This is a genomic window from Prosthecobacter sp. (genome assembly GCF_034366625.1).
In the GTDB taxonomy this organism is placed as follows: domain Bacteria; phylum Verrucomicrobiota; class Verrucomicrobiia; order Verrucomicrobiales; family Verrucomicrobiaceae; genus Prosthecobacter.
Genome location: NZ_JAXMIH010000024.1, coordinates 56,630 through 171,972, shown reverse-complemented (window position 1 = coordinate 171,972; position 115,343 = coordinate 56,630). Strand labels below are relative to the sequence as shown.

General features: G+C 61.1%; 75 protein-coding genes and 1 other RNA gene (1 of these 76 cut by a window edge). 40 read left to right on the top strand and 36 right to left on the bottom strand.

Annotation, left to right across the window (positions count from 1 at the left end; genetic code table 11):
• Together U1A53_RS24195 and U1A53_RS24190 are read left to right on the top strand one after the other, a co-directional pair.
• Positions 1–766, top strand: partial view of a glycosyltransferase family 2 protein gene (locus U1A53_RS24195; RefSeq protein WP_322284452.1) — the 3' portion only. The gene continues 134 nt to the left of window position 1, outside the view; only the last 766 of its 900 coding nucleotides appear in the window; its start codon lies off the left edge, out of view; it ends in the stop codon at positions 764–766.
• Positions 767–776: 10 nt separating this feature from the next.
• A complete protein-coding gene (locus U1A53_RS24190; RefSeq protein WP_322284451.1) occupies positions 777–1,307 on the top strand; it encodes a hypothetical protein in 531 nt (176 codons plus the stop codon).
• Positions 1,308–1,346: 39 nt separating this feature from the next.
• On the opposite strand, the gene U1A53_RS24185 is transcribed toward U1A53_RS24190, so the two are convergent.
• Both U1A53_RS24185 and U1A53_RS24180 read right to left on the bottom strand, forming a co-directional pair.
• A complete protein-coding gene (locus tag U1A53_RS24185) occupies positions 1,347–2,294 on the bottom strand; it encodes a ThuA domain-containing protein (RefSeq protein ID WP_322284450.1) in 948 nt (315 codons plus the stop codon).
• Positions 2,295–2,403: 109 nt separating this feature from the next.
• Positions 2,404–3,441: a lipid A deacylase LpxR family protein gene (locus tag U1A53_RS24180; protein WP_322284449.1), complete on the bottom strand. Its 1,038-nt coding sequence runs from the start codon at positions 3,439–3,441 to the stop codon at positions 2,404–2,406.
• Positions 3,442–3,592: 151 nt separating this feature from the next.
• Between U1A53_RS24180 and U1A53_RS24175 the strand changes: the two genes are divergently transcribed.
• Both U1A53_RS24175 and U1A53_RS24170 read left to right on the top strand, forming a co-directional pair.
• Positions 3,593–4,816: a right-handed parallel beta-helix repeat-containing protein gene (locus tag U1A53_RS24175; RefSeq protein WP_322284448.1), complete on the top strand. Its 1,224-nt coding sequence runs from the start codon at positions 3,593–3,595 to the stop codon at positions 4,814–4,816.
• A 6-nt stretch (positions 4,817–4,822) separates the two neighbouring features.
• On the top strand, positions 4,823–5,257 hold the full coding sequence (locus U1A53_RS24170; protein WP_322284447.1) for a hypothetical protein: 435 nt from the start codon (positions 4,823–4,825) through the stop codon (positions 5,255–5,257).
• Positions 5,258–5,317: 60 nt separating this feature from the next.
• Here the strand turns inward: U1A53_RS24170 and U1A53_RS24165 are convergent, their stop codons facing one another.
• Positions 5,318–6,550 (bottom strand): argininosuccinate synthase, encoded by a 1,233-nt coding sequence (locus U1A53_RS24165; RefSeq protein ID WP_322284446.1) that lies wholly within the window; start codon positions 6,548–6,550, stop codon positions 5,318–5,320.
• Positions 6,551–6,963: 413 nt separating this feature from the next.
• Between U1A53_RS24165 and U1A53_RS24160 the strand changes: the two genes are divergently transcribed.
• The 4 genes from U1A53_RS24160 to U1A53_RS24145 all read left to right on the top strand — a co-directional run bounded on the left by U1A53_RS24160 (position 6,964) and on the right by U1A53_RS24145 (position 43,414).
• On the top strand, positions 6,964–40,530 hold the full coding sequence (locus U1A53_RS24160) for an SdrD B-like domain-containing protein (protein WP_322284445.1): 33,567 nt from the start codon (positions 6,964–6,966) through the stop codon (positions 40,528–40,530).
• 77 nt (positions 40,531–40,607) lie between these two features.
• Positions 40,608–41,240, top strand: a complete 633-nt coding sequence (locus U1A53_RS24155; protein WP_322284444.1) for a L,D-transpeptidase family protein — start codon at positions 40,608–40,610, stop codon at positions 41,238–41,240.
• Positions 41,241–41,453: 213 nt separating this feature from the next.
• Complete coding sequence (locus U1A53_RS24150; protein ID WP_322284443.1) at positions 41,454–42,005, top strand: sigma-70 family RNA polymerase sigma factor; 552 nt, start codon at positions 41,454–41,456, stop codon at positions 42,003–42,005.
• The gene (locus tag U1A53_RS24145; protein ID WP_322284442.1) at positions 42,002–43,414 is read left to right on the top strand and encodes a YfbK domain-containing protein; all 1,413 of its coding nucleotides are present in this window, start codon (positions 42,002–42,004) and stop codon (positions 43,412–43,414) included. Before U1A53_RS24150 ends, U1A53_RS24145 begins: the two co-directional genes overlap by 4 nt.
• Position 43,415: 1 nt before the next feature.
• Here U1A53_RS24145 and U1A53_RS24140 read toward each other — a convergent pair whose 3' ends face one another.
• Positions 43,416–44,234: a CHAD domain-containing protein gene (locus U1A53_RS24140; protein WP_322284441.1), complete on the bottom strand. Its 819-nt coding sequence runs from the start codon at positions 44,232–44,234 to the stop codon at positions 43,416–43,418.
• Positions 44,235–44,499: 265 nt separating this feature from the next.
• Between U1A53_RS24140 and trxA the strand changes: the two genes are divergently transcribed.
• The gene (trxA, locus tag U1A53_RS24135) at positions 44,500–44,829 is read left to right on the top strand and encodes a thioredoxin (protein ID WP_322284440.1); all 330 of its coding nucleotides are present in this window, start codon (positions 44,500–44,502) and stop codon (positions 44,827–44,829) included.
• A gap of 33 nt (positions 44,830–44,862) precedes the next feature.
• Here the strand turns inward: trxA and U1A53_RS24130 are convergent, their stop codons facing one another.
• Entirely contained in the window at positions 44,863–45,942 is a 1,080-nt protein-coding gene (locus U1A53_RS24130; RefSeq protein WP_322284439.1) for an ATP-dependent 6-phosphofructokinase, read from the bottom strand.
• 60 nt (positions 45,943–46,002) lie between these two features.
• Positions 46,003–46,971: a serine hydrolase gene (locus U1A53_RS24125; protein WP_322284438.1), complete on the bottom strand. Its 969-nt coding sequence runs from the start codon at positions 46,969–46,971 to the stop codon at positions 46,003–46,005.
• Positions 46,972–47,070: 99 nt separating this feature from the next.
• Here U1A53_RS24125 and U1A53_RS24120 point away from each other — a divergent pair, with 99 nt between their 5' ends.
• Positions 47,071–47,493, top strand: a complete 423-nt coding sequence (locus tag U1A53_RS24120; RefSeq protein WP_322284437.1) for a ketosteroid isomerase-related protein — start codon at positions 47,071–47,073, stop codon at positions 47,491–47,493.
• A gap of 443 nt (positions 47,494–47,936) precedes the next feature.
• On the opposite strand, the gene U1A53_RS24115 is transcribed toward U1A53_RS24120, so the two are convergent.
• The 5 genes from U1A53_RS24115 to U1A53_RS24095 form a co-directional block, all read right to left on the bottom strand.
• Positions 47,937–50,018: a prenyltransferase/squalene oxidase repeat-containing protein gene (locus tag U1A53_RS24115; RefSeq protein WP_322284436.1), complete on the bottom strand. Its 2,082-nt coding sequence runs from the start codon at positions 50,016–50,018 to the stop codon at positions 47,937–47,939.
• A 156-nt stretch (positions 50,019–50,174) separates the two neighbouring features.
• Positions 50,175–51,803, bottom strand: a complete 1,629-nt coding sequence (locus U1A53_RS24110) for a PrsW family glutamic-type intramembrane protease (RefSeq protein WP_322284435.1) — start codon at positions 51,801–51,803, stop codon at positions 50,175–50,177.
• Positions 51,804–51,810: 7 nt separating this feature from the next.
• Complete coding sequence (locus U1A53_RS24105; protein WP_322284434.1) at positions 51,811–52,125, bottom strand: hypothetical protein; 315 nt, start codon at positions 52,123–52,125, stop codon at positions 51,811–51,813.
• Between the two features lie 14 nt (positions 52,126–52,139).
• A complete protein-coding gene (locus U1A53_RS24100; RefSeq protein ID WP_322284433.1) occupies positions 52,140–52,613 on the bottom strand; it encodes a GNAT family N-acetyltransferase in 474 nt (157 codons plus the stop codon).
• 192 nt (positions 52,614–52,805) lie between these two features.
• Complete coding sequence (locus U1A53_RS24095; protein ID WP_322284432.1) at positions 52,806–53,813, bottom strand: hypothetical protein; 1,008 nt, start codon at positions 53,811–53,813, stop codon at positions 52,806–52,808.
• A gap of 246 nt (positions 53,814–54,059) precedes the next feature.
• Between U1A53_RS24095 and U1A53_RS24090 the strand changes: the two genes are divergently transcribed.
• Entirely contained in the window at positions 54,060–57,719 is a 3,660-nt protein-coding gene (locus tag U1A53_RS24090; protein WP_322284431.1) for an ATP-binding cassette domain-containing protein, read from the top strand.
• Between the two features lie 117 nt (positions 57,720–57,836).
• Here U1A53_RS24090 and U1A53_RS24085 read toward each other — a convergent pair whose 3' ends face one another.
• The 6 genes from U1A53_RS24085 to U1A53_RS24060 form a co-directional block, all read right to left on the bottom strand.
• Positions 57,837–58,172 carry a hypothetical protein gene (locus U1A53_RS24085; RefSeq protein WP_322284430.1) on the bottom strand — a complete coding sequence of 112 codons (336 nt, stop codon included), beginning with the start codon at positions 58,170–58,172 and terminating at the stop codon, positions 57,837–57,839.
• Positions 58,173–58,616: 444 nt separating this feature from the next.
• Positions 58,617–58,868, bottom strand: coding sequence for a hypothetical protein (locus tag U1A53_RS24080; RefSeq protein WP_322284429.1), 252 nt, complete (start codon positions 58,866–58,868; stop codon positions 58,617–58,619).
• A gap of 91 nt (positions 58,869–58,959) precedes the next feature.
• A complete protein-coding gene (locus U1A53_RS24075; RefSeq protein WP_322284428.1) occupies positions 58,960–60,804 on the bottom strand; it encodes a thioredoxin family protein in 1,845 nt (614 codons plus the stop codon).
• Positions 60,805–60,893: 89 nt separating this feature from the next.
• Positions 60,894–61,136: a CDGSH iron-sulfur domain-containing protein gene (locus U1A53_RS24070; RefSeq protein WP_322284427.1), complete on the bottom strand. Its 243-nt coding sequence runs from the start codon at positions 61,134–61,136 to the stop codon at positions 60,894–60,896.
• A 112-nt stretch (positions 61,137–61,248) separates the two neighbouring features.
• Entirely contained in the window at positions 61,249–62,274 is a 1,026-nt protein-coding gene (locus U1A53_RS24065; protein ID WP_322284426.1) for a quinone-dependent dihydroorotate dehydrogenase, read from the bottom strand.
• Between the two features lie 3 nt (positions 62,275–62,277).
• A complete protein-coding gene (locus U1A53_RS24060; RefSeq protein WP_322284425.1) occupies positions 62,278–62,928 on the bottom strand; it encodes an SGNH/GDSL hydrolase family protein in 651 nt (216 codons plus the stop codon).
• 190 nt (positions 62,929–63,118) lie between these two features.
• Here U1A53_RS24060 and rpmJ point away from each other — a divergent pair, with 190 nt between their 5' ends.
• From rpmJ to U1A53_RS24035, 5 genes are all read left to right on the top strand, one after another.
• Complete coding sequence (gene rpmJ / locus U1A53_RS24055) at positions 63,119–63,232, top strand: 50S ribosomal protein L36 (RefSeq protein WP_133796336.1); 114 nt, start codon at positions 63,119–63,121, stop codon at positions 63,230–63,232.
• Between the two features lie 32 nt (positions 63,233–63,264).
• Entirely contained in the window at positions 63,265–63,639 is a 375-nt protein-coding gene (rpsM, locus tag U1A53_RS24050) for a 30S ribosomal protein S13 (RefSeq protein WP_322284424.1), read from the top strand.
• 27 nt (positions 63,640–63,666) lie between these two features.
• Complete coding sequence (rpsK, locus tag U1A53_RS24045; protein WP_345786506.1) at positions 63,667–64,224, top strand: 30S ribosomal protein S11; 558 nt, start codon at positions 63,667–63,669, stop codon at positions 64,222–64,224.
• A 29-nt stretch (positions 64,225–64,253) separates the two neighbouring features.
• Entirely contained in the window at positions 64,254–64,868 is a 615-nt protein-coding gene (gene rpsD / locus U1A53_RS24040; RefSeq protein WP_322284423.1) for a 30S ribosomal protein S4, read from the top strand.
• A 92-nt stretch (positions 64,869–64,960) separates the two neighbouring features.
• On the top strand, positions 64,961–65,248 hold the full coding sequence (locus U1A53_RS24035) for a DUF971 domain-containing protein (protein WP_322284422.1): 288 nt from the start codon (positions 64,961–64,963) through the stop codon (positions 65,246–65,248).
• Positions 65,249–65,261: 13 nt separating this feature from the next.
• Here U1A53_RS24035 and U1A53_RS24030 read toward each other — a convergent pair whose 3' ends face one another.
• The 8 genes from U1A53_RS24030 to U1A53_RS23995 form a co-directional block, all read right to left on the bottom strand.
• A complete protein-coding gene (locus U1A53_RS24030; protein WP_322284421.1) occupies positions 65,262–65,810 on the bottom strand; it encodes a DUF1353 domain-containing protein in 549 nt (182 codons plus the stop codon).
• Between the two features lie 155 nt (positions 65,811–65,965).
• A complete protein-coding gene (locus U1A53_RS24025; RefSeq protein WP_322284420.1) occupies positions 65,966–66,388 on the bottom strand; it encodes a secondary thiamine-phosphate synthase enzyme YjbQ in 423 nt (140 codons plus the stop codon).
• 10 nt (positions 66,389–66,398) lie between these two features.
• Entirely contained in the window at positions 66,399–67,904 is a 1,506-nt protein-coding gene (locus U1A53_RS24020; RefSeq protein WP_322284419.1) for an NAD(P)H-hydrate dehydratase, read from the bottom strand.
• On the bottom strand, positions 67,901–68,659 hold the full coding sequence (locus tag U1A53_RS24015; RefSeq protein ID WP_322284418.1) for a hypothetical protein: 759 nt from the start codon (positions 68,657–68,659) through the stop codon (positions 67,901–67,903). Before U1A53_RS24015 ends, U1A53_RS24020 begins: the two co-directional genes overlap by 4 nt.
• 57 nt (positions 68,660–68,716) lie before the next feature.
• The gene (gene folK, locus U1A53_RS24010; protein ID WP_322284417.1) at positions 68,717–69,184 is read right to left on the bottom strand and encodes a 2-amino-4-hydroxy-6-hydroxymethyldihydropteridine diphosphokinase; all 468 of its coding nucleotides are present in this window, start codon (positions 69,182–69,184) and stop codon (positions 68,717–68,719) included.
• 10 nt (positions 69,185–69,194) lie between these two features.
• Positions 69,195–69,932 (bottom strand): 4-hydroxy-tetrahydrodipicolinate reductase, encoded by a 738-nt coding sequence (dapB, locus tag U1A53_RS24005; protein WP_322284416.1) that lies wholly within the window; start codon positions 69,930–69,932, stop codon positions 69,195–69,197.
• Between the two features lie 31 nt (positions 69,933–69,963).
• Complete coding sequence (locus U1A53_RS24000; RefSeq protein ID WP_322284415.1) at positions 69,964–72,789, bottom strand: PD-(D/E)XK nuclease family protein; 2,826 nt, start codon at positions 72,787–72,789, stop codon at positions 69,964–69,966.
• Entirely contained in the window at positions 72,786–73,295 is a 510-nt protein-coding gene (locus U1A53_RS23995) for a gluconokinase (RefSeq protein WP_322284414.1), read from the bottom strand. The genes U1A53_RS24000 and U1A53_RS23995 overlap by 4 nt, the downstream gene beginning before the upstream one ends.
• A gap of 164 nt (positions 73,296–73,459) precedes the next feature.
• On the opposite strand from U1A53_RS23995, the gene U1A53_RS23990 reads away from it, so the two are divergent.
• Positions 73,460–74,134, top strand: a complete 675-nt coding sequence (locus U1A53_RS23990; RefSeq protein WP_322284413.1) for a DUF1080 domain-containing protein — start codon at positions 73,460–73,462, stop codon at positions 74,132–74,134.
• Positions 74,131–75,795, top strand: coding sequence for a hypothetical protein (locus U1A53_RS23985; protein WP_322284412.1), 1,665 nt, complete (start codon positions 74,131–74,133; stop codon positions 75,793–75,795). Before U1A53_RS23990 ends, U1A53_RS23985 begins: the two co-directional genes overlap by 4 nt.
• Positions 75,796–75,942: 147 nt before the next feature.
• On the opposite strand, the gene U1A53_RS23980 is transcribed toward U1A53_RS23985, so the two are convergent.
• On the bottom strand, positions 75,943–76,581 hold the full coding sequence (locus tag U1A53_RS23980; RefSeq protein WP_322284411.1) for a hypothetical protein: 639 nt from the start codon (positions 76,579–76,581) through the stop codon (positions 75,943–75,945).
• On the opposite strand from U1A53_RS23980, the gene U1A53_RS23975 reads away from it, so the two are divergent.
• The 4 genes from U1A53_RS23975 to U1A53_RS23960 all read left to right on the top strand — a co-directional run bounded on the left by U1A53_RS23975 (position 76,580) and on the right by U1A53_RS23960 (position 84,803).
• Entirely contained in the window at positions 76,580–77,056 is a 477-nt protein-coding gene (locus U1A53_RS23975) for a hypothetical protein (RefSeq protein ID WP_322284410.1), read from the top strand. The two genes, U1A53_RS23980 and U1A53_RS23975, sit on opposite strands and share 2 nt — an antisense overlap.
• A gap of 206 nt (positions 77,057–77,262) precedes the next feature.
• A complete protein-coding gene (locus U1A53_RS23970; RefSeq protein ID WP_322284409.1) occupies positions 77,263–78,345 on the top strand; it encodes a sialidase in 1,083 nt (360 codons plus the stop codon).
• A gap of 197 nt (positions 78,346–78,542) precedes the next feature.
• Complete coding sequence (locus tag U1A53_RS23965; RefSeq protein ID WP_322284408.1) at positions 78,543–83,882, top strand: tail fiber domain-containing protein; 5,340 nt, start codon at positions 78,543–78,545, stop codon at positions 83,880–83,882.
• 12 nt (positions 83,883–83,894) lie between these two features.
• Positions 83,895–84,803: a hypothetical protein gene (locus U1A53_RS23960; protein WP_322284407.1), complete on the top strand. Its 909-nt coding sequence runs from the start codon at positions 83,895–83,897 to the stop codon at positions 84,801–84,803.
• Positions 84,804–85,068: 265 nt separating this feature from the next.
• Here the strand turns inward: U1A53_RS23960 and U1A53_RS23955 are convergent, their stop codons facing one another.
• Both U1A53_RS23955 and U1A53_RS23950 read right to left on the bottom strand, forming a co-directional pair.
• A complete protein-coding gene (locus tag U1A53_RS23955) occupies positions 85,069–86,397 on the bottom strand; it encodes an ammonium transporter (RefSeq protein WP_322284406.1) in 1,329 nt (442 codons plus the stop codon).
• 350 nt (positions 86,398–86,747) lie between these two features.
• Positions 86,748–87,092: a hypothetical protein gene (locus U1A53_RS23950; protein WP_322284405.1), complete on the bottom strand. Its 345-nt coding sequence runs from the start codon at positions 87,090–87,092 to the stop codon at positions 86,748–86,750.
• A 225-nt stretch (positions 87,093–87,317) separates the two neighbouring features.
• On the opposite strand from U1A53_RS23950, the gene U1A53_RS23945 reads away from it, so the two are divergent.
• The 6 genes from U1A53_RS23945 to U1A53_RS23920 all read left to right on the top strand — a co-directional run bounded on the left by U1A53_RS23945 (position 87,318) and on the right by U1A53_RS23920 (position 91,941).
• On the top strand, positions 87,318–88,712 hold the full coding sequence (locus U1A53_RS23945; protein ID WP_322284404.1) for a PQQ-binding-like beta-propeller repeat protein: 1,395 nt from the start codon (positions 87,318–87,320) through the stop codon (positions 88,710–88,712).
• Positions 88,713–88,841: 129 nt separating this feature from the next.
• On the top strand, positions 88,842–89,612 hold the full coding sequence (locus tag U1A53_RS23940) for a hypothetical protein (RefSeq protein ID WP_322284402.1): 771 nt from the start codon (positions 88,842–88,844) through the stop codon (positions 89,610–89,612).
• A gap of 197 nt (positions 89,613–89,809) precedes the next feature.
• Positions 89,810–90,520 (top strand): hypothetical protein, encoded by a 711-nt coding sequence (locus tag U1A53_RS23935; RefSeq protein WP_322284400.1) that lies wholly within the window; start codon positions 89,810–89,812, stop codon positions 90,518–90,520.
• 209 nt (positions 90,521–90,729) lie between these two features.
• Complete coding sequence (rplM, locus tag U1A53_RS23930) at positions 90,730–91,161, top strand: 50S ribosomal protein L13 (RefSeq protein ID WP_322284399.1); 432 nt, start codon at positions 90,730–90,732, stop codon at positions 91,159–91,161.
• Positions 91,162–91,184: 23 nt separating this feature from the next.
• Positions 91,185–91,577: a 30S ribosomal protein S9 gene (gene rpsI, locus U1A53_RS23925; RefSeq protein WP_322284398.1), complete on the top strand. Its 393-nt coding sequence runs from the start codon at positions 91,185–91,187 to the stop codon at positions 91,575–91,577.
• A 100-nt stretch (positions 91,578–91,677) separates the two neighbouring features.
• The gene (locus U1A53_RS23920) at positions 91,678–91,941 is read left to right on the top strand and encodes a hypothetical protein (protein WP_322284397.1); all 264 of its coding nucleotides are present in this window, start codon (positions 91,678–91,680) and stop codon (positions 91,939–91,941) included.
• A gap of 9 nt (positions 91,942–91,950) precedes the next feature.
• On the opposite strand, the gene U1A53_RS23915 is transcribed toward U1A53_RS23920, so the two are convergent.
• Both U1A53_RS23915 and hprK read right to left on the bottom strand, forming a co-directional pair.
• Positions 91,951–92,223 (bottom strand): HPr family phosphocarrier protein, encoded by a 273-nt coding sequence (locus U1A53_RS23915; protein ID WP_322284396.1) that lies wholly within the window; start codon positions 92,221–92,223, stop codon positions 91,951–91,953.
• A gap of 21 nt (positions 92,224–92,244) precedes the next feature.
• On the bottom strand, positions 92,245–93,213 hold the full coding sequence (gene hprK / locus U1A53_RS23910; RefSeq protein WP_322284395.1) for an HPr(Ser) kinase/phosphatase: 969 nt from the start codon (positions 93,211–93,213) through the stop codon (positions 92,245–92,247).
• A gap of 134 nt (positions 93,214–93,347) precedes the next feature.
• Here hprK and U1A53_RS23905 point away from each other — a divergent pair, with 134 nt between their 5' ends.
• From U1A53_RS23905 to U1A53_RS23875, 7 genes are all read left to right on the top strand, one after another.
• Entirely contained in the window at positions 93,348–94,562 is a 1,215-nt protein-coding gene (locus U1A53_RS23905; protein ID WP_322284394.1) for a bifunctional 3,4-dihydroxy-2-butanone-4-phosphate synthase/GTP cyclohydrolase II, read from the top strand.
• A 4-nt stretch (positions 94,563–94,566) separates the two neighbouring features.
• Positions 94,567–95,070, top strand: coding sequence for a 6,7-dimethyl-8-ribityllumazine synthase (gene ribH, locus U1A53_RS23900; protein ID WP_322284393.1), 504 nt, complete (start codon positions 94,567–94,569; stop codon positions 95,068–95,070).
• A gap of 4 nt (positions 95,071–95,074) precedes the next feature.
• Entirely contained in the window at positions 95,075–95,527 is a 453-nt protein-coding gene (nusB, locus tag U1A53_RS23895; RefSeq protein WP_322284392.1) for a transcription antitermination factor NusB, read from the top strand.
• Positions 95,528–96,373 carry a signal recognition particle-docking protein FtsY gene (gene ftsY / locus U1A53_RS23890; RefSeq protein WP_322284391.1) on the top strand — a complete coding sequence of 282 codons (846 nt, stop codon included), beginning with the start codon at positions 95,528–95,530 and terminating at the stop codon, positions 96,371–96,373.
• Between the two features lie 94 nt (positions 96,374–96,467).
• A complete protein-coding gene (locus U1A53_RS23885; protein WP_322284390.1) occupies positions 96,468–97,916 on the top strand; it encodes a MotA/TolQ/ExbB proton channel family protein in 1,449 nt (482 codons plus the stop codon).
• Positions 97,917–97,955: 39 nt separating this feature from the next.
• Positions 97,956–98,858: a hypothetical protein gene (locus U1A53_RS23880; protein WP_322284389.1), complete on the top strand. Its 903-nt coding sequence runs from the start codon at positions 97,956–97,958 to the stop codon at positions 98,856–98,858.
• Between the two features lie 5 nt (positions 98,859–98,863).
• Complete coding sequence (locus tag U1A53_RS23875) at positions 98,864–100,402, top strand: hypothetical protein (RefSeq protein ID WP_322284388.1); 1,539 nt, start codon at positions 98,864–98,866, stop codon at positions 100,400–100,402.
• A 9-nt stretch (positions 100,403–100,411) separates the two neighbouring features.
• Here the strand turns inward: U1A53_RS23875 and U1A53_RS23870 are convergent, their stop codons facing one another.
• The 3 genes from U1A53_RS23870 to cysS all read right to left on the bottom strand — a co-directional run bounded on the left by U1A53_RS23870 (position 100,412) and on the right by cysS (position 103,836).
• Positions 100,412–101,728, bottom strand: coding sequence for a DUF1552 domain-containing protein (locus U1A53_RS23870; RefSeq protein ID WP_322284387.1), 1,317 nt, complete (start codon positions 101,726–101,728; stop codon positions 100,412–100,414).
• Positions 101,729–101,794: 66 nt separating this feature from the next.
• Positions 101,795–102,412 (bottom strand): DUF1080 domain-containing protein, encoded by a 618-nt coding sequence (locus tag U1A53_RS23865; protein WP_322284386.1) that lies wholly within the window; start codon positions 102,410–102,412, stop codon positions 101,795–101,797.
• A gap of 14 nt (positions 102,413–102,426) precedes the next feature.
• Complete coding sequence (gene cysS / locus U1A53_RS23860; RefSeq protein WP_322284385.1) at positions 102,427–103,836, bottom strand: cysteine--tRNA ligase; 1,410 nt, start codon at positions 103,834–103,836, stop codon at positions 102,427–102,429.
• A 160-nt stretch (positions 103,837–103,996) separates the two neighbouring features.
• Between cysS and ssrA the strand changes: the two genes are divergently transcribed.
• The 3 genes from ssrA to U1A53_RS23845 all read left to right on the top strand — a co-directional run bounded on the left by ssrA (position 103,997) and on the right by U1A53_RS23845 (position 107,270).
• Positions 103,997–104,348: a transfer-messenger RNA gene (ssrA, locus tag U1A53_RS23855) on the top strand.
• 135 nt (positions 104,349–104,483) lie between these two features.
• Positions 104,484–105,938, top strand: a complete 1,455-nt coding sequence (locus U1A53_RS23850; RefSeq protein ID WP_322284384.1) for a DUF1501 domain-containing protein — start codon at positions 104,484–104,486, stop codon at positions 105,936–105,938.
• 78 nt (positions 105,939–106,016) lie between these two features.
• Positions 106,017–107,270: an NAD(P)/FAD-dependent oxidoreductase gene (locus tag U1A53_RS23845; RefSeq protein ID WP_322284383.1), complete on the top strand. Its 1,254-nt coding sequence runs from the start codon at positions 106,017–106,019 to the stop codon at positions 107,268–107,270.
• Between the two features lie 133 nt (positions 107,271–107,403).
• On the opposite strand, the gene U1A53_RS23840 is transcribed toward U1A53_RS23845, so the two are convergent.
• Together U1A53_RS23840 and U1A53_RS23835 are read right to left on the bottom strand one after the other, a co-directional pair.
• Positions 107,404–108,819 carry a DNRLRE domain-containing protein gene (locus tag U1A53_RS23840; RefSeq protein ID WP_322284382.1) on the bottom strand — a complete coding sequence of 472 codons (1,416 nt, stop codon included), beginning with the start codon at positions 108,817–108,819 and terminating at the stop codon, positions 107,404–107,406.
• 2 nt (positions 108,820–108,821) lie between these two features.
• Positions 108,822–109,346 carry a sigma-70 family RNA polymerase sigma factor gene (locus tag U1A53_RS23835; protein WP_322284381.1) on the bottom strand — a complete coding sequence of 175 codons (525 nt, stop codon included), beginning with the start codon at positions 109,344–109,346 and terminating at the stop codon, positions 108,822–108,824.
• Positions 109,347–109,461: 115 nt separating this feature from the next.
• Here U1A53_RS23835 and U1A53_RS23830 point away from each other — a divergent pair, with 115 nt between their 5' ends.
• The gene (locus tag U1A53_RS23830) at positions 109,462–112,734 is read left to right on the top strand and encodes a PSD1 and planctomycete cytochrome C domain-containing protein (RefSeq protein ID WP_322284380.1); all 3,273 of its coding nucleotides are present in this window, start codon (positions 109,462–109,464) and stop codon (positions 112,732–112,734) included.
• Positions 112,735–112,750: 16 nt separating this feature from the next.
• Here U1A53_RS23830 and U1A53_RS23825 read toward each other — a convergent pair whose 3' ends face one another.
• Entirely contained in the window at positions 112,751–113,683 is a 933-nt protein-coding gene (locus tag U1A53_RS23825; protein WP_322284379.1) for a TlpA disulfide reductase family protein, read from the bottom strand.
• Positions 113,684–113,793: 110 nt separating this feature from the next.
• Here U1A53_RS23825 and U1A53_RS23820 point away from each other — a divergent pair, with 110 nt between their 5' ends.
• Complete coding sequence (locus U1A53_RS23820) at positions 113,794–115,230, top strand: DUF1080 domain-containing protein (RefSeq protein WP_322284378.1); 1,437 nt, start codon at positions 113,794–113,796, stop codon at positions 115,228–115,230.
• Positions 115,231–115,343 lie beyond the last annotated feature (113 nt).

Sequence of the window (115,343 nt, the reverse complement as noted above, 5' to 3'; positions counted from 1 at the left end):
GACGCGCACCGACTTCGAGCTGTGGGTGGTCGGAGACGCCTGCACCGACGATTCGGCGCAGGTCGTCAGCGCCATCAAGGATCCCCGCGTTCACTGGCACAATCTGCCCGTCAATTTCGGCCAGCAGGGCGGTCCCAACAACGCCGGCATCGAGCGCGCACGTGGCGACTACATTGCCTATCTCGGTCACGATGATCTCTGGCTGCCGCATCATCTGGAGGCGCTCATCCCCGCCTTGGATGCCGGCGCAGACTTCGCCTGGAGCCTGGTGTCATATATCCTGCCGGATCAAACCCGGTGGTTGATGCCGCAGCATCCCCGGCACTACCAGCCGGGCAGATGGATTCCACCCACCGGGCTGCTCCACCGCAAAGACCTCGCGCAATCCATCGGCGGCTGGCGCTCCTATCGCGACATCTCCATCGACCCCGAGGCCGATCTGATCAATCGCATGCATGCCGCCGGCGGCACCAGCCGCTTTGTGCCGCGGCTCACTGCCTTGAAACTTCCCGCCGCGTTGCGGAAAAATGTGTATCACGAGCGGCCCTGCCATGAACAGGCTGCCTGGATGCAGAAGATAGAGGACGGCATCGATCTCGAACGCGAGGAACTCCTCGCCGCCGCGCTGCGACCACGGCCGGGCCTCACGTTTCTGCTCCGCGAAGGGCTCCGCTCCCTCCGGTGGCATGCCCGGAAAATCCTTGGCTACAAAAAAGCTGTCTTTGATCAACGTCGTAAATACAAAGGCCTCCCGCCCAAAGACTGATTCATTCCAGATGCACCCCGAACTCCCCGCCGTCCCCGATTCGCAAACCGTCACCCCACAAGGTCAGAGCGTTCAGCCCCTCATTGATGGCGTCAAAGTGCGCCATGCCGTCACCCATCCCGATGACCGGGGCGATCTCTGCGAGTTGTACAGCGCCGCCTGGGGCTTTGATGACGAGCCCATGGTGTACTCCTATTTCGCCAGCGTCCGTCCCGGCAAAACCAAAGGCTGGGTCAAACACCTGCTCCAGACCGACCGCCTCTTCTTCGCCCTCGGTTCCTTCCGCGTCGTCCTTTTCGATGACCGTCCTGACTCCCTCACCTACCAACAGCTCAACATCCTCAACTTCAGCGACCGCAAACGCGGCCTCGTACGCATCCCCGCCGGTGTCTTTCACGCCGTACAAAACGTCGGTCACGACGACGCCCATTTTGTCAACACCCCCACCCGCGCCTACAACCATGCCCAGCCCGACAAATACCGCCTCCCCCTCGACACCCACCTGATTCCCTTCAACTTCTCCCCAAATTTGGGTGGTTAGTGCGGCAGGTGGTCGATGGATTGAGTGGAGTGTTCTGGTTTACGGGATGTTGCCAGGCGTGGAGACACCTTCTTCGAGCTTCAAGGCCCATTTGATGCCGGCGAGGATCATCTCCTGGTACGTGTGGGCGATCTCGGGGCTGTTTTTGCGGTCCTTGGTGCCTTCCTTCCAAGTGGGATCCCAGACGTCTTCGCGATGGCCGAGGGAGTTATAATAGACACGGCCGGCGCCGTACTCTTTGCACCAGGAGACGGGGAAGTAGCCGGGGGTGCCTTCATTCGGGTGGGCGTTGAGGCCGAGGAGGCCGTGGACCTTGGCCTTGTCGAAGCTTTTGATGATGTAGATCTCGTCGAAGACCTTCCAGCCCATGGGAACGGCCTTGGTGATGGGGTGGCCGGGGGAGTGCAGGATGGGCTGGATCTCGACCTGGGCTTTGTGAGTTTCAAACTCGCCGCCGAGCATGTCGATGTAGCCACGGAAGGGATGGTAGGTGTCGGAGCCGGAGTGCATGGCGATGAAGGCCTTGCCGCCTTCGATGAGCTTGGTGAAGCCGTCGCGGTCGGGGAAGAGGAGATCGCCGGTGGTGTTGGCGAAGACGAAGCCGTCGTAGTCTTTGATTTTGTCGATGGCCATCTTGTCGGCCATGTAGGCTTTGATTTTGTCGCCCCAGGTTTTGTTGTCCTCATTGAACTTGGCGAGGGCGGTGCTGTAGGCGTCCTGCTTGGCCTTGAAGGACTCGTCGGTTTCCTTTTCGCCCTTCACCGGCGGCTTGCCGGGGTTCTTGGGCTGGCCTTCGGGCTGGTGAACGAAATCGACGGTGAAGGCGCCGGACTTCGTGCCGAGCTCGGCGAGGACTTTTTCAGCGGTTTCGATGGAGGAATGGCGGAAACCGGTGGTGACGGTGACGACGAGCAACTTTTTCGTTTCCGCGAAGGCGGAGGAGAGCGAGAGGGCTGCGGCGAGCAGGAGCGTGAGGCGTGTGATCATGGTGGTTGCAGAACGTGGCGCGGGGAAGCGCTTTTGCAGGCGGAAAATACGCGGAAAGAGAGCGGCGGCTCTTTTCCTGCGATGCGTGCGCTGTCTCCTCCGGCGCGTCTTAGAAGAAGATGCTCAGGGCAATCGAGCCGAAGATCTGTTCGTCCGGCTGGCCTTTGAACTCGCAGGTGCGGTAGATGTAGGCATAGCTGAGCTTGGAGTTGCGCCAGTTGATGGCAAAGCCGACCGAAAGATCGGCGACGAAGGGTTTTTTGTCCACGGAGTGGCTCTCCCGGAAGGTGTTGCCATCAAGGAAGATGTTGCGCGCGACAGCCCGGCCTTCGGCGCGGGCGAAAAGATGGCAGCCAAACCGATGTGCCCAAGAGTTGGAACTCGAAGCGCCCTCCATGGGTGTCGGCGTGGTGGCGGAGTCGCTGATGGCCCCGGTGCCGAAGTCATCCGGCAGGTTGTAACCGATGCGAAGTTCGCCGCCGAGCGTGCCGTGCGTGTACACATTGCCGAGCGTGGCCCCGACATAGGGCAGGAAATCCCAGCCCACGCCATGACTGGCGGCGTTGTGGTGAAGGCGCCATTTGCGTTCGTAGGACGCATTGATGCCGACCTCATTGCGCAACTGGTTGTCCCAGCCTTGGGGAGAACGTTGTCCCAGAGAGTCATGGGCGAAACGCTGAGTCTCTTCTGCCATGGACCAAGGGCCGATGACGCCGATGTTGAAGAGGAGGGTGTTTTTCACCGTGGCCTTTTTCCACACGAGCCCGAGTCCTACATAAAACCAGCCTGCATAGGGGCGTTCATTTGCCACGAGGGCTGGATTGCGCACATCGACGGGGGTGAACATGCTCTGGCCGATGGAAATGGCCACATTGCGTTCATAGCTGGAATCTCCCGTCCCAGGGGCGCCATCGAAAAGGCCCGCGACTCCGCCCACGTTCGCATCATCACCGAAGCGACTGAGGCTGGGCGAGGTCCAACTGATGCGCATGCCGTTGGTGTAGTCCCGATCCGTGCTGCTGAATGCGTCGTTTTCAAAGTAGAAGGTCAGCGCACCGAAGCGGGCGGGCTGGAGGTCTGGAGCAAGCTGGGCAGGCGCCAGGCAGGGAAAGGCCAGGACGACCATGAGGTAAAGGCGCGTTTTCATGATAAACGAAACTCTCTGTGTTGAGTCACCGCAAGTCCATCACATTGTTTGCGCCTTCCACAATAGATCTGAAGACAGCTTCGGGCGAACCAAGGCTATGTGACGATGGAAAGTGCGACGAAAGAGCAGCGCCTGGCACGTTTGTCTTCGGATGAAAACGCTGCTCTTCTCGCTCCTGTCGTGCTTGGTTGTTTCCCTGAACGCCCAAACCGTCGCGCCAGCGGCCATTGATGCGTCGAAGCACCCGAATCTGCAGGCGGCGCTGGATGCAGTGCCGGAAAGCGGTGGTGTCGTGACGATCCCACCGGGGAATTACGAGATCATGGAACCGCTGCGGGTGAAGACAGCGGAGACGCGCATCGTTGGTGGCGGAGCGGCGACGCACATCATCAACAAGAGCGAGTCGGGGACTCCCGCCTTCATTCTGCGGCCCGTCAATCTCGACACGGATAAGAAATCGCGGCTTTGGCGTGTGCAGATGGCGGACCTGCGCATCAGCGGCAATGAGAAGAGCGGCGACGGCGTCTTCGCAGAGGGGATTCAGGAGATTTATCTCGAAGGCGTGTCGATCGACCACAACGGCGGGCACGGCATCCAGTTGAAGGACTGCTATGAAGATCCGCGCATCGCGGACTGCATCCTGACCTACAACAAGAAATGCGGGATCGAGATCATCGGCTGTCATGACATCGTGGTGAACGCGAACCACTTCGAGGAGAACCAGGACGCGCTGCGCTGCGTGGATTCCTTCAACCTGTGCATGAACGGCAACAACATCGACGACCACCTCGGCAACGGAGTGATCATCGAGAACACCTACGGCTCGGTGCTGAGTGGTAACATGATCGAGGAGTGCAACGGCACGGCGATCATCCTGGATCGCGATTGCTACGGCATCACGCTGAGCGCGAATGTGATCGCGCATCACCTGAAAGGCGGGATCGATCTGCGCGATGCCTGCGGTTGCACGATCAGCGCGAACACATTCACCATCGCGCATGAGTTTTCGGTGAGGGTTGGCGGGGGCTCAGAGCGCAACACGATCAGCGCGAACACCTTCTGCAACACCTACATTGGGGCGGGGCAGGACAAACGGCCCGCCGAGGACAAGACACCGATGGGTATTGATGAGGGGACCGGCGTGCTGGTGGAGAAAGGAGTCAACGGGCTGATACTCAATGGTAATACGTTCTCAGGGCTCTCCACCGCGGCGGTTTGGAGCACGGGCGAGGTTAAAAATGTCCTCGTGACAAGCAATCTATGCATGGACTGTGGCCGTAAACTTGCTAAGAACAGCGCGTGGTTGTCCTTTGAGCAAAAGACGGGTGTCCTGCTCAAAGACAACCTGAATGAAACCTCATCCACTGATCCCTGACGACTCATGCTTGATGTGCAGCGCTATCGTGGGGCCACCCATCTTGAGGAGATCAAATTTGCCCGCAAGTTCATGTGGGCGCACATGATTCTAGGACCGGTGGTGATCGCGCTGTTCCTGTTTCACGAGGTTTTCTCGTGGTTTGCGGGCTCCACACTCTGGTACACGCTCAGCCTCGCCGTGATGTATGGGTTTATGAATGAGAGAAAACACTGCCGCTGGCTGCTGGCGCTGGTCTTTCTTGGAGGAGCAGGGGCGGGTGTGCTGTTCGTTAACCGGGTGTTTCCCGGCATTGATCCGCCACGCGGACCGTTGATTCCGCATGCGTTCGTCCCGATCTGGGTGGGACTGGCCAATCTGGCCTACACGGTCGGGGCATTGTTCCTGCTGTTCAACACGCGCATCCGCCGTGCCGGGCAGGTGGGATTTACCTTGTGGTGAAAAAAGAAGTGCCAGAGAGCAGCCTCTCTGGCACCTGCAATTGAACTGAGCGGCCGAAGTCTATTTTTTCCGATCACGCAGCGCACCGGTTTTGAGGCGCAGGCCGTTGAGGCGGATGAAGCCGGTGGCATCGTCCTGGTTGTAGGCCTTGGTTGGATCGGCCTCCATGGTCGCGATCTGCGGGTTGTAGAGGCTGTAGAGGCTCTTGCGCCCGGCGGCGATGATGTTGCCCTTGTAGAGTTTGAGGCGTACGGTGCCGCTGACCTTTTGCTGGCTCTCGGTGACGAGGGCTTGCAGCGCGAGACGCTCCGGCGCGTACCAGAAGCCATTGTAAACAAGCGTGGCGTATTTGGGGATGAGGCCGTCACGCAGATGCATGACCTCGCGGTCCATCGTGAGGCTTTCAATCTGACGATGGGCAAAGTGCAGGATGCTGCCGCCGGGTGTTTCATACACGCCACGGCTCTTCATGCCGACGAAACGGTTTTCCACCATGTCCACGCGGCCGACACCGTGCTTGCCGCCGAGTTTGTTGAGCAGTTTCATCACACCGAGCGGTGAGAGCAATTTGCCGTTCACGGCGATGCAGTTGCCTTTCTCGAATTCGAGGATGACAGTTTCGGCCTTGTCAGGAGCGTCTTCTGGGAACACGGAGAGCGTGTTGAAGTAGCCTTTGTATTTGGGATCGCTGGCATCGAACCACGGATCTTCGAGAATGCCGGCCTCGTAGCTGATGTGCAGGAGGTTACGGTCCATCGAGAACGGCTTTTTAGCACTGGCCTGGACGGGGATTTTCTTCTCGTCGCAGTAGGCGATCATTTCGGCACGGCCAGGAAACTGCGTGCGGAAGCGTTCGTCACGCCACGGGGCGATGATTTCAATTTCGGGGGCCAGAGCGGCGGCGGTGAGTTCGAAACGGACCTGGTCGTTGCCTTTGCCGGTGGCTCCGTGGGCGATAAAGCCGGCTTTTTCAGCCTTGGCAATCTCCACCATGCGTTTGGCGATGAGCGGACGGGCGATGCTGGTGCCGAGGAAGTATTCGCCTTCATAAATGGCTCCGGCTTGAACCATCGGGAAGATGAAATCGGTGGCGAATTCCTCCTGGAGATCGTCGATGTAGATTTTCGAGGCACCAGTCTTCTTTGCCTTGGCGTTGAGGCCCTTCAATTCGTCGTCCTGGCCGATATTTGCGCAGAAGGCGATGACTTCAGCCTGATAGGTTTCTTTGATCCAGGAAAGAAGGACGGAGGTGTCGAGACCACCAGAATAGGCGAGGACGATTTTCTTGCTCATATGTGAGTTCGATGAAAGGGGGCGAAAAAGAGGGCGCGAGAATACGGGTGATTGCCGGGGTGTCGAGGGCGAGTTTCGAGCGCCGCTGTCTGTTTTGCCAGGCGACGAGAGGGAGTAAAAAGACTCCTCGAAAGTCAGCAGCGGTGGTTTCAGATCCTCTGAATCAATGTTTAGGTCATCTTTATTATTAGACCAATTATTATTGAAATTATATTTGTTATGGTTAAGATGGATGAGATTCACGAAAATTCATGGGATTATATCATGCGATCCGAGACTTAACCCTCCTCAAACGAGGGGCGGGGAAAGGCACTCTCGCAGAGAGATTCCGCGCATGCCTGCGTGGAATGTCTGGGGTTACTGTGTCCTGTTTAATGGTGCTGTATGCGGGTCAGAATGTGCTGGCTCACAACTTGAATCAGCGCACAAATTACCTGGTGTTTGATCAGGTGACGATGGACATGATCAAGCAGCGGGCCAAGGCAGGCCAGCCGTTGCTCAAGGCGGGAGACACCATTGGGCTGGTCATCAAGGCAACGCCAGATGTAGGCACGCCCACGGGCGCTGGCGGTTATTCGACGTTTTTCATTCCAGTGGGAACACAGGTGGTGGGCGCCCAATACGGCTACATCGACAGCAAGGGTGCCTTTGTGACGATCCCGATGAAGGGCCAGTCGATTCTTGCTTTGGGTGATGGTTCCGAAGGCTCGAGAACGAGTTCTTCGCTCATCGGGCTGCAATTGGGACCGAACATCACAGGACAAACTTCTCTTGTGGTCGATGCCTCAGGCGTGCATCGCGGCACGATGGCAGGTGTGTACGCGGACACCGGCATTTTTTATTCCACCGATCCGAAGACGGTGTGGCAGAGCTGGGTGACCAGCGGCGGTCTCGATGGCAACGTCAGCACGACGGCGGACAATTATATCACCAACAATTCCGGTGACGTGGTCATTCCGACCACACGGTGGGATGCGGAACAGTTGCTGGCGTGGGGTTCCAAATCACCCGCTGCGTTGATTGATTCGCAGGACCAGCGTGGCAACACACCGTGGGGCATGGGCAGCGGCGCGGCAGGGCCGGAGAGCGGTTACGCGTGGCATTTCGACAAGACGGTGTGGGACGCGCAGGCGGCGAACTCCAGCCGCATGAAACTCTCGGTGAGCAGCATGGGGCCGTGGAAGCGCATCCGCTACGCTGGCAGCATGGCGGGCAATGACGTACCGGGAAAAAAAGGTACAATGCTTGGCTACGTCGGAGTGGATGCCTCCGGCATCGGCTTTGAACTCAGCCCCGCGAATCCTCTGCCGCCCACCACGAGCTGGGCCGACACCAGCAGCCCAAAGTCCATCCGCATGGCCTGGGGCAATCTGGAACTGTTCCGCCCTGAGTACAGCCGCGTGCAGTTGAAGATTTTGAAGGGGCCTGGTGAGGCTGGATCGCCTTTTGACGTGGATGGATTTCTTCAGTCCTACGCCGACACCTTTGGCGGTGATGCTGGCGGCGAGTACAACAACAAGGATCACCTCTGGCGTTACTATGAGCCCACACGCACGGACCTGGCAGGCAAGCCTTTCATCTCCAAACAAGCTTCCAAGCCGATCGTGGCTCCGGGGGAAAATTTCTCGTATGACCTCACGGTGGTGAACTTTGGCTTCATCACCCTGACCAATGTGGTGCTGGAGGACATTCTGCCCTCTGGTGTGCAGTTTGTGAGCGCCCAGCCGCAGCCGAACAGCGGCACCACCACGCTGACATGGAATCTCGGCAGCATGCCGCCGCAGGCCGTGAAGACTTTCCGCCTGAACGTGAAGGCCACCGGCACGGGCATCCAGGTGAACACCGCCTCCACTCGCAGCGACCAGACACCCAAGGCCAGCACGTTGGAAATCATCGACATCACCAGCCAGGCGCTGCTGTATCCGGACAAAACCGTCACGCCCAGCACGGCGCAGCCCGGCCAGACGGTGGATTACACGCTGGTCATCGAAAACGTGGGCACCACCGGCAGTGTCACGCCGATGATCATTACGGAGAATCTTCCCGCAGGCTTCACCTTCCTGAGTTTGGTCTCTGCCAAGATCAACGGTGCTCCTACCAGCACTGGTGGTGTGGTGGTCAACAGTACGAATCCGGCAAAGCCGCTGTTCATGGTGAACCAAACCATCAACGCTGGAAAGAAGCTCGATATTACCTTCCGAGCCAAAATCAGCGATTCGCAGGCCACGGGGGCTTACAGCAACAGCTACACCTACGAGTATGGTGGCAAGGTGATGTCCACCGGCGCGCTGGCCACCGTCAATGTCGGTGGTGCGCGCATCGGTGATACGGTCTTTCGCGATTGGAATGGCAACGGTGCGCAGGACGCGGGCGAGGAAGGGCTGCCCGGCGTGTCGGTGCAGCTTTGGGATGGTGCGGGAACCACGCTCATCGGCACTCGCATGACTGATGCTGCGGGCAAATATGTGTTTGGCGCTATCTCATCCCCTGGAACCTACCAGGTGCGTGCATCCGGTCTGCCGTCAGGCTATGTGCCCACGTACGACCTCGACGGCACCCTTGGCATCGGCAGTGCAAACCAGGCCGTGGTTTCCGTCACCGCCGGGCAGCAGCGCATGGATGTGGACTTTGGCTATCGTCCTGGAGGTTCGGGCAGCATCGGCGATTTGGTGTTCAATGACCTTGGCCGTGATGGTTCCTACCAAGACGGCACCGATTCTGGCATTCCCAATGTTACCGTGCGCCTGTATGCCGACAGCAACGGCAACAGCAAGCTCGACACCGGCGCTGATCTGCTGCTGGCAACCACGACCACGAATGCCGCAGGCGGCTACAGCTTCACCAATCTGCCCACGGGGCTGGCCTACATCGTGGATGTGGACCAGGATGATGCCGACATCACCGCCGTTCTCGGGGGCACGCCTGTCCGGATCACCACACCAGATCCCGTGGCGCTGCAAAACTTGGGTGGAGCCTACAATGGAGCGGACTTTGGCTTCTGGCGTGAACTGCCCGCCGCCCTCGGCGATGAAGTGTTCATCGATAACAACGGCAATGGTGTGAATGACAGTGGCGATCTCCCAGTGGTTGGCATTCAAGTCTTGATATATGCGGATGTGGATGGTGATGGTTTTGCCGATCTCGCCGAGCTTCTGCGCACCGCAATCACCGATGTACAAGGGCGCTACTTGGTGAATGACCTGGGCGCGGGGAGCTACATTGTGAAGCTGGACGCCACCTCTGTCGCGATGCCGCCTGGGTATCACGCGATTGTGGGAGAAGTGGCGGTGGCGTTGGAGGCGGGTGAGTCCTATTTGACCGCCGACTTTGCCTTTGTACAGCTCCTGACCAAGGCGGCCAATCGTGCCTCGGCAGTGCAGGGGGACCAGATCGTTTACACGCTCACGCCCAACTATCCTGGGGAAGATGCGCTCAAAAGTCTTTCCATCAGCGATGCCCTGCCGTCCGGCACAAGCTTTGTCAGCGCGGGGCAGGGGGGCGTGCTGAACACCTTTGCCTCCCAGCCAGCCGTGAGCGGCAGCGCGGGCAATCCCACCGTGCAGATGGTCACCGGCACCTACACCGGTAACGGTTCCGACAATCGCACTATCACCGGCGCCGGTTTCCAACCGGACGTGGTCATCGTCAAAGGGGCCAGCAGCGTGACGCCGGTCATCCGCACCTCATCCATGAGCGGAGATGCGGCCAAGCTTGTCACTGCCAACACGCTTTCCACCAATTTGATTCAGTCGTTGCTCTCCGATGGCTTCCAGCTCGGCAACAACTCGGCGGTGAACAGCAACGGCATGCGCTATGACTGGATCGCCTTCCGCGCGGCCAGTGGTGTGCTCAGTGTGGGCAGCTACACTGGCAATGGCGCGTCCTCCCGCACGATCACCAATCCGGGCTTCAAGCCGGGAACGGTGTTTGTCCTGCCTGCCACGTCCTCCTCGGCCGTCATGAAAATGGATGTGATGGGAGACAGTGAGTCGTTCCTTTTCACCGGCAATGCGGCCGCGACGAACTTGATCACAGGGCTGACCTCCTCTGGCTTCCAAGTGGGCACCGGCAGCAACGCCAGTTCCACGGTTTACCATTACATCGCCTGGAAGCCCTTGGAGGGCATCACGGCCACGGGGCTGTATGAAGGCAACAGCACCGATGACCGTAGCATCAGCGATGTGACCTTCCAGCCCTCCTTTGTGCTGCTGCGCAGTGCGTCGGCAGTGGCGGCGGTGATGCGCCCTGCCTCGCTCACGGGGGATTTGTCCATGTTTGGCAGCGCCAGCTCCAATGCCTCCAACAACATCCAGCTATTGCAGAGCGACGGCTTCCAGGTCGGTTCGGACACACGCGCCAATGCCTTCGGCGTTGCCAATTATTGGGCGGCCTTCCGCCCCGCAGCGGCCTCGACCCAGACGACCACGGCACTCGCAGTCTCCAAGACCCTGTGCCGCAATGGTGATCTCGTCACCCTGACGATGACGCTCACCAGCACTGGCGCGATGACGAACATCGTGCCCGATCTGCCTCTCGTGAACGCCACCGGCAGCGCCACCGCCACGCTGGTCAGCGGCCCCACATCAGCCACCGCCAGCATCTCAGCCGGAGGCAGCACGGCGTTCACTTGGACCTATCAAGTGGACGCGGGCGCAGGCAGCGGTGACATCAGCTTTGACTGCGGAGCGGCGGCGGGAAGCTACGCATTCGGTCATGGCATCTCCCCAAGTCTCAACGTGTCACGCACCGGTACCGGTCAGAGTGTGAGTTGGAATCTCGGCAGCACGACGGAGAGTGTGCCGGGATCGCTGGTGCAGAACCTCAATCTCTTTGCGTTCCAAGGTGACGACAAGACGGGCTTTTACCGTTACGATGCGGGCACGGGAGCCTGGGTGGCGCGAGCCAATGCACCCGGCACGGTCAATTGGGGCGGGGCTCTGGCTTCAGACGGCACCCACATTTATGCGTTGCGTGGTGACGACAGTACTTCCTTCTGGCGCTACGATCCTGTCGCCAACACCTGGACGACCCGTGCCAGCACGCCCGCAGCCATCCGAGAAGGGGGAGCCCTGGTTTATCGTGCGCCCTATTTCTATGCGCTGCGCGGAAACGATACCCTGTCGTTTTATCGTTACGATCCGGCGGCAAACACCTGGACCACACGCGCATCCCCTCCGGGCGACACGGATCAAGGCGCTGCTTTGACGACCGACGGCACCTATCTCTATGCCTTGCGTGGCGATGACAAATCCAACTTCTACCGTTACGATCCCTCCGCCAACACCTGGACCTCACGCGCTTCGACACCGAGCAGCATAAGCTCCGGCGGTGCGCTGACTTTTGACGGCACCTACATTTATGCCTTCCGCGGCGGGGATCGCTCCACCTTCTACCGCTACGATCGTTCATCGAACTCCTGGAGCACCCGTGCTTCCGCCCCAAACACGGCCTATTCAGGGGCCGCGCTGGTTCATGCAGGCTCCACCATCTACGCGTTGCGCGGGGACAGTTCCACCAACGTCTGGCGCTACAATCCTTCCGCCAATACCTGGGCCTCTCTGGCCAGCATGCCGGTCTATGTGAAGGGCGGCGGTGCGATGGTGGAATACGGTGCTCCGGTGCCCACCGAACTGTCGGTGGAACTCAACGTCCGGCCTTCTCTGGTCCTGCATGGCAGCACGGCAACGGTGACGATGACCATCAGTTCAACCGAGGCGCAGATCAATGGAGTGTCACCTCCGGCCCTGTCCGTTTCCGGCACGAACAGTACCACGGCCACGCTGGTCTCAGGCCCGCTGCCAACGATCGCGACTGTACCTTTAGACGGTTCCACCACCTTCACCTGGACTTACACGGTCTCGGCGGGCACCAATCCTGGCACGCTGATGTTTACGAACCCCGCGTTCAGCTCCGGCGGCCGCAGTTTCCCCGCATCCACCTCCAATGGCGTCATCACCACCCGTCCGCTGACGGTGACGATCAACGTGGCGGATGCCAGCGCCCTCGACTCGGTGGACAACGTCGCCACGATCCAAACCAACGAGTTCCGCGGCAGCTACGTCGTGGCCAACCTCACCAGCGGAGCGGATGAAGACCGCCTGCTGAAGGTGGACAAAGGTCAGGTGACCGATGTGGGGGCCACCGGCACCACGCAGGTGCGTGCCATCATGCTGAACTCCGAAGGCCAGATCTACGCGGCCGACCGCGATGCCACGGCGGGCTCGGGGGCTGACTTGATTGGGAAAATTGATCCTGCCACCGCGATGTTCACGCCGATTGGCCGGGCGGCCAACAGTACCAATCCACTCGAAGGAGCGCTGGGCAGCTTAACCGTGCTCAAAATCACCGCCATGGACACCGATCCGGCCTCCGGCCTGATTTATGCCGTTCATCGCCGTGAGGACGCCAGCAACAGCAACACACTGCTCGATGTGCTGTTCCAGATCGATCCCGAAACCGGCATGCATGTCGAGGACGCGTTCGGCGCGGGTGTGGATTATGTGCCGGTGGCCACCAACACGCTGCCAACCGCACTCTACGACATCGACGACATGAGCTTCCAGGTCGCAACGGGTGAGCTGTTTGCCATCGCCAACGATTCGACCACGGGAATGGGAGATCAGGACCGCCTGATCAAGATCGACATCCTGACCGGCGCGGTCACTGACATCGGTCGTGTCACACTGACCGGCACCACGACTGGCATCAATGATGTCGGTGGCTTGAATTTCGACTCGAATGGTTTCCTCCGCGCCACCACCGGCAACAGCGGAGCGGCCGCGACGAACAACACGCTCTGGCAGATCGATCCGCTCACCGGTGCGGCCACGCGTGAGGTTGCGTTGACGGCCAGCTTTGCTGCTTACACCGACCACCAGGCGCTCGCCTGCGCCTCTTCTCCCACTGCCATCCCCCAGACAGCGAGCCAGACCGTGCAGACCGCGCTCACTGGCAGCATTGGCGACGCCGTCTTTGCCGATGCCAACGCCAACGGCACGCAGGATGTCAGCGAGCCGGGTCTCTCCGGTGTGAAGATCAATGTGAGCAATGGCACGATCACCAAAACCGCCACCAGCGACGGTTTGGGCCGCTACCGCGTGTTCGGCCTGACGGCGAACGGTGGGGCACCCTGGACCGTGAGCGTTGATCTCGCCTCGTTGCCCGCCGACTGGGTGGCGACGACCTCCCCCACGCTGCAACGCACGCTCGCGGCCAACGGCACGCAAATCAACGACGCGGACTTCGGCTTTATCCCGCCAGACCCCAACGGCGGCTCGATTCGCGGCACCGTTTGGAGCGACGCGAATGAAAATGCGGTGATCGATGCAGGCGAACAGAACCTGTCCAACATCACGCTGCGTTTATACCGAGACCTCAACAACAACGGCAGCATCGAATCCAGCGACCTGCTCATGCGCCAGGCGGTGAGCGATGTGGGCGGTGCCTATCGTTTCAGCGGCTTGGGCGCGGCGAATTATCTGGTGGATGTGATCGAAAGCACCCTGTCGGCGGGAATGCAGCTTGTGACAGGTACTTCCACGCTGTCACTGACCACCGGTCTGCACCGCATCACGCTGGCCGCCGCGCAGAATGTGACGAATGCTCACTTCGGCCACAATCACACCGGCAGCATCGGCGATGTCGTCTTCTATGACACCAATTTCGACGGTGTGCAGGATCTCAACGGGGCGGACAACATCCTGGGCAACGCGGATGACGAGCCCGGCATCGCGTCCACGCGTGTCACACTCTATGCCGATGACAACGCCAACGGCGAGGTGGATGCCACCGAAGCTGTCATGGCGTTCACCAGTACGAATGCCAGCGGCCAATATCTTCTCTCACGCCTGCCGGGTGGCAAATATGTGGTGCGTGTCGAGGAGCAGCACGTCCCTGCACCGCCCACCAGCCCGAATGCGGGCCGTTTTGACACCATGCTGCCGACCACAGGCGAGGAGAGCCCGGTCACGCTGGCCCCAGGTGCTGCGGTGCTCACCGCAGACTTTGGTTTTGGCGAGCTGGCGCTGATCGAAGGGCATGTGTTCCATGATGTGAATTCCGACGGTCTCCTTGGTGCGGGCGAACCCGGCCTGCCAAACGTGACCGTGACTCTGTCTGGCACCAACGTGTCGGGCAGCCCTGTTTCCAAGTCTGTCGTCAGCGCGGCGGATGGCAGTTATTTCATCCTGACTGTTCCCGGCGCCTACACGGTGGCCTATGCCTCGAATGACGCGGATATTCCCGTCGCTCTCAGCCGTGTCACCACGCTTGCCTCTTATGGGATGAGTGTGGTGGGAGGCAACGAGATCGTGGACATCAATTTCGGTCGCGATCATGCCGGCGTCGCCACAGGAACGATTTTTGCGGACGCGGATGGCAACGGTTCGCGTCAAGCCGGTGAAAGCGGACTGGCCAACGTGCTGGTCGAGCTGTACAACTCTGCTGGAACCACGCTGCTTGACTCGCGTGTCACGGGCACGGACGGGATTTATCGTTTTGAAGGCCTCGAAAACGCCACGCACCTCATCAAGGTGCGCTCTGAGAGCCTGCCGCCTGGATATGCCGCCACGCCCACCGCTGATCCCGTGGCACCGCTGGATGGCAACGCCACCGTCACCATCACGAACGGTGGAACGGTGAGCGGACTCCATTTCGGCTACAGCATTCTCTCCGCCACATTTGGCGTCAGCGGCCGTGTGTGGAATGATGGCGGTCAAAGTGGTGGTGTGGCGGGTGATGGCATCATCAATGGCGCGGAGCCCGGCATCTCAGGCATCGCGGTGCAGGCATTGGTGGATTCCAACAACGACGGCGGCACGGACGACACGTTGACACTGACCACTGATGCCGGCGGCATCTTCAGCTTTAGCGGCATCTCTTCTGGCGCGCATGTGACCCTTGTGGTGCAGGGAGAGTTTTTAGCGGCGCAGGGTTACACGCAGACGGGTGATCCGGATGCCACTAAGGATCAGCAGACGGTCATCACCACGCTCACAGCCGGTGTGACCGGCAAGAATTTCGGTTACCTTCAGCAGCTCGGCAGCGTGGCGGGCCGTGTTGTCATCGGCAATGGCGACGGCATCGCCCAAGTGGGTGAAACCGGCCTCTCCGGGGTGGCTGTCACACTGACGCACGCAGGCAGCGACGGCATTCCAGGAACCGCGGATGACGTGCCTTACAACACCACGACGAATGCGTCGGGCGCGTTCAGCTTCACCAACCTCCTGCCCGGCTATTACAACACCACGCACACACCGGCGGCGACTTATTATCCTTGGATCGACTCTGATGGTGGAGCGCCAAACAACATCAGCATCACGCTCGAAACGAACCAAGATATCACGGCGCAGGACTTTGAAGTGACACGCCTGCAGATTGGAGATCTTGTCTGGAACGACGTGAACAACAACGGTCTGTTCGATTCGGGCGAAAACGGCGTTTCGGGTCTGCAGGTGCAGTTGTTCACACCTGGAGCCGACAACGCGGTGGGCGGTTCCGGTGCGAACGCGGACGTGCTGGTCGCTTCGAGCACGACGAATGGCGCTGGTTTGTACAACTTCGGCAGCCTGGCTCCTGGTGCTTACTTCGTGCGTGTCACGCCGCCCGTCGCGCTGCCCTATACCTCTGGTACGCCCGGTGTGGTGGACAATCAAACCGACAATGACAACAACGGCAGCCAGCCGGGTGGCGCGGGCGCGCCGTTGTTCAGTCCGGTGTTCACACTGACCGTGGGCACGGAGTCGATGACTGACGGGGACGGCAGTCCGAACTCGGAGATGACCATTGACTTCGGTCTCTCCAACTGCACCACCTTCGCGCTGTCGCCAGCGCAGTTGCCGAGCGGCACCGCAGGTGTGGCCTACAATGTCACCCTGGCCGCTTCTGGAGGAAGCGGTCCCTACGTTTACACCGCTCGCAGCACCCTGCCTGGAGGGCTTGCCTTGAGCTCCGATGGCGTGATCAGCGGCATGCCCACCACGGCGGGCGGCACTGAGGTGACGGTGTCTGCGCTTGATTCCAATGGCTGTGAAACAACCGTCACGCGCATGCTTCTTGTGGCTCCTGCCGTGGGGAACTGTCCGGACCCGCTGGGCCGCACGAACGGCGTTTCCTATCTCGTGACCCGCATCGGCCGCGATGTGTTTGGGGGTGAAACTCAAAGCCAGGGCAACTGTATCTTCAACATGTCTCCAGATGGCCGCTGGATCACCGGCATCCGTTTTGGTCTCAAGACACGTGGTTTTGTGATGAGCACGCTCTCACACGCCAACGTGGACATTCCTCTGGTGGATGCCTCGCATCCCTATGCGATGGGTGGTGACGTGAATGACAGTGGCAACGTCGTCGGTCATGAAAAATGGACCAGCGGCAAAAAGTTCAACGTCATCCCCTGGTTCTACAACCATGCCACCGGCACGGTCACGCGCCTGCTCACGCCTTACGATGGCAATGCCAGCGTTTATGCCCTGCCGTGCGCGCTGACTGCCGACAGCACCTATGCATTTGGCACGGTGGACCCGGACGGCCCTTCGGGACCGCTGATGTCCCAGGGCGGCTGGTGGAATCTCAATTCCCGTGTGTGGACGGCGATCTCCGGCGTGCGTGAGATGTATGATGCCTCCGCAGATGGCACGAAGCTGCTCGTCATCGACAGCAGCGGCGTGGGCAAGGTGATCAGCGGTCATCCCACCATCGGTTGGAGCACCACGGTGGTCACCTTCACCGGTGGTTCACTTCGCGGCGGCCGCCTCAGCCCGAACGGACGTTATGTCGGTTCCAGCCAGCGCATTTCCGGTGTGCCGGTGCCGTTCGTTTACGACACGCTGACCACCTTGCGCACCAATCTGCCCCGCGTTCTGCCGCAGGACAGCCTGGGGGGCATTGTGGGTGCCATCAGCGACACCGGACGCGCTCTTGGCTCGATCTACAGCACGGGTTCATCCGGCAGTTTCGCTGTCATGTGGGATTCGCCGACGACTCTCTACACACGCATCTCCGACCTGCTGATTTCTGACGGCCATGCCGCACAGGACAGTGCTTACGCCTCTTGGAACATCTACAACGGCGGCGACGGCATCTCTGCCGACGGCAACACGCTGGGCGTGTATGGCAACAATCCTTCCGCCATTGAGGATTCGATTTTGTTCCAGCGCATTCCAGCGGCGGAAGGCCGTCTCTGTCTCGGCAATGCCGTGTGGCAGGACACCGACCGTGACGGCATCAAGGATCTGGGCGAGCCTGGTGTGGCAGGTGCCGTGGTGCGTTTGTTCCATCCTGGTGCGGATGGTGTGCGCGGTGGTACGGGTGCCAATGCCGACTACGAGGTGGCGCCGCCCATCACCACTGCGAGCAGCGGTGCCTATGTGTTCAGCTCTGTTCCTGCGGGAACCTATTATGTGCAGGTCACACCCACCGCATCCCTGCCTGCAACCTCCGGGGGTGTCATTCCATTCGACAGCGGGATTAACAACGACAACAACGGCCTTCAGCCTGGCGGGCCGGGAACACCGATCTTCAGCCCCATGATCGCGCTGGCTCCTGGCACGGAGCCGATGAACGATGGCGACACCAATCCCAACACTGAACTCTCCATCGACTTCGGTCTCAACAACGGTGTGAACGTGGGTGACCTCGTGTTTGCCGATTTGAACGCGAACGGGCTGTTTGAGCCGGCTTCTGGTGAGACGGGCATTCCGAATGTTGGTGTGCAGTTGTTGGACAGCGGCGGCAGCGTTTTGATGAGCACCGTCACGGGTGCGGATGGGCGTTATTTGTTCGGCTCCTGTGCTCCTGGCAGCTATCGCGTGCGTGTGCCGGTGCCGTCATCCATCTACACGCTGGCGTCACCTGCGGACACGGCGGACAACGGTGAAGACAATGACAACAACGGCACTCAGTCGGGCGGCACGGGCTCCAGCGCGACCAGCCCGCTGATCACGCTCGCCACCGGCACGGAACCGGGATCGTCCGGCGGTACGAGTTTTGAAAACACCATCGACTTTGGTTTCCGTCCCTGCCCGAACATCGCCATTTCTCCGGCCACATTGGCTGCTGGCGTCGTCGGCACGGCCTATTCGCAGACCATGACGGCCGACGGCAGCAGCGCCACGCCTTACACCTGGAGCACGGTGTCCGGTTCACTTCCGGCGGGATTGAGTCTCGGAAGCAATGGTGTCATCAGCGGCACACCCACGGGCTCGACCAGCGGCGTGGACGGAGCCAGCGTCACCATTCGCGCGATGGATGCCGACACCTGCTACAAAGACCAGGTGCTCAGCATCAAGGTCTGCCCCGTCATCACCGTGAATCCCACCACGCTGCCCGTTCCGCTGATCGGTGTTCCTTACTCACAGACAGTCACGGTCAGCGGCACCACGGCCACTCCGGTGATCTTCAGTGTCACGGGATTGCCTGCATGGCTCAGCCTCGACCCGAGCACGGGTGCGCTGTCCGGCATGCCGAGCAATGCCGCCTCAGTGACCTTCACCATCACCGCAACGGATGCGAATCTCTGCTCCGGTTCACGCGAATACACACTGCCACCGGTTTGCCCGACGATCACAATCGATCCTGCCGTGCCTGCGGTTGCCAAAGTGGGGCAGGCTTATTCGCAGACGCTGACCGCATCGCCGCAATCCGGTCTGACCGGTCAATACTACACCGGCAAGAGCTTCGACACGCTCGTGCTGACCCGCCAGGACAGCTCGGTTGATTTCGACTGGACCAGTGGTTCGCCGCATGCCTCGGTTCCCGCTGACAATTTCTCCGTGCGCTGGAACGGTTTCATCCGGCCGTCTGCAACGGGCACGCACACCTTCCAATGCACGTCCGATGACGGCATCCGCCTCTGGGTCAACAACACGCTGATCATCGACCACTGGCAGGATCAGTCAGCCACGACATACAGCGCGACCCTTTCTTTGACGGCAGGAACGGTGGTGCCTGTCCGCATGGAATTTTATGAAAACGCAGGCTCGGCCGTCGCACGTTTGCAGTGGTCGGGGCCAACGCACACGATGCAGACGGTCACCGGCTGGCTCACGCATTCGTGGAGCATTGCCAGCGGCACTCTGCCCGCAGGACTTTCCCTTGATCCGGCCACGGGCATCATCAGCGGAACTCCAACGGTGGCGAATGGCATCGGTGTCAATGTGACCGTGCGTGCCACCGATCCCAGTGGCTGCGCCGGCACTCGTGTTCTGCCCTTCCAGGTTTGCCCGGTCATCACGCTCAATCCTTCCGCGCTGCCACCGGCGACGGTGGGCTTGGAATACCAGCAGACCGTGAGTGCCTCTGGGGGTGTCGCTCCTTATCAGTTCACCATCGCCAGCGGCTCGCTTCCAGTATGGTGTGCCTTGAATGCCAGCACGGGTGTGATTTCCGGCACTCCACCCGATGCCACTCGGATCACTTTCACCGTGCGTGCCACCGACGCGAACGGCTGCACAGGCACGCAGGCTTACACGCTTGATCCGCGCTGCTCGATCATCACGCTGACGCCGGCAACCCTCTCCAAGGCTACGGTGGGTACGGCTTACTCCCAGACTTTGACTGCTTCTGGCGGCACCGCGCCGCATTCCTTTGCCTTGAGCAGTGGCACGCTGCCAGATGGTCTTTCGCTTTCGAGTGAAGGCGTGATTTCGGGCACGCCGACGGCTGAAAATGCCGGAGGAACCAGCATCACCGTTCGCATCACGGATGCCGAAGGGTGTGTCGGCCTGGTGAGTCGTCAGGTGCAGGTCTGCCCGGTCATCACGCTCACTCCGGCCACACTTCCCGCGCCGGTGATTGGTTTCCCCTATGCACAAACATTGACCGCCAGTGGCAGCAGCGCCACGCCGCTGACATGGACTGCGAGCGGCCTGCCTGCCTGGTTGAGCATCGACAGCGGCACCGGTGTTCTCAGCGGCACCGCGACGACGTCCACACCCGTCACCTTCACTCTCACCGCGACGGATGCGAATGGTTGCCCAGGTTCGCGCTCCTACACGGTCATACCGGTCTGTCCGGTCATCACACTCGGCGGCATTCCGCCGTCCAATGGCTATCTCAACACCAGCTACTCGCAAACTCTCACTGCGAGCGGTGGAACCGCTCCCTATTCATTCGCGTTGATCAGCGGAACCTTGCCGCCGGGACTCACCATGGCCTCCGATGGCACGTTCAGTGGCACACCGACGACCCTCGGCAGCTACACCGTCACCGTACGTGCCACGGACGGCTACAACTGCCAGAGTACGACCAGCACCGTTACGTTCCTCGTCAAAGGCATGAGTTTGGGCAACCAGGTATGGATCGACATGAACGACGACGGTCTGCGCGGATCCATGGAAAGCGGTGTGCCGAACCTGCTCATGCAGTTGTGGTCGCCAGGCATCAACGGAGCGATGGACAACGGCGCTGGTGATGACGTGATGATCGGCTCCGCCAAAACCACAGACGCCAACGGCGTCTATCTTTTCAACAACCTCGCGCCGGGCATCTATTACGTGCGCATTCCTACACCGCCGACGTTTTATCCGAAGATCAGCACGAGCCAGGTGGCTCTCGACAATCGCGTCAACAATGACAACAACGGCCTCCAGTCTGTTTCCGGCGATCCGGTGGTTACACCATTGATCACGCTGTCTCCCACCACGGAGCCCGGCAGCGGCACCGATGGTGATGACACCGATGCCGACAGCACCATCGACATCGGCTTTGCCAACGCCAACCCGTGCCAGATCACCAATCTCATCGACAACCCCAGCTTTGAATTCCAGGGGCTTCCGAACACGACCGGCACATCGACGATGGTGCTCGGTTATGACGGCACGGGCACGTCGTTTGGTGCGAACATCAACGCATTCCAGTGGCTCGGCGGCACGAACGGCACCAGCGGCATCGGTGAGCCGGTGCAGCGCGTGCAGATCCTCTCTGGCAACAACGGCTCGCGCGTTTCCTGGATGGAGAGCGTGAAGAGCCGCCATGGCAAACGCATGCTGCTGCTGCAGGGGACCAACTCCTGTGCGAGCCTGCGTCCGGCAGGTGGTGGCGCCTGGAGCACGGTGTTGCTGCCGGGCAAGGAATACGAGCTGAGCGTCTGGGCCTCCAGCGCTTCAGCCGGCGCCGCCTCGATTCTGTGGGATCTCGGCGCGAACGCGCAGATTTTCCAGATCATCACCGGCGCGACACCGGGCATCTATCAGTACTACACCGTGCCACAGGGTGAAATGAGCGCCACGGCTCCAGGCGTGCAGCAGTGCTGCGGTTACAGCGGCGGCACGGTTTCTTATCCATCCTTCGGTGCGTCTGATTACAATGGCTGGACGGAAGCCTCGGCGAACGCGTTGCAGCCGGTGTGGCGGCAGTTCACTTACCGCTTCCGTGTTGCCAATGCGGCCACGCAGTCGCAGATCGACACGGCCACCATCGTTCTTTCCGGCGGCAGCAGCACGAATTCGGTGGCCGCCGACCTCGTGTATCTCTGCCAGGTCAGCCCTTCCGCCACACTCACCATTGGCAACCTCGTGTGGAATGATGCCAACAAGAATGGCGTGCGCGATACCGGTGCGTTCAGCGAAATCGGCATCGGCAGCGTCACGGTCGATCTTTTCCGCACCACCAATGACATCGCCGGTGACGCCGACGACCTCCTGATCGGCAGCACCACCACCAGTCCCACCGGTGCCTACAACTTCACCGGCCTCGCCGATGGCAAATACGTCGTGCGTGTCACACCTCCCGCAAGCATTCCCGCCACTGGTGGCAACGTGGTCATCGCCGACAACGGCATCAACAACGATAACAACGGTTCGCAACCCGGCGGGCCCGGCACTTACCTTTTCAGCCCGGTGATCAACCTTGGCATCGGTGCGGAACCGAACAATGACGGTGATGCCAACCCCGACACCGAACTCAGCATCGACTTTGGCCTGTTCACTGGCATCCAGCTCGGCAACCAGCTCTTTATCGACACCAATAACGACGGCGTCTTCAGCAGTGGCACGGAAACCGGTGCCGGCGCCGGTGTGACGGTGGAACTGCTCGATGGCTCGGTGAACACCGTCGTCGCCAGCACCACGACGAACAGTTCCGGCGTTTATGGATTCACCGTCTATCAACCTGCCGCGTATCGCGTGCGCATCCCCGCTCCGCCTGCGCTGTATCCGCTGGCCTCCGGTGTGGCCGACGGCTCGGACAATGGCGAGGACAACGACAGCAATGCGTTGCAGCCCGGTGGCATCAGCACGGCGGTGATCAGTCCGGTGATATCGCTGACCGCCGGTGGTGAACCTGGCGGCGCAGGCATCTCGAATATCGAAAACACCATCGACTTCGGTTTCCGTGGCTGTCCGACCATCACCATCAGCCCCGGCACTGTCGGCGTGGCAACGCAATACGTGGCCTATAATCCGCTCACACTCACCTCCAGTGGCGGCGCTGGTGGTTACTCGTATTCCATCAGCAGCGGCGGTCTGCCAAACGGCATGACCTTGAGCAGTGGCGGCGTCATCAGCGGCACACCGGGCGCATCCGCAGCGCCTGGAAGCTATGCCTTCACCGTGCGCAGCACCGACAGCCAGGGCTGTGCCGGCACGCAGAACTACACACTGACACTCATCAACGCGATCGTGACCGTCAGCCCGAGCACGCTGCCTTCCGCGACGCAGTATGCAGCATACACTCAAAACCTGCTGGCCTCTGGAGGCACCTCGCCCTACGCCTGGAGCGTCAGTCCTTCGGCTTTGAGCGGAACCGCTGTGTGGTGGCCGGGTGAAAACGGCGCGGCAGAAGTGGTGGCAGGAAACAACGGCGCATTGGTGAACGGCGTCGCCTTCACCGCAGGTCGGATCGGTCGCGCATTCCTTTTCGACGGCACCGATGATCACATGCAGGTGGCGGACCAGTCAGTCATGCGTCCGGCGCAGATCAGTCTTGAAGCCTGGGTGCGTCCGGCCAGTTCCACGCCGTTCGGTAATCGCATCCTCATCGCCAAAACCTCCAGCATCGCCTCGCCAGCGAATGGCTACGGCCTGCTTCAGAACAGCGGCACGAGTTCTGTGCGTTTCTGGATCAATGGCATCAGTTCGGTGGCGTCCACGTCGGAGTTTGTCGATGCGCCGGTGGTGGTGGACGACTGGAGTCATGTGGTGGCCACATACGACCTCACCAATCTGCGCATTTATGTCAACGGTGTGCAGATCGCCTCAAAAGCTTTCACTGCGGCCATCAGCCACTCTTCGCAGCCTCTGGTCATGGGCGGCAGCGCGACGGCGGGCACACACTGGAGCGGTGCGTTCGATGAACCGGTGATTTACAATCGTGCGATCAGCGCCGCCGAGGTGTTGTCACGCTACAACCTCACGAACAGCGGCAACTACGGCCTGCCGACCGGCCTGGCGCTCGACTCCGCGACCGGCATCCTGAGTGGAACGCCCACCGCCGTGCCGTCGAGCTATCCCTTCACCGTTCGCGCGAGCGATCTATACAGCGGCATCGGCATGCGTAGTTACACGCTCGCTGTCGCATGTCCGGTCATCGACATCACACCCAAGACGCTCGCGGACGCCACGCAGTATGCGGCTTACACCGCTGTCACGCTGAACGCGGCGGGTGGGACAGCGCCGTATCAATGGGACATCACCAGCGGGGCCTTGCCGACCGGCATGAGCCTGAGCAGCGCGGGGGTGATCAGCGGCACGCCGGGTTCCGCGCCCGCCACCTACTCGGTCACCGTGCGTGCGCGTGATGCGAACAACTGCGTGAGCACACAGGCGCTCAGCGTGCGCGTGGTCTGCCCGCCGATCATGCTCACTCCGTCCGCACTGCCAGACGCGCAGCAGTTTGCAGCCTACACAGCGGTGCTGCTGGATGGCACGGGCGGCAGCGCACCCTACACCTTCAGTATCGACAGCGGCGCCCTGCCCGCCGGCATGAGCATGACGAATGCCGGCCTGATCAGCGGCACACCGACCGCCACACCGGGTGATTATACCGTGGTGATTCGTGGCGCGGACAGTGTCGGCTGCTCGGGCACGCGCAGCTATACCGTGAGTGTGACCTGCCCGGTCATCGCCATTTCACCGTCATCACTGCCGAATGCACGCCAGTATCAGGCCTACAGCCAGACCTTGAGCGCCAGTGGCGGCAATCCGGCCTACACCTGGTCGCTGGAAAGCGGCAGCATGCCCGCAGGACTGGCCCTGAGCAGCGGCGGTGTCATCAGCGGTACGCCGACGGCACCGCCGGGCAGCTACAACTTCCGCGTGAAGGCCACCGACAGCTTTGGCTGCGCCGGCACGCGTGACTACACGCTCATCTTTGACTGCCCGCTCATCAGCATCACGCCCACAACGCTGCCGCAGGCCACGACGACGGAGCTGTACAGCCAGCAGCTCACCGCCAGCGGCGGCACCACGCCATATACTTGGTCGCTGGCGGCCGGGGCGCTGCCTGCGGGCATCACGCTGTCCTCGGCGGGATTGATCAGCGGCACCACGACCGCCGTCGGTTCCTTCAACTTCACCGTTCAAGCCAGCGATTTGAACGCCTGCGTGAAGCAGCAGGCGCTCTCCCTCGGTGTGAACTGCGCCGCGATCACGATCACGCCGGCCTCGCTGCCAACCGCAACCGTGGGCAACGCCTACTCGCAGCAGCTCAGCGCCAGCGGTGGCGTGGGCACGAAGACTTGGTCGCGCACCGGCGGGTCCTTCCCCACGGGCATGAGCATCTCGCCTTCCGGCCTGATCAGCGGCACACCGACGAGCACGCCGGGCAACTACAGCGTCACCCTCCAGGCGATGGATCAGAACAACTGCCCTGGTACCATCAATTATGTCATCACCCTGCAATGCCCGACGATCACCGTCTCACCGGCAACGGTGCCAGACGCGACGGTGGGAGTCAGCTACACGACCAATCTCACCGCAGGCGGCGGCACCGGACCGTACACTTGGAGCATTCCGGCGGGTTCCCTGCCTGCGGGTGTCGCTTTGAGCCCCTCGGGCAGTGTCAGTGGCACGCCGACGGCGGCAGGCAGCTTCTCCTTCACCGCCGAGGCACGTGATGTGTATGGCTGCATCGGCAGCGCCACGATCAGTTGCACGGTTGTCTGTCCGACGCTCACACTCAGCCCCGGCAGCCTGGCCTCGGGCTATCGTGGTGTGGCCTACAGCCAGACGGTCACGAGCAGTGGCGGTGTCGGGCCTTATAGCTATTCGCTCATCGCAGGCAGCCTGCCGCCGGGAGTGACGTTGAGCACGAGCACGGGAGCCATTAGTGGTACGCCGACCGCCGCAGGCAGCTACAGCTTCACGATTCGCAGCGTTGATTCCGCCACCTGTTCCGGCACGCGTGATTATGCCGTGGTGATCAATGGTCTGACACTGGGGAACCTCGTCTGGGATGATCTGGACCAGAGCGGCATGCGTGATGCCGGTGAACCTGGTCTCGCAGGTGTTTCTCTTCAGCTTTTCGCCACCACTGACACGGTGATCGGCAATGGCGATGACGTTTCGCAGGGCACGACGACCACGGACGGCTCCGGCGGTTACGCATTCACCGGTCTGGCACCGGGACGCTACTTTGTGCGTATCGCCACGCCACTCTCCACACACCCGATGTCATCCGGGGCGCAGGTGAGCACGGACAATGGCATCGATAACGATAACAACGGCGTGCAGGCAGGCGGGAAGGGGACGGTGGTCACTTCACCAGTCATCACGCTGGCCGTCGGACGTGAACCGGGAGACAACGCCGGTGGCACGGATGCGGACAACAGCCTCGACTTCGCCTTCCGCGCGGTTCCGGCCTCGATCACGAACCTCCTCGAATACGATTTGAATGCCACCAGCGGCGGTCTGCCGGCTCCGCCGAGCTTCAAGAGTCCCTGCGTCGTCAACGCGGCCAAGATCCAGATCGAGGACGACATGAACGGCCTCACCGACATCAGTGAACCGGCCAGCAACGGCCCGATCCGCAGCGGAGCGCTCTCCCGCCGCATGCGCGACTGGGATGCGGCCTACGACACGACCTACGATGCCACGCGCACAAGCATGACGCAGAATCGCGACAGCTTGTGGATTCGTTTAGACATGGATCCGACCGCCACAGGCAACATCGGCAACATCCTCTTTGATGTGTTCCGTGTCGGCTCCACCGCCCCGGTGCAGGGCAAGGTTCTGCTCACGTGGAAGGACGGATCCAATTACCGCACGGCGGTGACGAACAGCTTCACGCTGCCTTCGACAGGATCGTGGTATTCGATGAACCTCCCCTGGAGCAGCTTCATCGGCGGTGCGACTGCCGTGCCGACGGGCGCGGAACTCGCTGGCAAACCCTTCCTGCTCGAAATCTATCTCTGGGGTGGTGACGGCTCCGGTTACATCGACGTCGACAACATCCTGCTGCAAGGCAGCGCCACCTGCGATCCACCGGCGCTGTCACTCGGCGACTTTGTGTGGGCGGACACGAATGCGAACGGCATCAAGAATGCGCGTGAGCCGGGCCTGCCGAACCTGACCGTCGAACTGCTGCGCCCGGGTGCCGATGATCTCAGCAACACCGTCGATGATCAGCCGGTGGCCACCACCACGACAGATGCCAACGGTTACTACCTCTTCACCGGACTGCCTGCCGGTAAATATTTCGTGCGCATCCCGACGCCGTCCTCGCTCTGGCCGGTCGCTTCTCCTGCGGATGCGAATGACAATGGCGAGGACAACGACAGCAATGGTTTGCAGCCTGGCGGCACCGGCACCGCTGTCAGCAGCCCGGTCATCGACCTCGCCCTCAACAAGGAGCCGGGCAATCTCGTCAGCGGCAGCAACCAGGAGATGAGCATCGACTTCGGTTTCAGCGCCTCGCTCACCATTGGCAACCTGATTTGGTCCGACAATGACAACGACGGCGTGGTCGATGTCGGTGAAACTGGCGTGGAAGGCGCGCAGGCAGAACTTTTCAGCTCCACGGACACCACCGTGAACAACGGCGACGATGTGAAGGTGGGCAGCACGTTTGTCACGGCTGCGGACGGGCTTTACAGCTTCAGCGGTCTCGCTGCGGGCCGTTACTATGTGCGTGTCACTCCTCCCGCCACGCATCCACGTCGTAGCAGCACCAGCAGCAGCACTGACAACGGCATCGACAACGACAACAACGGCATCACGCAGTCGTCTTCCGGTGCCAGGATCTATTCTCCCATGGTCACGCTCTCCGCGCTGACCGAACCGGGCAATCTTCTCGCTCCTTTCGGCGGCAATGCCGACACCACCATCGACTTCGGCCTGCGTCCGACCTTCTGCAGCATTGGCAACCTGGTTTACAAGGACGGCAACAACAACGGCGTTTATAATTCCGCCGAAGGCGTCGGGGGCGTGCGTGTGGAGTTGCTCAACAGCTCCGGCGTCTTTGTTGCCAGCACCACGACGATCAGCAGCGGCAGTAATACTGGCCGTTACATCTTCAATAACGTGGTGCCTGGCTCTTACTACGTGCGCATTCCCGCCTCCGAATTCGCCAGCGGCAAGCCGCTGGTCAATTCCATCTCGATCTCACCTGCCTCCTCCACGGACAGCAACCTGGATGACAACATCGTGGGCAACGACGACGGCATCGACAACGCCCTTCCTGCCACCAACGGCATCACCAGCTCACTGATCGTGCTTCTGGACGATGAGGAGCCGATCAACAGCAATGGTGAAAGCGGCGCGTTCAACACCCTGGACGATGGCGATGATGATAACGGCAACATGACCGTGGATTTGGGCTTCAAGTCCTCCGGTCCTGCCGCCACCGGCTGCTATCACTTCCTGCTGGCGGATGTGAATCGTGATGGCGTCATCCACCAGACCACGGAACTGACGCCGGATCAGGCCTACGATTTCAATTATACGCCGACCATCGCACATCTCGACAGTCTGGACATGGTCTATGACGCGGCGCTGAGCCGTCTGGCCCTGGACGTGACGCTGAACCAGATCGGAGGCAGCAAGGTGGATGCCCTGCGTTTCCTCGTCAGCACCGGCTCTGATCCGGCCACCGCCGATCACGCCGTCGTGTATGTGGACGGTTTGAACCGCGCCAATCCGCAGGTGACGATCTACCGCCACGATCCGGCGCTCGGCTACGAAAGCTGGCAGATCGCCGCCAATCTCATGGTCAGCAGCGCATCCGGCAGCACCACCGCTTCCGACATCCTGCTGAAGCAGGTCACTGAAACCGGCGCATCCGTGCGCTTCCAATTCGTGCTGGATGTCAGCCGCGTGAACAACGCCAGCAACTGGGCGGCGCTCGGCATTAACGCCGGCACCTGGGAGGGCATCCAGGCCGGAGGCAATGCTGGAACCGTGCTGCGCATGATCGATCTGAACGCTGCACCGACCTACGATGCCAACGGCTGCCTGACCTCCTTTGCTTACACACCTGGAGCGACAACCGAGGGGGCGTTTGACACCGATCCCGCAGGCGTCTTCACCATCGCCACCGAACCATGCTCCGTTTCACCCTGGGTGAGCGTCGGCAACCTTGTCTGGAATGACACCAACAACAACGGCGTGCGTGACGGCACCGAACTCGGCATCAGCGGAGCCACGGTGCAACTCTTCAGCCCTGGAGCGGATGGCGTCATCGGTGGTTCAGGCCTGAATGCTGATGCACAGGTCGGCGCGAGCGTGGTCACCACCAGCACAGGCGGTTATATCTTCAGTAATCTCGTTCCAGGCAGGTATTACGTGCGTGTGACGCCTCCGCTGAGCATTCCTGGCAGCGGCGGTGTGGCTGTCGTGCTCGACAACGACATTGATGGCGACAACAACGGCGCGCAGCCGGGCGGCCCCGGCACGGCGGTGTTCAGTCCGGTGGTGGAGCTTGCCGTCGCACTCGAACCTGGATCTGCTGTGGATGGTGATGGCACCAACGGCAACAACACCATCGATTTTGGTCTCTTCACCGGCCTCACCGTGGGCGACCTCGTGTGGCGGGACACCAACAACAACGGCCTCAAGGACACCACCGAGTCCGGCGTCAGCGGTGTGCAGGTTGAACTCCTGAGCACAGGGGCCGACGGCCTCATCGGCGGCAGTGGAGCGGATGCAGATTCCGTCCTGCAAACCACTTCGACGCTGAGCACCGGCGCTTACAGTTTCAAAGTGTACACGGCAGGCAGTTATTTCGTGCGTCTGACGCCTCCGGCAGCGTACTCACTGGCCAGCAGTGCGGTCGTCACCACGGACAACGGTGTGAACAACGACAACAATGGCTCGCAGCCGGGCGGTGCGGGTTCGGACATCAAGAGCATGGTGTTTCAGCTCACAGCGGGTGGCGAACCCGGCAGCACGGGGGCGACGAACACGGAAAACACCATCGACTTTGGTCTGAACTCCTGCCCGGTGATCAGCATCACGCCTGCCACGCTGGCGGATGTGATGAAAGGTTCCACCTACAGCGCCACCTTCAGCGCTGCGGGCGGCAATTCTCCTTACACTTGGAGTATCACCAGCGGTGCGCTGCCTGCCGGACTTTCGCTTTCGAGCAGCGGTGTGCTCAGCGGCACCGTCACAGCCGCTCCGGCCACCTATAACTTCACTGTGCGTGTGCGTGATGCCTCCAACTGCGCCGCCACGCAGGCGATGACGTTGCGTGTGGTCTGCCCCACGCTTTCGCTGTCACCCGCCAGCCTTGCAGCCGTGGCACAAAATTCAGTCGTGAGCCAGCAGTTCACCGCCAGCGGTGGCACAGGGCCCTACACTTACTCGCGTGCGTCGGGCACGTTGCCGGTGGGTGTCGCCATTTCCTCCAGCGGCCTTCTCTCCGGAACCGTGACTGGAACGCCTGGCATCTATGGCTTTGTCATCCGCGCCGCAGATGCAAACGGCTGCATGGTGGACAACTCCATCAACTGGACCATCACCTGCCCGACGCTTTCCCTCACGCCCGCCACGCTGCCCGCCGCCGTGCAATACGTGGTCTATGCCCCGCAGACACTCAGCGCCAGCAATGGTTCGGCCCCGTATCAATGGAGCCTGAGCGGCACGCTGCCCGCTGGAATGAGCTTCAGCAGCAGCGGTGTGCTCAGCGGCACGCCGACCAGCGCTCCCGGCACTTACAACGTGACCATCACCGCCTTGGACGCCAACGGCTGCGCCGGTTCGGGCGTTTATCCCGTGGTGGTCAACTGCCCGGCCATCAGCATCACCGCTCCGGCGCTTCCATCCGGCACCAAGGGCGTGGAATATGCTCCGCAGCAGTTGGCGGCGGCGAACGGCACGGCACCATACACCTGGAGCCTTGTTTCGGGCACGCTGCCCGCCGGGTTGTCTCTGAGCAATGCGGGATTGATCTCCGGCACGCCATCGGCAGCACCTGCCACCTACAACTTTACCGTGCGCGCCACGGATGGCGTGAACTGCTCCGCCACGCTGCCGCTCCAGATCGTCATCGCGTGCCCGGTGCTCTCCATCGGCCCGGTTCCGCTGCCCACGGCGGTTCAATATGCCTCCTACAGCCAGAATCTGGCTGTCGGTGGCGGCACGGCTCCATACACCTGGAGTCTTGCCTCCGGTGTGCTGCCGACGGGCATGACGCTGTCCAGTGGTGGTGTGCTCAGCGGTGCGCCCACCAGCCTGGGCAGCAGCACCTTTGTGGTGCGTGCGACGGATGCGGAAAACTGCACCGCGACCCAGCAGTACACCTTCACGGTGGACTATCCGCCCATCACGATCCTGCCGCCCACGCTGCCGGATGCCACGCGCCTCGTCCCCTACTTCCAGCAGATCACCGCCACAGGCGGCACCTCGCCTTATACCTTCAGCAAACTCACCGGCAATCTGCCCTCCGGCATCAGCATCTCCTCCACAGGAGTCATCTCCGGCACCACCACGGCCGCTCCCGGCGCCTATTCCTTCACCGTGCAGGCGCTGGATGCGAACGGCGCACCTGGCACACAGCCCTACACGATCACCATCCGCTGCCCGGATTTTGTCATCTCGCCTTCCACACTTTCCAATGGAACCGTGGGCACCGCCTACTCCGCACCGTTGAATGCTACGGGTGGCAGCGCGCCTTATGTGTGGAGCGTGGTCAGCGGCACACTGCCGCCGGGGCTCTCGCTCAGCTCCAACGGCATCATCTCAGGCACTCCCAGCCAGGCGACGACCGCCTCGTTCACGGTGGAAGCGCGGGATGCGTTCGATTGCGTCAAGACACTGCTCTACACGCTCACGGTGAACTGCCCGTCCATCAGCATCACTCCGGCCACGCTGTCAGATGCTTACTATGGCACGCCTTACAGCCAGCAGTTGAGTGTCAGCGGCGGCACCGGACCTTACACCTGGAGTGTGATCGCCGGTTCGCCGCCAGCAGGCATCACTTTGTCGTCCGCTGGATTGATTTCCGGCACGTCGCAGGTGTACGGCACGGCCAGCTTCACCGTGCGTACCACGGACACCTACGGTTGCTCCTCCACGCAGTCCTATTCACTGCTCGTGAAGGGGCTGAGCCTCGGCGATGTCGTGTTTGAAGACACCAACTTCAACGGCACTCGGGACATTGGTGAGCCTGGCATCAAGGACATCACGGTGGAACTTTGGGATCCGGGTGCGGATGGTGCCATTGGCGGCAGCGGCCCGAACAGCGATCTCATGCTCCGCAGCACCACCACTGGTGCGCTGGGGCAGTATTATTTCGACGATCTGCAGCCCGGCGCTTTCTTCCTGCGCGTGCTCATGCCCACCGCGCTGAACATCCCCGGCGGCAATCCGGTGAATCTCGACAACGGCATCGACAACGACAACAACTCCGCCCTGCAGCCCGGCGGTCCTGGCAGTCCAATCTTCTCGCCCATCATCACACTCTCCACCGGCGCAGAGCCGACTGTGGATGATGCTGACCCTGACACCGATTACACTCTCGATTTCGGCATCTTCCGAGGCATGAGCGTCGGCAACCTCGTCTGGCAGGACACCAACGACAACGGCCTCCGTGACAACGGCGAACCCGGCATCGATGGTGTCAATGTGGAACTGTGGGCGGCAGGGGAGGATGCCCGCATCGGCGGCACGGATGATGTTCTGCTGAGAACCACCACCACGAGTGGCGGTGGCGCGTATCTTTTCACCGCGCTGCCCCCGCTGAAGGTCTATGTGCGCATTCCTACACCACCTGCCGCACAGCCGCTTTCGAGCAGCACCACCACCTTCATGGATAATGGGGTCGATGATGATGACAACGGCCATCAGGTCAATGGCGGGGCCGTGTACAGTCACATCATCACGCTGACCGCTGCCGATGAACCAGGCACCGGTGGAGGCACCTATGACGAGACCACGGTCGATTTTGGCTTCCTGAATGTGAACCCCAGCATCTATGTCTCCGCCACTCAGGCTGACAGCGTTCAAACTTTCGATGCCACCACCGGCCTTTATACCGGATCGCTTGTGTCCGCTTTCGGCAGCAGCCTCAGCCAGGGCAATGCGGACTATGGTGATGTGCCTTATGCCATGGAGCTCGGCCAGGACGGCAACTGGTACGTCGCCCACTACGGCGCGAGCAACATCCGCAAAATCAGCCCCTCCGGCACGGACCTTGGTCCCGTGCTCGACAACTCCACCGCCAGTGTGAGCTTGATCGCCCAGTTTACCATCGGCCCCGATGGCAATTTCTACGTCGTCGATGTGAATGGTGGTCGCATCGTGCGCTTCCAGGGCCCTTCGGGATCGACACCCGGTGCTCCGATGGGCGTCGCGCCCTACACATTCATCTCTCAGGGCGGTGTCGAGGACATCAACTTTGGTCCGGACGGCAATCTCTATCTCATTGTGCAGACCAGTGCTGTGCGTGAGGTGCGCCGTTACAACGCCACCACCGGCGACCTGCTTGGCACCATTGTCACTGACACGCAGCTTTTGGACATGGTCCCAGGCGGCCAGTCCATTGCGCTCATCTCCGGCATCGACATCGAAGGCAGCACGCTTTACGGCGTGAACCGCAGCGATGGCGAAATCTTCAGCGTGGATCTGACCACGCCTGCAGCACCCGGGCTGCCGCAGCTCGTTGCCACCATCTCCAGCGCAGGCATGGGCGAGGTGGACACACGCGATGTCGAGTTCAACCCTGCCAACAACCAGCTTTACATCTCCGGCTATCACTGGGGCAAGCCGGTCAATGCCGGCACCTACATCAGTGGTGCGTTGCTCCGTGTCGATGTCTCCGGCGCTCCGAATGGCACCGTCAGCGTTCACGAAGTTCCCATTCCGCGGCCACCGGGTCCAAATAATGAAATCTGGGCCGGTCCGCGTGACCTTGCGATTGGCCGTCCGTTCGCTCCGTTGCCGGATTCTGTTTCCATTGGTTCCGTGATCTGGAACGACCTTGATGCGGATGGCATTCAGGACGCGGGAGAGCCTGGAATCCCAGGCGTGCGTGTCGAACTCTGGCATGATGCGAACGGCAGCTCTGTGGATGGAGCGGAACTGCTCATCGGCTGGACCTACTCCGACACGAACGGTCATTATTACTTCTCCGGCCAGGCTCCGGGCGTGTATCAGGTGCAGATTCCAGAATCCAACTTTGTGGATGGCCTGCCGCTTGCAGGCAGCGGTTACAGCAGTCCCATCAGCTCCATTCTGGATGATCAAATCGACGGTGATGACAGTGGCCGCCAGCCTGACGGGCCGAAAACGGAAGTGAAAAGCCCGCTCATTACGCTCACGCCAGGCACGGAGCCGCTCGGCAACGGCACCACGGGAGCCGAGCACGCACGCGGCGGTGAAATCGACAACTACACCGTCGATGCCAACGGCGACATGACCGTGGACTTTGGTTTCGTCGAACCCGGCATCATGGGCATTGGCAACTTGGTTTATGTCGATGCCAACGGCAACAACCGCTTCGACGTGGGCGAAGGCAGGGACGACGCGGTGATCGAACTCTATCGCTGGGGGGACACACCTGGCGTCACCCAGCCCGTCGCCATCACCACCACGGCCAATGGCGGCGTCTTCCTCTTCAGCAATCTCTGGCAGGGGCAGTACTTCATCCATCTGCCGGCGCCTCAGTTTGAGTTCACCGGCAGTCTGCGCGGTCTGTTCAGCCTTCCCGGCTTCTCGACCGGTGACGATGACACGGGTGAAGACTCGCTCGATTCAGAGGAGCCTTGGGTCACCGGCATCAGCAGTGGCGTGATCAACCTCGTGCGCGAGGAGGCCCCCACCGATGACGGCATCGAGACCGGTTACGACTCCTCCACCGATCTCGACGACTTCAACATCAACCTCACCGTCGATATCGGCCTCTTCCGCCCTGTGGCCCTCGGCAATCTCGTGTTCGCCGACAACAACTCCAGCGGTGGTTTTGACACGGGAGAGGGCCTCCCAGGTGTGCGCATGGAACTCTACACCGACACCCAGTTCCCCGGCGTGGACAACCCGATGGCCTTCACCACCAGTGATTCTGAAGGCCGCTATGGTTTCAACTTCCTGCGTCCAGGCAACTACATGGTTCACATTCCGGCCTCGCAGTTCCAGTCTGGCGGACCGCTGTATCAGCGGATCAGCATTCTCGAAGGACTCGTCGGTGACGACGATGTTGGCGAAGACGGCATCAACAATGGCGATACAGTCGTCAACGGAGTCTCCTCCCTCGTCATCAGCCTGTTCCCGGGCAACGCACCCACCGATGACAGTGGTGAGACCGGCTTTGAAAGCACGGGCGACAATCAAATCGATGCAGCGGTCGATCTTACCATCGACTTCGGCTTCCAGACGCCTGTGGGTGTCGGCAATCTCGTTTACATCGACAACAACGAGAACGGCATCGCCGACACTGGCGAGGGGATCGATGGCGTGACGGTGGAGCTTTATCGTGGCAACCAGACACCTGGGTTCGGCATCCCGCTCTTCACCCGCATTACCAGCGGTGGTGGCAGGTACTTCTTCGATTCCCTGCCTGCGGGCAGTTACATCCTGCACATTCCCTATTCTGAGTTCGAGCCGGGGCATGTGCTCAATGGATTGGATTCCTCCGCAGGTGCCGGCAATGTCACCGCTGTCGTGGATGACGACGCACCCGAGAACGAAAACGGCATTGATGACCCCACGCCGTTCCTCAATGGCATCTCCAGCGCGGTCTTCAGCCTCGCGGTGAACTCCGAGCCAACGGATGCCAATGGTGAAAGCGGCTCCTTCAATGACATCGACGCCTTCGATGACGACAATTTCAACCTCACCCTGGATTTTGGTTTTGCCCCCTCGAATCCCAACGGCGTCGGCGTTGGCAACCTGGTCTTCCTCGATCTCAATGGCAATGGCCTCTATGATGCGGGCGAAGGCATGGATGGTGTCAAAGTGCAGCTCTTTGCCGCCTCGGCCGATCCGCTCACTGGCAATCCCCTCGCCACCGTGATCACCAGCAATGGCGGCGGCTATCTCTTCAGCAACCTCTCCGAAGGTGATTACCAGGTCTTCATTCCGCCTTCAGAATTTACCCCCGGCAAACCGCTCTCCGGCTGGCGTTCGCTGCCTGGTGATGGTGGTGACAACGGCATTGATGACAATCTGGATGAAAACGGCGTCGATGTGATTGATCCGTCCACCACCGGCATCGTTTCGGCAGCCTTCCATCTGGCGCCTGATGGGGAGCCCACCAACTCGCTCGGTGAATTTGGTCACAACGCCTACAGTGACGATGTGAATGATGACAACGCCGACCTGACCATCGATTTCGGCTTCTTCCGCTCCGTCGCCGTCGGCAACCTCGTGTTCATCGACGCCAACTACAACGGTCGCGCTGATGCGGCTGAGGGCGTCGGCGGGGTCACTCTCGAAATCTACCGCGAAGACATGGTTGTTCCGTTTGATGCGCCTGTTACCACCACCACCAGCGCGGCCGACGGCACCTATCTGTTCACCGATCTCCCGCCAGACAGGTACTTTGTGCGTGTGCCAGCAGTGGAGTTTGACTTCGGCATGCCGCTCTACGGCCAGGCCAGCGTGCTTGGCGCGCAGACGGGTGATGACAATCTCGGTGAGGATGGTGTTGATGACGGCAGTCCGTCTTGGAACGGAATTCAGACCGCCGTGTTTGAACTCGGCCCCGCCAGTTCTCCGACTGGAAGCCAGGAGAGCGGCCATCTTGGTTCCAGCGATGACATCGACGATGCGGCCACCAACCTGACCATCGACCTTGGCTTTGTGCCGCGTGTCTCCATCGGCAATCTGGTCTTTAATGACGCCAACAATGACGGCATCTTCGATCCGAACGTCGAATACGGCATCGATGGTGTCACGGTTGAGCTTTGGTCGAATCAAACCAGCGCCACGATGGCTGTTGCCACCGCGACCACGTTTGGTGGTGGCCTTTACAACTTCAATGTGGCTCCCGGCGGCTACCACATCCGCATTCCTGCCTCCAGCTTTGCCGAAGGCGGCGCTCTGGCCAATCGGGTGCCATCGAAGCCCGTTGCGGCGGGTTCCGGCATCATCACCACCACTGAGGGTGATGACGACACTCTGCAGGATGGCTACACCACCGGCTCCGTGCTCGTCGAAGGCGCGCGCACGGCCCTCTTCACTCTTCTGCCAGGCAATGCGCCGACCCTGGCCACCACGGAGACCGGTTATCTCTCCGAATCCGATGACTTTGACGATGCGAATGTCGATTTGACCGTCGATCTCGGCTTCTCGCCGAAGCCGCTGAGTGTCGGCAACCTCGTCTTCCGTGATTTAAATTCCAATGGCACTTATGATGGCGATGACTTCGGTGTGCCGGGCGTGAAGGTGCGTCTTTACAGGTTTGGTGATGATCCTTCCAACGAAGGCACTGTTCCAGTGATGGAGACCACCACAAGCCTCGACGGCACCTATCTCCTGAACGCCTATGAGGCCGGTCAATACTTCATGCACATTCCCGCTTCCGAGTTCGCTGGCAGTTCGCTCCTGGCCGGCACCACCTCCATCCCAGGCTTCGGGGATGATGATGGCATGGACGACGATGCGAACGAAGACGGTCTGGATGCAACGAATCCTGACGTCACTGGCGTCAGCTCCATTGTCTTCGAACTCGCCTACGACACCGAGCCACAGGATGACTCCGGGGAAACGGGCTTCCTTGCCACTCAAGATGCTTTCAATGAGGGCGACGCGGACCTCACCATCGACTTTGGCTTCACCGGTGGTGTCCTGCCGGATCTGATGAGCATCGGCAACCTTGTCTTCAACGATGCCAACAACAACGGCGTCGCCGATGCTGGCGAAGGCGTGCCCGGTGTATGGATGCTGCTGTATGCAGGCACTGGAACCGCAGGATCCACCAGTTCCATCCGCAGCACCTACACGGACGTGAACGGCCGTTACTTCTTCACCAATCTGAGCCCGGGCACTTACACCGTCCACGTCGCCGCAGACAATTTCAAGGAGTCGATCAGCATCAATGGTGGTCCCGTAGGGTCAGGGCCGCTGTACCTCACCACCTCACTGCGCGGCCATCAGGCAAGCATGGGCGACGATGATATCGGTGAGGATGGCATCGACGTGCAGAATCCCGAGCAGGTCGGTGTCACCTCGCTTCCCACCACTCTCACGGCCAATGCGGCGCCGACTGGCGGCCTCGAAAGCGGCTTCCAAGGAACGAGCGATGATGCCAGCGACGAACGCGTGGACCTCACCGTTGACTTCGGCTTCGCCACCCGTCTCGGTGTCGGCAATCTTGTGTTCCGTGATGAAAATGCTGACGGCAAATTCCAGACCGGCATCGACAGCGGCATTGCGGGCATCACCGTGGAACTCGTCCACATTGACGGCACCACCAGTCAGGAGTCCGTCATTGGCACCACGACGACGGACATCACCGGCGCTTATGTTCTCTATGGCCCGCCGGCCCTTGCTCCGCAAACCTACAAAGTGCGCATCCCCGCCTCGCAGTTCATCACCGCCGGACCGCTGAATTTCCTCGTGCCAAGCATCACCACCACCACCGGTTATGACGACAACTTGAATCAAAACGCCCAGCCTGCCACCAGCCCTGAGATCACCGGTGTCTTTACCACCAGCTACTCCACCATCCCTAGCACCCTGCCCACTGATGCGGATGGTCGCGAGGCCGGTTTCGACAAGACCAGCGACAATGCTGACGATGCCAACAACGATCTCACCTTCGATTTTGGCCTCAAGCCGAAAGCCCTCATGGTCGGCAATTTGGTCTTCCGTGATGTCAACGCCAACGGCACCTATGAATCCGGCATTGATCTGCCGGTGCCGGATGTGACGGTGCGTCTGTTCCAGCAGGCGCAGGCAGTCACCGACACACCGGTTTCGGAGGCGGTCACGGCATCCAACGGCACCTATCTGCTCTACGCCCCCTCAGCGGCGGCCTATTATGTGCATATTCCTGCCACCATGTTCGCCACCGGTGCGCCGCTCAATGGCATGACCACCGTGACCGGCACCGGCAACGTTCTTCTCACCACCACCGCCGACAGCGGCAAGGATGACCGCTTTGATGAAAATGGCGTGGATGACATCTCACCTGCGGCCAACGGCATCTCCTCCGGTCTCATCAACCTTGCCTATGGCAGCATGCCGGTGAACAGCAGCCCGACCTCCAGTGCGGGTGAAAACGGCTACGAAGCCTTTTTGGACGATGCGGCGGACGCCTCCGGCATCATGACGATCGACTTCGGCTTCGAAGTGCTCGCCGGACAGCCAAACGCTGCGCACGTGCAGCGCAATCTTGCCGGCAATGATGCGGAGTCCGCATCTCCGTCCACCTTCACCGCCTGGCAGTCGCAGCACAATCTGGGCGGCCTCAACAACCCGAATGATGATCCTGATACGGACGGTCTGACGAACCTGATGGAATACGCGCTCGGCTCCGCAGCTGACAATGGCCTCGGTGTTTCACGCTTCCTTCTGGAACACAACACGGTCACCGGTGCCATCGACGGGCTGCTCACGCGTCCTGCGGGCGAGCATCGCGATCTGCGCTACATCCTCGAAGGCAGCAATGATCTCGTCGTGTGGACGGCGCTCACCATCACGCCTGCTGCCAAAGCTAACGCAGATCAGACCGAAACACTGCGCTTCGCCAATGTCACCACCACCTTCCTGCGCCTCAAAGTCACGCTTGATGCCGACCTCGACGGCACATCTGAGGCCAGTGCCGTGACGGGGGCACAAGGCTGGTCACAGAGGCTGTTCCAGGCCGGTCGCCAGACGCTTTCCATGCCGTTGCTGCAGCCCGCCATTTACACCGGCAAAGTCAGCTCCATCAGTGGTCGCATCGCCGTGCTCAACACAAACGGCATCGACATCCGCACTCACTTGCAGAATGGCGTGAGCTACTACGCTGAGGTGCTCGACGGCGCTCTGGCCGGACGCAGCTTTGACATCGACACCACCGCCTCCACTGGCAGCACGATCACGCTCACCACCGTCGCCGAGACCACCATGACCGGCGCACGCCTCCGCATCCGTCCGCATTGGACGCTCGGAGCGCTGCTGCCTGCGGATGTCCTCCAGCCTGCGTCTGCGGCGGAAGAAGCGGACCGCGTCATGTTCTTCGATGCCACTGCAGGTCGCTTCCAGGTTGTCTGGCTGCAATCCGCCACCGCTGCGCCGCAGTGGGTGGTCGATGGCGGCTCCACGCTTGCCGATGTCTCCACCCGCGTCATCCCTCCGCAGGAAGGCATGTTCGTGCAGATTCGCAGCACTCCGGCCACGCTCACCTTCCTTGGCGAGGTCCGCACCGCCCCGCTTGCGCTGCCGCAGACTGCGGGCACACAACTTCTCGGCACCGGCCTCGCCACCCCGCAGGCTCCTGGCGTGCAGACACACACCAGCGGCTCACGCCTCCGTCTGTGGAGTGGCGATGCCGACCCTGCTTCTGCCGCCTATCAAAACTACCTGCTCAATCCACAGTCGCAGTGGATCGACGAGTCCACCGGCCTTGAGGTCACCACCCAGCCGCTGCTGGATGCCTTCCGGGCTTTCTTCCTCGTCAAACCGTGATGCGGCAGGCCACGGCTTTCATCTGGCCTTGATTTTGCATTTGTCATTTGGCTGTTTTAGCGCACGGCTTCCTACGCATGACGCCACGCTGCCTGCTTCCACTCCTCGTGCTGAGCCTTGTCAGTTGCACCACCGTCCAGAACACGGGCAACAACGCTTTCCGCTATGGCCGTAAGTTCGTCACCAGTGACATCCCGCGTGCCTCACGCTTCATGTGGGGGCATGTCTCTGGTTTTTTCCGTGGTGGGGCTAATGATGGCTCCTTCTGGTATGCTGATGACATGAGCGGCAGGCCCAGCGTTGTCATCAATCTCGGCGAGCAGATGGTCTATCTGTTCAAAGGCGGCGAACTCGCCGGTGGTTCGCCCATTTCCTCCGGCACCGAAGGCTACGACACCAAACCCGGCAGCTACCGCATTCTCGACAAGGACATCGACCACAAATCCTCCATCTACGGCGACTATGAGGACTTCGAGGGCAACGTCATCATGCAGAACATCGACAACCGCAAGGATCCTCGCCCGCCCGGCACGCGCTTCGAGGGCGCGAAGATGTTTTACTTCATGCGTGTCTATGGCGGTGTCGGCATGCATCAGGGCCACCTCCCAGGCTACGCCGCTTCCCACGGCTGCATTCGCCTTCCCGGCCACATGGCCGAGAAGTTTTATCAGCAGGTCCACGTCGGCACTCCGGTGGAGATTGTGCCATAAAAGGGCTCAAGAACTCGACGCCGGATCCCAAAGTAGTTTCGAGGTCAGGCGTTGCGGCCTGTTCATTCTTGATCCATGACCGTTGACTGTCTCAGACCCAGTCTGACAGCTCGGGTGGGCGCAAATTGCGGTTTCCAAGACGGAAATTGGCGGCAACTTTGCCCGCCGCCTAATTTTTCCCCGTGCCTGCCCGTTCCAACCCTGAATCAACGCATGCCCGCCCAACACGTCCAGGATGAAGCCTCCGTGCTGGTCAGGCGAGCACTGGACCAGCATGAAAGCACACTTATCGCCTACACAGCCGGCATCCTCGGTGGAGACATCGAGCGTGCGCGCGATGTCGTGCAGGATGCCATGCTGCGGCTCTACCTCACCGAGCCGGAGCGTGTCCGTGAGAACCTCAAGTCCTGGCTGTTCACCGTCTGCCGAAATCGTGCCTTTGACATCCTGCGCAAGGAGCAGCGGCTGGACCTCGGCAACGAGGATGTCATCGCCGCGGCAACGGATCACGAGCCCGACCCCGCCCAAAGCGCCGGCATGCACGAGCTTTATGCGCACATCTGGCATTGCGTGGACCGGCTGCGGCCCAACCAACGCGAAGTCGTGCGGCTCAAGTTCCTTCACGATTGCTCCTACCAGGAGATCGCTGGCATCACCGGACTCAGCGTCGGCAATGTCGGCTTCATCATGCATCACGCGATCAAGAAACTGCGCGAACTGATGAGCACTGACCTAAGCGAAGAATATTCCCCCACCCATTCATGAACCCGCAGGACAATCCCCACTTTACCGCTTACGCGCTCGGAGAACTGAACGCCGAGGAGGCGCACGCGCTGCACGAAATGCTGGCCACTACGCCCGCCGCCGCGCACCAGTTGGAGCAGATCGAGGCCGTGACCGATGCGTTACGTCATGGGGCGCCCATTCCGCAGTCACGTCTCACTCATGAACAGCGCCACGCCGTGCTGCATCCGGCCAATCTGCCGCGTCGGATTCAGCCGATGCTGCCGCGCAAGCCTGCAGGACGTCCGCATCAGGCCTTCTGGCCGGTGATGGGCACACTGCTGAAGGCGGCCGCCGTCATTACCCTGACGGGCGCGGCCTTCTTCGCGGGATGGTCGTTCAGTCCGGTGGTGAAGGATGCGGCGCAGATCGTTGCCACACCTCCCAAGGCAAAGCCACCGGTCGAAAATGCCGCCAATCCGCAGACAGCTCCTGAAAAGGCGGTTCCTGCGCCAATCGTGGCCGTCAAACCGGTCATGCAACCCGCGACCGAGCCGATGCCACAGAAAGTCGCGGACAACATCACTCCAGCACCCATCCCAGCCGCGAAGGAGGTGGTGGTTGTCAAAACGATTCCTGCGGTCACGCCTCCAACCACTGCGGCGGTTGTGACACCAAATCTGGGCTTCACCATGCCTGCCGGGCGCGGTGCATTTGCCAGCACGACGAAACAGACCTCCGATCAGTTCAACCTGCAGCCTGCACAGATCAAGCCTGCGCCATCCAAGCCACAAGGACAGGTGTTTGCCTCGCCACAGCCTGCGAATGCGAAGACCGAAGCCAAGCCGATGCGTGTGACGGATTTGTTTATCCATTCATGGAAGGCCGAAGTGGCCGCCTGTCCGTGGAATCCTGCGAATCGTCTGCTGCGCGTTGTGATCCAGGTGCCGGCCGATCAGCCCGCAGTCCTCGCCTCCGACGCCAGTTTCCCGCTCCAAGTCACCTTTGATCAGGCGAATGTGAAGCAGTTCCGCCTATTGTGTGAGCGGCATCTGGTTGCGGCCGAATTGCGCAGCGCCGGCACACACGTGCTGTGGTATGAGTTCCAGCCGAATGGCAGCGGCGAAATCGCCCGTGACGGCGGCCGGCAGATCGCCACCGTCACGCTGCCCAACGCACGCTTTACCTCGCAGACCGTCGGACCGTTCGACAGCAGCAAACTGCAGGTCATTGACCGTGGTTACTCACTCCAGAACGCACGTGAAGACTTCGTGTTTGAGACCTCCGTGGTCGGTTTCGGCCTGTTGCTGCGCGGCGCGGATCAATTGGGCGGCCTGAATCATGATCTTGTGCTGGAACTCGCGAAACAGGCCAAAGGTGCTGACACCAGCGGTGGACGTGCACGTTTCATCCGGCTCGTGCAGGATGCGCAGCGTATGGCAGGACTGTGAATCAGGCGCGGCTCATGATTCTCCCGCTGAAGCGCGAGCTGTGAGGCGCGTAGAGTTTGTGGCCGAGGACGAGGAAGCGCTCGCGCAGACAGCCGCGGTGTTCGTTGATCACCTGCATCCAAGGGCTGCGGCGCATGGAAAAGGCGGGCTCGCGCGCGAGATTGGCGAGATCCTGATCGCGCCCGAGCAGATGACCGAGACGCTTTGCCCGTTTGATGCGTCGTGCCGATCCGGGAAGCTGCGGCAGCGCCAGGGTTTGAAAATACAGGTCCTTCACGCGATGCCGCCAGCGGTGCAGAATGCGATTGTCCGTGGTTTCACAAGCCTGTTTCATCAGGCGGCGGCCTTTGCGATAGCACCGGGCATGCTCCCCAAGAAGCTGCTCTGCTGAGAGCGATTCGATGCAGGTGTTGTCAATGAGCTGCCCCAGCGCATGCAGTTGATGGCGCAGAGATGAGGCCGGCGGTTTTGCCTGCGGCATGCCCACGAGATGCGGACGGTTTTTGGGCGCCAGATGGAAGCGATGAGCGAGTTTGTCGATGAGCTTGTGCTGCACCACGCGGTCACGATTGCAGGCACAGGCGTTTTTAACCGTGCGAATGTGCAGGCGCATCGCCTGCAGGGTGTGTTCCTCGATGCCTTCGCGTGCGAGCCGGAGCAGCGCCTGCATCTTTTTCATGCGCACCCGCAGTTGGTGCGTGGCTGTTTCTTCCTGCGATGAAATCCTCAGCACATCATCCTGCGCGCGTTCGCAGAGCTGATGCAACAAACGCTTCAACTGCCGGCCCGTCAGGCCCGAGGAGTCATGGCTTTGTTTCATGCGTTCTCATTCAGCACGGGGGCACTTGCGACGGCAAGAAAGAGTTTTTCACATTCGTCCTCGAATTCTGGCAACAAGCGCGCCGGGCTTGTGAATTGTCTGAATCACTGAAGTCAGTCGATCTGCTGGGAATGTCGTCACATTCGTTTTGGATGCCATTTTTTGGCGAAAGCAGAGGGAGTTTGGTGAAAAACTTTGATTGATTCGCCTGCCGCCAATGCCAGCGTGCATTCGTAACCCATCTTCAAACCCACTCCACCTCACCATGGCCAGCGAAGCAGTTCTCACCCTCACCGAAGCGAATTTTGAATCCGAAATCTCCAGTTCCACCGTGCCGGTCATCGTGGACTTCTGGGCTGAGTGGTGCGGGCCGTGCCGCATGCTGGGGCCGATCCTCGACGATTTGGCGAAGGATCAGGCCGGGAAGGTGAAGATCGGCAAGGTGAACGTGGATGAAGCGCCAAACCTGGCCGCACAATTCAACGTGCGCTCCATTCCGATGCTCGTGTTTTTCAAGGATGGCAAGGCCAAGGACACGGTCGTGGGCGTGCAGTCGAAAGACGCGCTGGCGAAACGCCTTGCGGCGCTGGGTTGATCCCGCCTTGCTTCATCTGCGCTGCTCCTGCCATCACATGTCTCCGAAGGAGATGCCGATGGCTCGGGCAGCATTGACGATTTCGCTGTCCTTGTTGACGAGACGGAGCTGATGCACGGCCTCCTCGATGGGCACGTCGCCCACTTGATACTGCTGGTAGCTGACCATGCGTCCGAAACAGCCTTGTTCGATGAGTTCGACCGCCTTGGCGCCAAAACGCACGCCGAGGATGCGGTCGAGCGCGGTGGGGGCGCCACCGCGTTGCAGATGCCCCAGCGTGCAGGCGCGGGTTTCCTTGCCAGTGGCTATTTCGATGTGCTTGGCCACATAGTCCCCCATGCCGCCGAGGCGGTCCTCGCCCTTGACGCCCACGCGCTCCTTGGTGAGCAGCTCGCCGGTTTCCATGCGCGCACCCTCGGCCACGACGACGAGCGTGCTGTGGTGGCCTGCGGCATCACGCTTGCGGATGGCTTTGGCAACGTGATCGAAATTGAAGGGAATCTCCGGCAGAAGAATGACGTCCGCCCCGCCAGCCATGCCGCCGTAAAGCGCGATCCATCCGGCATGACGGCCCATGACTTCGAGCACAATCACACGCTTGTGGCTTTCCGCCGTGGTGTGCAGGCGGTCCAGGGCATCGACAACGGCGGCCACGGCAGAGTCAAAACCGAAGGAGGTGGCGGTGGCCTGGATGTCATTGTCGATGGTCTTCGGCACGCCGATGACGGGAATGCCCATCTGGAAAAGTTGCAGGCCGGTGGTGAGGCTGCCGTCTCCACCGACGACGATGAGAGCTCCCACTTCGAGATGGCGCAACGTGCTTTTGGCCTTCTCAACGATTTCGACCGGCACCTGGGAGACGTTGCCCTCGCCGACTTTCGCCACGAAGTGGCCTTTGTTCGTGGTGCCCAGAATGGTGCCGCCGAGCTTCATGATGCCGACGGTTTTTTCAGGCGTGAGCATCATGTAATCTCCGGGCGGCAGCAGGCCTTCAAAGCCATCACGAAAGCCGACGACCTCCCAGCCGTGGGTGTGGGCCGCGCCGACGACGCCGTGAATGACCGCATTGAGTCCGGGGCAATCCCCGCCGCTGTTCAAGATTCCGATTCGCATGAGTGTGTGGTTGGAAAGAGGTGTGTGGCTGAAGGGTGCAGAAACGATGCCAGCAGATCTCTAAAATTGGTCGAGCATCTGCCGTTTGTCTGTGATGGGGCGGCCTGCGGCGAGCCATCGGTCGTAAGCCGCCCAGCCTTGGTGCAGCAGCGTGCGCGCCTCGGCAAAGGGGCTGGCCGAACCGAGCACCACGACGACCATGCGGTGGCGGTAGATGAGGCTGGTGTTGTCCGCCTGCACCTGCACGCTGGAAGGCTTCTCCGCAGAAATGACCACGCAGCCGCCGGAACGCTCGGTGTTGCCGGTTTTGACGCCATCAATGCGGTCCACGCCGAGGAGTTGATTGGTGTTTTTCAAAGACACGCTGATCTGCTGCCCGGCGCGGTAGATGGTGATACTGCGGCTGTCTTGATTCGTGTAAAAGCGCATCGCGGGACGAGAAACAGCGTAGATCGCGAGGCGTCCGATGTCTGCTGCGGTCGAATAGGGCAGGGGGCGTGAGTTTTCGAGGCCATGCGGATTGGTGAAGCGTGTGCCGCGCGCGCCTTCGCGGCTGGCGAGCTGGTTCATCTGCCGGACGAATTCTTCCATCGGATGGCCGCTGCGGCCGAGTCGCGCCAGATGATCACGCCCGACGAAGTCACTCAGGGTGATGGCGGCGATGTTGTCGCTGCTCATCATGGTGGCGTAGATGAGATCGCGCAGCGTGGCCTGATCTCCCGGTTGCAGGCCGATGGTGCCTGCGTCGGAGATTTGGAAGGCATAGGCGGGCACGGTGGCCAGCACGCCCACGCCCACCTTGGAGGCCTCCGCCCAGTCGAGCGTCACCATGGCGGTGGCGATCTTGGCCAGGCCGCCGACAGGGCGTTTTGACTGCGCATTGCCGGCGACATGCACTTTTTTGTTGAAGGCATCGACCACGAGCACGGCGGACTGCGCCTGCAGGGCGCTGGTGCTGGTGGCGAGGGTCAAACAGATGCCAAGGATCGACGCGCGGGAGCGAAGCCGCGCCATGCTGGGGGAAAACATAGACGGCGATGTTTAGCTGCCTGCGCCCGCATCGCAACCGTGGATTTCCCCCTGCTTTTCTGAATTGACGCAGGCACGGCTGAATTCATGCTGCGCGCCATGTCCACACCGCAGCAGCAGGCCGCCACACTCATTCGAAACTACTACACCGTCTTCAATTCCGGCGACCGCACTGCGTTTCTCGCGCTGCTGGCGGAAGATGTCGTGCATGACATCAATCAAGGTGGGACGGAAACGGGAAAGACGGCCTTCCGGGCCTTCCTGGCGCGCATGGACCGCAGTTACCGCGAGCAGGTGTGTGATCTCGTGGTTTTCGCGGACGAAGACGGCACGCGCGGCGCGGCGGAGTTCTTCATCGAGGGCGAATATCTTGCCACCGATGAGGGATTGCCCCCTGCGAACGGTCAGCGCTATCGTTTGCGTGTGGGAGCGTTTTTCGAGCTGCGTGACGGTCTCGTCAAACGTGTCACCAACTACTACAACCTCGAAGAGTGGTTGCGGCAGGTGGGCGTGACGAAATGAGCAGCCTAGGCATCCTCACCTTCGCAGCATCACGATCAGCTCATCCATCTTGTTCGCGATCTCCTGCACCTCCTTCATAGAACAACCCACAGCGGGCACTATGCCAGTGCCAACCGAACAAAAAAGTAAAAGCGCCCAAACAAGCTTCTCGTGGCAGCGGTCGCAGTGAGCGACTTGCCTCTTACCCTCCGAACGCGCCAATGCACGGTCCCACCACCATCCAGCATTCGTCCTCAGCAACCGTTCGGGAGATTTTGGTTCAGGATATTTCACCCAGTCTCCGGCACACGAACTGAGTTAGGCACGCGACTTTTGTTCGGCTATGTCAGCGGCTTTAATGCCCTCAAATCGCGCAGAACGCAAGCAGCCGGGTTTCCCATGGGAGCCATGGCCGAATGAGATCAGCCGCAACGGCATGCAGGCTCGTTTTAACCTGGACCCTTCTACTTGTCGAAGAACGAGCTTTCCTCGCGGTCACCGACCTTGAGGTAGCGGTAGTACACTTCGAGCTGAAGCGTGCAGAGGCACTGGCGGTAGATGTCATCGGCGGCGTCACCGGCGGGCCAGTTCGGACGGCCGCGCTTGAAGGAACCGTCGGACTGCTGGGCGCTGAGGATCTGGGGGAGGAACTGCTGGTTGTAGAACTTCCAGTCCTCGCCGCCCTGTTGGAAATAGGCCTGGGTGTAGTAGTACCAGCAGTAGAGATTGCAGTTCTTGTTCCAGTCCAGCGGCTCGGCGGTGAGGAACTCGGTGAGAAACTTCATGCCCTTCTTGATCGGCGTGGTCTTGCCCTTGGCCATGGTCTGCAAGCCGAGGATGCCGACGCCGGAGAGGGACCACTGGTTGTAGTGGGCGTCGCGGTTGGCACCACCGAAGCCGCCGTCCTTGGTCTGCATGGATTCGAGGTAATCGGTCATCTTGCCGATGCAGGCATGCAGTCCGTCGATCTTGAGGCTGGTGTTTTTGGCGGCCTTGAGCGCCTGGAACTGCCAGCCGACGACGGAGAGGTCGTTGGCGTTCTTGTTATAGACGATCTGGTCCTTGCCGCCATAGCCCCAGCCGCCTCTGGCGGATTGGTTCTCGATGATGATCTTGACGCCTTTTTCAAAGGCCTCACGCATGCCGGGCAGGGATTTGGAGCCGAGACGGGCCAAGGTGTACATTTCGCCGAGGGCGTAGGTCGCGATGCCGTGCTCATAAGTGCCTGCACCGCCTTTGCCACCTGCTGCCTCGCCCTTCCAACCATCGGAGAAGATGCCGTGGGGGTTCTTTTTGCTCAGCTCGATGAGGTACACGATGCCCTTCATCACGTTGTCGCCGTAGAACGGTGATTCCGGTGTCTCGCAGCGGCCCAAGTAGCACAGCAAGGCCAGACCGGTCATGGCGGCCTTGTTGCCCCGGCCCCAGGAGCCGTCGGGGTTCTGCTTGCCCTTGAGCCATTCCAGCGACGCGCTCACCGCAGCCTCGCACTCCGGCGTGCCGCCGTTCTGCCGCAGCTTCTCCAACCGCTCCTGCGTCGAACAACGCGCCCGCATCGACGGCGGCAGCGTCACAAAGCCCGCTGCTCCGCCCATCCCCATCCCTTTGCCAAAACCACCACCCGCTCCGCCCGTGCCAAATCCACCGCTCGCTCCCAGCGCTCCTCCGCCCATCATCGCGCTCACGTCCGGCATGTCCAACGCGTCCGGCGGCGCCTCCGGCAGGGTGATCGCCGAGTTCATGCTCGTGCTCACTAGCTTCTTCATCGGCATCGTCTTGTTGATCGAACTGCGCTTCTTCTGCTGCACCTTGTGCTGCAAGTCCGCGCTGGCCTTCGCCCCCTGCTGCGTGCCGCCACCAGGCAGGAAGTCCACCTGCTTGTCCATCACCCCGGTGCTGAACACGATGAACAAGGCCAGCACGCCGAGCCCGGCATGCACCAGGATGCTCATCATCAGCGCGCTGCCGCCCGCCTTACGCCACATCTGCACGAACTTGTTGGGCGGCGGCCCCACTTCAATGTGCGTGAGCGCCGGTGGATGAAACACCTCGCCCTCATGATGCTCGACCAACAGGACCGGCTCGCCAGCGTCATCTGCCGGTGCCACCATGGCTATCGGAGTGCTCGGCGCGGGCATCATCGGAGTGGCCCCGGACGGGGACACTGCGGCTGGCACGGGCATCGCCACCGGCACCGCGGCGCTGGCCGGTCTGGGCACGGCTGGAGCCACCGTGCCGGTGGAAGGGGAGGGCGCGGGCGGCGGCATCATCGCCGGCATCGGCATCGTGGGCATGTACCCGGGCGGATAACCTGGCATCTGCGGCGGATAGCCCTGCGGCATCGGATAACCCTGCGGATAGCCAGGCATCTGCGGCGGGTAGCCCTGCGGATAGCCCGGCATCTGCGGCGGATAACCCTGCGGATAACCCGGCATCTGCGGCGGATAGCCCGGCGGTGGCGCGTACCCCGGCGGCAGCGGCTGGGTGGCCCCGGGTTGCGGTGGCTGCGGCGGATTCGTGGGAGTGCCTGGCTGCTGCGGATTCATGGCGATAATGGGTTGATTTGAAGTCAGATTACACGTTGGCGCATGATCTCGACAAGATGAATTTTAGGCTGTTCCTAAAACGGTCTTCCCGCAGGTATCTTGGCAGCAATGCACGAAGTCCCTGCTGTTCCCTGGTCTGGGAGGCATCTGGTACCGTCAAACATTCTCAAACTTCCGCCAGTACAGCAGCGCGATCGGCACCATGGAGAGGCATTCCTGCCCTGCGGTGGCGACACCTTCCATGGATCGGGTGGTCCAGGCGCCGAGGATGAAGGAGATGGCGATCAAAGTGGCGGAGCCGAAGGTGAAGACAGCACGTGGAGCGATGGTGAGGCGCACTGGACGGGTTTCTGCGGCGAGCAGGTCGATGAAACGGGCGGCGCTGACCACGAGGACGACGATGGAGAGCCAGCCGTTGTCATCGAGACTGCCGGTGGCGAGGAAGTCGTAGCCGCCATGGGCTGCGACGGCGAGCAGGAAGGTGGTGATGAATTCACCGGCCCGGGCAAAGCGTGTGCGCAGCATGTGGTAGAGGCTGTGCGCGCAGATGCCGGTGAGGGAAATGTGAAGAAAGTTGGCCGAGAGGAAGCGCGTCCAGGCGATGGTGCCGCCGTAATCCTGGTAGTAGCCGATGTTTTCTTCCAGAGAGAAGCCAAGGCCCACAAAGGCTCCGGTGAGCAGGGCGAGACCGGGCTGACGCCGCCACAGGAGCCAGGGCAGAAACAAAGCGAACAGGAGGAGTTTGCAGCCTTCCTCACGCAGCCCGACACCGACGAGGTAGTAGATCAAGTCGTGCGGGAACGGCGCGTTGGCGGTCATGCCTTGGACGAACTCCTGGTAGGCCAGGATGGTGAGCGTGGGCCAGACGCTGCACACCCCGGCCATGAGGGCGGCGATGGGACGCGCCCAGCGCCAGCGTTCGCGATCGCTGTGCTGCACAAGGATGAAATACCACAGGGCGGCGACGAAGAAGGCGAGCGCAAGCATGCCATACGGGATTTCGTTGAGGCGATGACGGATGAGCCCGTGCCATTGCATCCAGACATCGCCCAGCAGCGCTCCGGCGTGATGCTGGAGCAGGGGGTGGCAGTGTTCGATCCACCCAGGTTGGGTGGCAATGCTGCGCAGCAGGTTGAGATCGCGCTGGGTCACGGCGAGGCGAAGCGCCTCTTCGCGGGCGGCCGAGGCATCGGCAAAGTGCAGGCCCTCGGTGTAAAACGCCTGCATCGCCGCCTGGCTGTCGCCCCGGCGCTTTTGCACGCTGCCCAGAAGCTCCGCAGCGAGCATCTCCGGCGGAACGGCCCGCGTTTTTTTCTCCAGCTTCTCCAGCGCGGCCTCGTCTGAATGAAGCGCTGCCGCGAGAAAGTCTTGGAACAATCCTGCGGGGGCATCGGTGGTGGCGTGCTGCTGGATGAGCTGCGCCACCTCATAGCCGCCGAGTTTCCCCCCGTGGATGAAGCCCTGGAAGGCGCCTTCTTCATCACCTTCCACCAGCTTCGGAATCTGGGCGAGGAGCATGCGCAGCCAGGTGGCGAAGGGGCGCGGCTGTGGAGTTTTCTCGTGCCGCAGGCGGTGAAATTCCCCATGCAGGCGGCTCAGTGCGGGTGAGACGGCATGATGCGCTTGCGGCTCTTCCTGCACCATGCCGCCAATCACGATCACACAGGCGCCAATCATGCCACAGGCGATGATGGCGGCGGCGGTACGCAGGAGAAAGCGGCGGTCACGCGTGAGGTAATGCGTGCGCGCACGCCAGCCGTGAAAAAAGGGGCGATCTTCGCTCATGTCGGCTTCAGTCGTCCGCTTTCTTCCACCAGTCAGGGGATTGTTCCCAAGGTGCCTTCGGTTCCGGTTCCTCGCGCGATGCTGGGGCGCGAGTCTCGCGTTCTGTCTCTTCTTCTTCAAGTTCCATGAGCAGCTTCACATGCGGCTCCGGTTTTGTGGTGCGCCGCCAGATGAGCCAGGCCCACATGGCAAAGGCGCCCAGCAGAAACAGCAATGTGCCGAGCGTGAACAGCACAAACCAGTCGGAAGCTTCCGCCCATTCACGCGAAATCTTGGCCGTGCCGCCTTCGGGCCGTGCGAGAAAGGCAAGGAGCGCGTGCATGGCAATGGTTGGCGTCAGGAGTCGTGAAAGACGAGCCGCATCGGGATCATCTTCGAGAACTGGAACCCGTGCTGCTGGAAGAAGGACTGGGAATCGGCGCTGATGCGGTCCGTGAGCAGGGTGATGCGCCTGAAGCGCTTCTCCTTGGCAAACTCGATGGCGTGTTCGAGCAGACGCCCGCCGTAGCCCTGGCGGCGATGCTGCGGGTGGACGATGACGTCCTCCATGATGAGCACGAGGCCGCCTTCCGCCGTGCTGATGGTGAAGAGCAGGTTGATCATGCCGATCACCTTGTGATCCGTGCGCAGCACGAAGATGCGGCCGCGGTTCGGCTGCTCCAGGATGAGCCGCAGGCCGTGTTCCTGCTTGGTCCGGTCCGGTTTGAAGTCCTCCTCCTCGCTGAACAGCGCGACGAGCAGTTCGACGAGCTGGGGCAGGTCTTCAATGGTGGCCGGTTCGATGTGTGGCTCGGTGTCGGTGGCGGGCATGTGGAATTAGAATAACGGGGGCGCGGACAAAGGCAATGCGTTCGATGCAAAGGATGCGTCACGGTTTCTGCCACAGACCCGCATACAAAGGAGCGCCGTGGCGGCGTTGAGGCATGGAAACTCCTGTCTTCGACGGTGGTTTCACCTCCCGCATCCAACCCAAACACCACTCCTATGAAACCCGGAACCCATCTATTCGCATGGCTTTGCGGCGCTGTTGCCCTCAGCATCGCTCCGTTGCAGGCCCAGGAAGCCAAACCGGCGGACAAGCCTGCCGCTGAAACACCGAAGGCGGACACACCGCCCGCCCCCGAACGACGTGGGCGTGACAATGCAGCACCAGAGCGTGAACAACCGCGTCGCGATCAAGCGCGCGAAGGCGAGCGCCGTGAAAACAATCCGCCCCGTCCTGAAAACACGCGTGAACCACAGCGCCGTCCACAGATGGAAGGTCAGCGTGAGGGAGATCGTCCACGTGGTGAGCAACCACAGCGCGATGGCAATCGCGGGCCGGTAAATCCGCCGCGTGCAGAAAATCGTCCTGGTGACGAAGGATCTCGTCGTCCGCAGATGGATGGCCAGCGCGAGGGAGATCGCCCGCGTGGCGAGCAACCACAGCGGGATGGCAATCGCGGCCCGGTAAATCCACCGCGTGCTGACAATCAGGGGCGTGACAATCGTCCCGGCGGTGAAGGTGAGCGTCGTCCGCAGATGGAAGGTCAGCGCGACGGAGATCGCCCGCGTGGTGAACAACCGCAACGCGATGGACAGCGCCGTCCGGTAAATCCGCCACGTGAGGGGGATCGCGACAATGCGGGCCGTCCAGAGGGAGCCCGTCAGCCGCAAGGTCCGCGTGGTGGCGAACGCGAAGACTTCCACCCCCGTCCGCAAGGCCCCGGCCCGCAGCAGTTCGCGCAGCGTGGCGGGCCGATGCATCACGATGGTCCTGCGATGATGGGGCGTGGACCCGAACATCGTTCGGAAGGCCGTCAGCAGCCGCAGCAGTTTGGCAGTCCACGCCAGGGCGGGCAATTCAACAGTCCGCGTGGTCCTGAACCGCGCTTTCAACCAGACCGCGGCCAGCGTGATGGCGGACGCCCCATGAATCCTCCACAAGATGGCGTGCGTGGTGGAGATCGCGGCCCTGAACATCCGCCGCGCTTCGTTCCGCCGGTTCAACGCCGTGGAGACGCGCCGCATGATCCACAACCGCCGATGAACCGTGATCGTGGCCCCGCGCCGCAGCCACCTAGCCCGCGTGGCGAGGAACGGGGTCGTGAAGGCCCTCCGCGTGATCGTGGTGTGTGAGCATCATGAGAAGTGGATGAATTCATCACAGGCGGCCTGGGAAACTGGGCCGCTTTTTTCATGCGTCGGAGAGTTCATTCACGTCTCGCCGGTTGTGTTTGTGAAAACGAACTCCATAATCGCGCACGATTCCGCCGCATGAGCCTGCTCAACAAGCCCTCCAACACCTCCTTCGCGAAGCAGACCTCTGCCGCAGGCGGTCATGGCCCGGCGGAGCTGCCGTGGTGGTCGCTGGATCGCTGGGCGCATCTGTGGAACGGCCAGCCGCCGATTTCAGCCGCCTCCGCCGCCACCGCGAACACGATGCTGCCGGTGCTGATCGAAGTGTTCGCCGCATTCAGCAAGCTGGATGGCAACATCGAGGAGGAGGAGGTCGAATCCAGCCTCGGCTACCTGCGCTACGATTATCCCGAGGCGATCTACGCCGACATGCGCCGTCTCTATTTTGAGGCGTTGCAGCAGCCGCAGGATCTGGCGCAGCGTGCGAAGGAACTCAGTCAGAAGCTCACGCAGGAGCAGAAAGTCCTGCTCGGCGTGCAGCTCTACCTGCTCATCTCACGCGCCCAGCAGAATCAGCGGCAGATGGTGGAGTTTTATCTCTTCATGACGAACCTCGGCATCGCCGCCCAGGCCATCGACATCGTCTATCAGCTCAATGCGGGAGATAAACCGCCGGAGGAAGGTTTTTCCACCAAAGGCGGCCAGCCGCTCGACACGCTGCGCATCGGCTCCACGAAGAATTGTGACGTGCTGCTGCGTTCGCTTTCAGCGGACTGCTCAGTCGTGGCGTTTCGCTTCCAAAACCTTGTGCTGCTGAAAAACACCGGCAGCATTTCCATCCTCGTGCGCAGCCGCCGTCAGCCGCCGGGAGAGTTCTCGCGACTGTATCCGGGCGAGCGCGTGGTACTGGAGGATGTCACGCTCGATTACAACGACCTGATCTCCTACTTCAACGCCAAGAAGACGCTCTCCGGCACGCAGATCTACCTCACGCTCACGGAGAACGGCAGCGCGGAAATTGCTCCGCAACGCGCACGTGGCACGAACCTGCGTCTTAGCTTCGGCCTGGGCGTGACGGTTGAGGCGTTGCGCACCACACAGGCCACGTTGAACGGCGTCGTGCTCAGCAGCGGCACCATCGTGGAGGCCAGCATCGAGGACAGTATCATTGCGCATGGCGAGGTCGAAATCGCGCTGCGTGATCTGCGTGTGCGCGCGCAGGAATTCGGCGGCCAGTTTCGCCTGGAAGGCAGCCGCAACACCTACCTCGTCTCCAACAAGCCTGAGTTGCTCGATGAGGGGGACATTCTTCTCTCCGAGGACACTGACGGTGAGATCCTGCTGCGCATCGAGTGCAACTACGCGCAAAAAACTGGCGTGCTGGAGGTGCTGCGCTCGTCACGTCCACTTTACATCGGCCTCATTCCGGTGCGCGATCGCATCACGCTCAATGACGGCGACACCATCACACTGGGTGAGGGACAATACCTGCGCTGTCACTTTGCCGACCGCATCATCGAGGAGGAACGCAACACCATCCGCCAGATCGAGGTGCGCGAACTCAGCCACCGCTTCGACGGGCGCGACACCGCGCAGGATGGGGTGAGCTTCATCGCCCGTCGTGGCGAGATGATTTGCGTCATGGGACCGAGCGGCTGCGGCAAAAGCACGCTGTTGCGCATTCTTGGCGGCCAGTTGAAGCCGAAGGGTGGTGAGGTGCTGATGAACGGCCTCGCGCTGTATGAGAATTTACACAATCTCACGCCCTACATCGCCTACATCCCGCAGGAGGATGCCTTCGATCCGTTGTTGAAGGTGCAGGAGAACCTCGATTTTTCCGTGGCGGTGCGCTGCCCGCATTTGAAGACGGAGGAACGCCGCAAGCGTGTGGATGCCAAGCTTGCGGAACTGGGGTTGGCTGATCTGCGCAATCGTCTGGCCGGCACACCGCAGCAGAAATTCCTCAGCGGCGGCGAACGCAAGCGCCTCAATGCCGGACTCGACATGATAGGCATCTCCGACGTGTACTTGTTCGACGAGCCGACCTCCGGCCTGTCCTCGAAGGACAGCGAGCACGTGCTGGAGATCATCCGCAGCCTCGCACGCAACAAGATCGTCATCACCTCCATCCATCAGCCTAGTTCGAAGCTGCTGGCGATGTTCGACAAGGCCCTGCTGCTCGATAAAGGCGGCAAGATGGCCTACTTCGGCACGCCGCAGGGCATGCTGGAGTACTTCTGGCGTGTGTATCACACCGAAACCGGCCAGTCGGGCGATGCTGATGCCAAGCCGCCGGACAATCTCACGCCCGACTTCGTTTTTGACGTGCTGGAGACGCCGCTGCGCGACATCAGCGGCGACATCATCCATGAGCGCAGCGCAGACGGCCATCTCGTGGCCGCGCGCCGCTTCCCGCCGAATTTCTGGCGCGACTCCTACCAGCGGCATCTCATCATGGAGAGCATGGCGAAGCAGAAGGCCGCGCCAGGCAGCACCAGCCTCATCGCAAGGCCGAAAAAAGATGGAAGCCATAGCGCGAGCCGCATGCGCAGCACGCCCAAGCCGCCGAAGCACACCTTCCGCGAGGAAAGCATCCTGTTTGCCACGCTGCTGAAGCGCGCCTTTCTCAGCAAGCTGCGCAACCGCACGAATTTGCTCACCACGCTGCTGGAGGCGCCGTTGCTGGCCTGGCTCATCGCCAGCGTGCTCAAATACTCCGAGGAGGCGAATTACACCTTCGCCACCGCCTTCCACATTCCGACGTATCTGTTCATGAGCCTCGTTGTGGCCATGTTCCTGGGCCTCACCAACAGCGCCGATGAAATCATCCGCGACCGCCACACGCTGAGCCGCGAGCGCAATCACAACCTGCGCACCTTCTACTACCTCTGCGGCAAGATCATCTCGCTCGCCACCTTCGCGCTCGCGCAATGCGTGATCTACCTCATCATCGGCAACTGGGTGCTCGAAATTCGCGACATGTTCATGGTCCATCTCTGGTGGATGTTCCTCACCTCGCTCACCGGCGTCTGTCTCGGGCTGTTCATCTCCAGCATCGTCAGCGACAATCGCACGGCGGTGAACGCCATCCCGCTCATCCTCATTCCCCAGATCATCCTGGGCGGAGCGTTGATCAAATACGAGGAGATGAACAAGAACCTCGATCTCGTCTATTCCGTGGGCCGCTGGCTCAAAAAAGCCGGCAACGACGAGGAAAACGTCAGCAAGCTCAAGGTGCCCTTCATCTGCCAGTTCATGCCGCTGCGCTGGTCCTATGAGGGCGTCGTCATCTCGCAGTCCAAGCTCAATCCGCTCACCCGCAACCAGGACTTCCTCGACGAGCGCATCCAGTCACTTCTGCCGCCCTCAGGCGCCGACATGACCGATCTCCAGCGTCACGAACTGGAACTCACCAAACAGTCGCTCGCCGTTGTTTCCGGCCTGTATGCCGAGAATCCGCGCGAAATCTCCAAACGTCTCGGCTCCATCCGCGATGCCGTTCTCAGCGGCCAGATTGAAACCCCGATGCTCGACAGCATGCTGCAGCAGAACGACGGCGTCAGCGCCGAGGAGATCTACGTCAACCGCAAGGTGCTCGATCTCGTCACCAAGGCCGAGATGGAACGCGAGGACTACCGCCGCAAGACCAGCCCCAACGTCTTCTTCGGCACCCGCAAGACCTACCTAGGCACCAAGTACAACACCCTTTGGATCAACAGCATCGTCATCCTCTTCTCTCTGGCAGTCATCATCACCGCCGTGGAGATTAGCCTGCGACGACAGTTGACCAAGGTTTAGTGAGGGGGGCAGGCCGTCTAACGCTTCGGATCAGGCGACGGCGAGCAGGAAGCGTCGATGACACGACAGATGCCATACGAGCCGCCAGCATCCGTTTTGTTAGCTCTTTAATCGTGGTCATCGAGTATCAGCGGTGCTGTAGATGGAAACGATACGGCAGCCGTCCACATGAGCGTCCTCATCGCAAGTCGATAGCAGATGAGTCTGAATGCTATGAACGACACTGAGGCTCTGAATCAAAGCGGTGGGACCCAACGCTCGGTTAATGGAATCCACGTCGTTCCCCCAGTTGGTGAGTAGTGACACGTCGAAAGAACCATCGATCAGGTCGTAGCCAAGAAATGCGGCGTCGCTCTCGTCGTGGTCATCCAACCTCAAACCGACAATGTCGCCACTCTGCATCTGTGAACGCTTCTGTGCCGCATACTTATAGTCAGTGATCAGATGGGTCATGCAACTCTCTGGGAAAACGTGCTTCCAATCCTCCTCGGACTCGGGAGTGAATAGGCTCGGGCTGAGTATGCCATCTATGGAGTCAAAACGATCAAAGGGCAGACCTCGCCACTCAATGTAGGAACTCCAACCGTCTCCCTGTGCGGACCCAAAAGACTCAATGATCGTGAAGAGTTTCATTGCCGAGTTTCCTTCAGGACGACGGTCGCGGGTTGGTGTTGGGCGAACGCCTCGGATCAGATACGCGAGGAGTAAAATATGGAAAACACAACAGCCGATCTACGAGCGTTATCTGCATCCGTTTTGTTCTGCCTTGTGCGGCGTGCGGCTTCATTTCGGTGGGTAACAAAACATCAAATCTATTAAATATGCCAATCTACATTCAAAGACCTTCTTCGTGGAGGAATGCTAAAGACAAAATAAAGGATAACGCCGTGGTGATGGTCAACCATCTCGTGTCTGTGATTTCCTTCGGAATGCTACATGGAGTGGTTCGATTGGTTCGGCGATCAAAGAAACTGGAGGGCCGTCTTCGTGCTGACGATCCGTGTAAATCACCTCCATGATTCTCCACCACTCATGGTCAAAATCTCCAATGTTAATAATCTCTCCAACCCTCGGCATTTCAGGGAACTCGTGAATATCCGCAAAGGCAACATCTCCGGGTTTGATGAAGGTAACGATGGCTGGAATCATACGGCGGGCGTGGCTTGGGTTGGCAGAACAGTACAGATGGTTAACAGTTTGCGAGGTTTGTCAGCAGCTTTATATCCGACGGAGATGCGGTTCATTTCTCCAGCTTCTTCAGCGCCGCAGTCACATTGCCAACGGTGAGCAGTTCATCGAGGATGAAGGGTTCCTCGACGCCGGGGAGGTAGAGCACGTTCACGGGCACCGCGCGTTTGCCCAACGCTTCGAGGGCTAGGCGGATGGTTTCGTTTTCGTCCGACCAGTCGGCCTTGAGTGTGGCGACTTTGTGCTGTTTGAACAAGGCGCGCAGCGAAGCATTGGCATAGACGCGTTTGTTGACCTGGCAGGTCCAGCACCAGGAGGCGGTGAAATCGATGTACACGGGCTGCTTCGCAGCTCGCAGGGCGGCGACTTTCTCCGGCGACCAGGTTTCCCAGTGCAGGGCGTCAGGGTCGTTTGGATTGACGGTCTCGGTGGAATGACTGCGGGCTGCCGATGCAGGCGGCAAGCCAAACCATAACCCGGCGGCGATGGCGAGCAGGGTGAGCAGGCGCGCAATGTTCTGCGTGCGGGCGGGTTTGTGCGGCAGCGCCCAGCGGCCGTAGATCCAGCAACCCAATGAGATGAGCACGAGGCTGAGGATGACAAACAGCAGCGGCAGACCCTCGATCTGCGTCGTCAACACATAGAGCATGAAGCCCACGGTGCCGAACAGCAGGAAGGACATGCCCTGCTTGAAGCTTTCCATCCACGCTCCAGGCCGTGGCAGCGCGGAGACGAGACTGGGGAAGAGGGAGAGCAGCAGAAACGGACTGGCGAGGCCAAAACCGATCAAGGTGAAGATCAGCATCGACTGCGATGGCGGCAGCGCGAGCGTGGCTCCCAGCGCTGTGCCGAGAAACGGTGCCGAACATGGCGTGGCGACGACGGTGGCGAGCAATCCAGAGAAAAACGAGCCACCGAGGCCGCTCTTCGACTGCAAGCCCGTGCCGACGCCGATGGCGGACGTGCCGATCTCAAACAAGCCTGCCATGTTCAGCGCAAAGACGAGGAAGAAGGCCGCGAGGAAGAAATTGAAGCTCGCGGATTGAAGCTGGGAACCCCAGCCTTTGTTCAGCGCGATGGCGAGGCCGCCCAGCACCCAGAACGACAGTAAAATGCCAACGGTGTACATCAAACCATGCAGCACGACCTTGCGCCGGTCTTCACCCGCCTGCTGTACCACGCTGGTGACCTTGATGCCGAGCACCGGAAAGACGCAGGGCATGATGTTGAGGATCAAACCGCCGATGAAGGCGTAAAGCAGCAGTTGCGCGAAGGGCAGGGGAGACTTCGGCGCACTTACAGCGGCGGCCTTGGTCTCAGGGCTTTTTTTTTCCGTGGTGGCCGGTGCGCCGCCAAACACGGCGGCATTCTTGGCATCCGCTTCAGCAGCGGCGGCGATGCGCAGTGTGAGCGAGACTTCCTTCACGAAAGGCATGCAGCTTTTCGGGTCACACACCAGAGCATCGACTTTGACCTTCAACTCGGCGCTGCTGCCGACGACGGCATTGGCCGGCGGGGTGATCGTCACCGGTAGGTGAACCGTGCCGTCGTAGCCTTCGCTCATCGCGCCATCGGTGGAGGGCACCTTGTGCGTGGTGGGCCAGGGCAGTTCATCGACCTTCCAGCCTTCCGGCAGCGTCCAGATCAGTTTCGTGGGCTTGCCGATGATTTCTGGCGGCAGAACCTTGCCATACGTGTGCGAATCCTTGGCATGCACGAGTTTGACCGCCGCTTGGAACGGCTGGCCCGGTGCTGCGGCGGATACTGCGGCGATCAATTCCGCCGTCACTTGCTGCTGCTTTGGCGCATCGTCTCCGCCGATGCTGAAGGACTGGGCGTTCGAGACGGCTGCGGCAAGCAGCCAGACGGCGAGTGACAGGAAACGGCTTCGATTCATGAGGTTGGAAAAAGAATACGGATATGAGAACGCCGCGCGCGGTTTATTCCCATCACGCGGCGATCCAAGTCGGAGCTTTTAAGTGCGGATCAACCCAGCGTCTTGTGCGTGCCGTCGCAGAAGGGCGGGTTCTTGGTCTGCTTGCAGTTGCAGAGCCAGACCTTCTTCGCCTCGGGCAGCGTGAACTTCTTTGGGCCGAGACCCGTGCCTTTGTGGCTGCCGTCACAGCTCGGTTGATGGCCGCTCAGGCCGCAGGCGCACCACCAATGGTCTCCGGCAGGCAGTTCAACGGCGACAGGTTGCTTGTCGTAGATTTTGGGGAGGTTTTCCATGCGCGCGAGTTTGGCAGGGGATGAGAGTAGCGTCAAGAAGGTCAAGGCTGCGCAGTCAAGGTGGTCAAGAGGTGATGGCGTGCGTCTTGACCACACCTTGACGAATCTTTGACTACTTGACCTGCCCCAAGATTTCCCGTACCAAACCCGGCCCACGATACACGAGCCCGCTGTACACCTGCACCAAGGCCGCGCCGAGCTTCAGTTTTTCGGCCGCATCGGCCGCATTTAAAATGCCACCGACACCGATGATGGGAATCTGCTCCCTCAACAGCATGCGGAAGGCCTGCAGCACGAGGTTGGAGCGCTCACGCACGGGTGCGCCGCTCAAACCGCCGGTTTCCTGTGCCAAAGCGTGTCCGGTGACGGCGTCTCGGTCGATGGTGGTGTTGGTGGCGATGACGCCGTCGATGTGCTGCTCATTGAAGACGCGGGCGAGCGCCTCGATTTGCATGTCATTGAGGTCGGGGGCGATCTTGACGAGCAGCGGCACCGTTTTGCCGTGTTCCTTTTTCAATACGGCCTGCTCTTTCTTCAGCTCTGCGATCAACTGCCGCACCGCGCCCTCAGCCTGAAGATCGCGAAGCCCCTTTGTGTTGGGCGATGAGATGTTCACCGCGATGTAATCGGCAACAGGATACGCGGCTTTGAGGCAGTGTAGGTAGTCATTCACCGCGTCTTCGTTGGGCGTGTCGAAGTTCTTGCCGATGTTCACGCCGACCACAGCCTTGGTGCGCCGACGTTGGAGTTTCTTCACGGCGGAGTGAATGCCGGGGTTGTTGAAGCCCATGCGATTGATGAGCGCCTCGTGTTCCGGCAGGCGGAACAAACGCGGTTTCGGATTCCCCGGCTGCGGACGCGGTGTGAGCGTGCCGACTTCGACGGAGCCAAAACCAATCGCTCCCCAAGCATCGACTGCGCTGGCGGATTTGTCCATGCCGGCGGCAAGACCCAGCACATTCGGAAACGTGAGTCCCATCACGGTACGCGGTTGCTGCGGCGTGGTGACGACTGACCTCAGCATGCCGAGGCGATGCGCGACGACCATCATCTTGACCGTGAGCGTGTGCGCCCGTTCCGCATCGAGGCGGAACAGCCACGGCTTCATCACGGGATAAAATTTTTCGATCAAGGTCATGGGTCAGGAGGGAAGAATTGCTTTCACCGCAGCGGCTACGGCACTGCCAAGTCGTGCATGTGCTGCTGCATCCAGATGGATGCCATCGCTGCCGGGCTCGATCAGCGTTTGCGTGTTTAAATAGCCGCAGCCGAGTGATGCGGCGAGCGCTTCATAATACTTGGGCAGCTTGCGGCTGTCTTTTTGGGCGTTCGGAAACTTCGCGGCGATGTCCGGCAGATGCAGTTGGTCGCCGATGGCCGGCGGGCACAGGAGGAGCAGCTTCGGCGGCCGGTTCATGATTCCGGCGTCGCTGTTCAGAATCATCTGTGCCAGCACTTTGACACCCGTCGCGATTTCACCGGGTGAAACACCGAAGACGTTCTTCAGGTCATTCGTGCCGAGCATCAGCACCACGAGATCGAGCGGTTTGTGCGATTCGAGGATCGCCGGCAGCACGGCTTTGCCGTTGCGGACGGCGGCAAAGGGGTCGTCATGCACCGTCGTACGGCCGTTTTGGCCTTCCTCGACCACGCGGAAGGCGGAACCGAGTTCACGGCCCAAAACACCGGTCCAGCGCACGGCGTAAGGGTGGCGTTCCGGGAAGGGGGCGGTGATGCTTTCGGGCACAAAGCCCCAGGTGTTGGAGTCGCCAAAGCAGAGAACGGTTTTCATCAGGCGCGCATGATGCCGTTCATCCACGCGGGGGCAACTGCTCTCCGCGCCTGTTCACACCTGCCCGAAACCCTGTGTAAAACTGCTAAATTCCAGCTTGCGCGAGATTGTGCCTGTGTTAGACATCACGCCCCCCGCCCAAAAGCGGGGTTTTGAGTTCCCCCAGACTCACCCTTTTTATCCTCCTAGTATGCGCGTCCGTACCTCCGTTAAACCCCTCTGCGAACTTTGCCGTGTGATCCGCCGCAAAGGCGTTGTCCGTGTTGTCTGCAAAAACCCACGCCACAAACAGCGTCAGGGTTGATCCACTTTTCCCACCACATCTAATACTGCATTATGGCCCGCCTGCTTGGAGTCGAAATCCCGAACGAAAAGAAGATCGAATACTCGTTGCCTTACATCTATGGCATCGGTCTTTCCCTCAGCCGCAAGGTTCTTGCCGCCACCAACATCGACCCGAACATCCGGGCAGGTGAGCTGAGCGACGAGCAGATCGCCGCCATCACCCAGGCCATCCAGGGGATGAAGATCGCGATCGAAGGCGACCTTCGTCGTGAGATCCAGATGCACATGAAGCGCATCCTTGGCATCAACTGCTACCGCGCCCATCGTCATCGCCGTGGTCTTCCCGTGCGCGGCCAGCGCACCCATACCAACGCCCGCACTCGCAAAGGTCCGCGCAAGACCGTCGGTGCCCAGAAGGCCAAGTAATCCGTATTTTAGCAAAGACTCCCCACCATGGCTGACGAAACGACCTCCATCGCACCCGCCGCCGCAGCAGCTCCCGCTCCTGCCGCACCCGCTAATCCTGCCGCGCCTGCTAATCCTGCCGCACCCGCAGACCAGCGTCCCTCCAACAGCGGTGACAAGCAGGTTTCCCAGAGCGTCTGGCTCGAAATCGGTGGTGAGGCTGCCGAGCAGAAGGTCGTCAAGGCCAAGGGCTCCAAGAACGTCTCCGCCGGCATCGTTCACGTTTACGCCACCTTCAACAACACCATCGTCACCATCACGGATCGTGCCGGTGGCGTCATTGGCTGGTCCACCGCCGGCAAGATGGGCTTCCGTGGCTCCCGCAAAGGCACCGCTTACGCCGCCCAGGTCGTCGCTCAGGATGCCTGCCGTCAGGCGATGGGGCATGGCCTTCGTGAAGCCGAAGTTCGCCTTCGTGGTCCCGGTTCCGGCCGTGAGTCCGCCGTGCGCGCCGTGCAGGCCCTCGGTGTCGAAGTCAGCATCATCAAGGACGTGACTCCTGTGCCGCACAACGGCTGCCGTCCGCCCAAAGCCCGCCGCGTTTAATTTTTCCAGCCCCTTTCTACTACCTCACTATGGCTCGCTACACTGGTCCCCGCGAAAAAATCTGCCGCCGCTTTGGCGTCGCGCTTTTCGGTCCCTCCAAGGCTCTCGAAACCCGCAACTTCCCGCCGGGACAGCACGGTGCTCGCAACACCCGCCGCAAGACTTCCGAATACGGCACCGCCCTCGCTGAAAAGCAGAAGCTGCGCTATCAATACGGCCTCATGGAGAAGCAGTTCCGCCGCTTCTTCACCGAAGCCCAGCGCCGCAAGGGTGTGACCGGTGAAAACCTCCTGCAGATGCTCGAACTGCGCCTCGACAACGTTGTGTACCGCATGGGCTTCGCCAACACCCGTTTTGCCTCCCGTCAGCTCGTCAGCCATCGCCACATCACCGTGAACGGCAAGGTCGTGAACATCGCCAGCTTCCAGTGCAAGCCCGGTGACGTCGTTGCCGCCCGCACCACCAGCCAGCGCAGCCAGCAGCTCGTCGGTCGTTTCCTCGAAATGACCCAGGGCACCCCGGCTTCCGACTGGATGACCGTCGATCGCGACAAGATGAGCGGCGTCGTCAATCGCGTCCCCGTGCGTGAGGAGATCAACCCGATCGCCAACGAGCAGCTCGTCGTCGAGCTCTACTCCCGCTAATCCTCACGGATCAGCCTTCAATCTTCAAAAGGGACGCTCCAAAGGCGTCCCTTTTGCTTTCCAAGCGTTCTTCATTCATCATTCTGCTTTCCATGTCTCCCACCCGCCTCGAACTCATCGGCACTGAAGTCGCCCTCGTCTGGAGCGATGGCTCGGAACAGTTCATCGCCATGGAAAAGCTCCGCGCTGCTTCGCCGAGTGCCGAAAACACCGGCGAGCGCGACCTGCTTGGCAACAAGATCGGTGGCACCAACCAGAAAGCCTTTCCCGGCGTCACTGTGAAGGACTGGCGCATGATCGGCGGTTACGCCATCCAGTTCGACTTCAGCGACGGCCACAACACCGGTCTCTACACCTTCGATTACCTGAAGGCGCTTTGATGGATGCCGTTCGCTATTCCTGAGGTGTTCTCGATCCCTTCTGCTCCGGCTTTGCAGGCACGGGGGTCAGTTGGTCCTTCAAGGAGCCGAACGCAGGCAGCAAGGGCAGATTCATCAATGTGTCGCTGATGAACGATTCTCCTTCATCAATGGGATGTGCTTCTCCGTTCCATGCGGTGTTGCCAAACTTGCTCACCGCCCAATAGATCGTTCTCAAATGAGCGGCAGACTTTCTGGTGTCAAAATCAGAGGGGCGCTCCATCTGGCATTTGATGACTTCCGCCATGATCCAGTCCGCCTGTTCCTTGGTGTAGTAGAGATCGTTGCCTTTCGGATCGACTCCTGCCGGGACTTTGCGCCGGTGCGCCTCATAAAGCCAGTCGTGGATCAGGTAGGCCGGGGCATAGGTCCACGGTGAAAAACCCTTCTGCGCCCATAGAAGATGCGGAATGCTGCCGCCATCTGTCTCGATGCTGCCGGGCTTGATGACTTCGCCATTGGGGCGTTTGAATGAAAACACCGGATTCTTGTTCCGCGCATACACGAACCGGTCAGGCTTCATCCACTCAATGCACGGGCGGCCCACGATGACTCCCTGGCCGTCTACCTTCTGATAAAAACGGGTCCCGGCGCATGAACACAAACTCAGCATGAGAGCCCAGGCGGTGGCAAAAGTGTGGAAGGATCGGTGATGCATCGTGATTGAGCTGGTTGTGGCTACTTTTCTCCCACCACGCTGACGACAATGCTGCGCGTGTGCGGCGCACGGCGGTGTTCGAAGAGAAAAATGCCCTGCCAGGTGCCGAGCGCGAGGCGGCCATTCACGACGGGGATTACTTCGGAGGTGCGCGTCAGCGCCATGCGCAGATGGCTCGGCATGTCATCCGGGCCTTCGTGCGTGTGAACGAAGTAGGGCGTGTCTTCCGGCACGAGATGGTCAAAGAAGCTGTGCAGGTCCGTGCGTGCGGAGGGATCGGCGTTCTCGTAGATCACCAGGCTCGCGCTCGTGTGCTGCACGAAAACCGTCGCCGTGCCGGTGTGGATGCCGCTGGTGCGCACGATCTGTTGGCAACGTTCCGTGATCTCGTAGGTGCCCTTGCCCCGGGTGGGAATGGAGAAGGTGTCAGCGTGCGCGGCCATGGACGCAGCTTTAGAAGCGGTCTTCCTTCAAATCAAGCAACGCGCCGCCGAGATGCGCCGCCACATCGCCCGCGCAAAGCGATTCAGCGGCGATGTGATCCCGCGTGAGCGCGATTTCCGCCGCGCGACCGCACAACCAGGCCGCCAGACCTGCCGTGCGATGCAGCGGGATGCGCTGCGCGGCCCAGGCGGCACACACGCCGGACAACACATCGCCCATGCCACCGCTTGCCATGCCGGGGTGGCCGGTGGTGTTGAAGAGCGTCGGCTGGCCGCGTGTGGCGATGACCGTGCGCGCGCCTTTGAGCAGCAGCGTGCGGCCCGGAGCCGTTTCAACGAGCGCCTCGGTGACTTTGCGGCGGCTCATGCCGTGCCAGCCGGGGTAATTGCGCAGCAGCCGGTCCAGTTCACCCGGATGCGGTGTCATGAGGCGCGGAAGCTTGCCGGTCTTGTCCAAAATCTCAGGATGCTGCGCCAGCAGGGTCAACGCATCCGCATCGACGATGGTTGGCATCTTCGCCTGTCGCAGCACATCGAGGATTTCCTTCTCGTGATCAAAACCAAGCCCAGGACCAATCGCCAGCGCATCGAATCGCATCTCCAGCACGTCGCGATAGTCATCCACGGCCTTCACCATCACTTCCGCAGGCACGCGGGGAGCGATTAGAGGATACACGTCCTCCTTCACCAGCAGCGTGACGAGCCCCGCGCCGGCACGCAAAGCACCACGGCAGGCCAGCTCCGCCGCGCCGAGAAATCCCGGTGAACCGGCGATGATGCCGACGCGCCCAGCCTCGCCCTTGTGCATGTCATGCGGACGCCGTGGCAGCCAGGAACGCAGCACACCCGGTGTGAGCGCTTGCGCGGACGCATCGCCTTCGCACTCCGCCAATGCACGCAATGGCACCAGCACGATGCGTCCGACGTAATGATCCGCACCATCTTCGAGCAAGCCTGCCTTGATCTGCGCCACCACGGCGGTCAGATCGGCCTCGACAGCATCCACACAGGCATCGCCATGATCGCCATCGAGACCGGAGGGAATGTCCATCGCGATGGTCAGCGCGTGCTTTTGCGTGCGCAGCGTGTTCATCTCACGCGCCAGCGTCTGCAATTCGGGCTTCATCGGTCCTTGCGCACCGATGCCAAGCAAACCATCAAGGCTCACGAGCGGCCCGGCAGGAAAATCAAACGTTGTCGCGTCTTCAATCACCCGCACATGGCTGCGAATCGAAGCGAAATGTCTGCGTGGCAGATCCTTCATCGCCTCCGGCTCACAACTCAGCCGCGCATGCAGCTTCCAGCCTTCCGCGACGAGTTCCCGTGCCGCGACGAGCGCATCACCGGCGTTGTTGCCCTTGCCGAGAAACAGCACCAGCGAACCTGCACGCGGCGCGAATTGCCGCACCACGTCCGCGATGCCGCGTCCTGCTTCCTCCATCAATGCGGCCGCGCTCACTCCGCGTGCGAACGCGGCTTCCTCGCATTGCTGCATCTGGCGGCAGGTGACGATCATGGGCGTTCGGCGGCGTGCAGCAGCAGCGCCTTGAGTTCGTGGGCGGATGGCAATGACTCCTGCGGCGTGAGGGTGGCAGGACGGGCAACCACACGGGTGCCTTTGGCAGCTGTGTCCAGGGCGCGGGTGACGCGGCCTAGCTGGTTAATGTCTGGCGCTCCCAGCACAAAGAGATACATCACGCGCTCATTATCACGCCTCAACCCGTCTTGCAGCTGCGCCACGGCCTCAGGCGTGTCGGGGATCACCGCAAAACGCAGTGAGCGTGCCACTGACTGGCCTGTGACCTCATGCGCGATGCTCATCAATTCTGCGATGGCCAGTGACGTTCTTCCAAAGCGTGTCGCATCCTCGCTGTAAAGCGCCAGCGCCATCACGATCTCACGCGGGCGTGTTTTGCCGGTCAGTTCGGCATCAATGGTGGAGCGGTCATCGCCAAATCGTGCGCGCCGCACCGTGTAGCCCATGTTCTCCGCGCCCATGGTCGATTCCAGGTAGCCGGGGATGCTCAGATAACGATCCGGTTTGCCCAAGGCCTCGCGCACGATGTCCGCATGCCGCTGGATGCCTTCCACACTGATCGGACGCCGCAGCGCCATCGCATACTTGAAGGAACGATCCGCCGCCTGATCCTTCTTCCACTGCCAGATGCCAAACGAGGCGATGCCGAGCAGGATCGTTCCAGCGGGCAGCATGACGAGGGCGAAGCGAATCCAGCGTCCAGGGTCAGAGTTCGGTTGGGTGGCTTCAGTCATGACTGCCAAGAAGCATCGCTTTGCCTGACGAACAAGCGCGTAACTGCCTGTTCTGCATCATGGCGGCAGATGCACCAGCAATTCGGCCACCGAATGCTGCTGACCGGGCAGCACCAAATCAGGCCGGATATCGGCCAGCGGTTGCAGCACAAAGCGGCGGAGGTGCAGCCGGGGATGCGGGAGGATGAGTTCGGGATCGTCACTGATGACAGCGTCCGCATAGAGCAGATCGAGATCGAGCGTGCGCGGTGAATTGCGTTCCCGCTGCTCCGGGCGGCCCAAGGCGGATTCGACGGCCTTGAGGTGCGCATGCAAGTCGTGGGGCAGGCAATCGGCCTCGATCTCGATGACCGTGTTCAGAAACGATTGTGTGCCAGGCGCGCAACCGACCGGTTCGGTTTCATAGACCGGTGCGCGGGCAGTCAGTTTCACACCGGGAATACGTTCGAGCAGCAGTTCGATGCCGCGCCTCATGTTTTCAGCGCGATCACCGAGATTCGAGCCGAGGGCGATGCCGAAACGCATGGGGAAAGGATTATTTCAGTCCCAGCACGTCCTGCATGTCATACAATCCCGCTGGTTTGCCAACGAGCCAGCGGGCGGCACGGACGGAGCCGTTGGCGAAGGTGTCGCGGCTGCTGGCTTTGTGCGTGAGTTCGACGCGTTCACCGACATTGGCGAAGATGACGGTGTGATCGCCGACGACATCACCACCGCGAATGGCATGGACGCCGATTTCCTTCGGTGTGCGGGCACCGACATCGCCGAAACGGCCGTGGCGGCAGTCCTTGTCGTATTCGAGGCCACGCACATCGGCGAGGATCTCGACGAGCGTGCGGGCGGTGCCGCTGGGGGAGTCTTTCTTCATGCGGTGGTGCATTTCGATGACTTCGAGGTCGAACTCGGGGCCGAGCAGCTCGGTGGCCTTGCGGGTGAGCCAGAAGAGCGTGTTCACGCCGACGCTGTAATTGGAAGCGAAGACGATGGGCAGTGTTTTCGAGGCTTCGCGGATGGCAGCGAGTTGGTCGTTGGTATGGCCGGTGGTGCCGATGATCATGCTCTTCTTCTGTTTGAGGCATTCGCCAAGCAGTTCATCGCAGAAATGATGCGAGGTGAAGTCGATCACGGTGTCGGCCTTGGCGAGCGCGTCGGGCAATGAATCGCCCATGTCGATGGTGGCGGCGACGGTGACGTTCTGGGCTTCGGCGGCACGGTTGATGGCCTGGCCCATGCGGCCTTTGCTGCCGGTGATGAGGAGTTTGAGGTCGGACATGATGGGGTGGCTGATAAACGGGACGCCGGAGTTATGCAAGAGGGGGCTGGACGCTGTGCAAAGGGTCGTGCAGAAGAATCTCGTCGAAGGTGTCGTCAGGCGAACGCTCGGCGGGCGGCCAGAACTGCCCGGCACGGATGCGCTGCACGGCCTCGGCAGCACAATCGAGCGCGGCAGTGGTCAGTGCTTCATCAAAGCCGTCCCATTCGAGAATGGCGGTGTCCTGGATGCTCTTCGGCAGCGTGAAGTAGGCCACACGGCTCACGTTCAGGCCGCGTTGCCGCAGCGCGGCGGCATAAAGCGGCAGTTGCAGATCCAGCCACAGCGCACGCTTGCCCTCAGCAAGATCGAAACACTTCCATTCATCGGCTGCGGCGAGCTTGGTGCGCGCGGAGAGGGCTTTGAAATGCGATTCGTGGGGTTTGCGCGGCTTGTCGGAGCTTTTGAAGTCAACGATGCGCAGCGTGCCGTCGGTATGACGCTCCACACGGTCGATGCGGCCGGACAAACGGGCCTCGGCTATGATGAAGGGCGTGGCATCGTCCTTGGTCCCGATTTGCAGCTCGGCGTCGATGCACTGCCAGCCTTTTTGGCGATTATCGGCTTCAATCGTCGCGGCATGACGCAGGCGTTGCAGGATGCTCTCCAATTGCAGCGTGATGAGTGGCGCGGGCCGCTGGCCGAAGAGTTCGCGCACATGTTCGCGGGCCGCTTCTTCGAGGAAGTCGGCGATCTTTGCGGAATGCGTGCTGTCACGCATGGCACTGTCGAGAAACAGACGATGAAACGCGTGGTGAATGATCTGGCCGAACTCGGCGGCATCCAGCTCACGCTTCTGGCTTTCGATGGCGCTCATGCGTTTCGCATGCGTGAGGTAGTAGCGGAACGGACAGCTCAAGTAGTCGCGCAATCGCGACGGCGAGATGGTTTCGAGCGGCCTGGCGATCCAATCCGGCTTCAGCGGCCAGGCGAGCGTGCGCGGTGGTTCGGTGCTTGCCTGTTGGTCCTCTTCTTTGGGGAAGAGATGCGCCACGCGTTGCGGCAGTGTCTGGTCATCGCACAGGAAGAGAAGGCGTGAGGGCCGCAAAGCATCGCCATCCTCGCTCCATTGACCGCAGATTAGTTCGAGACGGCCTTTCGACTCACGTTGATGCGCGAGCGCGGCGAGGATGAAGGCATCACGCGCGAAACGTGTCTGCTGGCAGGGCAGTCCGAGCGCCTGACGCAGCGCATCAGGCAGGAAGGGATGGCTGATGAAAATGCCGGGCACGTTTTCCTCGTTCAAGCCGGTGACGATGAGGTTCGGCGCTCTTTCCCACAGCAATTCGAGCCAGCCTTGCAGCACGAGGTCGATGTCACCACGCGGCTCGGCGAGACGGCTTTGCGCGAGGCATTCGAGCGAGAGTGTGAAGGCATCCTCGGCCTTCGGCTTCAATCCGAAGCGCTTCGCCTCCAGCTCGAGTTCCTCGGTGATGCGCAGCCATTCGGCGGCGAGTTCGGCGCGTTCGCGATGGCCCGGGGCTTCGGGATGGAAGGTGCGTTCGCCGAGCAATTTGAGGATGAGCGTGCGTGCCGCTTTCGATGGCGGCAGGCGCAGCAGCGAGTTCAGCAGACCGAACGTGGCCTCGACAACCGGCAGCAGCGCCGGGTAATCTGCGAGCGGCAGCTCGCTGGCATGCGCGAGCGTGACGGGAAGATGATTGCTGGCGAAATCATCCGCTTCTCGCAGCAGAACAGCGGCGCTTTCGTTGTTGGGAGCGATGGCGTCACGAAATTCTTCGATGCGCAGCAGCGCGGCAAAGGCGCGCCATGATCCCGCGCCGAGCAGCACGCGGAAACAATCGAGCACATGCCACAAACCTTCGCGCTGCACGGGAATGCCGCCGGGTTCAAAGCTGCGCGCCTCTTCGAGCGTGAGTTTTTCCAGCAGCAGGCCGCCGACTTCGTTGTCGCACACGCCGAGGGCCGTTTTGCCCTGCGGCACGAGCGCGCGCATGAGATCGAGAGCTTGCGCCGCCTGTGCGGCAGGATCGCGAGCGACGTGGATGTGTTCGTTGGCGAAGGGCAGATGCACATCGGCGTCCTCGCCCCAATGCGAGGGCAGGGGACGGCCATGGCGGTCAAACGTGTGCTGCCAGGCCTGCGGCGCATGAGTGGCGATGATCACCTCCACGCCGCGCTCGGCGCAGGCGTGAATCCATGCATCCAGCAGCGGCGGCAAATCGGGTGAGGCGATCACGACGATGCGCCGCACGCCGTCCGGCAGCACGGGTGCGTGCGCATGCTGACGTTTGAGCGATTGCGCGTCAGCGACGTCCGCCTTGGCGAGTTCATCGAAATACGCATGCTCGATTTGAGCGAGATCCTGCCAGCGCGCGGCATCGCGTTGGATCGCGGGCATGGCGGCGGTGTCGGCAAAGGTCAGGCCGCTGGTGCCGAGCAGCATCTTCAACTCCGCCAGCATGCGCGCCGTTTCGGCCTGCCAGCCCCAGCCGCGTTCGGCGGGCAGCGTGGGAAACAAGGCCGTGAGTGAATCGAGCGCGACACGCTCGAGCGCGCGCTGCCAGGCCATCTGCGATTGCAGCGGCGTGGCGGCCTCGAATCGGCGTGACTGCGGCAGCAGGGCCTGTTCGGGCAGCCAGAGATGCGGTACGACGGCGGCAGTGCCGGTTTTGTCGGTGGCTTGCGCGAGCGCTTCGCGCAAACGGCGGCCCGCTTCACCGTTGGGAACGAGGATCAGCGTGTCGCTGAGGTCGAGCGCGCGCGTTGGATCCCAATCGCGGCACAGAAAGTCCACAGCCTTCTCCAGGACGGGCGCGTCCCATCCCCAGAAGAGGCGCTGGTGCTTGGAACTCATGCGTGTTCGAGCTGCCGCAGGATGTCGTCCACGATCTGCTCCGGTGTTTGGTCAATCGAGACGCGGATCAAATCCGGCGTCGTCTCCAAGGTGGCGAGCTGGCTGTCGAGCAGCGCCGGTGGCATGAAGTGGCCTTTGCGCGCGGCCAGACGGGCGGCGATCAATTCGCGCGAACCTTCGAGCAGCACGAAGCGCAGCGTGCCGGCGGCATCATGGGCGCGCAGCTTGTCGCGGTAGATGGATTTGAGCGCGGAGCAGGCGAGCACGTAGTTCGGCGTGAGGTGGCGCATGTCCTCGATGCGCTGGCGCAGCACGGCATACCAGGGCCAGCGGTCGTCGTCGGTGAGCGGTGTGCCGGCGGACATCTTGGCCTTGTTCGAGGGCGGATGGAAATCATCGCCATCCTCGAAGACGCCGTCGAGTTTTGCGGCGAGCAGGCTGCCGACCAGCGATTTACCGCAGCCGCAGACGCCCATGATAATGAGGGTTTTCAGGTCAGGAGGCATGAAAGGGGGAGTTTGCGGTGGTTGGCGGTTGTTTACGATTGTTGACGGTGGTTTGCCAAACCATTGCAAACCATTGCCGACGACTGCCAACAACAGCAAACTGCCGCCAGTCATCGCGCGGCTTGACCGTGGGGCGTGCCACGCTGAGGATGCGCGGCGAAACCATGAAATACCCGACTTTGACCGTCCTGCTGGTGCTCGGCGCCGCGTTTGCCGCTGCTGAAGACAAGCCTGCCCAGCCCGCCGCCGCCACGCCGGAGGCGCCGAAGGAGTTCGTGCTCTTCAACGGCAAATCGCTCGACGACTGGGAAACCGTGGACGTCGGCGGCAGCGGGATCGTGGAAATGGAAGGCGGGGTGATGATCATCAATCAGGGGGAAAACGTGAGCGGTGCCATTTACAAGAAAGCCGCGACACTGCCAACGACCAACTACGAGATCACACTCGAAGCGAAGCGCCTCCAGGGCGTCGATTTCTTCGTGGGCCTCACCTTTCCCGTGGGCGATGTCAAACACTGCGCCACGCTGATTTGCGGCGGCTGGGGCGGCAGCGTGACGGGCATCTCCTCCATCGACGGCTTCGACGCCTCCGACAACAACACCTCCAGCTACCAGCGCTACAAGGACGACGAGTGGTACGCCATCAAGCTGCGCGTCACGCCGGACAACCTCAGTGCGTGGCTCGGGGAGAAGCAGATCATCGACGAGGACATCAAGGATAAGAAGATCAGCGTGCGCCCCGGCCCGATGGAGAGCTACCTGCCGCTGTCGCTGACGACGTTCAACACCACCTCCGCCATCCGTAACATCAAGCTCACTCCGATCACGGAGAAGAAGTGAAGGCGTCAGCGGCCACGTTCCGCGTGCTGGCTGTCGTGGCCTGCGGCAGCCTGATGTCGTGCCGTTCGGTGCTGCACACGCAGGTTTCGCGCACGGAGACCGTGCTGACGGAGCGTGAGAAGCGGCACATGGCCGGGCTGCTCGATGACATGGCGGCCGGCTGGGATGGCATGCAGCACGGCAGGATCGCCGTGCGGCGGCAGGCGGAGGACCGTTATGAACACGCGCTCACTTCCTTCCTGCGTGAATGGAACTACCACCAGAGTCCGCGCTACTGGCTGACCGGCACCGTGTTTGCCTCGAAGCAGCAGAGCTTTCAAATCGATTTCGATCCGGTGGCGGACCCGCAGCGTGAAGTGCCGCCGGCGCAGATCGACCAGCTCATTCTTCCCTCGCGGATGAAGCTGCACACGGGCAGCACGCGCGCCGAACGGCCCGGCATTGGCGTGCCGCTCGTCGGCCACATCCGCCGCACCAGCGTGGCCCGGACGGAACAGCCCTTCCTCCCGCCCAACGGCGGCAACCTCACGCTCACCGCCGTGATGGAGCTGGCGGACGGCCCTGCGGATGTTGGCAAACCGCGGCGCTGCCGGCTGCATCTGCACAACACCTTGAACATCGCTGCCGTGAAGGTGGGGCATGACGAACGCCAGTTGGCCGCGAACTTCACCGCGTCCAAGCAACTGGCCCTCTCCAGGGCCACGCTCCTCCCGTTCACCCTTCTCGGCATGTTCCATCCCGAGTCCACGCTGGGCGCCAGCCAGCTCTACTGCATGGACGTGTATGATCCGCGGCGCATCCCGGTCGTGTTTGTGCATGGTCTCCTGTCCAATCCGCACATCTGGCTCAACGCCGTCAATGCCATCAACGCCGACCCTGAGCTGCGCGCCGCCTACCAGCCCTGGTATTTCCTCTATCCCACGGCCATGGGCGTGCCGCAGACCTCCGCAAGACTGCGCGACTCGCTGCGGCAGGCGCGTGATCACTTTGATCCCGATCACAACGATCCCGGCATGAACCGCATGGTGCTCGTGGGCCACAGCATGGGCGGGCTGCTCAGCCGCATGCAGACGATTGATCCTGGTGACAAGCTGTGGGACGCCATGTTTCGCAAACCGCCGCAGGAACTGAACGTCTCCGATGCGGTGCGTGAGCGGCTCGTGAGCACGCTCAAATTCAAGCCGCAGCCGGAGGTGAAACGCCTCGTCTTCATCACCACGCCGCATCGCGGCAGCAACATTGCCGGCAAAGGCATCGTGCGGCGTCTGGCTTCGCTGATCCGGCTGCCGATGGACACGCTCTTGATGTCGCGGCAGTTGCTCACCGGCAACACCGACGCACTCTCGCCGCAGATTCGTGATTGGGGTCTCTACGCCTTCCTCAGCCTCGGCATGCTGTCGGACAAGCATCCCTTCTATCAAGGGTTGAACGCTGTGCCCATTCCGGTGCCGCATCATTCCATCATCGGCCAGCTCGGCAAAAGCAGCCGGTTCAGCAACTCCGACGGCGTGGTGCCCTACTGGAGTTCGCATCTCAACAGCGTGGCCTCGGAGAAGATCGTGCCCTGCTGGCATGGCGGCGTGGAGCGCCCCGAGGTTGTGCAGGAGATTGTGCGCGTGCTCAGGGAGCATCTGCGGGAGCGCGGATCGCCTTCACGGTGAAAAAATCGGCCTGCATGCCGCTGCGGGCGGTTTCAGGACGCTCGATCAACGCCAATGTTGAACCTGGCTGGTTGGGTTCTTTGCGAATTACATTTGTCAGCCAGTTGTAGCCTTCCCCCGTTTCATCTGACCGTGGATGTGGCCTGATCATGCTGGAAGACCATGTGCAAGGCTGGAGAGGCTCGGTGGGCATAGCTCGCTAATGAATATAGTCTCCCAATCCTGCTGCTTGCCCCCCCCTGAAACACCGAGAAGGGCCAAAAATGCAGCAGATGAATTGCTCAAGTCAGCTAAAAGCGTCCGTAGCAAGCCTTGGTTCGACATCGAAATGTAAATGGTATCGTGATCCCAGCGTTCGTCTCGACGCAGAACGAAGGTCGCATCGAGTCTAATCGCACTCGAACGTAGAAACGTATAGTTAGAGACGTGTTTCGGCTGAAATGTCGTAACCATAGCAATCGCCTCGTCGGCTGTGCCTGCCCACTTCTTGGGAGGGTCGCGGTGGCTCAAGTGCGTGATGGGTAAGCCGCTGCTGTTAAATACCTCCAAGCACCCTCGAACCGACTCTTCGTTAAGAGGCTGAGTGTAGAGGTATCCAACGTAGTGCGCCGAGTTTGGTTTCTGCGACTTCACGGTGCGTGTTGAGGTGGGCGAACGACTCGGATCAGGCGACGGCGAGGAGGGCGCATCGATGACACGACAGATCAGCTTCGAGCCGTTGCCTGCATCCGTTTTGTTGGGCCTCTTGTTGGCGAGTTGCGCCGCATAATGGAGGATCACAATCATGAGTTATAAAAGCGAAATTCAGCCACTCGGAGAATGGTTTCAATCGCTCCCGAAGGGAGGGGTATGCGTGGATCTGGAAATGCATCTCGAAGTGCTGCCGCCACCGCCTGGGCGTCTGGTTCTTTGGTCCGGAATGCCAGCAAATATTCGTCGGGATTTGCGTCGGGATCTGGTATGGCGTTGTCGAATAGTTCTGCAATCTGCGCTGGACATCCTTCAGGTGTTCGGCAGGGAACACGAGCAATATCTAACCCAATGCGCTGCAAGAGCGGTGCGATCTCTGCGACGGTCACGTCGCGCCGGTGGATGGCAAAGAATCCCTGTCGGCCGTGAAGCACAATCAGATATGCCGGTGCCGTGTTCCGTGGTCGATGTGGCTGCTGATCTCTCATTTGCGAAGGTTTGTGAGGAGAGCGTGATTTTGCAAGCCTCAACGGCGGAGGTGAGTTGGCCCAACGTTGTTTATCCACATTAAACTGTAGTTTGGTGGGGGTGGGTTGAGGTAAAAAGGGTATCACGAACCCCAAAGAAGGTTTTTATGAATGAACCGATTGCAGCGAAAAAGTTGCCGAAGGTCAAGCCTTGGGTGCGGCCAGTGGACGAGGCAGCGGGGTGTCTGCTGCGTGAGCATCTTCGTGAGAAGGGATTGCCCGCGAAGAAGCGTTGATGAGTACCCACCTCATGAATTTCCGTCTTCCTCTCCTCCTCGGCGCTTCCTTGACCCTGCACGCCGCCGCTGAACTGCCCTTCACTCAAGTGCCGGCTGAATTTGCCGGTCAGTTCTCGCCGGGCAAGTCACCGCTCGTCTTCAATGACGGCAGCCAGGTGAAGACCGCCGCCGATTGGCAGCGTCGCCGCTCGGAAATTCTCGCCGACTGGCATGGCATCATGGGCGCGTGGCCGGCGGTGATCGAGAAGCCGAAGATCGAGGTGCTGGAGACGAAATCTCGCGGCGAAGGCATCTCGCAGCAGAAGGTGCGCGTCGAAATCGCGCCCGGGCAGACGGGGGATGGCTACTTGCTGCTGCCGTCGGGCCGTGCGCCGCATCCCGCCGTGTTTGTGCCCTACTACGATCCCGAAACCAGCGCCGGATTGAGCGAGAAACCGTTGCGCGACTTCGCGTGGCAGCTCGCACGGCGTGGATTCGTCACGCTGAGCATCGGATCACCCGGCGGTGATGCGCGGCTGCCGGTGCTGAGCGCGGAGGCGAAGTGCCAGCCGCTTTCGTATCTCGGTTACATCAGCGCGAACATGTGGCAGGCGCTCGCCTCATTGTCAGACGTGGATTCCAAGCGCATCGGCATCGTCGGGCACTCGTATGGCGGCAAGTGGTCGCTGTTCGGCTCCTGCCTGTTCGAGAAGTATGCCTGCGCCGTGTGGAGCGATCCGGGCATCGTGTTTGATGAGACACGCGGCAGCATCAACTACCAGGAGCCCTGGTATCTCGGCCTCGATCCGGCGCTCACGCGCAAGCCCGGCCTCGTCAGCGCGGAAAGCCCGCGCACCGGCGCTTACAAGACCCTCATCGAAAAAGGCCACAACTTGCAGGAACTGCACGCGCTGATGGCTCCGCGTCCCTTCCTCGTCTCCGGCGGTGCAGAAGACCCGCCGAAGCGCTGGACCGCGCTCAACCACACCATCGCCGTGAACCAGCTTCTCGGCGTCACCGGCCGCGTGGCGATGACAAACCGCGAGAAGCACGATCCCAACGAGGAATCCAACGAGCAGATCTACCGCTTCTTTGAGTACTGGCTCAAGCGGTGAGCATAGGAGCGAATTCTTGGCCGGGCCTGCATGCCAGAGCGCAATTTCTAGCTCGACATTCTTACGGCATGCGCCCACTCTCGCCCCGCACCGTTCATGGGCGGTGCGTTTTCTTTTCCGCGCGTCACCGCAGTGTAGTGCTCTGCCGGGCTGAAGGGAGGACAAATGACCACACCCTTCAGTTCCTGGAACACAACATGATCTCACTCACTGTGCGGGCTTTCGCCCTGCTCCTGCTCACCGCCGCCCCCCTTCTTCATGCGCAGGTGCCCCAGCTCATCAATTACCAGGGCCGCGTCGCCGTCGGCACCGTGAATTTCGAAGGCCCCGGCCAGTTCAAGTTTGCGCTGGTCAATGCCGCGGGCAGCACCACCTACTGGAGCAATGATGGCACCAGCACAGCGGGCTCGCCGCCAGCCGCCGCCGTTGCGCTCACGGTGACGAAGGGTCTCTACTCCGTGCTCCTCGGCGATACCGCACTCACCAACATGACCGCCGTGCCGGCCACCGTCTTCACCAACTCCGACGTGCGCCTGCGCGTGTGGTTCAATGATGGTGTGAATGGCTCCCAACTCCTCACGCCCGACCAGCGCATCGCGGCGGTGGGGTATGCGATGACTGCGGCAGGCGTGAACCTTCCCGTGACCAACGCCTCGGGTGCTGGTGTCATCACGCAGAACGGCACGCGGATTTTGCACAGCTTTGGGACGCAGAACTTTTTCGCAGGCGCGATTGCGGGCAACTTCTCAATGACTGGCGTAAACAATGTGGCTGTCGGCAGCAATGCACTTCGTTACAACGTAACGGGCAGTGACAGCACCGCCATCGGCACTAATGCCCTTTGGTACAACTCGACGGGCGGCTACAACACTGCCGTTGGCATGAACGCACTTGGATACAACACTACAGGTGGTTTCAACACGGCCCTTGGGCGCGCTGCGCTTCAAACTAACACCACGGGGAATTATAATACCGCTACCGGTTTTAACGCACTCGTAGGCAATACGTTGGGGGCTTTTAACACAGCCAGCGGTAACAATGTGCTTGAAGGCAACACAACCGCAGGCAGGAACGTCGCCATCGGTTACAGCGCTTTGCGGACTCAATCCTTTAGCAATTTAAACACAATGTGGAACAGCGACAATGTTGCTGTAGGACATGAGGCGCTTAACATGAACCAGCCGATTTCTACCAGCACGGGAATCAAAAATACAGCTATTGGGACCAAAGCGCTGCGTATCAATACGACGGGAGCTAATAACATCGCCGTGGGAGATAACGCAGGAAGCCTCCTCACAACTGGCAATAACAACATCGCCATCGGGCATGTAGGAGTCGCGGGTGAATCCAACATCATCCGCATCGGCACCAGCCAGACTGACACTTATCTGACGGGTGTGATTCACGGAGATGGCTCCGGATTGACCGGCATCACGCCGACCATCGCACCGGGCAGCATCACCGGCACACAACTGGCATCCGGCCTCACCCTCGGCGGCACGACCACCGGCACGTTCAGTGGTCCATTGACTGGGAATGTCACCGGCAGTGCCGCCAGTTTCACCGGGGCGCTGGTCGGCGATGTCACCGGCACGCAAGGCTCGACTGTGGTTGGTAGCGTCGGTGGCGTCACCGCTGCCAATGTGGCCACGGGTGCGAACCTTGCCAATGCGGCGACGAATGCCAATACAGCGAGCACGATTGTGAAGCGCGACGCCAGCGGGAACTTCGCCGCCGGGACGATCACCGCGACATTTGTCGGTAGCGGTGCTGGCCTCACTGGCGTCACCGCCACCTTCGCCGATGGCAGTGTGACCAGTGCCAAGCTCGCTTCCGGCCTCACTCTTGGCGGCACCACTACCGGCACATTTAGCGGTAATGGTGCTGCTCTCACTGGCGTCACCTCCACCTTCGCCGATGGCAGCGTGACCAGCGCCAAGCTCGCTTCCGGTCTCACCCTCGGCGGTACGACCACGGGCACCTTCAGTGGTCCCCTCACAGGGAACGCATCGACGGCGACGAGCGCCACCAACTTCAGCGGCTCGCTCGTCGGTAACGTCACCGGCACACAGGGAGCTACAGTGGTGAGCACCGTCGGCGACGTGACTGCGGCCAATGTGGCCGCAGGTGCCAATCTCGCCAATGCGGCGACGAATGCCAATACAGCGAGCACGATTGTGAAGCGCGACGCCAGTGGGAACTTCGCCGCCGGGACCATCACCGCGACATTCGTCGGTAGCGGTGCTGGCCTCACTGGCGTCACCTCCACCTTCGCCGATGGCAGCGTGACCAGTGCCAAGCTCGCCTCTGGCCTGACCCTCGGCGGCATCACCACTGGCACCTTTAGCGGGAATGGTGCTGCTCTCACTGGCGTCACCGCCACCTTCGCCGATGGCAGTGTGACCAGTGCCAAGCTCGCCTCCGGTCTCACCCTCGGCGGCACGACCAGCGGTACCTTCAGTGGTTCACTCAGTGGCAATGCCTCGACCGCGACGAGCGCTACCAACTTCGGCGGCTCTCTGGCCGGAAACGTCACCGGCACGCAGGGTGCCACGGTGGTGAGCACCGTCGGTGGCGTCACCGCAGCCAATGTGGCCACGGGCGCAAACCTCGCCAATGCAGCAACAAATGCCAATACGGCGAGCGCGATTGTGAAACGTGATGCCAGCGGGAACTTCTCCGCCGGGACCATCACTGCCTCCTTCGTCGGGAATGGTGCCGGGCTCACGGGTGTGCCCGCAGGTGCGATCACCGGCAATCTCTCCCTTCCTGTCACCAGCAGCGCCAGCGTGGGGGTGATCACGCAGGGCAGCGGCAGCTTGATTCACACCTATGGCACAAACAACTTCTTTGCCGGAGCCAGCGCGGGCAACTTCACCATGAGCGGCACCAACAACACCGCCACTGGCGTCGCCGCATTGAATTCTAATACAGGGGGCAACTTTAACACAGCCACCGGCTATCAGGCGCTTTTGTTCAACACCTCAGGCACCGCCAACACCGCGACTGGCTTGCAGACGCTTTTCTCCAACACGACGGGCCTCCGAAACACCGCCACGGGCAACGCAGCGCTGTACACCAACTCCACGGGTGACTTCAACACCGCCAGCGGGGTCAGCGCGCTTTTCTCCAATACGACAGGCCGCTACAACACTGCCAGCGGGACATCCTCGCTCTATTTCAATTCCACAGGCGACTCCAACACTGCCAGCGGCTACGAAGCGCTCTATAACAACACCGTTGGCAGCACGAGTGCCTTTGGCTATCAGGCTCTCAGGACCAACACGACCGGTGCCTGGAACACGGCGAATGGCTATCAAGCACTCTACTCCAACACGGTGGGTAATTTTAACACCGCCAGCGGCTACCAGGCGCTCAAGTCCAACACCTCGGGCACCGGCAACACCGCGACCGGCCTGCAGACGCTTTTCTCCAACACGACGGGCCTCCAAAACACCGCCACGGGCAACGCAGCGCTGTACACCAACACCACGGGTGACTTCAACACTGCAAACGGGGTCAGCGCGCTCTTCTCTAATACGACGGGCCGCTACAACACCGCCAGCGGGACATCCTCTCTCTATTTCAATTCCACGGGCGACGGGAATACGGCAAGCGGATACAACGCACTCAAGTTCAACACTGCCGGTAATTACAACACCGCGAGTGGGGCCAGCGCGCTTTTGTCCAATACCACGGGCAGCAACAACACCGCCAGCGGCGACAGCGCGCTCGCCTTCAACACCTCGGGCGCTTTCAATACCGCGACGGGGGCTTCGGCGCTTCTCACCAACACAACCGGCCTATGGAACACAGCGAGCGGTTACCAAGCACTCTACGCCAACACCGTGGGCAACTTCAACACTGCCAGCGGGTATCAGGCGCTCTCATCCAATACGTCGGGCACCGCCAACACCGCAACAGGCTTGCAGGCACTCTTTACCAACACGACAGGCCTCCGAAACACCGCCATGGGTAACGCAGCGCTTTACTCCAACACCACCGGTGACTTCAATACTGCAAACGGGGTCAGCGCGCTCTTCTCTAATACGACTGGCCGCTACAACACCGCCAGCGGGACATCCTCCCTCTATTTTAACTCCACGGGTGACTCCAACACTGCCAGCGGTTACGAGGCGCTCTACAACAGCACCGTTGGCAGCACGAGTGCCTTTGGCTATCAGGCGCTCAGAACCAACACCTCGGGAACCTGGAACACGGCGAGCGGCTACCAAGCGCTCTACTCCAACACGGTGGGCAACTTTAACACCGCCAGCGGCTATCAGGCGCTCTACTCCAACACTTCGGGCACCGCCAATACTGCGACCGGCCTGAGCGCGCTTTCCTCGAACACGACGGGCCTCCAAAACACTGCCACGGGCAACGCAGCGCTGTACACCAACACCACGGGTGACTTCAACACTGCAAACGGGGTCAGCGCGCTCTTCTCTAATACGACGGGCCGCTACAACACCGCCAGCGGGACACAATCCCTCTATGCAAACTCCACTGGCGGCGAAAACACCGCGAGCGGCTACCAGGCGCTGAGCTCCAACACCACGGGCTACCGTAACACCGCAAGCGGCTACCGAGCGCTCTCCTCCACCACCATAGGATATGAAAACACCGCGAGCGGCTACCAGGCCCTGGAACTGAACACTGAGGGCTTGGGCAACACAGCCAATGGCACCGGTGCCCTCAAGCAAAACACCACGGGCACAGGCAACACGGCCACGGGTCTCTCCGCAGTCGGCAATAATACCAGTGGCAACTCCAATACAGGCAATGGGTTGTTTGCACTCTTCAGCACGACGGGCAGCTCCAATACCGGCGTTGGAAATTCCGCATTGTATAACAACACCACGGGCAGCTCCAACATTGCTCTTGGTTCCTTCGCCGGACAGAATCTAACCACAGGTAATAGCAACATTGTGATTGGGCACTCGGGGGTAGCGGGTGACGCCAGCACCACCCGCATCGGCACCTCGCAATCTAGGGCGTTCATCGCCGGTATCCGAGGTGTCACCACAGGAGTTGCCAATGGAATCACCGTTTTAATCGACAGTGCTGGCCAGCTCGGCACTGTCTCCTCCTCACGTCGCTACAAGGAGGACATCGCCGACATGGGGGAGGCCAGTGAGCGGCTCCATGCGTTGCGTCCCGTGACCTTCCGCTACAAGAAGCCCTATGCCAACGGCGAGAAGCCCATACAATTTGGCCTCATCGCCGAGGAAGTTGCGGAGGTCTTCCCTGAGCTGGCCGTCTTTAATGATGAGGGCCAACCTGAGACGGTGAAGTACCAGGATCTCGCGCCGATGCTGCTCAATGAGTTGCAGAAGCTCAGGGCCGAGAAAAAAACGGAAGTGACCAGCCTGCGTGAGGAGAACGCCAGCATGAAGAAACGCCTCGCCGAACTCGAAGCGAAAGACCAGGCGCGCGAGGCGCGGCTGGCCCGGCTGGAGCAGTTCATCCCTGCGGCACCCCAGACCAGCGCCGCGAAGGTGGCACTGAAGGAAGACGCCCCCGCCACGAAGTAAGGAGCCACCGCCATGAAGATCGCCAGCCTGATTCTCAGCCTCCTGCTCACGGCCGCACTCCATGCTGGCCCGCGCAGCAGCACGAACTACAACGTCGTCACGGACACTGCGGATGGCGGCGGCAAGCGCGCCACCAGCGTGAACTACACGAATGATGGCAGCGCTGGCGGCATTTCCGGCACTTCCACCGTCGCCGCGCCGGCGGCCACGGCCAAGGCGGGCTACCTCGGCCAGCTTTACGAAGTCACGGGGCTACAGCTTGCCGCCACGCCCGCCACCGTGAGCGAAAACGCCACGCGGCTGCTCAGCGCCGTGCAGGTGCTCGATGACCTCACCACCCTCGCCGTGCCCACCGCCTCCATCACCTGGAGCGTGCAGAGCGGCCCGTTGACGAGCATCAGCACCGCCGGTCTGGCCACTGCGGGCACCGTCTATCAAGACACCCTGGCCACCGCGCAGGGCAGTTATGCCGGAAACACCGGCACGCTCGGCCTCACCGTGCTCAATGTGAACACGGATGACATCCCCGGCTACACCGGTGACGGTCTCGACGACGCCTGGCAGGTGCAATACTTCGGCCTGAGCAATCCCAACGCCGAGCCTAGCATCGACGCGGACTTTGACGGCCAGACCAACCTCTTCGAGTTCACCGCCGGCCTCAGCCCCATCAGCGCCGCCTCCCGTTTCCTCCTCCACAATGCCCCCGTGCCCAATCAGCCCGGCCAGATGCGCCTCGTCATCAGTCCGCGCCTTCCTGATCGCACCTACACCGTGAAAACCAGCCCCACGCTCGGCCCCGCTGCCATTTGGACGGATCTGACCGGCTTCACCACCTCCGACAACGGCAGCGAACGCACCGTGACCGACACCAGCGCCACTGGCACCCAGAAGTTCTATCGCGTGCAGATCACGAAGCCCTGAGGCCGGGGGCCATGACGAACCGCGAGAAGCACGATCCCAACGAGGAATCCAACGAGCAGATCTACCGTTTCTTCGAGTACTGGCTCAAGCGGGAAGCGAAATGAGGCGGAGATGATCGCACGAGTTTTAGCCACAGATTCAGGAAACCCGCAGATTTTCAGAGAAGAAACAATCTGTGGATTCCCTGAGCCGCCAGACAGCCGAAGGCAATCTGCGGCAATCAATCAGGTTCCTGAGTGCGGCAAGTTTTGATACGCGAACTTCATCACTGGTTGTACGCCGCCTCGCCGTGCTCGGCGAGGTCGAGGCCCTGATTTTCCTCCTCGGGCGTGACGCGCAGGCCGATGGTGAGGTCGATCACCTTCAGGATCGCGAAGCTGGCGATGCCGGAGAGCAGGATCGTGTACACCGAGGCCAGAAGCTGCGTCACGAGTTGCGAGCCGATGCTGAAATCACCCAGCCCGCCGGCGAAGGCCGTCGTGCCGAACACGGCGACGAGGACGGTGCCCACAAAGCCGCCCACGCCATGCACGCCGAAGACATCGAGCGAATCATCGTAGCCGAACTTCTTCTTCAGCTTCGCACAGGCCAGCCAGCACAGCAGGGCCGAGATGCTGCCGATGCAGATCGCGCCAATTGGCCCCACCTTGCCCGAGGCGGGCGTGATGGCTGCCAGACCGGCGATGGAGCCGGTGGCGATGCCGAGGGCGCTCGGCTTGCCGTTGCGAATCCACTCGATGAGCATCCATACCACCGAGGCGGCGCAGGCGGAGAGATGCGTGACGACGAGCGTCATCGCCGCCGCGCCATTGGCCGCGAGCTGGCTGCCCGCGTTGAAGCCAAACCAGCCCACCCACAGCATGCCCGCGCCGGTGATCGTCAGTGGCAGGTTGTGCGGCATCAATTGCGCGCTGGGGAAGTCCTTGCGCGGCCCCACCATCACACAGGCCACCAGCGCCGCCACGCCGGCGGTGATGTGGACGACAATGCCGCCCGCGAGGTCGATCACGCCCGTCAGGCCGAAGAACGCGCCCGCCTTGTGCCACACGCCATAGCAGCAGGGCACATAGACCACGAGGCTCCAGACGATGCTGAAGACCAGGATGGCCTTGAACTTCATGCGCTCCGCGAACGCGCCGATGAACAGGCCCGGCGTGATCAGGAAGAACATCATCTGGTAGGCGAAGTGCAGCAGCTCCGGGATCGTCGGGCAGTCGGCGCGCACCGAGGTCGTCGTCACGCCGCTGAGGAACATCTTGCCGAAGCGGCCGATCACCGGGCAGCCGTCGGAAAAGGCCAGCGAGTAGCCCACCGCCAGCCAGACCAGGCTCAGCACGGCGGTCAGCGCAAAGCACTGCATCAGGATGGAGAGGACGTTCTTCGCCCGCACCAGGCCGGCGTAAAACAGCGCCAGTCCCGGGATCATCATGAACAGCACCAGGGCCGTCGAGACCAGCAGCCAGGCGGTGTCCCCGCTGTTGATGGTGCTGCCGTCGGCGGCGTGCGCGGAGGTGGTGGCGAGAACGAGCGCGGCCATCACGGAATAGCTCCGCGAGGCCCCGCTCCCGATGCGTTTCAGCAGGGGATGGGTCATGGTTGGTTGGGCGGCTGGTAGGTTGGGAACCGCCGATGCTAGGCGGCGCTGTTCCGGCGACAACTGGCAAGATGGGGTGGTGTTCGCGTGCAGGCGGTCAAGGGATCGTCAGGAGGTCACGGCCCGCGTCTCTTCTTGGCTGCGCAGCTCCTGTCGTGCCGAAGCTGAAGGGAGCGTCCACGCTCCTCTCCCGGAGGGCAGCCGAGCGCAGCAAGACAGACTGCTGAAAGCAGCCCGAAGGGCGCAGGCGGAACGCCAGGTCAAACCTTCGCGTTTGCCGTCTTCGGCAGCGCAGGGGCGCTGCCCTGCCAAGGAGCGGCGGTTGCCAACCGCCGTTTCCCCCGGTCCCCTCAGCGCCCCTCAAACACCGTGCGGCCATCGGTGGTGACGAGGAGCAGCTTGTAGGGCGGCGGGCTGTAGCGGAACAACCAGCGGGCGTTCGCGCTGTTCTCATACAGCACGTCCTGGGTCACGATCAGGGTGCCGTCGTTCATGACCTCGCGGCTGGACGGTGCCAGCTTCACCTGCGGGCCCAGCCGCTTGCGGAGGAACTCCCGCGCCTCGTTTTCGATCTGGTCCTCGGCGGAGACCACCGCCGCCGCCTCGGTGAAGCGGTCCGAAGGCAGGCGTTTGAGAACCTGCACCGCGAAGACCAGTGCTCCGACCACGACGAGAAGAAAGAAGCCGAATTTCATGCCGCAAGCATGAGTCAGGCCCCGCCGTCGTCAAGCGTCAGCCCCGCACGGTCGCCCGGTTCCTCGCAGCCGGAGGCAAAGAACTTTGGGCCAGAGGCAAAGAACTCTGAGCCGGAGAAACACGCCTCCATGCCGCCGGAAACGGCCCGGGAGAGCCCGGAGGCTGGCTGGAAGCCCGGGCGTGGCGAAAGCTTGGTGGGTGGTGGGGCGTTCCTTCTGCCTCTCATGATGACTCGCGCTCCTTTCCTTCTCTCTCTCGGACTCTGCCTGATGGCAGGCACCTCTCACGCGGAAGGGCTGTGGCCGGAGTTTCGCGGGCCGACGGCGCAGGGTTTTTCCACGGCGAAGGGATTGCCGACGGCGTGGGCGCCAGACAAGAACATCGTGTGGCGTTCCGAGGTGGCGGGCAAAGGCTGGTCGTCGCCGGTGGTGGCGAACGGCAGAATTTTCATCACGACGGCGGTGGAGATGCCGGTGGATCCGACTGCTGCGGCAGCGGTAGTATTGGCTCCTGCACCGGTCGCGCCTCCGGTGGTGGCGGTTCCGGGTGATGCCTCGAAGCGGCCCGCTCCTGCCAAGGCCAAGGCACCCCCGCCAGCACCGAAGCCAGTGAGCCTGCATGTGATGGCCCTGGATGCGGCGACGGGGAAGACGGTGTGGGACACCCAAGTGCTGGAGGTCACCGATCCGGCGGCGCTGAAGATGCACGGCAAGAACAGTCAGGCGAGCCCGACGGTGGTGTATGAGCCGGGACGCCTCTATGCGCATTTCTCCCATCACGGCACGGCCTGTCTGGACGAGGCGGGCAAGATTCTGTGGACCTCGCAGGAGAACAGCTACACGCCGCAGCACGGCACGGGCGGCAGCCCGGTGATTGTGGATGATCTGCTCATCTTTGATGCGGATGGAGCCAAAGATCCGGGCGTGGTGGCGCTGGACAAGGCGACGGGCAAGACGCGCTGGAAGATCGCCCGCCCACCGACGGAGGCGAAGAGCAAGTTCTCCTTCTGCACGCCGCTGCTCATCGAGGTGGCAGGCCAGAAGCAGGTCATCTCCGCGGGCAGCGGGATCGTGCAGGCGCTGAACCCGAAGGACGGGAGCGAGATCTGGCATGTGATGTATGGCACCGGTTACTCGGTGGTGCCGCGGCCGGTGTTTGCGCATGGCATGATCTTCATGAGCACCGGCTATGACAAGCCCGTGGGCCTGGCGATCAAGGCAGACGGCAAGGGCGACGTGACGAGCACGCACGTGGTGTGGCAGGAGACGAAGTATGTGCCGCACAATCCCTCCATGCTGGTGATCGGCGATGAACTGTACATGCTGGCCGACAACGGGCTGCTCTCGTGTCGCGATGCGAAGACGAACACGGTGCATTTCGAAGAGCGTCTGCTCGGCCCGAGCTCCGCCTCGCTGCTGTATGCCGACGGCCTGATCTACGCGATCGATGAGAAGGGCGCGTCCGCCGTGGTGAAGCCGGGCAAGACGCTGCAGGTGGTGGCCACCAGCGAGCTGAAGGAGAAGACCCTGGCCTCCATGGCGGTGTGCGACCACGATTTGCTCATCCGCACGGAGCTGGCGCTGTATCGCGTGGGGAACGGGCGAGCCAATGCGGAGTGATGGGGGGAGTGGAGTCTCCGCGCTCTGAAAGGGAAGGGGAACTTGGAGAAGCGGAGTGGTGGAGAGATGGCGAAGAACGAACGGCGGGCGTGTAACATTCGGCGGGTTTTGGGGTTCTGATGTGTGGTCATGATTCCCGCTTTTTATCCCGGCATGCTGAGGAGGCTTCTCTGGCTGCTGCTGTTCTCCCTGACGCCCCTGCGGGAGGGGAAGGCAGACGGCGGAAAAGCAGGCAGCGGAAAAACTGAAAATGGACAAGCTGAAACGCTGACACAAGAAAGCAGCGTGGGGGAGACGGGGGAACCGGGGCGCTACCGGTGGGTCTGCACGGTACGCGGCGATACCTTTCGTGAAGTGCGGGTGACGAAGGTGACGGCGAGCCAGATCAGCTTCCAGCATGCGACGGGGGTGGCGACGCTGCCATTGATCGAAATGCCGCTGCTGCTGCAGGAAGTGCACGGCTTTGATCCGCATGCGTCGGCGGCGGAGCTGCCGACGGTGCGGGAGCGGCGCATCCGGGCGCTGGCGGAGGCGGAGCAGAGCAAGGCGGCGATGGCGGCGCTGCTGAACCAGCAGAAGGCCGAGCATGCGGCCATCAAGCAAATCGAACGCGAGAAGATCAAGATGCGCATCGAGGTGCGGCAGGTGACGGCGGAGGGCGCGCAGTGTGACGCTTGGCCGATCGTGATGGTGGAACTGCCGGGCAAACACAGCCTCAGCAGCGGACTGATGAAGGTGGAGGGCATCAAGCAGACCCATCCGGACCGGATCTTTGTGGCAGGCCTGACGGAGGTGAGGGTGAACGCCGTGCGCGCGGAGTGGGTGTATCCCGTGAACGCGAAGAAACAGCGCTACGCCATTTCCGCTAATCGCGCCTACACGGAGCGGAAGGGGAAATAGGAAAGCTGAAAAGCTGAGAGGCTGAGAGGCTGAGAGGCTGAAAGGCTGAAAGCAGAGAGGGGGAGTGGAGGAGATGGGGAGCGGTTTGACTGAGCACTGACGCACTGGTTATTGGTGGGCGGTTGACGGCGGACGATGAGACACGGATTCATTGACACCCTTCTTGACCCTTGGACCGGTTCTTGGTTGTCTCACGCATGACGCCGTTTCCCCTGCCAGCCGACTACGCCCGCATCCGGCGGGTGCGGAGTTTTGAGGAGTTGGTGACGACGCCGTTGGCCGAGGGGGTGAACGCGCTGTGCTGGGAGCGTGCGCTGACGGGGGATTTCGGCGAGGTGGTGGCGCGGCTGGGCGAGGGCGAGGGGATCATGCCGCTGGATGAGGCGCAACTCCTGGTGCTGCCGGTGAGTGCGGCGGGCCGGGCGGCAATCAAGGTGATGCTCGACGACCTGCGACGGCTGCGGGAGCACGGTCTGGTCCCAGAGCTGAACTGCATCCACCTCTACCCGCGCGACGAGGAACCGGGGCCGGTGCCGACGGATGTGTATTCCTTCCACGCGGACAGCGCGACGGTGGAGGCGGACACTTATCTATGCACCTATCACGGGGCGGCGAGCGAGGGCCTGCGTAACGACGAGGCGCGACGGCGTGTGGACATTCCCGAGACCCGCGCTGAACTGCTGCAAGTGTACGGCGGAGTGGATGACGCGGCCTTCGGCGAGTTCTTGAGCGAGCACTGCTACGACCTGCACTACGCGCCCCTGCCGCAGGCGCGGCCGATTTCCTTCGGTCTCGGCCACCTGTGGCGCATCGCCACGGAGTGGCCCGGCTGTCCGGTGCCGCCGTGTCTGCACCGCGCGCCGGAAACCGTGCCCGGTGATCCGGCGCGGCTGCTGCTGATCAGTTGAGGGAGGAGCCGAGCAGCATGGCGCGCTGCGAGCCAATGCGGAATGCGCTCCAGTTTGGGCACTGCCAAGGGTGGAAAGCACGCTGGCATGGAGGAGCGTTGATTTTTCCCTGTGAACAACTTGGTTTTCGATCTTGACACCCCGGTCAGTCCCCCTACTATCGCGGCCCCTTCTTCCCCAGTCGGAAGTTCTCTCGTACACAGCACTCAATGAAGACGTTTTCAGCCAAAGCCCAGGAGCAAAACCCCACATGGTGGGTCATCGACGCCAAGAATCAGATTCTTGGAGACGTCGCAGTCGCCGCCGCCAATCTCCTGCGCGGCAAGACCAAGCCCACGTTCACCCCGCATGTCGATACCGGTGACTTCGTGGTCGTCCTGAACGCCGCGGAAGTCCGCCTCAGCGGCAAAAAGGAGCAGCAGAAGATTTACACCTCGAAGGCCGGCTACGTCGGCAATCAGAAGATCGAAAACGTCGAGCGCGTGCGCGCACGTCGTCCGGAGCTTCTCGTCGAGCGTGCGGTGAAGGGCATGGTCCCTCACACCCGCCTGGGCCGCGCCATCATGGGCAAGCTCAAGATTTACACGGGTGCCGCGCATCCGCATGAGGCGCAGAATCCGAAGCCTTTCGCCGTCGCTTAATTTTTTTCAATCGTTCCCATCGCATGAGCAAACCTCTCAAAACCGCCACCGGCCGCCGCAAGACCGCCATCGCCCGCGTCTTCATCCTCGAAGGTTCCGGCAGCATCACCGTCAACGGACGTGACTTCGAAGAATACTTCCCGACTGTCGCCCTTCAGAATCAGATTCTGTTCCCGCTGGCTCTCACCAACTCCCGCCAGACCTACGATTTCAAAGTGAACGCCAGTGGTGGCGGCAGCACCGGCCAGGTGGGTGCCGTGCGTCTCGGCATCGCCCGTGCGCTGATCGGCGTGAATCCTGAGCTCCGCGGCGTGCTCAAGCAGAACGGTCTGCTCACCCGTGACTCCCGCGCCAAGGAACGTAAGAAGCCCGGCCGCCCAGGCGCCCGCAAGCGCTTCCAGTTCTCGAAGCGTTAAGCCGTCACAGTTTTCAGCTCGATGTGTGCAAAGCCCCGCCGTGTGCGGGGTTTTGTTTTTTTTATCGCTGGTGGTGCAAACTCGTTCCAAACTGTCCGTCATGAGTTCCGGCCACCTCCTCGTTCTCGGTGCCAGCATCCTGTGGATGCTGCTGTGCATGCGTTTTTGGTATGCCATCGACCGGGAGCACACCTGGCAGCGGCGGTTTATCGCCATCGCAGCCGGGCTCGGCGGCGGACTCGTTTATGTCATCGGCGTGATGATGCTGGAGATGCTCAAGGACCGGGCACCGGAGCCTCAAGGCGGTGCAGAAATCCGCGTGTCACCGCGGCCGGCCGAGGATCCGAAGAAAGACGTCAAATAAAGCCCTGCGTCACTCCACGTCGCCAAAGCCTGAGGTGACGAGCTCTTCGAGGTCGGCCACCGCCGCCTCGGCATCGTTGCCATCGGCAATGATCTTGATCGTTTCGCCGCGTCCGGCGGCCAGCATCATCAGGCCCATGATGCTCTTGCCGTTCACCGGCTCGTCATCCTTCTCCACCCACACGTCGCATTGATATTTGCTCGCGCGTTTGACGAACTGCGCCGCCGGGCGTGCGTGCATGCCCATTTTGTTGCGGATCGTGAGTTCTTTTTGGATGCTCATGGTGGTCAGGTGGCGCTACAGTTAACCTAATTGTTCATCCGTCATCTTTTTCAACAACCTTTGGTCGAACTCCACCGCGCTGTCATAGCCGAAAGTGCGCAGTTTAAAATTAATGGCGGCCAGTTCGATCAAGCCCGCCACATCCCGGCCCGGCTCCACCGGCAGCGTGACGCGCCCGATTTTCATGCCCATGATGTCGTGCGAATCCGCGCTCGCGCTCACACGTTCCAGATCCTCCGTCTTCGCGCCGCGCACCAGTTCCACGATCAAATCCAGCCGTTTGCTCAGGCGGACGGCACTCACGCCGAAGATCGCCGCCACATTGAGGATGCCCAGACCGCGGATCTCGATCATCCCGCGGGTGATGTCCGGGGCGGAGCCGACCACTTCGCGATCTTCCACCAGTCGGAGACGCACGGCATCGTCCGCCACCAGGCTCCCGCCGCGTTGCAGCAGTCCGATGACACTTTCACTCTTGCCACAGCCGCTGTCACCCTGGATCAGCACACCGATGCCCTGCACGTCCACCAAGCAGCCATGTACCAGCATGTTCGGGGCAAAGGCCCACTCCAGCTTGATGGTGGCCGTATTGAGAAACTTCATCGTCATCATGTTCGTCTGGAACACGGAGATGCCCGCGCTGTTGGCGATCTCGATCAACTCGTCCCCGATGCGATGGCTGCGGGCGATCACCAGGCAGGGAATGTCCCAGGAGCAGAGCTGGCTGAAGCGGGCCGCGCGCAGCTTTGGATCCAGGCCCTCAAGGAAGGAGTGCTCCGAGTTGCCGATAACCTGCACACGCTTGTAGGCGAAATACGTGAAAAAGCCCGAGAGGGCCAGGCCTGGGCGGTTGACCGAGGGTTCGCTGATCTTGCGGGCAAAGCCCACATCGCTGCCCACCAGCTTCAACTTGAGCGATTTCTCGTTCACACGGAAGAACTCCTCCACCGTCACCGAGGACGGGCGCTTGATCTTGGGAGTGGGCGGCATGGGGCGACATTACGCGAAGCCTCTCTGCGACGGCAACGAAAAACCAACTCGCACTGGAAAACAGTCCCCGATCGGCTAAAACATCCACCCCCTGACGCCGCAGCCTGCGGTACTCGCTCTTTTCCACCCCTCCCATGCCTCGCAAAAAGGAATCCGTCTTCGACTCCGTGGAGTCTGTCATCGCAGACATTCGCGCTGGCCGCATGGTCATCGTCACCGATGACGAGGACCGCGAAAACGAGGGCGACCTGATCTGCGCGGCGGAAAAGATCACTGCGGAGATGGTGAACTTCATGGTGCGGCAGGGCGGCGGCATGCTGTGCGTGCCCGTCTCGCTCGAAATCGCCCAGCGCCTCAATCTGGCCAGCATGGTGCCGGAAAACCGCGAAGCCTTCCGCACCGACTTCACCGTCACCGTGGATGCCGCCCAAGGCATCTCCACCGGCATCAGCGCCGCTGACCGCACCCGCACGATCCGCCTGCTCGCTGATCCAAAGAGCACCGCCGCAGATCTGGTGCAGCCCGGACATATCAATCCACTCGTTGCCAAACCCGGTGGCGTCCTCCGCCGTGCCGGTCATACCGAGGCCGCCGTCGATCTCGCCCGTCTCGCCGGTTTGCGTGAAGCTGGTGTGCTCATCGAGATCATGAACCCGGACGGCACCATGGCTCGTCTGCCCCATTTGAAGAAGTTTGCGAAGAAGCACGGCCTCAAGATGGGCAGCATCGCCGATTTGATCGCGCATCGCCGCCTGAGTGAGAAACTGGTCGAAAAAATCGAAGTCGTCGATATGCCCACCGACTTCGGCGACTTCAAATTGCATCTCTACAAGAGCAGCCTCGACGGCGTGCATCACATCGCCCTCGTCATGGGCGACATCACTCCTGACGAGCCGATACTCGTCCGCGTGCATAGCGAATGCCTCACCGGCGACATCTTCGCCTCACGTCGTTGCGATTGTGGCAGCCAGCTTCATGCCGCGATGCAGCACATCGCCAAAGCCGGGAAGGGGATCATCGTTTACATGCGCGGTCACGAAGGACGCGGCATCGGCCTGCATGGCAAGATCATGGCCTACAAGCTCCAGGAACAGGGGCTCGACACCGTCGAGGCCAACATCAAACTCGGCTTCCCCATGGACCTGCGCGACTACGGCATCGGTGCGCAGATCATCTCCGATCTCGGCGTGCGCAAAATCCTGCTCATGACCAACAACCCGCGCAAAGTCGTCGGGCTTGAAGGCCATAAGCTCGAAATCGTCGAGCAGGTCCCCGTCAAATCCACGCCCAAGCCCGAGAACGCCCGCTATCTCGAAACAAAGAAGAAAAAGATGGGCCACAAACTTTAGCCGCATGTCCAATTACGCCTCCAGCCGTCCGCGCCCAACCCAGGAGCCGGTCAACATCGCGATCGTCGCCTCCTTGTACAACAACCAGTTCGTCCAGGGCCTGCTCAATGCCGCCAAGGAAGAAATCGAGGTCATCGCCCCGAATGCCTCGGTGGATGTCTATCGTGTTCCCGGTGCCTTTGAGATTCCGGTGTGTGTCGAGCATGTCCTGCGTGGCAGCGCGCCTGATGCAGTCATCACTTTGGGCGTCATCATTCGCGGCTCCACCGAGCATGCCGATCTCGTCGGCGCTTCCGTCACCGATGCCCTGCAGCAGATGGCCGTCAGGCACTGCATCCCCGTCATTCATGAAGTGCTGCTCGTCAGCAGCGAGGAGCAGGCGGAGGAGCGCTGCCTCGGCGCCACCATCAACCGCGGCACGGAAGCCGCGCAGACCTGCGTCAAAATGATCAACCTGTTCGGCAAAATGAAGGCCAGCTTTGCCGGCGAACCCATCGACCACGCCTAACATCATGGGAAAACGCCGCGACGGCCGCGAAGCCGCCATTCAATTCCTGTTTTCCAGAGATCTCCAAGGTGAGCAGAAGCCGGAGGACGCCGAGGCGTTCTGGACGCTGCATAGCGCGAAGGCATCCACGCGCGCCTATGCCGAAAGCCTCATCAAGGGGGTCATTGATCATCAAGACGAGATCGATGCGCACATCATGAGTCTCGTCCAAAACTTCCGGCTCGAGCGCCTCGCCGCCGTGGACCGCAACGTGCTCCGTGTGGCCTCCTACGAGCTGCTGTACTGCCTGGATGTGCCCGCGCCCGTCATTCTCAACGAGGCCATCGACATTGCCAAGGCTCTCAGTGCCGGCGAATCCGGCTCCTTCGTCAACGGCGTGCTCGACAAGCTGGCCCGTGCGTTGCGCAAGCCGGGCGACATCTCACATTCCAAATCTCCAATCTCCAATCCTGAGTAGATGGCCGGTTTCTTCAAATCACTCCTCCAGCGCTTTACCAAGCCCGACATCGACTGGGACGAGCTGGAAGCATCCCTCGTCGCCGGTGATCTTGGGCCGCGTCTGGCCCTGCAGATCGTGAATGATCTCAAATCACGCCAGCGCACTCTGCATGGGGCCGATATCGTGCAGGTGACACGCGAGCATGTGCGCCAAATCCTGCCGGAAACGGTTCCTGGCATCGAACCCATCGCTGGAAAGCCGAAAGTGCTGCTGATCGTCGGCGTGAACGGCACCGGCAAGACCACCAGCACCGCCAAACTCGCCCACATCCTCCATCAGCGCGGCCACAAGGTCGTTCTCGCCGCCGCCGACACTTTCCGTGCCGCCGCCGTCGAGCAGCTCACCGTCTGGTCCGAGCGCTTGAAGATCCCGCTCGTTAAAGGTCCGCCCAACGGCGATCCCGCCTCTGTCTGCTTTGAGGGCTACGAGCTGGCGCTCAAAACGCAGGCTGATTTCCTCATCTGCGACACCGCCGGACGGTTGCACACCAAGCACAACCTCATGGAGGAGCTGAAAAAGATCCGTCGCATCCTCGGCCGCAAGGACGACACATCCCCCCACGAGGTGCTGCTCGTCGTCGATGCCACCACCGGCTCCAATGCGCTCCAGCAGGCCCGCGAGTTTCACAAGGCCATCCCGCTCACCGGTGTCATCGTCACCAAGCTCGACGGCAGCGGCAAAGGCGGCATCCTCGTCGCCATCCAGCAGGAACTCGCCATCCCCACCCGCTTTGTCGGCCTCGGTGAGCGAGTGGAAGATTTTCAGCCGTTCGACTCGAAACGATTTGTTGAAGAACTGCTTTGATCACCCCAAGAAACAACTTGGCGATTGAGTCGGTTTTCCGCTACGTACCACTGCCCTTGTTTTCAATTCTCATTTATCCAGGAGGAAATCATCCGTGAAGTTCAAATGCCCCACATGTGACATGCAGCTCAAGGCCGAGCCTGAAATGGCCGGTAAAATCGTCCGCTGTCCCGGCTGCAACACCAAGCTGAGCATTCCTGCCAGCGCTGCCACTCCGCCGCCGCCCTCCGGCCTGCCAGCACCTTCGGGACTGCCGGCTCCCAGCGGTGTGACGCCACCCTCGACGGATAACGACGCCTTTGGGGCCGAATATGAGCATGGTGCCACCTCACCAGAACAACAACACTCCGACACACCCGTCAGTGAACATCGCGGCGAGCGCGGAGGCTGGGAGGAAATCGATCCGACGAATCCAAGCGGCATCCTGAGTTTCAGCATCGGCTTCGTCCTGTTCCTGGCCTGGGTGGGCATTCTGTATCCGTTCCAGGCACCCGAGAGCGTCTCTCCGGCTGAATACACCGGCATGCAGTTTGTGGCCTCGCTGTTCTTCAAGCACATGGCGGTGAGCTTCATGAACACGCTCTTCTTCACCTGGGCGATGTCGATCCTGTATTTGAAGTGGCAGAAGCTCAAGCATCAACGCAAGGCGCTGCTGCTCGACGTGCTGCCGTGGGAGATGGGTGCGGAGATCAACCGCGACAATGTGGGCGGCTTTATCGACAACCTCTACAAGCTGCCACGCAGCCTGCGCGACAGCATGATGGTGAACCGCATGCGCAAGGCCTTGGAACTCTTCGAGGTGAAACAGAATGCGGGCGATGTATCGAGCATGCTCTCCAGCCAGTCGGACATCGACGGCATGCGCATCGGCGGCAGCTACGCGCTGCTTAAAGCGTTCCTGTGGGCGATCCCGATCCTGGGCTTCATCGGCACGGTCATCGGTCTGTCCCACGCTATCGGCGGGATGAACTTTGGCAACATGACCGATCTGAAACAGGTCACCGCCACACTGGGCGAGGTGACCGGCGGTCTCGGCACCGCGTTCGACGCGACCCTGCTCGGCCTCGTGCTGGCGATGACGCTGAACTTCCCGCTGAACACCATGATGAAGGCGGAGGATGACTGCCTCAACGACATCGACGCATTCTGCAATGAAGTGCTGCTCCCGCGCCTCAATGACGGCGGCAGCATTGCCGGCGGGGAAACTTCCGGAATCATGGAGACGCTGGTCAAGGCCGTGGCGGCCGCCCAGAAAGACTTCCTGGTCGATCTCAACGCGCTTTCAAAGCAGGTCAAAGAACAGGCCGACAACCTGGACAAACGCGCCGCAGCGCACCAGGAGCGCGTCGATGCCGAGTTCGCCACCGCCCTCAACCGCATGCGCGACGATCTGACCAACGCCGTGAAGGACAGCGTCAAGACGACCACGGACTACACACGTGCGCTCGCCAGCGGCATCCAGTCTTTGAACACGCTGCTCTCCGATCTGGGCGGCAAGCAGATCATGATTCACCAAGTCAAAAAGAAGGGCTGGTTCAGTTGATCATGTGACACCCGGCCCCGTTTCCACTCCTGAATTGCCATGGCAAAGCGCCGTCAAGCCGCCAAAGACGAGATCCTCCTGGTCCCGTTCCTGGACATCCTGTGCTCGCTCATCGGCGTGCTGATCCTCATCATCGTCGTGCTCTGTGTCTCGCAGACGCAGCAGACGGAGGGGCGCACGGAGGAGGATATTAAGATGGCGCAGGATGCCAAGCGCATGCGCCAGGAGATCGTGGAAAACAAGGCGCAGGAGATCGTGGTCAAGGAGAAGCTCGCCACTCTCGAAGAACTGCAGAAACAGATCGATGAAAAAGAGCAGCGCTTCATCAAGCTGCGCAAACTGCTCTCCACCTCCAAGGACATCCAGGAGGCGAACCTCAAGATCAGCCAGCAGATGCAGAAGGAGCTGGACGACCTGATGCTGGAAATCGAAGGCATGAAAAAGCAGCAGGTCGAGAGCAAGAAAGAGATCGCGACGCTGATGGCCGAGCTCAAAAAGCGCGATGTGCCGGCGGACAAAAAAATTCCGCCGGTGGTCGTGCAGCCTTCAGGCAGCGGCATGGCCGAGGACACCAAGGTTTATTTCGTCGAGGCCAGCGGCAGCGGTTTGAAAGTTCTCGGGGCCTGGGGGGAGGACTACCGCCTCAGCGCCACCGCCGAGGTTGTCGTCGCCGACGTGGCCTACAATCACTTCCTCACCGAGGTGGCGAAGAATCCCAAAGCGCTCGTGCTGTTTCTCATTCGAGACGACGGGCAGGGTGCCTTCAACAACGGAGCCGGCCGGGCGGAGAACGAATACAAGGTACGTGTGGGCAAGCTGCCCATCCCCGGACGCGGCGTGCTCGATCTCGCCATGTTTGACAAATATCGCGGCAAAGTTCCGCCCCCGCCAGCCGCACCCCCGCCCGCAACTCCCCCTGAGGTGCCGAAGAAAACCACCTGACCACCATGTCGAAACGCAAACACGAGGAGCAGGAACTGCCGTTCGTCGCTTTGATGGACACCATGACGAACGTCGTCGGCGTACTCATCATCGTGCTCGTCATGGTCGGTCTCAGCGTGGCCAGCGCTGTCAAGAAAGTCCTCTCTGACCTGCCGCCCGTCACGCCGGAGGAACTTCAGAAAATCGTCGAGCAGGTCAAAGAGCTGCCCAAGCTCGAGACTCCGGAGGAGGTCGAGAAAAAGAAGCAGCAGGCCGAAACAGACCTGAAAAAAGCCATCGAGGACCTCAAGACCGTCGATACCTCCGATCTGCAGGCGAAGATGAAGTTCATGGATCTGGATGTCTTCAAGAAGCAGCTCGAGGAACGCAAAAAGGAGCGGGAGCTCAGCAAAACTGAGACCGACAAGATCCTGACCGAGGTGGAACGCCTCAAGGCATTGCTCGATCAGACGCCCGAGTTCAAGCCGCCGCCTCCAACGTACGTTCGCCTCCCCAATCCGCGTGCCTATCCCGAAAAGCCGGTCGAAACGCGCATCCTCGTCGCCAAGCAGGGCGTGATCAGCTTCAATCAGACCAAATTCCTCCAGCCCATTCTCGATGGCATGGAAAAGGTGAAATCGCAGTTGGAATACCAGAAGGTGGAATACCCGCTCTTTGCCAAACTGCTCGAAGGCATCCTGGGTTCGCCTGCGAACGCACAGAAGGCCTGGCCGGAGATCGCCGGACTGGTCGATCGTGTGCAAATCGAGCATTCCGCACAGGGTTACAAGGCGCTGTCTGATGCAGGCATCGTTCCCACGAAACAACTGCTCGCCGCGCTCGCCGACATCGCCGTGCCCACACGTCAGACCGTGCCTGTCGTTGCCGAGGCCGTCGCCGCTGCTGCCAAAGGCGATGTTTCCAAGTGGGTGAAACTCGAGCCCTCTCGTGATCCATTGAAGCCCGTGATCAAAGCCACCGCTGCTGCGGGCAAGATCACCTTCTCCTGGGGAACGAACACACAGGAGGTCAAAGCCAATCCCAAGGATGTCGCCGGCTACTTCCTCGATCTCGGCAAGCTCAAGGGCATCGAGGATGCCAGCAAGGCACGCACCATCTACGATGCCACCCGCATCCAGGCCCTGCTCCAGCGTGCCGCCACCAACCCGCTCATCGCCGGCTCCTACGCCTTCGAGCCGAAGATCCTTCCCGCCGCCAGCCTCGTGCAGCTCGCCCTCACGCCGAAAGGCGGTGGTGGCGAAACCATCGAGGCCATGAAGCAGCCGAACTCCGCCTACATCCGCCTCATGCGCGACATCAAGGCCGATCCCAACGGCGTTGCCATCTTCCAGGTCATGCCGGATGCCTTCGAAGCCTATCTCGAAGCCCGCAAAATCGCCGATGAAGTCGGTGTCGCCGCCACCTGGGAGTTCCTCGCCAAGCTCGACCTCGCTTTGAACATTCCCGGTTACGAAGTGCAGCGTCTGGCGCCTTCCGCGGTTCGCACCGGGGCTGGAGTCCCTGCCGCAGTGACCATCGCCCCACCGAAACGCTCGCTGGATTGATCATGTGGCTTAGCCGAGCTGCAGCGCTCCGCCTTCGCACAGCTCCTTCTTCCCGAAGGTCTGCAAATCATGGCCCATGGCATGCGCGACGGACATCCACAGGCGGTTGTGCGCGGCTTTGTCGAATTTGAGGCTGCGGCCCATTTTGAAGCCGAAACCGCCGCCGACCATGACGTAGGGGATGTTGTCGAGCGTGTGGCTGTTGCCTTTGCCGAGTTCGTTGGTCCAGACGAGCAAGGTGTTATCGAGCATGCTGCCTTCGCCAGATGGTTCGGGTGTTTCGCTGAGACGCTTCGCCATGTAAGCGAACTCACCCGCGAACCAGGTGTTGATCTTCATCAGTTTCTCGTAGCTGTCCTTTTTGTCGTCAGGATCGTGCGAGAGGCTGTGGTGGCCTTCCTCGACGCCGAGCCAGCGCATCTGCGCCATGCCCACGCTGCGCATGTATTGCAGTGTCGCGACGCGGGCCATGTCGTTGGCGAGTGAATTGACCAGGAGGTCGATCTGAATGCGGCTGATCTGCGGCGTGTTGTCGTTCACGAGTTCGATGCTCGGATCGACCTGCGGCACGGGATGGCTGAGCTTGCCCTGCTTGTCCGCCTCAACCAAATCCTGCTCCAAACCGCGCACAAGCGTCATGTGCTGGTCCAGCAGCGCCTTGTCGCGGGCGCTGAGCTTGGAGGACACGCGCTTCAAGTCCTCGCGCACGTCATCGAGGATGCTCACGAGGCTCTCCTTGTCTTTCATCTTGCCGTAAACCTTCTTCAGCACCTGATGCGGATCATCAATGGGCGCGACGGGCTGATTCCCGCCCGCATAACTCATGCGTGTCCATGGATCGGCACGCTCCGGCACTGCCACGCCGAATTCGAGCGAGCCGAAGCGCGTTTTTGTCTCCGCACGGCGCTGGAGGAAGTTCTTTATTTCCTGGTCGATGGAGATGTTGCTGGCCCAGCCCGCCGGATTGCCACCGCCGCCCATGATATTGCCTTTGAGCAGCTCATCGCAGGTGAGGAGGCAACTCATTCCGCGCATGTGGCTGTCGCCATCGCCCTTCACTTTGTTGGCGATGCCATGCAGGATCAGCATGCGGTCTTTGAAGCTCTCCAGCGGCTTCAAGATCGTCTTGAAGCTGAAATCCGCGCCTTCTTGATCTGGCCAGAACTCATTCGGCAACGTGCCGTTCGGCGAGAACATGATCACCAGCCTCTGACGCTTCTGCGGCGCGGGCGCGCCCGTGATGCTTGGCAGTCCGGCGAGGAACGGCAGCGCCCCGGCGGAGATGCCGAGGTCGCGGAGGAATTGACGACGATGGAGGTGTTTCATGGGGGGTGAAACTGCTACGAGCCGGAGGCGCTCATCTTGCGCTCAAGGCGGTGTGTGATGGCGAACTTACGGCAGCGTTTTGGCTTCCAGTTCCTTGATTTGAATGTGACGGTATTCCATCACGCCACGATCCCCTTCGAGGCCGATGGGGCCGGTGGCAGGCAGCGCGAGAGCGGCTTCGAGGACTTCACCATTGCAGGTGCAATGAGCCACGCCGTCCTTCACCTCGACGACCATCTGGTTCCACTCCTGCGGCTTGTACTGCTTCAGATCTTTGTAGGGACCAGCCACAAGGTAGTCACGACATTGAAGCTGTGGCTTGCGGATGAAGACGCCGCTGTCGGCATTCACGCTGGCGCGAAATTCGAGCTTGAGCACAAAATTCTTCGGAAACTCAGCCACCGTGTAAATCTGCCCGGTGAGCTTGTCCGCCTCCGTGGGAAAGGTGACTGCGATGGCACCGTCCTTCACGATGTAGCGGCCCGCGTCTGCCGCCTCGGTCTTGCCATCGTGCTTTTCCAGGATCGCGCCCGGATTCGGCTCGTCCTTCTTGGTCTTCGCGCGGAAGCACCAGCCGGTGAGGTCTTTGCCGTTGAAGAGCGAGGTGAAGCCGGCTTCCGGCGTCCAATCTTCGGCGTGCAGGGTGGAAACGGCGAGGGCGAGGAGGAGGGCGATGTGTTTCATGGTTGGGTGGTGTGTTACTTGGCGACGATGGTGAATCCTTCCTTGCTGTCCTTGATGAGCCAGCCGGCGGCTTCGAGCTGCTTTCGCAACGTATCCGCCGTGGCCCAGTCTTTCGCCTGTTTGGCATCCCAGCGCTGTTGAGCGAGCGCTTGGATGTCGGCAGGGACTTCAGCCGTGGATTCTTCAGCAACGGGCGGAAGGATGATGCCGAGCGCCTGAAGCATGAAATGCAGGCCGTTGCGCGTGGCGGCGGCTTCTTCGGGCGAGAGGGCGGCAGGCTTGAGTTTGTTCAGCGTGCCGAAGATGGAGCCGAGGGCGCCGGGAACGTTGAGGTCTTTGAGCAGCGTTTCCCAGGCGTCCTGGAAAAGACCTGGAGACTCGGAGATTTGGAGACTTGGAGATGAAGCCGCGAGAGCCTTGTCAACTTTCGCCAGTTTTTGCAGTGCCTGACGCGCGGAGTCGAGGCTGTGCATGGTGAAGTTCAGCGGCGCTCGATAGTGGCCGTAGATGAGGACGTAGCGCACTTCAACAGCGCTGTAGCCGCGTTGGGCGAGGTCTTCGAGCGTGTAGAGGTTGCCGAGACTCTTGCTCATCTTGCCGCCATCGACCATGAGGTGCGCGACGTGCATCCAGTGATGCGCAAAGTGCCCATGCGTGCTGCAGCAGCTCTGCGCGATCTCGTTTTCGTGATGCGGGAAGATCAAATCGACCCCGCCGCTGTGGAGGTCGAAATCCTCACCGAGGTATTCGAGAATCATGGCGCTGCACTCAAGGTGCCAACCGGGACGGCCTTCGCCCCACGGGCTGGGCCAGAAATTGGCGCCGTCTTCGGGCTTGCGGGCCTTCCAGAGGGCAAAGTCGGTGAGGGAATCCTTCGTGTACTCGTCGCTGTCCGTCGCGCTGGCCGCTTCGCTGGCTCCGAGACGCAGTTCGCGGTCTTCGAGGTGGCTGAGCTTGCCGTAGTCCTTGAACGACGAGACACGGAAATACACGCTGCCATCTGCGGCGGCATAGGCGTGGCCGTTGGCGATGAGTTTTTCGATCATCGTGATCTGCTGCGAAATGTGCGCCACGGCGCTGGGCTCAATGTGCGGGCGCAGCAGGTTCAGCGCATCACAATCGGCATGAAACTTCTGTGTCCAGCCACGCGTGAAGTCGGTAAGCGATTGTCCCGCCTTCTGCGAGTCGCGGATCGTTTTGTCGTCCACGTCGGTGATGTTGCGCACATGCAGGGTAGGGGTGCCGGACGCCTCAACGACACGGCGCATGACGTCCTGGGACACGAAGGTGCGGAAATTACCGATGTGTGCCGGGCCATAGACCGTGGGGCCGCAGCAGTAGAAACGCAGCGTTTGGCCGTCGAGCGGTGTCACTTCGCGGTCGGTGCGGGTCAGCGTGTCGTGGAGGGTCAGATGGGTGGGCATGCGGGCGGAGGAGAATGGCAAGCAAAGGGCGAAGGGCAAAGGACAAAGAGAGCCGGTGGATCGGTGCGGAGGAATCCCTTCGCTCTCCGCCCTTGGCACTTTGCTTCAAGGCATCACTTGCTCTTTGCGCCGTGGGCCGTATTCTGGTCCTCTCCAAAACGGGGGCGTACTGGTTTCGACGGGTAGCCTTAGTTCGGAGCTGCATGCCGAGGATGATTCGTTGGCCTCGTTAATAACCGGATCAAAAACACAAATGCAAACTCTAACGAGCTAGCACTCGCGGCTTAAGCCCCGCGACATCCTTCAGGCGATGTCTGGTAGCCTGAATGATGCCACTACCAGGCTGGTTTGGCGGCCGGGCGACCGGGTCACAAACGAGATCAAACAGGACGCTGGGTGAAGAGTAGGCTGTCTCACGCCGCCTCCCACCGAGACCAAACATGAGACTGAGCATGGAGACGCTACGGGCAACGGTTATTCGGACAGGGGTTCAACTCCCCTCGCCTCCACCATTTTCAGATCTCGCGATGCCATTCAATCAAGGCTCCGAGACGACAGACCCAGCCAACTGGCGTCGTCTAAAGGTGGAGCAATTTTTGCGATGAAGTTTCCTGTCCAAAATCTGCGCCTCAAGACCTTTTTCTGTCATGAACCAGCCTCCCCTCGTTCCTCACCACGAACTCCTCACCAACCGCCGTGACGTCCTCCGCCGTGGCGGTGCAGGCTTTGGCGCGCTGGCGCTCTCGGCACTCATGGGCGAATCGCCGCTCATGGCCGCGCTGGGTGACACAGGTGGCAAGCCGGGCACGCCGCAGGCATCGAAGCTTGCTCACAAGGCGGGCAAGGCGAAGAGCGTGATTTTCCTCTTCATGGAGGGTGGGCCGAGTCACATAGACCTGTTTGACCCGAAACCACTCCTCCGCCAACTCGCCGGGCAGTCGTTGCCAGACAGCTTCGGCACCGTCATCACGGCGATGGGCGAAAGCCGCGCGCCACTCCTCGCTGACAAGCGCGAGTGGAAGCAGCACGGCCAGAGCGGCCTGTGGATCTCCGACTGGCTGCCGCACACCGCGCAACTGGCCGACGACCTCTGCGTCGTCCGCTCCTGCGTTTCCAATGGCATCAATCATGCCGGCGGCGTGTGCCAGATGAACACCGGCAGCATCTTTGGCGGTCGTCCATCGCTCGGCTCCTGGGTGAACTACGGCCTTGGCACCGAAAACCGCAACCTGCCTGCCTTTGTCGTCATCAAGGACACCGAAACGCAGGTCGTGAACGGCGTGCGCAACTGGGGCTCCGGCTTCATGCCCGCGACTTATCAAGGCGTCGAGTTCGAGGGCGGCACGACACCGATCTCCAACCTCGCCACGCCCAAAGGCATCTCTGAAGCACGTCAAAAAGGCAAACTCGGTTTCCTCAACAAGTTGAACCGCGATTTCGGCGGCACCCGCACCGACAACACGGAACTCGACGCCCGCATTCGCGCCTACGAGCTGGCCTTCCGCATGCAGTCCGAGGCGCCCGAGGCTGTCGATCTCCGCGGCGAATCCGAAGCGATCAAACAACTCTACGGTATCGACGACCCGAAGACAGAAGTCATGGGCCGCAACTGCTTGTTGGCGCGTCGCCTCGTGGAGCGCGGTGTGCGCTTCGTCCAACTCTACCACGGCAGCGGCAGCAAGTGGGACGCGCACGACAAGATCGAAGCCAACCACACCAAATACTGCGGTGAGCAGGACAAGCCCGTCGCTGGTCTCTTGCGCGATCTCAAATCCCGCGGACTGCTTGATGAAACGCTAGTCATCTGGGGCGGCGAGTTCGGCCGCACGCCGATGAGCGAGAAAGGCGACGGCCGCGACCACAACCCCACCGGCTTCACCATGTGGATGGCAGGCGGCGGCGTCAAAGCCGGCACCACCATCGGCACCACCGACGACCTCGGCCTCCGCGCCGTCGAGGACAAACTTCACGTCCACGACCTGCACGCCACGATTCTCCATCTCATGGGCATCGACCACACCCGCCTCGTTTACACCCACAAAGGTCGCCCAGAACGAATCGACATGAACGAGGGGAATCCGTACACCAAGATCAGGGCGTAGCAGAAAATCAGTCGTGAGCCAACGAATGACGGACTTTCCCTTGCGGCAGGCGTAGGAGATGCCAATTCATCGTCATTCATGAACACAACTTGGGATGTCATCATCATCGGCGGCGGGCCTGCGGGATCGACGGCGGCCTCCACATTGCGTCAGGCGGGCCGGAAGGTGCTCGTTCTGGAGAAGGAAAAGTTTCCGCGTTTTCACATCGGCGAGTCCTTGTTGCCCTACAATCGCGCTGTCTTTGAAGATCTGGGCGTGTGGCCGAAGATCGAAGCCGCAGGCTTCATGGTGAAGCGCGGTGCGCAGTTCTGGATGGGCGACGGTTCTATCCGCACCCGGCTGAATTTTTCCCAAGGCTCCTTCACCGAGTTCCCCGAGTCCATCCAGGTCGAGCGTGCGAAGTTTGATGACATCCTGCTCCGCCATGCCGAGGAGCTTGGCGCGGAGGTGCGCGAGGAGGCGCTCGTCACCGAGCATCGCATCGAAAAGGATCGTGTTACGATCAAGTTCCGTACCAAGGACGGCAGCGAGCACGAGGCGCAGGCCGCGTTCCTCGTCGATGCCAGCGGTTTGACCAACTTCACCGCCAATCGAGAAAAACTTCGCGACTACTATCCGGGCCACAAAAAGATCGCGATCTTCGGCCATTACAGCGGCGTGCAAATGACCGAGGGCGAGGAAAAAGGCGACATCCTCATCATCCGCCGGAAAAACTCATGGTTCTGGATGATCCCGCTGGAGGATGACAAGACCAGCGTCGGCCTTGTATTGGACCAGGCGGACTTCAAGGCGCTGAACATGGCCCCCCAGGCCGTTTTCGATGACGCCGTGCTCACGACCAAGACCGTGCAGGATCGCATGATCAACGCCAGGTCGATCTCGCAAGGCCATGTGCTCAGCGACTTCTCCTATACGAACCGCAAGCTCGTCTCCGACCGCGTCGTGCGTGTGGGGGACGCTTCCGGCTTCATCGACCCCATTTTCTCCAGCGGCGTCATGCTCGCCATGTCCAGCGGACAGCGCGGCTCAAAAGTCGTGCATGCCGCGCTCACCGCTGGCAAGACGATGACCTTTGCCATGCGCCACTATGAATGGTCCACGCGCAGGAATGTGAGCCGCTTCTGGCAGTTCATCGAAAAATTCTACACCAAGCACTTCGCGCAGCTTTTCTTCCAGCCCAGCAACAAGTTCCGCATGGTCTGCGCCATCAACTGCGCACTTGCAGGCCGCACTCGCATGTCCTTCGCCACCTGGTGGCGTCTGCGCATCTTCTTTGCCCTCGTGTGGCTTCAGAAGCGTTTCTCGCTGGCGAAACCCATCGAGATCGGCTGAGGACGTCGCTATATGGAGCGCGAGTGTGTCGAAGACCACTCGCCACTTGGGCGGACGTGGGCGATGGAGCTTGTCGTCACCGTACAGTCGTGCGATGCGGCAGGAGAGTCAGGCGAGTAGAATACTCGCGCTCCTACTTCAACTTCACCCGCAACATCGGCGCGGAGCGGGTGTCGTTCTCCTTCGTGGCAAAGGCATGCACGAGGCCGCTGTCGGCGGTTTCATCGGTTTCGCGGCAGAGGATGAGCGTGGCGATCTGATTCGTGTCGGCGGCGAGGAAATCAGCGAGGTCTTTGCCGCGCAGCTTGCGCGTGCCGCGGTTGATGCCCTGGGCGATCTCGAATTTGCCGAGCAGTTTCACTTTCCCAGCGGCTGGCAGATGCCGATCTGGCTGCTCGGGATCATGCGCGGGGGCGTTTTGCCAGCTCAGGCCGTTTTCCTCCCAGAGATCCACGCTTTCGTCGAGCACGCCATACACGGCGAAGGTGCTGTCCGGCACGAAGCTGGCAAAGCCAAGCTCGCTCGGCTCGATGGTGAGCACCAGCTCGGCGTCCTCGATCTGGCGACCGGCAAACTTGCTCAAATCGAAGGCGATGTAGCCTTTGCGGTTCAGCTCGATTTTTTCCCCGCTGTGCTTCACACGAATGAAGGGATGCTTGCCGAAATCGGTGGGCGTTTTGCTGGTGGGCTGGATGTAGCTGTCCTTGCCGCGACCAAACGCGGTGGTGATGGCCTGCCAGCCGTCGCCCGCGTCGAACACGCTCGTCGGCTGCCAGCGGCTCGGCTCGGTGCCATCGCCGCTGCTGGGATTGAGCTGGCTTTTCGACCAGCCACGATCCATGCCCTGGCCTTTTTCGAGTTTCTTCGATCCGCTGGCATTCTTGTCCTCCACTTCAACGAGACCTTCAAGCACACGCACCATGTACTTGCCGTCCTCGTCGGCGCTGAGGCCAAACTTCGTGCCCCAGTCGATGACTTTGGCGTCTTTGGTGTCGATGCTGAAGCCCTTCGCCTGAGGCGGCACCTCGGCGATGAGCGTGCCACGGCGCAGCTTGCAGTTCATTGCGTCGAGTACTTCCACTGTCGCGGGCGCTTCAAGAACGAGTTCCGCGCCGCTGTCAAAGCGCACCACGGCCAAGCCTTCGATCAAATCGAGCACGCCCGGTTTCAACCGCGCACCTTCCACTGTCGGTAGGCTGCTGCCAGCCCACTGGCACTGCTGGGAACGAATCAACGTCGCAACGGTGCCGTCACGGCTGTTTTGCAGCCAGAAGATGCCAAAGGTGATGCACGCCGCTGCAGCCGCCGTGATGGCATGACGCCACCAAACTGGCCTCGCAGCCGGCTTGGCCTCGGAAACGGCCTGCGTGTGCCACGAGTCATCAAAACACAGCTCGGCACGCTGATGCAGCGCTTTGGCGAAAAAGGCACGTGCCTCGGCATTGTCGCGCAATTCGGCTTCGAGCGCTGAAATTTCCTCCGCGCTGAGTTTTTCGTCCGCATAGCGTTCGGACAGCTCCATCAGTCGAAATTGATCGGCAGGTTTCATGCTCAGGCTCCTTCCAGTTTGAGTTCTTTCTCCACGCAGGTCATGAGACTCATGCGAATGCGGCTCAAAGCGCGATAAACCGCCCCCGCCGTGCTGCGGATGCGCTCGGCCACGCCGTCGATTTCCAGGTCTTCGTAGTAGCGCAGCGTCACGAGCTGGCGATGCGCGGCGGGCAGCTTCGTCACGCAGATGCGGAGGGCATCGCGGCGGCGATCACCGCTGTCGCTTAGCTTGGAGACTTCGTCGTGCAGCAGTTCCAGGATTTCATCACTCAGCGGCGTCGCTTCACGCTTCTTCTGACGGCGATGCGTCAGCACCTGATGAAACGCCGTCTTCCGCGCCCAGGCCAGGAAGTTCGTGCCCGTCTCGAATTGATCGAAGCAGCGCCACAGAATCATCTTCGTCTGCTGCAGGATGTCATCCGCGTCATGCGGCTGCGGCACCATGCTATAGACATAGACGCCCAGCGCACGGTCATGGTGCGTGAGCAGTTCGAGGAATTCCTGGGTGCGGTCGGTGTCAGGCATGGCGTGGAAACATCGCGGAAGCGGCGGTCGTACTCAAGAGGTCGCTGCGGAGGGGCTTTGGACAGAAAAAATCATGTCCAAAAGGTCCTATGCGGCACACTCTATTGCCAGAACCATGATCCGAGCCTTTTTCCTCCTCTCCGCCACTGCCGCCGTCGCCGCCCCGAATGCGGAGTCGCTCAAGTTTTTTGAGAAGGACGTGCGGCCGTTGCTGGTCGAGTCCTGTCACGAATGTCATGCTGCTCAGAAACACAAAGGCGGCCTGCGCCTCGACAACCTGCCCTACATCCTGCAAGGCGGTGAAAGCGGCCCGGCCATCGTGCCGCATAAGCCAGATGCCTCGCTGCTCATCAAGTTGGTCAATTACGAAGATCCCGACATGGAAATGCCACCGGATGGCAAGCTCAGCTCGGAGAAGATCGAGATTCTCAAGAAGTGGATCGCCATGGGTGCCCCCTGGCCCGAGGCAGAAGTCGCGGCGGCCAAACCAGCGCGCAAACCCGGTGACATCACCGAGGACGACAAGAAGTGGTGGTCCTTCGTGCCGGTGAAGTCACCGCCCGTGCCGCAATCGAAAGCCGCATCACCGATTGATGCCTTCGTGCAGACCAAGCTCGCCGAGAACGGTCTCAAGCCTTCACTAGCGGTCGATCCTGTGTCGTTTATCCGTCGAGCCACCTTTGATCTCACGGGCATGCCACCCACACCTGAAGAAGTGGAAGCCTTCGTGCATGAGTCCTATGCGACCAAGGGTTCCCCCGAGGCCAATGCGAAGCTGATCGACCGTTTGCTCGAATCTCCGCGTTACGGCGAGCGCTGGGCGCAGCATTGGCTTGATCTCGTGCGCTACGCGGAAAGCGAAGGCTACCGCCTCGATGCGTATCGTCCGAATGTGTGGCCGTATCGCGATTACGTCGTGCGCTCGCTCAACAACGACAAGCCGTATGACCAGTTCGTGCGCGAGCAGATCGCGGGTGACGAGATGCTTTACGCGCAGGGAAAAACGGTGCCGCAAACCGCTGACGATCTCGATTTGCTCACCGCGACCGGCTTCTTGCGCCACACGATCTACGAATACAACCAGCGTGACTCCGAGGGTCAGTGGAAGCTCATCATGAACGAGGTCACTGATGTGACCGCCGATGTCTTCATGGGCGTCAGCGTGCAGTGCGCGCAGTGCCATGACCACAAGTTCGATCCCATCCTGCAAAAGGACTACTACCGCCTTCAGGCCTTCCTCTCGAACATCACCTGGGCGGAGGACAAGCCCTTCGCCACGCAGGCGCAAATCGACGACTACAACACGCAGCTCAAAATCTGGGAAGAGGCCACGAAGGAGCCGCGTGCCGTGATCGACGCTATCGTTGAACCGAAAATTGTCGGCTCACAAAAGAGCGCGATCACCAAGTTTCCCGAGGAAATCCAGGCCATGTTCGCCAAGTCACGCGAGCAGCGCACGCCTTATGAAGAACAGATCGTCCAGCTCGCCGGTCGTCAGGTCTATTATGAGCGCGAGCGCTACAAGGCGGACAAATTGAAGGAGCCCGAGGCCACGCAGTATCGCGAGGCAAAAGCCAAGATCGCTGAATCCGATCACCTCAAACCGAAGAACCTCATCCCCACGCTCGCCGTGGGTGAAACAGGCCCGCAGGCTCCCACGACGAAGTTTGTGACGCGTAAAGTCGGCGAAGTCACCACCACGCCCGGCTTCCTCACGATTCTCGACCCGAAGGACGCCAAAATCCCCGCGCCCAAGCCTGACGCGCTCACCAGCGGCCGCCGCACGGTGCTGGCGAACTGGCTCGCCAGCCCGCAGAACCCGCTCACCGCCCGCGTCATCGTGAACCGCGTGTGGCAGTATCATTTCGGCAAAGGCATCACCACGACGGCGAGCGACTTCGGCCGTCTCGGTGACAAACCTTCGCATCCCGAACTGCTCGACTGGCTCACCAGTGAGTTCATCAAGAGCGGCTGGAAATTGAAGACGCTGCACAAGCTCATCATGGCCAGCGCCACCTACCAGCAGAGCACCGCGAGCGACAAAGATGCGCTGCTCAAAGATCCCGAAAACCGCCTGCTCTGGCGCTACAGCCCGCGCCGTCTCGATGCGGAGCAGGCTCGTGATGCCATGCTCACCGCCAGCGGCGAACTCGATCTCACCATCGGTGGCGAAGGCGTGGAGAAGTCCAAGCCACGCCGCAGCCTCTACCTGCGCAAGATGCGCAACACGCCGGATGATTTCCTTGCCAGTCTCGACTCGCCGCCTGGATTCCAAAGCACGCCGGAGCGGCAGAGCACCACCACCGCCACGCAGAGCCTGCTCATGGTCAATGGCGACTGGCCGCTCGACCGCGCCCGCGCCATGTCGGCCCGCCTGACGAAGGAAATCCCCAAAGACGATGCCAAACGCGTCGCCAGCGCCTACGCGCTCGCCTTTTCACGTCACCCGACGAAACAGGAAGCCGCCGCGGCTCTCGCCTTCCTCAAATCCCAGCGCGCCATGCTTCAACGCGAGGCTCCACCGCCTCCGCCGGTCGCCACACCGCTTGCCGATGCACAGAAGTTCTTCGGTCCCAATCCCGCGGCGCGCACCACGAAGACCTTTCTGCTTCAACCCGGCACCGCGAATGAAAAACTGCGCGTGAACCTCGAAGGCAAGACCGAGGGCGATCAATTCGCCATCGAGGCCGTGGTGAAGCTCAATTCGCTCTATCCCGACGCCAGCGTGCGCACCATCGCCGCACGTTGGGACAACGACAAAACCAAACCCGGCTGGTCCCTCGGTGTCACGAGCGAAAAATCCGCCCACAAGCCGAACAACCTCATCGTCCAGCTCAGCGGTTCCGACTTCCAAGGCAGCCCCGCGTATGAAGTCGTCGCTTCCGGCCTCTTCATTCCAGTCGGCAAGCCCTACTACGTCGGTGCCAGCCTCGACAACCATCCCGCGCCCGGCCAGAACTTCGGCGGTACCGTCACCTTCTACGTCCGCGACTTGAGTGATCCCGCCGCCGCGATGCAAACCGTCACCGTTCCGCATCAAATCGTCGGCAGTTACATCAACAAAGACCGCGCTCTGTATGTCGGCGGTCGCGAGATCGACAAACGCAGCGTGTGGGACGGCGCCATCGCCCGCGTGGCTCTCCGCGCTGGCAAACTCGACGCCGGCAAGCTCATGAGCTGGACCGTGAACAGCGACCCCACCTGTATCGCCGACATCACCGCCGATCAAGCCGTCACCATGCTCAAAGCCCCCGCCGAAAGCCGTTGGGCCTGGGAAAGCAGCGCCGCGCCTACCAAGGCGAGCGGCGCGCTAGATCCGAACCGCGAAGCACTCACAGATCTGTGCCACGCGCTGCTGAACTCGAACGAGTTCTTCTATTTGCAGTAGGCGTTCGTGCTAGTTTTCAATTCGCTGGCGCTTCGATGGCGGGATCAATCTTTTTGAGAGCGGCCCAGAGCAATGGGTCTTCAGGGTGACCGTTGAAGAGAACTTTGCCTTCGGGTGAAAGCAGGATCATGCGCGGGATGGAATCGATCTCGAAGGCCTTGGTGTATGGGCGCTCGATGGGTTCGACGAGCCAGGGCAGGGTGGCGTTCTGTTCCTTGCGGATGCGCTCGGCGATGGACTCGGCGTTTTCATCGTCCTTGTTCATCGCGGCGACGATGACGCCGTGGGCGGCGAGTTTTTCGGCTTTCTTTTTGAGAGCAGGCATGAGGTTCATGCACGGGCCACACCACGAGGCCCAGAAGTCGAGCAGCAGGGCCTTTTTGCCGCCGAGCTGGTCATGCAACGTGGTGGCCTCGCCCATGGAGGTGGTGAGCGGGATTTTCAGATCGACGATGAGGCTGCCCATCTTGGATTCACGGCGATATTTTTCGATGGACTGGAGGAAGACCTGGGCCTGCTGAGGATTGAGCCAGATGGCTTCGAGGATGTTCTGTTTGAATCCGGCTTCATCCTTCGCCTCACCTGCTTTCAGCGCCTTGATGTAGGCGACGAAGGCTTTGACAGTCTCGACATTCGGCAGGGCGGCGGCGTTGGCAGAATCAAAACTGGCGGCGAGAATTTCGACCTCGGGCAGGATTTTCACGAGGAATTTTGTGTCCTGATGCCGCAGGCCCCAGACGAGCCTGGCCTCGATGACCTGTTGGCGTGGCACGCCGGCCTTGTTGGCCTCTTTGGCGAGCGCCTGCAGTTCTTCCTCGCTGGTTTCTTGGGCAAAGAGCCGTTGCAGCAGCGCCTTGGCACCTGCGGCGGCTTCCTCAGCGGGTGTGGCCTGGGCATGCAGGCTGATTTGGCTGAGGCAGAGAGTCAGGGCACAGATGAACGATTTCATATCAGATGAATCGTCTCGTTTTCATCGCGGGTGTCGAGCGGAAAGTCGCCTTCATCGTGATGGATGAAAGATGCCCGGCGCGGCGGGCGACTCCTGTGCCTCTCTCAACCATGAAACACACACTCACCCTGACTTGGATGCTCGCGGCGGCCACGCTCGCCGGAGCTGCGGACAACACACCGCCGGAAGGCTTCACGGCACTCTTCAACGGCAAGGATCTCTCCGGCTGGTATGGCTGGGGCACGCAAGATCCTACGGATCTCTGGAAAATGACGCCTGAAGAGCAGGCCGCCTACAAGAAGAAGTCCATCGACGGTGGTCTGACTGACGCGAAGGGCAATGACAAGGGGGATCACCTCAACGCGCACTGGAAGGTGGAGGATGGCCAGCTCGTCAATGACGGCAAAGGCTTGTACCTCACCACCGACAAGGACTACGGCGACTTCGAGTTGATGGTGGACTACAAGATGCTGCCGCTCGGCGATAGCGGCATCTACCTGCGCGGCATTCCGCAGGTGCAGATCTGGGACTTCACGGAGAAGGACGAAAAAGCCGTCGCGCTGGGCAAGCCCTTCGGCTCCGGAGGTCTTTGGAACAACAAGAACCCAGAAGGCAAGAATCCCCTCAAGCTCATGGACAAGCCCTTGGGCGAGTGGAACACCTTCCACATCAAGATGATCGGCGAGCGTGCGACCGTGACGTTCAATGGCGAAGTCGTGGTAAAGAACGCGGTGCTGGAGAATTTCTTCGCCAATCGCAAAGCGGGCTATCAGGCCTATGGCAAGGTCGCGCCGAAGGCGGAGGAGGCCAAGGCTCCCAACGGCTGGATGGTGGATCCGGCTTTCCCCAAGGGGCCGATCCAGCTTCAGACGCACGGCAGCGAGATCCGCTGGAAGAACGTGTTCATTCGCGAGATCCCTGCTGAGGAGGCGAACAAGACGTTGGCGAACAACGGGGCTGACGAAGGCTTCAAGGAATACATCAACGGCAAGGACCTGAGCAACTGGCAGGGCGCGGTGGAAAACTACGAGGTCAAAGACGGCGCCATCGTCTGCAAGCAGGGCAAGGGTGGCGATCTGCTGACCAAGGATGAATTCGAGAACGGCATCATCCGTGTGGAATTCAAGCTGCCAAAGGCCGGCAACAATGGCATCGCGTTGCGCACGCCGATCGGTGGTCATTCCGCTTCCGATGGTCTGGAACTTCAGGTGATCGACAGCGACGGCTACAACGAAAAGCAGGCTGCTGCGGGCAAGAAGGGTCTCGAACCCTATCAGTATCACGGCTCGGTTTACCACTGCGTCGGTGCCAAGCATGGCTACCTGCGTCCCGTGGGCGAGTGGAACTTCCAGGAGATCGAAATCGAGGGCCAGAAGATCAAGGTCACGCTCAACGGCACCAAGATCCTCGACGTGGACATCAGCACCTTCGACCGCAGCCAGATCGCCCATCCGCCGAAAGGTCTCGACCACACCAAAGGCTACATCGGCTTCGCCGGCCACAGCGATCCCGTGGTGTTCCGCAGCTTCAAGGTGAAGCAGAAGTAGCTTTAGCGGCGCTTATTTAATTCCAAACCCGTCAGGCCGTGAGGTCTGACGGGTTTTTTGTGGTGTGAGAAGGTTGGAGCCGATGGATTCCGCAGTTCGCAACAGCACCGTGG

Bases quoted from the DNA above. Each gene is read 5' to 3' on its own strand.
- U1A53_RS24025 (WP_322284420.1), bottom strand. From the start codon at position 66,388: ATGGCCGCGCACGCTGACACCTTCTCCATTCCCACCCGGGGCAAGGGC.
- U1A53_RS24120 (WP_322284437.1), top strand. From the start codon at position 47,071: ATGTCCACACCGCAGCAGCAGGCCGCCACACTCATTCGAAACTACTAC.
- folK (WP_322284417.1), bottom strand. From the start codon at position 69,184: ATGCGTTTCGGCATCGCCCTCGGCTCGAATCTCGGTGATCGCGCTGAA.
- U1A53_RS24190 (WP_322284451.1), top strand. From the start codon at position 777: ATGCACCCCGAACTCCCCGCCGTCCCCGATTCGCAAACCGTCACCCCA.
- U1A53_RS24110 (WP_322284435.1), bottom strand. From the start codon at position 51,803: ATGAGCGAAGATCGCCCCTTTTTTCACGGCTGGCGTGCGCGCACGCAT.
- U1A53_RS24105 (WP_322284434.1), bottom strand. From the start codon at position 52,125: ATGCACGCGCTCCTTGCCTTTCTCGCACGGCCCGAAGGCGGCACGGCC.
- cysS (WP_322284385.1), bottom strand. From the start codon at position 103,836: ATGCCCACCCATCTGACCCTCCACGACACGCTGACCCGCACCGACCGC.
- rpmJ (WP_133796336.1), top strand. From the start codon at position 63,119: ATGCGCGTCCGTACCTCCGTTAAACCCCTCTGCGAACTTTGCCGTGTG.
- U1A53_RS24020 (WP_322284419.1), bottom strand. From the start codon at position 67,904: ATGATCGTCACCTGCCGCCAGATGCAGCAATGCGAGGAAGCCGCGTTC.
- U1A53_RS23940 (WP_322284402.1), top strand. From the start codon at position 88,842: ATGATTCCCGCTTTTTATCCCGGCATGCTGAGGAGGCTTCTCTGGCTG.
- U1A53_RS23990 (WP_322284413.1), top strand. From the start codon at position 73,460: ATGAAATACCCGACTTTGACCGTCCTGCTGGTGCTCGGCGCCGCGTTT.
- U1A53_RS24145 (WP_322284442.1), top strand. From the start codon at position 42,002: ATGAACCCGCAGGACAATCCCCACTTTACCGCTTACGCGCTCGGAGAA.
- U1A53_RS24095 (WP_322284432.1), bottom strand. From the start codon at position 53,813: ATGCGGCGCGTCTCCACGGCGTTGAACCGGCGGAACGAAGCGCGGCGG.
- U1A53_RS23955 (WP_322284406.1), bottom strand. From the start codon at position 86,397: ATGACCCATCCCCTGCTGAAACGCATCGGGAGCGGGGCCTCGCGGAGC.
- trxA (WP_322284440.1), top strand. From the start codon at position 44,500: ATGGCCAGCGAAGCAGTTCTCACCCTCACCGAAGCGAATTTTGAATCC.
- U1A53_RS24185 (WP_322284450.1), bottom strand. From the start codon at position 2,294: ATGATCACACGCCTCACGCTCCTGCTCGCCGCAGCCCTCTCGCTCTCC.
- U1A53_RS23965 (WP_322284408.1), top strand. From the start codon at position 78,543: ATGATCTCACTCACTGTGCGGGCTTTCGCCCTGCTCCTGCTCACCGCC.
- U1A53_RS24085 (WP_322284430.1), bottom strand. From the start codon at position 58,172: ATGACCCATCTGATCACTGACTATAAGTATGCGGCACAGAAGCGTTCA.
- U1A53_RS23960 (WP_322284407.1), top strand. From the start codon at position 83,895: ATGAAGATCGCCAGCCTGATTCTCAGCCTCCTGCTCACGGCCGCACTC.
- U1A53_RS23920 (WP_322284397.1), top strand. From the start codon at position 91,678: ATGAGTTCCGGCCACCTCCTCGTTCTCGGTGCCAGCATCCTGTGGATG.
- U1A53_RS24180 (WP_322284449.1), bottom strand. From the start codon at position 3,441: ATGAAAACGCGCCTTTACCTCATGGTCGTCCTGGCCTTTCCCTGCCTG.
- U1A53_RS24165 (WP_322284446.1), bottom strand. From the start codon at position 6,550: ATGAGCAAGAAAATCGTCCTCGCCTATTCTGGTGGTCTCGACACCTCC.
- U1A53_RS24070 (WP_322284427.1), bottom strand. From the start codon at position 61,136: ATGGAAAACCTCCCCAAAATCTACGACAAGCAACCTGTCGCCGTTGAA.
- U1A53_RS23845 (WP_322284383.1), top strand. From the start codon at position 106,017: ATGAACACAACTTGGGATGTCATCATCATCGGCGGCGGGCCTGCGGGA.
- U1A53_RS23830 (WP_322284380.1), top strand. From the start codon at position 109,462: ATGATCCGAGCCTTTTTCCTCCTCTCCGCCACTGCCGCCGTCGCCGCC.
- U1A53_RS23840 (WP_322284382.1), bottom strand. From the start codon at position 108,819: ATGAAACCTGCCGATCAATTTCGACTGATGGAGCTGTCCGAACGCTAT.
- U1A53_RS24100 (WP_322284433.1), bottom strand. From the start codon at position 52,613: ATGCCCGCCACCGACACCGAGCCACACATCGAACCGGCCACCATTGAA.
- rpsK (WP_345786506.1), top strand. From the start codon at position 63,667: ATGGCTGACGAAACGACCTCCATCGCACCCGCCGCCGCAGCAGCTCCC.
- U1A53_RS24015 (WP_322284418.1), bottom strand. From the start codon at position 68,659: ATGACTGAAGCCACCCAACCGAACTCTGACCCTGGACGCTGGATTCGC.
- U1A53_RS23905 (WP_322284394.1), top strand. From the start codon at position 93,348: ATGCCTCGCAAAAAGGAATCCGTCTTCGACTCCGTGGAGTCTGTCATC.
- U1A53_RS23880 (WP_322284389.1), top strand. From the start codon at position 97,956: ATGGCAAAGCGCCGTCAAGCCGCCAAAGACGAGATCCTCCTGGTCCCG.
- U1A53_RS23980 (WP_322284411.1), bottom strand. From the start codon at position 76,581: ATGATTGTGATCCTCCATTATGCGGCGCAACTCGCCAACAAGAGGCCC.
- U1A53_RS24175 (WP_322284448.1), top strand. From the start codon at position 3,593: ATGAAAACGCTGCTCTTCTCGCTCCTGTCGTGCTTGGTTGTTTCCCTG.
- U1A53_RS23935 (WP_322284400.1), top strand. From the start codon at position 89,810: ATGACGCCGTTTCCCCTGCCAGCCGACTACGCCCGCATCCGGCGGGTG.
- U1A53_RS24090 (WP_322284431.1), top strand. From the start codon at position 54,060: ATGAGCCTGCTCAACAAGCCCTCCAACACCTCCTTCGCGAAGCAGACC.
- U1A53_RS23875 (WP_322284388.1), top strand. From the start codon at position 98,864: ATGTCGAAACGCAAACACGAGGAGCAGGAACTGCCGTTCGTCGCTTTG.
- U1A53_RS24030 (WP_322284421.1), bottom strand. From the start codon at position 65,810: ATGAAGCCTGACCGGTTCGTGTATGCGCGGAACAAGAATCCGGTGTTT.
- nusB (WP_322284392.1), top strand. From the start codon at position 95,075: ATGGGAAAACGCCGCGACGGCCGCGAAGCCGCCATTCAATTCCTGTTT.
- U1A53_RS24000 (WP_322284415.1), bottom strand. From the start codon at position 72,789: ATGAGTTCCAAGCACCAGCGCCTCTTCTGGGGATGGGACGCGCCCGTC.
- U1A53_RS24170 (WP_322284447.1), top strand. From the start codon at position 4,823: ATGCTTGATGTGCAGCGCTATCGTGGGGCCACCCATCTTGAGGAGATC.
- U1A53_RS24075 (WP_322284428.1), bottom strand. From the start codon at position 60,804: ATGAATCGAAGCCGTTTCCTGTCACTCGCCGTCTGGCTGCTTGCCGCA.
- U1A53_RS23870 (WP_322284387.1), bottom strand. From the start codon at position 101,728: ATGAAACACCTCCATCGTCGTCAATTCCTCCGCGACCTCGGCATCTCC.
- ftsY (WP_322284391.1), top strand. From the start codon at position 95,528: ATGGCCGGTTTCTTCAAATCACTCCTCCAGCGCTTTACCAAGCCCGAC.
- dapB (WP_322284416.1), bottom strand. From the start codon at position 69,932: ATGTCCGACCTCAAACTCCTCATCACCGGCAGCAAAGGCCGCATGGGC.
- U1A53_RS24150 (WP_322284443.1), top strand. From the start codon at position 41,454: ATGCCCGCCCAACACGTCCAGGATGAAGCCTCCGTGCTGGTCAGGCGA.
- U1A53_RS23915 (WP_322284396.1), bottom strand. From the start codon at position 92,223: ATGAGCATCCAAAAAGAACTCACGATCCGCAACAAAATGGGCATGCAC.
- U1A53_RS23825 (WP_322284379.1), bottom strand. From the start codon at position 113,683: ATGAAATCGTTCATCTGTGCCCTGACTCTCTGCCTCAGCCAAATCAGC.
- rpsD (WP_322284423.1), top strand. From the start codon at position 64,254: ATGGCTCGCTACACTGGTCCCCGCGAAAAAATCTGCCGCCGCTTTGGC.
- U1A53_RS24115 (WP_322284436.1), bottom strand. From the start codon at position 50,018: ATGAATCCGCAGCAGCCAGGCACTCCCACGAATCCGCCGCAGCCACCG.
- U1A53_RS23945 (WP_322284404.1), top strand. From the start codon at position 87,318: ATGATGACTCGCGCTCCTTTCCTTCTCTCTCTCGGACTCTGCCTGATG.
- U1A53_RS23975 (WP_322284410.1), top strand. From the start codon at position 76,580: ATGAGTTATAAAAGCGAAATTCAGCCACTCGGAGAATGGTTTCAATCG.
- U1A53_RS24065 (WP_322284426.1), bottom strand. From the start codon at position 62,274: ATGACCTTGATCGAAAAATTTTATCCCGTGATGAAGCCGTGGCTGTTC.
- rpsM (WP_322284424.1), top strand. From the start codon at position 63,265: ATGGCCCGCCTGCTTGGAGTCGAAATCCCGAACGAAAAGAAGATCGAA.
- U1A53_RS24080 (WP_322284429.1), bottom strand. From the start codon at position 58,868: ATGATTCCAGCCATCGTTACCTTCATCAAACCCGGAGATGTTGCCTTT.
- U1A53_RS23970 (WP_322284409.1), top strand. From the start codon at position 77,263: ATGAATTTCCGTCTTCCTCTCCTCCTCGGCGCTTCCTTGACCCTGCAC.
- ribH (WP_322284393.1), top strand. From the start codon at position 94,567: ATGTCCAATTACGCCTCCAGCCGTCCGCGCCCAACCCAGGAGCCGGTC.
- U1A53_RS23865 (WP_322284386.1), bottom strand. From the start codon at position 102,412: ATGAAACACATCGCCCTCCTCCTCGCCCTCGCCGTTTCCACCCTGCAC.
- U1A53_RS24060 (WP_322284425.1), bottom strand. From the start codon at position 62,928: ATGAAAACCGTTCTCTGCTTTGGCGACTCCAACACCTGGGGCTTTGTG.
- U1A53_RS24125 (WP_322284438.1), bottom strand. From the start codon at position 46,971: ATGTTTTCCCCCAGCATGGCGCGGCTTCGCTCCCGCGCGTCGATCCTT.
- rpsI (WP_322284398.1), top strand. From the start codon at position 91,185: ATGAGCAAACCTCTCAAAACCGCCACCGGCCGCCGCAAGACCGCCATC.
- U1A53_RS23820 (WP_322284378.1), top strand. From the start codon at position 113,794: ATGAAACACACACTCACCCTGACTTGGATGCTCGCGGCGGCCACGCTC.
- U1A53_RS24140 (WP_322284441.1), bottom strand. From the start codon at position 44,234: ATGAAACAAAGCCATGACTCCTCGGGCCTGACGGGCCGGCAGTTGAAG.
- U1A53_RS23850 (WP_322284384.1), top strand. From the start codon at position 104,484: ATGAACCAGCCTCCCCTCGTTCCTCACCACGAACTCCTCACCAACCGC.
- U1A53_RS24155 (WP_322284444.1), top strand. From the start codon at position 40,608: ATGACGCCACGCTGCCTGCTTCCACTCCTCGTGCTGAGCCTTGTCAGT.
- rplM (WP_322284399.1), top strand. From the start codon at position 90,730: ATGAAGACGTTTTCAGCCAAAGCCCAGGAGCAAAACCCCACATGGTGG.
- U1A53_RS23835 (WP_322284381.1), bottom strand. From the start codon at position 109,346: ATGCCTGACACCGACCGCACCCAGGAATTCCTCGAACTGCTCACGCAC.
- U1A53_RS23995 (WP_322284414.1), bottom strand. From the start codon at position 73,295: ATGCCTCCTGACCTGAAAACCCTCATTATCATGGGCGTCTGCGGCTGC.
- U1A53_RS24130 (WP_322284439.1), bottom strand. From the start codon at position 45,942: ATGCGAATCGGAATCTTGAACAGCGGCGGGGATTGCCCCGGACTCAAT.
- U1A53_RS24035 (WP_322284422.1), top strand. From the start codon at position 64,961: ATGTCTCCCACCCGCCTCGAACTCATCGGCACTGAAGTCGCCCTCGTC.
- hprK (WP_322284395.1), bottom strand. From the start codon at position 93,213: ATGCCGCCCACTCCCAAGATCAAGCGCCCGTCCTCGGTGACGGTGGAG.
- U1A53_RS23950 (WP_322284405.1), bottom strand. From the start codon at position 87,092: ATGAAATTCGGCTTCTTTCTTCTCGTCGTGGTCGGAGCACTGGTCTTC.